Origin of the sequence: Allobosea sp. 67-29, assembly GCF_001898115.1 — a bacterium.
Lineage (GTDB): Bacteria > Pseudomonadota > Alphaproteobacteria > Rhizobiales > Beijerinckiaceae > Allobosea.
Genome location: NZ_MKSQ01000014.1, coordinates 244706 through 359203, shown reverse-complemented (window position 1 = coordinate 359203; position 114498 = coordinate 244706). Strand labels below are relative to the sequence as shown.

Annotated in this window: 107 protein-coding genes and 5 pseudogenes (2 of these 112 only partly in view); 52 read left to right on the top strand and 60 right to left on the bottom strand. The window is 65.8% G+C overall.

Translation table 11 applies throughout. The features are described from left to right. The 6 genes from BGO20_RS13020 to BGO20_RS12995 all read right to left on the bottom strand — a co-directional run. Positions 1–124 carry the start of an ABC transporter ATP-binding protein gene (locus tag BGO20_RS13020; RefSeq protein WP_291663531.1) on the bottom strand. It extends 911 nt beyond the left edge of the window, so only the first 124 of its 1035 coding nucleotides appear in the window; it begins with the start codon at positions 122–124; its stop codon lies off the left edge, out of view. Then, the gene (locus BGO20_RS13015) at positions 117–1199 is read right to left on the bottom strand and encodes an ABC transporter ATP-binding protein (protein WP_291663532.1); all 1083 of its coding nucleotides are present in this window, start codon (positions 1197–1199) and stop codon (positions 117–119) included. The genes BGO20_RS13020 and BGO20_RS13015 overlap by 8 nt, the downstream gene beginning before the upstream one ends. Further along, entirely contained in the window at positions 1199–2143 is a 945-nt protein-coding gene (locus tag BGO20_RS13010; protein ID WP_291663533.1) for an ABC transporter permease, read from the bottom strand. Before BGO20_RS13010 ends, BGO20_RS13015 begins: the two co-directional genes overlap by 1 nt. A gap of 5 nt (positions 2144–2148) precedes the next feature. Then, positions 2149–3117, bottom strand: a complete 969-nt coding sequence (locus BGO20_RS13005; protein WP_291663534.1) for an ABC transporter permease — start codon at positions 3115–3117, stop codon at positions 2149–2151. 216 nt (positions 3118–3333) lie between these two features. Beyond that, complete coding sequence (locus tag BGO20_RS13000; protein ID WP_291663951.1) at positions 3334–4239, bottom strand: LysR substrate-binding domain-containing protein; 906 nt, start codon at positions 4237–4239, stop codon at positions 3334–3336. A gap of 143 nt (positions 4240–4382) precedes the next feature. Next, positions 4383–5279, bottom strand: coding sequence for a LysR family transcriptional regulator (locus BGO20_RS12995; protein WP_291663535.1), 897 nt, complete (start codon positions 5277–5279; stop codon positions 4383–4385). Between the two features lie 228 nt (positions 5280–5507). Here BGO20_RS12995 and BGO20_RS12990 point away from each other — a divergent pair, with 228 nt between their 5' ends. The 7 genes from BGO20_RS12990 to BGO20_RS12960 all read left to right on the top strand — a co-directional run bounded on the left by BGO20_RS12990 (position 5508) and on the right by BGO20_RS12960 (position 14566). Continuing rightward, positions 5508–7040 (top strand): ABC transporter substrate-binding protein, encoded by a 1533-nt coding sequence (locus BGO20_RS12990; RefSeq protein ID WP_291663536.1) that lies wholly within the window; start codon positions 5508–5510, stop codon positions 7038–7040. Between the two features lie 25 nt (positions 7041–7065). Then, positions 7066–7992: an ABC transporter permease gene (locus BGO20_RS12985; protein ID WP_291663537.1), complete on the top strand. Its 927-nt coding sequence runs from the start codon at positions 7066–7068 to the stop codon at positions 7990–7992. Next, a complete protein-coding gene (locus BGO20_RS12980) occupies positions 7989–9959 on the top strand; it encodes a dipeptide/oligopeptide/nickel ABC transporter permease/ATP-binding protein (RefSeq protein ID WP_291663538.1) in 1971 nt (656 codons plus the stop codon). Before BGO20_RS12985 ends, BGO20_RS12980 begins: the two co-directional genes overlap by 4 nt. Further along, positions 9956–11053, top strand: a complete 1098-nt coding sequence (locus tag BGO20_RS12975) for an ABC transporter ATP-binding protein (RefSeq protein WP_291663539.1) — start codon at positions 9956–9958, stop codon at positions 11051–11053. The genes BGO20_RS12980 and BGO20_RS12975 overlap by 4 nt, the downstream gene beginning before the upstream one ends. Before the next feature lie 19 nt (positions 11054–11072). Then, a complete protein-coding gene (locus BGO20_RS12970) occupies positions 11073–12278 on the top strand; it encodes an NAD(P)/FAD-dependent oxidoreductase (protein WP_291663540.1) in 1206 nt (401 codons plus the stop codon). Positions 12279–12352: 74 nt separating this feature from the next. After that, on the top strand, positions 12353–13321 hold the full coding sequence (locus BGO20_RS12965) for a M14 family metallopeptidase (protein ID WP_291663541.1): 969 nt from the start codon (positions 12353–12355) through the stop codon (positions 13319–13321). A 300-nt stretch (positions 13322–13621) separates the two neighbouring features. Continuing rightward, positions 13622–14566: a cation diffusion facilitator family transporter gene (locus BGO20_RS12960; protein ID WP_291663542.1), complete on the top strand. Its 945-nt coding sequence runs from the start codon at positions 13622–13624 to the stop codon at positions 14564–14566. 536 nt (positions 14567–15102) lie between these two features. Here BGO20_RS12960 and BGO20_RS12955 read toward each other — a convergent pair. From BGO20_RS12955 to BGO20_RS12945, 3 genes are read right to left on the bottom strand one after another with little or no spacing between them, the layout of a single operon-like run. After that, entirely contained in the window at positions 15103–15348 is a 246-nt protein-coding gene (locus BGO20_RS12955) for a hypothetical protein (RefSeq protein ID WP_291663543.1), read from the bottom strand. Next, positions 15341–15634 (bottom strand): hypothetical protein, encoded by a 294-nt coding sequence (locus BGO20_RS12950; protein WP_291663544.1) that lies wholly within the window; start codon positions 15632–15634, stop codon positions 15341–15343. The genes BGO20_RS12955 and BGO20_RS12950 overlap by 8 nt, the downstream gene beginning before the upstream one ends. Continuing rightward, positions 15631–15816 carry a hypothetical protein gene (locus BGO20_RS12945; protein ID WP_291663545.1) on the bottom strand — a complete coding sequence of 62 codons (186 nt, stop codon included), beginning with the start codon at positions 15814–15816 and terminating at the stop codon, positions 15631–15633. Before BGO20_RS12945 ends, BGO20_RS12950 begins: the two co-directional genes overlap by 4 nt. Positions 15817–16255: 439 nt before the next feature. Between BGO20_RS12945 and BGO20_RS12940 the strand changes: the two genes are divergently transcribed. Both BGO20_RS12940 and xth read left to right on the top strand, forming a co-directional pair. Next, on the top strand, positions 16256–16777 hold the full coding sequence (locus BGO20_RS12940) for a cupin (RefSeq protein ID WP_291663546.1): 522 nt from the start codon (positions 16256–16258) through the stop codon (positions 16775–16777). Positions 16778–16878: 101 nt separating this feature from the next. Further along, positions 16879–17667 carry an exodeoxyribonuclease III gene (gene xth / locus BGO20_RS12935; protein WP_291663547.1) on the top strand — a complete coding sequence of 263 codons (789 nt, stop codon included), beginning with the start codon at positions 16879–16881 and terminating at the stop codon, positions 17665–17667. A 434-nt stretch (positions 17668–18101) separates the two neighbouring features. On the opposite strand, the gene mmsB is transcribed toward xth, so the two are convergent. The 12 genes and pseudogenes from mmsB to BGO20_RS12870 form a co-directional block, all read right to left on the bottom strand. After that, positions 18102–19217: a multiple monosaccharide ABC transporter permease gene (mmsB, locus tag BGO20_RS12930; RefSeq protein ID WP_465246034.1), complete on the bottom strand. Its 1116-nt coding sequence runs from the start codon at positions 19215–19217 to the stop codon at positions 18102–18104. A gap of 92 nt (positions 19218–19309) precedes the next feature. Then, positions 19310–20845: a multiple monosaccharide ABC transporter ATP-binding protein gene (mmsA, locus tag BGO20_RS12925; protein ID WP_291663548.1), complete on the bottom strand. Its 1536-nt coding sequence runs from the start codon at positions 20843–20845 to the stop codon at positions 19310–19312. Positions 20846–20907: 62 nt separating this feature from the next. After that, positions 20908–21978, bottom strand: coding sequence for a multiple monosaccharide ABC transporter substrate-binding protein (gene chvE, locus BGO20_RS12920; protein ID WP_291663549.1), 1071 nt, complete (start codon positions 21976–21978; stop codon positions 20908–20910). A gap of 104 nt (positions 21979–22082) precedes the next feature. Further along, positions 22083–23006, bottom strand: coding sequence for an SMP-30/gluconolactonase/LRE family protein (locus tag BGO20_RS12915; RefSeq protein WP_291663551.1), 924 nt, complete (start codon positions 23004–23006; stop codon positions 22083–22085). Further along, positions 23003–24100 carry an aldose epimerase family protein gene (locus BGO20_RS12910; RefSeq protein WP_291663553.1) on the bottom strand — a complete coding sequence of 366 codons (1098 nt, stop codon included), beginning with the start codon at positions 24098–24100 and terminating at the stop codon, positions 23003–23005. The genes BGO20_RS12915 and BGO20_RS12910 overlap by 4 nt, the downstream gene beginning before the upstream one ends. Continuing rightward, on the bottom strand, positions 24094–25020 hold the full coding sequence (locus BGO20_RS12905; RefSeq protein WP_291663554.1) for a Gfo/Idh/MocA family protein: 927 nt from the start codon (positions 25018–25020) through the stop codon (positions 24094–24096). The genes BGO20_RS12910 and BGO20_RS12905 overlap by 7 nt, the downstream gene beginning before the upstream one ends. Positions 25021–25022: 2 nt before the next feature. Beyond that, on the bottom strand, positions 25023–25955 hold the full coding sequence (locus BGO20_RS12900; RefSeq protein WP_291663556.1) for a dihydrodipicolinate synthase family protein: 933 nt from the start codon (positions 25953–25955) through the stop codon (positions 25023–25025). Between the two features lie 59 nt (positions 25956–26014). Then, positions 26015–26737: a FadR/GntR family transcriptional regulator gene (locus BGO20_RS12895; RefSeq protein WP_291663558.1), complete on the bottom strand. Its 723-nt coding sequence runs from the start codon at positions 26735–26737 to the stop codon at positions 26015–26017. An 866-nt stretch (positions 26738–27603) separates the two neighbouring features. After that, the gene (locus BGO20_RS12885; protein ID WP_291663560.1) at positions 27604–28185 is read right to left on the bottom strand and encodes a hypothetical protein; all 582 of its coding nucleotides are present in this window, start codon (positions 28183–28185) and stop codon (positions 27604–27606) included. Between the two features lie 323 nt (positions 28186–28508). Next, positions 28509–28655, bottom strand: coding sequence for a hypothetical protein (locus tag BGO20_RS12880; protein WP_291663561.1), 147 nt, complete (start codon positions 28653–28655; stop codon positions 28509–28511). An 84-nt stretch (positions 28656–28739) separates the two neighbouring features. Next, on the bottom strand, positions 28740–29285 hold the full coding sequence (locus tag BGO20_RS12875) for a mechanosensitive ion channel family protein (protein WP_291663562.1): 546 nt from the start codon (positions 29283–29285) through the stop codon (positions 28740–28742). Between the two features lie 68 nt (positions 29286–29353). Then, a pseudogene (locus BGO20_RS12870) lies at positions 29354–30365 on the bottom strand (IS3 family transposase); the annotation flags it as partial. Positions 30366–31014: 649 nt separating this feature from the next. On the opposite strand from BGO20_RS12870, the gene BGO20_RS12865 reads away from it, so the two are divergent. From BGO20_RS12865 to BGO20_RS12855, 3 genes are all read left to right on the top strand, one after another. Beyond that, entirely contained in the window at positions 31015–31878 is an 864-nt protein-coding gene (locus BGO20_RS12865; RefSeq protein WP_291663563.1) for a LytTR family transcriptional regulator DNA-binding domain-containing protein, read from the top strand. Between the two features lie 223 nt (positions 31879–32101). Further along, a complete protein-coding gene (gene ampH / locus BGO20_RS12860) occupies positions 32102–33262 on the top strand; it encodes a D-alanyl-D-alanine-carboxypeptidase/endopeptidase AmpH (RefSeq protein ID WP_465246033.1) in 1161 nt (386 codons plus the stop codon). A gap of 3 nt (positions 33263–33265) precedes the next feature. Continuing rightward, positions 33266–39784: an autotransporter domain-containing protein gene (locus BGO20_RS12855; RefSeq protein ID WP_291663565.1), complete on the top strand. Its 6519-nt coding sequence runs from the start codon at positions 33266–33268 to the stop codon at positions 39782–39784. A 133-nt stretch (positions 39785–39917) separates the two neighbouring features. Here BGO20_RS12855 and BGO20_RS12850 read toward each other — a convergent pair whose 3' ends face one another. Further along, positions 39918–40340, bottom strand: coding sequence for a nuclear transport factor 2 family protein (locus BGO20_RS12850; RefSeq protein ID WP_291663566.1), 423 nt, complete (start codon positions 40338–40340; stop codon positions 39918–39920). A gap of 373 nt (positions 40341–40713) precedes the next feature. Between BGO20_RS12850 and BGO20_RS12845 the strand changes: the two genes are divergently transcribed. Beyond that, on the top strand, positions 40714–41298 hold the full coding sequence (locus tag BGO20_RS12845) for a Crp/Fnr family transcriptional regulator (RefSeq protein WP_291663567.1): 585 nt from the start codon (positions 40714–40716) through the stop codon (positions 41296–41298). A 33-nt stretch (positions 41299–41331) separates the two neighbouring features. After that, a complete protein-coding gene (locus tag BGO20_RS12840; protein ID WP_362889817.1) occupies positions 41332–41856 on the top strand; it encodes a VOC family protein in 525 nt (174 codons plus the stop codon). 8 nt (positions 41857–41864) lie between these two features. Here the strand turns inward: BGO20_RS12840 and BGO20_RS12835 are convergent, their stop codons facing one another. After that, positions 41865–42515, bottom strand: coding sequence for a LysR substrate-binding domain-containing protein (locus BGO20_RS12835; protein ID WP_291663954.1), 651 nt, complete (start codon positions 42513–42515; stop codon positions 41865–41867). Positions 42516–42518: 3 nt separating this feature from the next. Between BGO20_RS12835 and BGO20_RS12830 the strand changes: the two are divergent. Further along, positions 42519–42983 (top strand): annotated as a pseudogene (locus tag BGO20_RS12830) (sensor histidine kinase); the annotation flags it as partial. A gap of 262 nt (positions 42984–43245) precedes the next feature. Here BGO20_RS12830 and BGO20_RS12825 read toward each other — a convergent pair. Continuing rightward, positions 43246–43830, bottom strand: coding sequence for a DUF6647 family protein (locus BGO20_RS12825; RefSeq protein WP_291663568.1), 585 nt, complete (start codon positions 43828–43830; stop codon positions 43246–43248). 388 nt (positions 43831–44218) lie between these two features. Beyond that, the gene (locus BGO20_RS12820; RefSeq protein ID WP_291663570.1) at positions 44219–45148 is read right to left on the bottom strand and encodes a LysR substrate-binding domain-containing protein; all 930 of its coding nucleotides are present in this window, start codon (positions 45146–45148) and stop codon (positions 44219–44221) included. Between the two features lie 81 nt (positions 45149–45229). Between BGO20_RS12820 and BGO20_RS12815 the strand changes: the two genes are divergently transcribed. The 8 genes from BGO20_RS12815 to BGO20_RS12780 all read left to right on the top strand — a co-directional run bounded on the left by BGO20_RS12815 (position 45230) and on the right by BGO20_RS12780 (position 53057). Continuing rightward, a complete protein-coding gene (locus tag BGO20_RS12815) occupies positions 45230–46438 on the top strand; it encodes a pyridoxal-phosphate dependent enzyme (RefSeq protein ID WP_291663572.1) in 1209 nt (402 codons plus the stop codon). Further along, positions 46435–47274, top strand: a complete 840-nt coding sequence (locus BGO20_RS12810) for a transporter substrate-binding domain-containing protein (RefSeq protein WP_291663573.1) — start codon at positions 46435–46437, stop codon at positions 47272–47274. The genes BGO20_RS12815 and BGO20_RS12810 overlap by 4 nt, the downstream gene beginning before the upstream one ends. 72 nt (positions 47275–47346) lie before the next feature. Continuing rightward, positions 47347–48009, top strand: a complete 663-nt coding sequence (locus BGO20_RS12805; protein ID WP_291663575.1) for an amino acid ABC transporter permease — start codon at positions 47347–47349, stop codon at positions 48007–48009. A gap of 10 nt (positions 48010–48019) precedes the next feature. Beyond that, complete coding sequence (locus tag BGO20_RS12800; RefSeq protein ID WP_291663577.1) at positions 48020–48736, top strand: amino acid ABC transporter permease; 717 nt, start codon at positions 48020–48022, stop codon at positions 48734–48736. Between the two features lie 38 nt (positions 48737–48774). Continuing rightward, complete coding sequence (argH, locus tag BGO20_RS12795) at positions 48775–50274, top strand: argininosuccinate lyase (RefSeq protein ID WP_291663578.1); 1500 nt, start codon at positions 48775–48777, stop codon at positions 50272–50274. Then, positions 50271–51035 (top strand): amino acid ABC transporter ATP-binding protein, encoded by a 765-nt coding sequence (locus BGO20_RS12790; RefSeq protein ID WP_291663579.1) that lies wholly within the window; start codon positions 50271–50273, stop codon positions 51033–51035. Before argH ends, BGO20_RS12790 begins: the two co-directional genes overlap by 4 nt. Continuing rightward, entirely contained in the window at positions 51028–52353 is a 1326-nt protein-coding gene (locus BGO20_RS12785) for an NAD(P)/FAD-dependent oxidoreductase (RefSeq protein ID WP_291663581.1), read from the top strand. The genes BGO20_RS12790 and BGO20_RS12785 overlap by 8 nt, the downstream gene beginning before the upstream one ends. An 11-nt stretch (positions 52354–52364) precedes the next feature. Beyond that, positions 52365–53057 (top strand): SDR family NAD(P)-dependent oxidoreductase, encoded by a 693-nt coding sequence (locus BGO20_RS12780; protein WP_291663582.1) that lies wholly within the window; start codon positions 52365–52367, stop codon positions 53055–53057. Positions 53058–53200: 143 nt separating this feature from the next. Here the strand turns inward: BGO20_RS12780 and BGO20_RS12775 are convergent, their stop codons facing one another. The 9 genes from BGO20_RS12775 to BGO20_RS12735 all read right to left on the bottom strand — a co-directional run bounded on the left by BGO20_RS12775 (position 53201) and on the right by BGO20_RS12735 (position 61839). Beyond that, on the bottom strand, positions 53201–54535 hold the full coding sequence (locus tag BGO20_RS12775; RefSeq protein ID WP_291663584.1) for an MFS transporter: 1335 nt from the start codon (positions 54533–54535) through the stop codon (positions 53201–53203). A gap of 44 nt (positions 54536–54579) precedes the next feature. Beyond that, a complete protein-coding gene (gene argE / locus BGO20_RS12770; RefSeq protein WP_291663585.1) occupies positions 54580–55695 on the bottom strand; it encodes an acetylornithine deacetylase in 1116 nt (371 codons plus the stop codon). A gap of 6 nt (positions 55696–55701) precedes the next feature. After that, entirely contained in the window at positions 55702–56769 is a 1068-nt protein-coding gene (locus BGO20_RS12765; RefSeq protein WP_291663586.1) for a Glu/Leu/Phe/Val family dehydrogenase, read from the bottom strand. Further along, positions 56766–57701, bottom strand: a complete 936-nt coding sequence (locus BGO20_RS12760; protein ID WP_291663587.1) for a DMT family transporter — start codon at positions 57699–57701, stop codon at positions 56766–56768. The genes BGO20_RS12765 and BGO20_RS12760 overlap by 4 nt, the downstream gene beginning before the upstream one ends. A gap of 9 nt (positions 57702–57710) precedes the next feature. Continuing rightward, the gene (locus BGO20_RS12755) at positions 57711–58436 is read right to left on the bottom strand and encodes an alanyl-tRNA editing protein (RefSeq protein ID WP_291663588.1); all 726 of its coding nucleotides are present in this window, start codon (positions 58434–58436) and stop codon (positions 57711–57713) included. A gap of 97 nt (positions 58437–58533) precedes the next feature. Next, complete coding sequence (locus BGO20_RS12750; RefSeq protein WP_291663590.1) at positions 58534–59364, bottom strand: AraC family transcriptional regulator; 831 nt, start codon at positions 59362–59364, stop codon at positions 58534–58536. Positions 59365–59379: 15 nt separating this feature from the next. After that, a complete protein-coding gene (locus tag BGO20_RS12745; protein WP_291663592.1) occupies positions 59380–59727 on the bottom strand; it encodes a hypothetical protein in 348 nt (115 codons plus the stop codon). Between the two features lie 452 nt (positions 59728–60179). Continuing rightward, on the bottom strand, positions 60180–60485 hold the full coding sequence (locus BGO20_RS12740) for a hypothetical protein (RefSeq protein ID WP_291663593.1): 306 nt from the start codon (positions 60483–60485) through the stop codon (positions 60180–60182). A 580-nt stretch (positions 60486–61065) separates the two neighbouring features. Beyond that, positions 61066–61839: an AraC family transcriptional regulator gene (locus BGO20_RS12735; RefSeq protein ID WP_291663595.1), complete on the bottom strand. Its 774-nt coding sequence runs from the start codon at positions 61837–61839 to the stop codon at positions 61066–61068. Positions 61840–61912: 73 nt separating this feature from the next. Between BGO20_RS12735 and BGO20_RS12730 the strand changes: the two genes are divergently transcribed. Continuing rightward, complete coding sequence (locus BGO20_RS12730) at positions 61913–62449, top strand: peroxiredoxin-like family protein (RefSeq protein WP_291663596.1); 537 nt, start codon at positions 61913–61915, stop codon at positions 62447–62449. A gap of 81 nt (positions 62450–62530) precedes the next feature. Here the strand turns inward: BGO20_RS12730 and BGO20_RS12725 are convergent, their stop codons facing one another. The 9 genes from BGO20_RS12725 to BGO20_RS12685 form a co-directional block, all read right to left on the bottom strand. Further along, a complete protein-coding gene (locus tag BGO20_RS12725; RefSeq protein ID WP_291663597.1) occupies positions 62531–62725 on the bottom strand; it encodes a hypothetical protein in 195 nt (64 codons plus the stop codon). A 553-nt stretch (positions 62726–63278) separates the two neighbouring features. Continuing rightward, entirely contained in the window at positions 63279–63650 is a 372-nt protein-coding gene (locus tag BGO20_RS12720; protein WP_291663955.1) for a LysR substrate-binding domain-containing protein, read from the bottom strand. A 24-nt stretch (positions 63651–63674) separates the two neighbouring features. Next, a complete protein-coding gene (locus BGO20_RS12715; RefSeq protein ID WP_291663599.1) occupies positions 63675–65660 on the bottom strand; it encodes a hydantoinase B/oxoprolinase family protein in 1986 nt (661 codons plus the stop codon). Continuing rightward, positions 65657–67705, bottom strand: a complete 2049-nt coding sequence (locus BGO20_RS12710) for a hydantoinase/oxoprolinase family protein (protein WP_291663601.1) — start codon at positions 67703–67705, stop codon at positions 65657–65659. Before BGO20_RS12710 ends, BGO20_RS12715 begins: the two co-directional genes overlap by 4 nt. A gap of 106 nt (positions 67706–67811) precedes the next feature. Beyond that, positions 67812–68849 carry an extracellular solute-binding protein gene (locus BGO20_RS12705; protein WP_291663603.1) on the bottom strand — a complete coding sequence of 346 codons (1038 nt, stop codon included), beginning with the start codon at positions 68847–68849 and terminating at the stop codon, positions 67812–67814. 45 nt (positions 68850–68894) lie between these two features. Further along, positions 68895–69719 carry an ABC transporter permease gene (locus BGO20_RS12700; RefSeq protein ID WP_291663605.1) on the bottom strand — a complete coding sequence of 275 codons (825 nt, stop codon included), beginning with the start codon at positions 69717–69719 and terminating at the stop codon, positions 68895–68897. Next, complete coding sequence (locus BGO20_RS12695; protein ID WP_291663607.1) at positions 69716–70594, bottom strand: ABC transporter permease; 879 nt, start codon at positions 70592–70594, stop codon at positions 69716–69718. The genes BGO20_RS12700 and BGO20_RS12695 overlap by 4 nt, the downstream gene beginning before the upstream one ends. Then, complete coding sequence (locus tag BGO20_RS12690) at positions 70591–71751, bottom strand: ABC transporter ATP-binding protein (RefSeq protein WP_299857975.1); 1161 nt, start codon at positions 71749–71751, stop codon at positions 70591–70593. Before BGO20_RS12690 ends, BGO20_RS12695 begins: the two co-directional genes overlap by 4 nt. A gap of 126 nt (positions 71752–71877) precedes the next feature. After that, a complete protein-coding gene (locus BGO20_RS12685; protein WP_291663611.1) occupies positions 71878–72513 on the bottom strand; it encodes a helix-turn-helix domain-containing protein in 636 nt (211 codons plus the stop codon). A 234-nt stretch (positions 72514–72747) separates the two neighbouring features. Between BGO20_RS12685 and dapA the strand changes: the two genes are divergently transcribed. The 20 genes and pseudogenes from dapA to BGO20_RS12585 all read left to right on the top strand — a co-directional run bounded on the left by dapA (position 72748) and on the right by BGO20_RS12585 (position 91756). Continuing rightward, the gene (gene dapA, locus BGO20_RS12680) at positions 72748–73647 is read left to right on the top strand and encodes a 4-hydroxy-tetrahydrodipicolinate synthase (protein ID WP_291663612.1); all 900 of its coding nucleotides are present in this window, start codon (positions 72748–72750) and stop codon (positions 73645–73647) included. A 10-nt stretch (positions 73648–73657) separates the two neighbouring features. Then, positions 73658–75082 (top strand): FAD-binding oxidoreductase, encoded by a 1425-nt coding sequence (locus tag BGO20_RS12675; protein ID WP_291663614.1) that lies wholly within the window; start codon positions 73658–73660, stop codon positions 75080–75082. 122 nt (positions 75083–75204) lie between these two features. Next, positions 75205–76053: a transporter substrate-binding domain-containing protein gene (locus BGO20_RS12670; protein WP_291663616.1), complete on the top strand. Its 849-nt coding sequence runs from the start codon at positions 75205–75207 to the stop codon at positions 76051–76053. A gap of 95 nt (positions 76054–76148) precedes the next feature. Then, positions 76149–76814: an amino acid ABC transporter permease gene (locus BGO20_RS12665; RefSeq protein WP_291663618.1), complete on the top strand. Its 666-nt coding sequence runs from the start codon at positions 76149–76151 to the stop codon at positions 76812–76814. 10 nt (positions 76815–76824) lie between these two features. Continuing rightward, positions 76825–77586: an amino acid ABC transporter ATP-binding protein gene (locus BGO20_RS12660; protein ID WP_291663620.1), complete on the top strand. Its 762-nt coding sequence runs from the start codon at positions 76825–76827 to the stop codon at positions 77584–77586. A gap of 33 nt (positions 77587–77619) precedes the next feature. Beyond that, positions 77620–78783 (top strand): alpha-hydroxy acid oxidase, encoded by a 1164-nt coding sequence (locus BGO20_RS12655; protein WP_291663621.1) that lies wholly within the window; start codon positions 77620–77622, stop codon positions 78781–78783. 209 nt (positions 78784–78992) lie between these two features. Further along, positions 78993–79194 (top strand): annotated as a pseudogene (locus BGO20_RS12650) (IS3 family transposase); the annotation flags it as partial. Between the two features lie 123 nt (positions 79195–79317). Next, positions 79318–79974, top strand: coding sequence for a TetR/AcrR family transcriptional regulator (locus tag BGO20_RS12645; protein WP_291663623.1), 657 nt, complete (start codon positions 79318–79320; stop codon positions 79972–79974). Beyond that, positions 79971–80735: an ABC transporter ATP-binding protein gene (locus BGO20_RS12640; RefSeq protein WP_291663625.1), complete on the top strand. Its 765-nt coding sequence runs from the start codon at positions 79971–79973 to the stop codon at positions 80733–80735. Before BGO20_RS12645 ends, BGO20_RS12640 begins: the two co-directional genes overlap by 4 nt. Next, positions 80732–81454: an ABC transporter ATP-binding protein gene (locus BGO20_RS12635; RefSeq protein ID WP_291663627.1), complete on the top strand. Its 723-nt coding sequence runs from the start codon at positions 80732–80734 to the stop codon at positions 81452–81454. The genes BGO20_RS12640 and BGO20_RS12635 overlap by 4 nt, the downstream gene beginning before the upstream one ends. A 39-nt stretch (positions 81455–81493) precedes the next feature. Beyond that, positions 81494–82699 (top strand): ABC transporter substrate-binding protein, encoded by a 1206-nt coding sequence (locus BGO20_RS12630; protein ID WP_291663628.1) that lies wholly within the window; start codon positions 81494–81496, stop codon positions 82697–82699. After that, positions 82696–83559, top strand: coding sequence for a branched-chain amino acid ABC transporter permease (locus BGO20_RS12625; RefSeq protein ID WP_291663629.1), 864 nt, complete (start codon positions 82696–82698; stop codon positions 83557–83559). Before BGO20_RS12630 ends, BGO20_RS12625 begins: the two co-directional genes overlap by 4 nt. Further along, on the top strand, positions 83559–84470 hold the full coding sequence (locus tag BGO20_RS12620) for a branched-chain amino acid ABC transporter permease (protein WP_291663630.1): 912 nt from the start codon (positions 83559–83561) through the stop codon (positions 84468–84470). Before BGO20_RS12625 ends, BGO20_RS12620 begins: the two co-directional genes overlap by 1 nt. 15 nt (positions 84471–84485) lie before the next feature. Next, entirely contained in the window at positions 84486–84974 is a 489-nt protein-coding gene (locus BGO20_RS12615; RefSeq protein WP_291663631.1) for a GAF domain-containing protein, read from the top strand. A 35-nt stretch (positions 84975–85009) separates the two neighbouring features. Next, positions 85010–86245 (top strand): metal-dependent hydrolase family protein, encoded by a 1236-nt coding sequence (locus BGO20_RS12610; RefSeq protein ID WP_291663632.1) that lies wholly within the window; start codon positions 85010–85012, stop codon positions 86243–86245. 102 nt (positions 86246–86347) lie between these two features. Beyond that, entirely contained in the window at positions 86348–87583 is a 1236-nt protein-coding gene (locus tag BGO20_RS12605; RefSeq protein ID WP_291663634.1) for a metal-dependent hydrolase family protein, read from the top strand. 160 nt (positions 87584–87743) lie between these two features. Further along, entirely contained in the window at positions 87744–88559 is an 816-nt protein-coding gene (locus BGO20_RS12600; protein ID WP_291663635.1) for an ABC transporter permease, read from the top strand. Positions 88560–88563: 4 nt separating this feature from the next. Continuing rightward, on the top strand, positions 88564–89622 hold the full coding sequence (locus BGO20_RS12595; RefSeq protein WP_291663636.1) for an ABC transporter ATP-binding protein: 1059 nt from the start codon (positions 88564–88566) through the stop codon (positions 89620–89622). Between the two features lie 34 nt (positions 89623–89656). Then, positions 89657–90703 carry an ABC transporter substrate-binding protein gene (locus tag BGO20_RS12590; protein ID WP_291663637.1) on the top strand — a complete coding sequence of 349 codons (1047 nt, stop codon included), beginning with the start codon at positions 89657–89659 and terminating at the stop codon, positions 90701–90703. 165 nt (positions 90704–90868) lie between these two features. Beyond that, entirely contained in the window at positions 90869–91756 is an 888-nt protein-coding gene (locus BGO20_RS12585; RefSeq protein ID WP_291663638.1) for an ABC transporter permease, read from the top strand. A 238-nt stretch (positions 91757–91994) separates the two neighbouring features. On the opposite strand, the gene BGO20_RS12580 is transcribed toward BGO20_RS12585, so the two are convergent. Then, the gene (locus tag BGO20_RS12580; protein ID WP_291663639.1) at positions 91995–92630 is read right to left on the bottom strand and encodes an isochorismatase family protein; all 636 of its coding nucleotides are present in this window, start codon (positions 92628–92630) and stop codon (positions 91995–91997) included. Between the two features lie 183 nt (positions 92631–92813). Between BGO20_RS12580 and BGO20_RS12575 the strand changes: the two genes are divergently transcribed. Together BGO20_RS12575 and BGO20_RS12570 are read left to right on the top strand one after the other, a co-directional pair. Next, on the top strand, positions 92814–93485 hold the full coding sequence (locus BGO20_RS12575) for a TetR/AcrR family transcriptional regulator (protein WP_291663641.1): 672 nt from the start codon (positions 92814–92816) through the stop codon (positions 93483–93485). Between the two features lie 182 nt (positions 93486–93667). Continuing rightward, positions 93668–94666: an OmpA family protein gene (locus tag BGO20_RS12570; protein ID WP_291663643.1), complete on the top strand. Its 999-nt coding sequence runs from the start codon at positions 93668–93670 to the stop codon at positions 94664–94666. A 132-nt stretch (positions 94667–94798) separates the two neighbouring features. Here the strand turns inward: BGO20_RS12570 and BGO20_RS12565 are convergent, their stop codons facing one another. Next, positions 94799–96754, bottom strand: coding sequence for an FAD-binding monooxygenase (locus BGO20_RS12565; RefSeq protein ID WP_291663644.1), 1956 nt, complete (start codon positions 96752–96754; stop codon positions 94799–94801). Positions 96755–96879: 125 nt separating this feature from the next. Then, positions 96880–97059, bottom strand: a complete 180-nt coding sequence (locus BGO20_RS12560; protein WP_291663646.1) for a hypothetical protein — start codon at positions 97057–97059, stop codon at positions 96880–96882. Positions 97060–97469: 410 nt separating this feature from the next. Between BGO20_RS12560 and BGO20_RS12555 the strand changes: the two genes are divergently transcribed. Both BGO20_RS12555 and BGO20_RS12550 read left to right on the top strand, forming a co-directional pair. After that, positions 97470–97952: a MarR family winged helix-turn-helix transcriptional regulator gene (locus BGO20_RS12555; RefSeq protein ID WP_291663647.1), complete on the top strand. Its 483-nt coding sequence runs from the start codon at positions 97470–97472 to the stop codon at positions 97950–97952. A gap of 71 nt (positions 97953–98023) precedes the next feature. After that, positions 98024–98251, top strand: a pseudogene (locus BGO20_RS12550) (ABC transporter permease subunit); the annotation flags it as partial. 55 nt (positions 98252–98306) lie between these two features. On the opposite strand, the gene arsB reads toward BGO20_RS12550, so the two are convergent. The 8 genes from arsB to BGO20_RS12510 all read right to left on the bottom strand — a co-directional run bounded on the left by arsB (position 98307) and on the right by BGO20_RS12510 (position 103379). Beyond that, positions 98307–99374: an ACR3 family arsenite efflux transporter gene (gene arsB, locus BGO20_RS12545; protein ID WP_291663648.1), complete on the bottom strand. Its 1068-nt coding sequence runs from the start codon at positions 99372–99374 to the stop codon at positions 98307–98309. Between the two features lie 7 nt (positions 99375–99381). Further along, positions 99382–99807 carry an arsenate reductase (glutaredoxin) gene (gene arsC, locus BGO20_RS12540; RefSeq protein WP_291663649.1) on the bottom strand — a complete coding sequence of 142 codons (426 nt, stop codon included), beginning with the start codon at positions 99805–99807 and terminating at the stop codon, positions 99382–99384. Beyond that, positions 99807–100334, bottom strand: a complete 528-nt coding sequence (locus tag BGO20_RS12535; protein ID WP_291663651.1) for an arsenate reductase ArsC — start codon at positions 100332–100334, stop codon at positions 99807–99809. The genes arsC and BGO20_RS12535 overlap by 1 nt, the downstream gene beginning before the upstream one ends. Continuing rightward, positions 100327–100683, bottom strand: coding sequence for an ArsR/SmtB family transcription factor (locus tag BGO20_RS12530; RefSeq protein WP_291663652.1), 357 nt, complete (start codon positions 100681–100683; stop codon positions 100327–100329). The genes BGO20_RS12535 and BGO20_RS12530 overlap by 8 nt, the downstream gene beginning before the upstream one ends. A gap of 212 nt (positions 100684–100895) precedes the next feature. Further along, positions 100896–102398, bottom strand: coding sequence for a 5-methyltetrahydropteroyltriglutamate--homocysteine methyltransferase (locus tag BGO20_RS12525; RefSeq protein WP_291663654.1), 1503 nt, complete (start codon positions 102396–102398; stop codon positions 100896–100898). A gap of 1 nt (position 102399) precedes the next feature. Further along, entirely contained in the window at positions 102400–102687 is a 288-nt protein-coding gene (locus BGO20_RS12520; RefSeq protein WP_291663655.1) for a hypothetical protein, read from the bottom strand. A gap of 7 nt (positions 102688–102694) precedes the next feature. After that, entirely contained in the window at positions 102695–103057 is a 363-nt protein-coding gene (locus tag BGO20_RS12515; protein ID WP_291663657.1) for a DsrE family protein, read from the bottom strand. Between the two features lie 31 nt (positions 103058–103088). Continuing rightward, on the bottom strand, positions 103089–103379 hold the full coding sequence (locus BGO20_RS12510) for a sulfurtransferase TusA family protein (protein ID WP_291663659.1): 291 nt from the start codon (positions 103377–103379) through the stop codon (positions 103089–103091). Positions 103380–103596: 217 nt separating this feature from the next. Here BGO20_RS12510 and BGO20_RS12505 point away from each other — a divergent pair, with 217 nt between their 5' ends. Next, positions 103597–104781, top strand: a complete 1185-nt coding sequence (locus BGO20_RS12505) for a MalY/PatB family protein (protein WP_291663661.1) — start codon at positions 103597–103599, stop codon at positions 104779–104781. A 175-nt stretch (positions 104782–104956) separates the two neighbouring features. Here BGO20_RS12505 and BGO20_RS12500 read toward each other — a convergent pair whose 3' ends face one another. The 6 genes from BGO20_RS12500 to pdxR form a co-directional block, all read right to left on the bottom strand. After that, positions 104957–106102 (bottom strand): iron-containing alcohol dehydrogenase, encoded by a 1146-nt coding sequence (locus BGO20_RS12500; RefSeq protein ID WP_291663663.1) that lies wholly within the window; start codon positions 106100–106102, stop codon positions 104957–104959. Beyond that, the gene (locus tag BGO20_RS12495) at positions 106102–107484 is read right to left on the bottom strand and encodes an aldehyde dehydrogenase family protein (protein ID WP_291663666.1); all 1383 of its coding nucleotides are present in this window, start codon (positions 107482–107484) and stop codon (positions 106102–106104) included. Before BGO20_RS12495 ends, BGO20_RS12500 begins: the two co-directional genes overlap by 1 nt. 47 nt (positions 107485–107531) lie before the next feature. Beyond that, on the bottom strand, positions 107532–108899 hold the full coding sequence (locus tag BGO20_RS12490) for a glutamine synthetase family protein (RefSeq protein ID WP_291663667.1): 1368 nt from the start codon (positions 108897–108899) through the stop codon (positions 107532–107534). Between the two features lie 92 nt (positions 108900–108991). Next, positions 108992–109336, bottom strand: coding sequence for a RidA family protein (locus tag BGO20_RS12485; protein ID WP_291663669.1), 345 nt, complete (start codon positions 109334–109336; stop codon positions 108992–108994). A 56-nt stretch (positions 109337–109392) separates the two neighbouring features. After that, positions 109393–111003: a GMC family oxidoreductase gene (locus tag BGO20_RS12480; protein WP_291663671.1), complete on the bottom strand. Its 1611-nt coding sequence runs from the start codon at positions 111001–111003 to the stop codon at positions 109393–109395. A 56-nt stretch (positions 111004–111059) separates the two neighbouring features. Continuing rightward, complete coding sequence (pdxR, locus tag BGO20_RS12475) at positions 111060–112613, bottom strand: MocR-like pyridoxine biosynthesis transcription factor PdxR (protein WP_291663673.1); 1554 nt, start codon at positions 112611–112613, stop codon at positions 111060–111062. Positions 112614–112742: 129 nt separating this feature from the next. Here pdxR and BGO20_RS12470 point away from each other — a divergent pair. From BGO20_RS12470 to BGO20_RS12460, 3 genes and pseudogenes are all read left to right on the top strand, one after another. Then, positions 112743–113057: pseudogene (locus BGO20_RS12470) on the top strand (mandelate racemase/muconate lactonizing enzyme family protein); the annotation flags it as partial. Between the two features lie 48 nt (positions 113058–113105). Then, the gene (locus tag BGO20_RS12465) at positions 113106–113858 is read left to right on the top strand and encodes a mandelate racemase/muconate lactonizing enzyme family protein (protein ID WP_291663956.1); all 753 of its coding nucleotides are present in this window, start codon (positions 113106–113108) and stop codon (positions 113856–113858) included. Continuing rightward, positions 113855–114498, top strand: partial view of an aldehyde dehydrogenase family protein gene (locus BGO20_RS12460; RefSeq protein ID WP_291663675.1) — the start only. The gene runs 850 nt beyond the window's last position; the window shows 644 of its 1494 coding nt (coding positions 1–644); the start codon lies at positions 113855–113857; its stop codon lies beyond the right edge, outside the window. Before BGO20_RS12465 ends, BGO20_RS12460 begins: the two co-directional genes overlap by 4 nt.

Genomic DNA, 114498 nt, shown 5'->3' with positions numbered 1-114498 from the left:
TCTGGCGGAACAGGCCGCGCCGGTGCAGCGGATAGCTCTTCACCAGCCCGTCGACGCTCAGCAGCGGTTTACGGATAGCGCGCGGGCGGGCTTCAGGCGCGGGAGCGATCAGGTTGTCAACCATGGCCGGGCACCCCGGCGCTGCCGCGCTTCAGGCAATGAACGGAGCGGCCGGGCTCGATCGCCGCGGCCTGTGGCACAAGCCGCGTGCACTCCGGCACCGCCTCCGGGCAGCGCCCGGCGAAGCGGCAGCCGCCGCCGAGCGACTGGCCCGGCGTCGCGGCGAGCCCGACCGTCGGCAGCCGCTCGCGCCGGCCCTGCGCATCCACGGCGTAGCTCTTGTCGATGCGCGGCGTCGAGGCGAGCAGCGCCTGCGTATAGGGATGGGAGGGGCGGGCGAAGATGGCCTGCTTGTCGCCGGTCTCGCAGACCTGGCCGGCATACATCACCGTGATCCGATCGGCGATGCGCGCCACCACGCCCATATCGTGGGTGACGAATATCATCGACATTCCGAGCCGCTGCTTCAGCTCCTCGAGCAGATCGAGGATCTGGGCCTGGATGGTGACGTCGAGCGCAGTGGTCGGCTCGTCGGCCAGCACCAGCGCCGGATGGCAAAGCAGAGCCCGAGCGATGCAGACCCGCTGCTTCATGCCGCCGCTCATCTCATGCGGATATTGCGATAGGCGCGAGCCGGGATCGGTGATGCCGACCAGCCGGAACAACTCCTCGACGCGCTGAAGCGCGGCGGAGCGCGGCAGCTTCTCATGGACCTTCAGGATCTCGGCGAGTTGGGCTCCGACCGTCAGCAGCGGGTTGAGCGAGTAGCCGGGGTTCTGGAAGATCATCGCAAGGCGACGCCCGCGCAGCTTCTGCATCTGCGCTTGCGATTTTGCCGCCAGGTCCTCGCCTTCGAACAGGATGCGCCCGCCGGCGATCCGCGCCGGCGGCGGCAGCAGGTTGAGGATCGCCAGGCTCGACAGCGTCTTGCCGCTGCCGGATTCGCCGACAATGCCCATCGTCTCGCCGGTGCGCACTTGATAGCTGACATCCTCGACGACCCGGACCGGCGCGTTCCAGGGCGGGAACTGAATGCGCAGATTCTCGACCGAGACCAGCACAGGCGCCGGCGATGCTGTGGCCTCGGGCGGTCGGGGCGCGGCGGCGGCGGCCTGCGTTTCGGCTGCTAGACCCGCCATCAGTTCTTCGCCCGCGGGTTGAAGGCGTCGGTCAAGCCGTCCGCCAGCAGGTTGAAGCCGAGCACCGTGACGAAGATCGCGAGGCCCGGGCTGAGCGAGGCCCAGGGCGCGACCTTGAGTGCCTGATAATTGAAGTAGAGGAGCTGACCCCAGCTCACCGCCGCCGGATCGCCGAAGCCGAGGAAGCCGATCATCGCCTCCGCCAGAACGGCCCCGCCGATGCCGAGCGCGATGATGACGATCAGCGAGGGCAGTGCGTTGGGCAGGATGTGTCGGAACAGGATGTCGCCGGAGGTCGCGCCGATGCAACGCGCCGCCTCGACGAATTCCTGGTTCTTGAGCCGCAGGAATTCGGCCCGCGTCATCCGTGCGATCGGCGCCCAGGAGAACACACCGATCAGCAGGATGATCACGCCGAGATTGAGATAGGGCACGCTCTCGAAGGGCGTGTCGACGACGGCGACACCCAGCAGCCGCACCACGGCGAGGATGACCACGAACATCGGGATCACCAGGAAGAAATCGGTAAAGCGCATCAGCACCTCGTCCGTGGTGCCGCCGCGATAGCCGGCGACGCCGCCGACCAGGATTCCGATCGCGGCGGCGATCGACATCGCGCCGAGCCCGACAGCAAGCGCCGTCGGCGCGCCGTAGATCACGCGGCTCAGCACGTCGTAGCCCATGCGGTCGGTGCCGAGGGGGTTCGTCCAGCTCGGCGGCGCCTTGGCGCCGGGGTCGAGCATGGGGCTCTGGTCCTGGGCGTCGAAAGGCGCGACGAAGGGGCCGATCACCGCGGTGGCAACGACGATAAGGACGAGGACGAGGCCGAGCATGCCGGTGCGGCTCCTCGCGAAGCGCTGCCAGCCTTGGCGCCAGATGCCCCTGGCGGGCTTGGCGGCCGGCTTCGGCGCGGAGACGTGGCTCGCGATCGTCTGGTCGGTCACGGTCCTCACTCCAGACTGATGCGGGGATCGATGAGGACGTAGATCACGTCCGTCAGCAGGGTTGTGCAGATCAGCATGAAGGCGATCACGGCACTCGCACCCATGATGACGGGGTAGTCGAGCTGGTGGATCGCCGCGACATAGAGCGAGCCGAGCCCCGGCCAGGTGAAGACGGATTCCGTCACCGGCGCGGTGCCGAGCATCAGGCCAATCAGCAGGCCGAGATAGGTCAGCATCGGAATGAAGGCCGCCCGCAGCGCATGGACGTAGATGACGCGCCGCTCGGGGATGCCACTGGCCCGCATCGCCGCGATGAAGTCGCTCTTCAGCACGTCGACCATGTTGGAGCGCATCAGCAGCGTCAGCGTCGCGGTGTTGAAGAAGGTCAGCATCGCCACCGGCAGGATCATGTGCCAGAGCGCGTCGAGCGTCGGGCTGCCCCAGAGCGGGTTGCGGGTCGAATAGGCGCCGTAGCTGGGCAGCCAGTCGAGCGTGTAGGAGAAGACGAAGATCAGCAGGATGCCGAGGAAGAACGCCGGCAGAGACTGGCCGAGCAGTGCCGTGCCCATCACCGTGAAATCCGAACGGGAATGCTGGCGGCGGGCTGCGGTGACGCCGAAGAGGATGGCAATCGCCAGTGCGATCAGGATGGCCGGGAGCTGGATCTTGAGGGTCTGCCAGCCCCAGGTGGCGATCAGCGAGCCGACCGGCTGGTTGTAGACGATGCTGGTGCCGAAATCGAGGTGGAGCAGCCGCCCGAGCCAGAGCAGGTAGCGGGTCAGGGGTGGCTGATCGAGCCCGTAATAGCCCTTCATCCGCTCGATGACCTCGCCGGTCATGCCGGGCGTCTCGGCCATCATCAATTCGATCGGATTACCGATCGCGTTGATCAGGAAGAAGATCGCCGCGCTGACGCCGAGCATCAGGATGATCGCGAAGATCAATCTTCTCGCCAGAAAGACGAAAACCCGCATCGCGGACAGACTCTCCCACTTTGATTGGCAATAGATCCCCTATGAACTGAATCTGCTGTTCGGCAGGCTCAGAACCGGTCCCGTTTGTTTGATCTATGTCAATGACAGCGAGGGTATGGGGCGAAAATCAGGGCGTCAAAGAATATGATTTTGCCAGTTCATTCCCTCTGGTTATGACACGCGCGACGTTATCGACCCGACGGGGCACTTGCCGCTCTACGAGTCCGCGCGGTAGCCGAGGCGATCCAGTTCGTCCTCGATGTCGCCGATCAGCGCGTCCGCCAAGGAGGAGCCGATCAGCGTGTTCGGTCGTACATGCCAGACCGGCGAGAAGATTTCCGGCGCGAAAGGCTTTGCGACGAGACCGCGCCCGATGAAGCTTCGCGCGTTGAGTTCGTCAACGAGCGCGATCCCGGCGCCATTGGCGACTAGGGCGCTGGCCACATTCGCCATCGGCGCATCGATGTATATACGCGGAAGCACGCCGGCCTGCTCGAAGATCGTCTCGACGAACACGCGGCGATCAGGAGATCCGATCGAGACGAAGTTTTCGCCATCTAGATCTTCAGGCCGGATCTTCTGCAAGTTCGCCAGACGATGCCCCTCCGGCACGGCGCAGACGTTGGGGATGCGCGCCAGCATACGGCTGACGACATTCGGATGCGGCGTGGAATGCTCGGTGATGCCGAGGTCGATCTGCCCGGCGATGACCCATTCGATGATGCGATCGGAGCTACGTGAGTGCAGCTTGATGGCGGCCTTGTGGTGCTGCCGACAGAAGCGCGTCAGCAGCGGCGGGATAAGCGTTCCGGCCAGCATCGGCATGACGCCGAGATTGAGCCGGCCGAACTGGAGCTCACGGATATCCCGGGTCATACGCTCCAGTCGATCAACGCTTTCCCAGGTCCGCTGAACTTCCGCGAAATACAATTCTCCGTCCCGCGTCGGGTTCAGCCGGCCTTTCAAGCGCTGGAAAAGGATGATGCCGATGCTGCGCTCGAGCTGATTCAGCATCTTGCTGGCAGCCGGCTGCGAGACGGACATCATCTCCGCCGCCTGGGTCAATGTGCCGAGCCTCATGATGTGACGGAACAGCTCGACATGCCTTAGATTCACCGCCATCGGTTCCCTCGCAGAGTACGCCCGCCGCATCCTCGGCTCATGACCGCACAGTCCGGGGGCTGATACTCACCGAACCGCGCTCTGCAGAGAAGCAACCGTTGGTTTGGTCGGCGCATATTTCCCACCGACTCCGCCAAGTCGGCTCACCCAGACGCGCTACTGAACGCCGGGGGAGGCCTGAGGCTGGCGATGAAGGCCTCGACGAGCCCGTTCGTCGGCCGTCCGCGCCTGCGAAAGAGGAAGATCGGAACACGGATCGCCGGCCGAAAGCTGCGAAAGACCAGGCCATGGCCGCGGCGCTCCCGTGCGGCCTCGCTGTCGACGATACCGACACCGCATCCCTCACCGACCAGGCCGCAAACTGTCAGAGCGAGGCTGGCATCGATGATTGTGCGCGGCGGCTGACCAGCCGCTTCGCAGGCCTGGCTGAGCTTGCGCCGGAATTCGTCCTCGGGGCCGAGCGCAATGATCGTCTCGCCGATGAGATCGGAAGCTTCGACGAACGACTTGCGCGAGAGCCGGTGGCCCGCCGGTAAGGCGATGACACCCTCCAGGTCGAAGAGTTTCTTTCGGGAGAGATTGTTTTCCTCGCTGCGGAGTTGCGCGATGCCGAGGTCGATCTCGCCGCTGCCGACCAGCCGAGCCGCATCGACGGAATTGCTCGAATGCAGCGATATCGTCACGTCGGGATGCGCCTCCGAAAATCGCGCGACCATGGCCGGAAGCCAAGCGATGCCGAGAGCGGGAATTGTGCTGGCGACGATGCGGCCTTGCCTGCGGTCACCGAGGCTGGCCGCGAAGCGTGCCAGATTTTGCATCCCGAAATAGGTGCGCTCGACCTCAGTATAGAGCAGACGCGCCTCTTCCGTTGCAGCGATGCCTTTCGTCGTCCGGTCGAACAGCCGAAGGCCGAGCTCTGCCTCCAGAAGTTTGAGCGCCTTGCTGACCGCCGGCTGAGAGATGTGAAGAATGTTGGCCGCCTCGGTGATCGAGCCGGAATCCATGATCGCCTTGAAGATCTCGACCTGCCGGTAATGCATCCGAGGAGCATAACCTCAGTTCATGTAGATCGTAAATTTATGAATTTGAGGCAGATCAAATGCTGTGATTTGCTCAGCGTCGCCGTCGCCACCCGCATTTCGACAGGGGGCAGAACAGGCGGCCAAAAAACCAGAGACTGACTTCGCACCGTGACGGCGGTGGAGCGTTCGCGCGCTCCAGCGAGCCTGCGCGGACCGACGAAATTGCCAGCTTGGGGAACAGCAGACATGCCCAGCCTTCGTCATTCTTGCACCGCGGCGGCGCTGGCCGCGGGCATCTCGCTCTTCAGCTTTCAGGCCTTCGCTGAGCCGGCTGGGGTGTTGCGCGTCGCCGTCGGCGCCGATCCGGCGACCTTCGATCCCGCCTTCAATGACCTGCCGGTCGGTAATGCCGTCGACCTCGCCGTGCTCGAGGGGCTCTTCCGCCTCGACCCGCAAAACAACGTCCAGAAGACCCTCGCGACGGATTCGTCCTTCTCCCCGGATGGCAAGATCTTCACCGTCAAGATCAAGACCGGCAAGACCTTCAGCAACGGCGACCCGCTGAACGCGGAGGCCGTCGCCGCGAGCTTTAACCGTATGCTCGATGAGAAGACCGGCTCGATCTATCGTGGTCTCTATGCCTCCCTCGGCACGGTCAAGGCCGTCGGCGAGGATACAGTCGAGTTCCATATGGCCGAACCGAACGGCCATGTCCTGATGCTATTGGCAAGCACCGCGGCGAGCATCGTCGACGTCAAGGCGGTCCAGCGGATGGGCGCCGAATATGGCCGCAAGCCGGTCGGCTCGGGACCCTACATGGTCGAGCGCTTCGTCGGCGGCGAGGGCTTCCGGCTGGTGCCCAACCCGAGATACGCCGGCGACTATCCGGCCACGCTAAAGGCCATCGAGTTCAGTGTCGTGCCCGAGGACGGCTCGCGCATGGCGCTGATGGAGACCGGCGCGGCGGACATCGTCGAGCGCGTTCCGCCCGAATCGATCGATGCGATCAATGCCCTCCAGGACGCCAAGGTCGTCACGCCGCCCAGCATGTTCTCGATCAACATGGAGATGGTGCTGCGCGGTCCGCTCGCCGATCCCAGGGTGCGTAAGGCGCTGAATATGGCCGTCGATCGCGACGGCATCACCAAGGGCGTCCTTGGCGGGCTCGGCACGCCTTCGGTCGGCATGGTCGGCCCCGGCACGCAGGACGAATTGCGCAAGACCTTCCCGCCGATCGCCTTCGATCCGGAAGGCGCCAAGAAGCTTCTTGCCGAGGCAGGCTACAAACCGGGCCAGCTTTCGCTCAGTTTCACTTGCCCGACGGGGCGCTACATCAAGGATGTCCAGGTCTGCCAGGCGCTCGCCGGGTCCTTCGAGAACATCGGTATCAAGGCGACACCGCTGGTCGTCGACCGTGGCACCTGGAGCAATGTCATCGGCATGGAGCCTGACCAGCGCAAGGACAATATGGGCATGGTCGGCCGCGCCACCGCCGGCATGGACTACACGCTCTATCGCCTGTTCTACACTGGTGTCGGCGCCAACCGCACCGGTTACTCGAATCCGCGCGTCGATGCGCTGCTGAAGGAAGGCCGCGCCACGACCGACCCGGCGAAGCAGAAGCAGATCTACGGCGAGGTCCAGGAAATCATCTGGAAGGATCAGCCCTTCCTCTTCCTCTGGTACCAGACCCAGGCGATCGGCGTCTCCAACCGCGTCCAGGGCTTCGCCGTCCAGCCCAACGAGACGCTGGTCTTCGACAAGGTGACCGTCAAGTAGCGCCACGCGAACGGAGGGCGGAACGATGTTCGTTCTGAGACGTCTGGGCGGAGCGTTGCCGACGCTGTTTGCGGTCTCGCTGCTCGTCTTTCTCTTCGTCGACCTCATCCCCGGCGATCCGGCCCAGATCCTCGCCGGGCCGTCCGCCTCGAACGAGGAGGTCGCGAGCATCCGCAAATTCCTCGGCCTCGACGAGCCTCTGCCCACGCGCTACGGCCATTTCATCCGCGGCATCTGGGACCCGAGTGCAGCGACCTCCTTCCGCACGCACCGTCCCGTCGTCGTCGAGCTGGCGGAGCGACTACCGAACACGCTTATCGTCTCGATCGGCGGACTCCTTATCGGCGTCGCGCTCGGCACGCTCGCCGGCATCGTCAGCGCGATGCGACCGGGCGGCCTCGCCGATGCGGCGATCACCGTGCTGACGCTGGCGGGCATCTCGATGCCGATCTACTGGCTCGGCCTGCTCTGCATCTGGCTCTTCGCGGTGAACCTCGGCTGGCTGCCGGCAGCCGGCGCCTCAACCCCGGCTCATTTCGTCCTGCCGATCCTCGTCATCGCGACGCGCCCTGCCGCCATGTTCAGTCGCCTCGTCGCGGCGAGCCTGACCGAGACGATGGGCAAGGACTATCTCGATACCGCCCGCGCCAAGGGTCTGAGCGAGACCCGTGTCGTGCTGGCGCATGCGCTGCGCAATTCGCTGGTCGCGGCGGTCAGCGTCGCCGGCGTGCAGTTCGGCGGCATGCTCGGCGGCTCGGTCGTCACCGAGACGGTCTTCGGCATCCCCGGCGTCGGGCGCCTCCTCGTCGATGCGGTCTCGCGCGCCGACTATCCGATCATCCAGTACACGATCCTGATGTTCGCGGTCTTTTTCGTGGTCATCAATCTCGTCACCGACCTGCTGACGCAATGGCTCGATCCGCGCACACGCGAGCAGGAGCGGCCGGCATGAGCCTGGCGCAGGACATGGCGACTGACGCCCCCCCGCTCGCGACCAGGGTGGTGGTTGCGCCCTCGCGCCGACGCTGGACCTTGCTGCGGCGCGTCCTCGCCCAGCCCAAGGGCGCGATCGGGCTGATCCTCGTCGTGCTCTATCTGCTGCTCGCGATCTTAGGGCCGATGCTGGCGCCCCAGGATGCCTTCCGCCAGAACTTCGCGCAGACCCTGCGCCCGCCTTCCGCCGCACATTGGTTCGGCACCGACCAGCTCGGCCGCGACGTCTTCAGCCGCGTCCTGGTCGGCGCGCGCGCGACGCTCGGCATCGGCGTCGGCGGTGTCGCCGTCGCCTTCCTGATCGGCGTGCCGCTCGGGATCCTCGCGGCCTGGCGGCGTGGCTGGGTCGAGGCCTTGCTGATGCGAGCCATCGACATCATGCTGAGCTTCCCCGACATCGTCTTCGCGCTGGCGGTGGTGGCGATCCTCGGCGCCAACACCCAAAACGTCATCATCGCCGTCGGCGTGGTCGCGGTGCCGGTCTTCGCCCGCACCGCGCGCGCCGTGACGCTCAGCATCCTGGCCGAGCCCTATATCGAGGGCTCGGCCGCGCTCGGCGCCAGCCCCGCCCGCATCATCCTGCGCCATGTGCAGCCGAACATCGCCGGTACCCTGCTCACGCTCTCGACGCTCCTCTTCGCTTCGACGCTGCTCTCGGCCTCCGGGCTTGGCTTCCTTGGGCTCGGGACACAGCCGCCTTATCCGGAATGGGGCACGATGCTCGGCGAGAGCCGCTCCTATATCCGCAGTCATCCCTATCTCGCGACCTTCCCGGGCCTGTTCCTCGCCGGCTCGGCGCTCGCCTTCAACCTGCTGGGCGAGGCGCTGCGGGTGATCTACGACCCGACGAGCCGGCGCACGAGCCGACGCGCGCCGCTCTTCGCCTTCCTGCGCCGCCGTTCGGCCAAGCCGCCGGCTGGGCCTCTCGACGCGGATTCCGCCGACCGCAACGCCGTTTCGGTCAAGGCTCTGCGCATGGCGTTCCGGACCCGCGACGGTCTGCTCGACGTGGTGCGCGGCGTCGATCTGGCGATCCGTCCCGGCCGGACCCTGGCGCTGGTCGGCGAGTCGGGCTCCGGCAAATCGACCCTATTGCGGGCGATCGGCACGCTGGCCAATCCGCAGGAGGTCGCGATCACCGACGGAGCGATCGGCATCGGCGGCGAATCCGCTCTCGGACTCTCCGCCGTGGCGCTGCGCGAATTGCGTCGGCGCAAGATCGGTGTCGTCTTCCAGGATGCGGCAAGTGCGCTGAACCCGGTTCTAACGATTGGCGCCCAGCTCGCCGAGGCGGTCCGCGCCGGCTGTGGCCTCGACGATGAGGCGGTGAGGCAGCGCTGCATCGACCTACTGAAAGATGTCCGGATCGCCGATCCCGAGCGGCGCCTCGCCATGTATCCGCATCAGTTTTCCGGCGGCATGAAACAGCGCATCGTCATCGCCATCGCGCTCGCCCAGGATCCGCAGGTGCTGCTTGCCGACGAGCCCACCAGCGCGCTTGACGTCACGATCCAGCAGCAGATCCTCGTGCTCCTGCGCGAGATCCAGGAGACGCGCGGCATGGCGATGCTGCTCGTCACCCACGACCTCAGCCTCGTTTCCCGCTTCGCCGACGATGTCGCGGTGATGTACGCCGGCCGCATCGTCGAGAGCGGCGAGGTCGCAACCGTGCTGGAGCGGCCGCTGCACCCCTATGCGCTGGCACTGCGCGCCTCCGCTCCCGGCGGAGCCGAGAGCCGCGGCCAGCCTTTGCGCAGCATTCCGGGCGAGCCGCCCCTTGTCGGCGAGTTTCCGGATGGCTGTGCCTTCCGCCCGCGCTGCCCGCGCAACCAAGGCCGCCCCGAATGCGCGGAATGCGAGCCCGAGCCGCGCGCCATCGCGGGCCGGCAGGTTGCCTGCCTCTTCGCAGAGGAGGGCCTGTCATGAACGCGCCTTTCCGCACGCCGCGGCGCCGCTCGGGCGCCGGAATCGACAATCTCGTCGTCGTCGACAAGGTCTGCCGGCATTTCGGCGGCCGGAAGGCGTTGCTGACCCGCGTCGCGGCGCCGGTGGTGCGTGCCGTCGACGGCGTCTCGTTTAGCGTCCGGCGCGGCACCTGCTTCGCCATCGTCGGCGAATCCGGCTCGGGCAAGAGCTCGCTTGCCCGGCTCGTCGTCGGCCTGCTCAGGCCGACCGCAGGCGATGTCACCATCGACGGCACCTCGCTTTCGGCACTCGACCCCAAGGGGCTGCGGGCGCTCCGCCGCAAGGTCCAGCTCGTGCTGCAGGACCCGCGCGCCTCGCTCGATCCGCGCATGACGACGTTCGACACGTTGGCGGAAGCCTTGACCGTCCATGGCCTGCACCGCGAGCCTGCAGCCCGCGCCGCGCGCATCGACGCCGTGATCGGCATGGTCGGGCTAAGCGCCGCGCATCTGGCCCGCTATCCTCACGAGCTCTCCGGCGGCCAGCGCCAGCGCGTTGCCATCGCCCGCGCCATCATCTGCGAGCCGGAAATCCTCGTGCTCGACGAGCCGGTCAGTGCGCTCGACGTTTCGGTCCAGGCCCAGATCATCAATCTGCTCGCCGAGTTGCAGGCGCGCCTCGCCCTCACCTATATCGTCATCACCCACGACCTGGCATTGGTCGCCCATATGGCCGATGCGGTCGGCGTCATGTATCTTGGCCGCTTCGTCGAGCAGGGCGATGTGGAGGAGGTCTGCGGCGCGCCGCGCCACCCCTATACGCGCAGCCTGATGGCGATCGCCAAGCCCGCCGCTACGACGGGCGACGCGCGATCCGCCTTGCTCGAAGGCTCGATCCCGAGCCCGCTCGCCATCCCGAGCGGCTGCAGCTTCCACACACGCTGTCCGCTCGCCCGCGAACTCGCGGCTGAGGGATTGCCGAGCAGCGACACTCCCGACGGGCGGCTGCCGCGCCTCTGTGTCGAGGAAACACCCGTTCTCCACCCTGCGCCCGGGGGCCGCAGTGCCGCGAGCTGCCATTTCGCGGATCAACGCCTCCCTATCCAAAACAGTTGAAAGACGAAGGATTCGATCGATGTCCGATCACAGCAGCGCCTCCGAGGTCGTCATTGTCGGCGGCGGCATCTACGGGACGAGCCTGGCCTACCAGCTGGCGAAAGCGGGCCGCAGCATCACCCTGCTCGAAGCAGGGGAAATCGCCGGCGGCGCCTCGGGTGGGCCGGGCGAGCGCGGCGTGCGCGCCAGCGGCCGCGACCTACGTGAGCTGCCGGTCTGCGCACTGGCCCAGCAGCTTTGGGCCGAGTACCAGGCGAAGATCGAGGGTGGCGTCGGCTATCGCCGCGTCGGCGGCCTGAAAATCTACGACGTTTCCTACGGGCATCGCGAACATGAGGTGCGCGGGCGCATGGAAGCGACCGCCGCGGTCCAGGCGAGTCTCGGTACGCCCTCGGAAGTGCTTTCACGCGACGAGGCGCTTGCGCGCGAGCCGGAGCTCGCACCGGGCATTCTCGGCGCCATCTGGTGCCCGCACGACGGCGTCGGCGATCACAGCTTCGCCACGCGCCAGTTCGCCAAGGAGGCCGCCAGGGCCGGCGCCGTCATCCGCACCGGTGCCAAGGTCGCCGAGATCGTCCAGGCGCGCGGGGCGGTGACCGAGGTCAAGCTCGCCAGCGGCGAGACGGTCCCGGTCGGTTCGCGCCTCGTCGTCGTCGCCAATGCCGGCGCGAATGCGCTGCTCAAACCCGTGCTGAAGCCGCATGAGCTCGGCCCGGTCTGGAACCTGATGCCGCAGATGCATTTCGTGACGAACCCGCTGAACAAGCGGGTCAATCACCTGCTCTCCCACGCGCATCGCCAGCTCGCGGTGAAGCAGCTGCCGGACGGCACGATCATGCTGTCGGGCGGCGCCCATGTCGGCCATACGCCGGAGGGGCTGTGGCAGGGCTCGCTCAGCTCGATGACCCAGAACGTCACCAACGGGGTCCTGACCCTGCCCTTCATCGACAGCTCCACCCTCCTCAGCGTCGACGCCTCGCGGGTCGAGGCGGTAGCGGCTGACCAGATCCCGCTAATCGGCCAGGCCGAGGCGCTGCCGAACCTGATCTATGGCTACGGCTGGTCGGGCCACGGCTTCGCCATCTCGCTCGGCTTCACCAAGCTGTTCAGCGACTGGATCGCGACCGGCGAGAAGCCCGAGGCGCTGGAGCCGTTCTCGCCGCTGCGCTTCCACAAGCCGGCGGAGATGCTCAAGGCCGTGAGCGTCGGCCGCGCCGCGGCCTGAGCCTCCTCCCATCACCCCACGCGAACCGGCGGATGCGGCAACCCCGCATCCGCCGCAGGACAGGATTTGGATAGATGCTGACCAATTTCGACCCGGCGCGCCCCGGCAAGACCATCTACGATCTCGGCCCAATCACCGGCCCGCTGGATGGCATCAAGGGCGACATCCTCTGCTGCATCAACCATAGCGAGGGTCCCTCGGTGCTGCTGCTCGGCGGCATCCATGGCGACGAATACGAAGCGCAGATCGTGCTGCGCCGCCTGGCCGGACGGCTGACGCCGGGGGACGTCACCGGGCGCGTTGTCATCGTCCCCTCGCTCAATTTCCCGGCCGCGCAGCAGGGCCGGCGCCTCTCCGCCTTCGACGGTCAAAACATGAACCGCTGCTTCCCCGGCAAGGAGGACGGCACGACGACCGAGCGGCTCTGCGCCTTCGTGACGAAGCGGCTCTTCCCGGCGGTCGACCTGCTGATCGACGTTCATGCCGGCGGCAGCGACGTTTCGGTGGTGCCGATGGTCTTCGGCTTCGCCACGGCGCATAGCGTGGTCGACAACGCCCGCCTCAACCGGCTGATGGAGGCCTGGGGATACCGCTTCGTCCAACATGTCGACGGCATCGACGAGACGGCCTGCGGCGCAGCCAAGCTCGCCGACCTCGCCTCGATCGAGGTCGAGGGCGGCGGTGGCCGGATGAAATCCGACGAACTCGCGATCATGGAGGAAGGCCTGCTACGGGCGCTGGCCGATTTCGGCGTTATCAAGCAACAGCTGACTCCCATCCCTTTCGCCGGCGTGCATTTCTCGGCCGGGCCAGAGGGACAGTACCTCGCGCCTCACCCCGCGCTAGTGGAACACACCGTGGCGCTGGGCGGTAAGGTCAACAAGGGACAACTTGTTGCGCTTCTGCATCCGACCGAGGGCCAATTAGCCGCTCCGCTGGAGATTACCGCACCGATGGCAGGATATGTCCTCCGCCAAACCGAACACGCCTTTGTCTCGAAAGGGCAACTCGTGGGCAACATCGGAACGCCACTCGAAGACTGAGTCCGAGCGAATACGCCCTGTGGCCAATCACAAATGACGGCACTCGACCGGCCCAGCGGGCTCGCGTTGATTTCGAAGGACGCGGCCCGCTCGAATTTCTGCGAACCACTGATTCCGACGAGGCGGTTTCCGCAGGTGGCCAAGTCAACCAATGTACCTCGAGCCGGGGCTCCTGTCGGGCGTTGTCGACGGATTGGACATCGAGGAGGCGAAGGAGCGCGTGTACCTAGCCGCCTTCGAAGCCTGTGGACAGGAACCGCCACGTCCCAGACTCGTTGCCAGCGAGAATGAGGGAAGACGATGGCAGCGCACGCAGGTTCGAAGACCGTTATCTACGCGGCGCTCGCCGGCAATCTCCTGATCGCCGTTACCAAGTTCATCGCTGCAGCCTGGACCGGAAGCTCTGCGATGCTGTCCGAGGGCGTCCACTCCCTTGTTGATACCGGCAACGGCCTTCTCCTCCTCTACGGTCTGAAGCGCGCCGCACGACCGGCCGATCTGACCCACCCCTTCGGCCATGGACGCGAGCTATATTTCTGGAGCTTCATCGTCGCGCTGCTGGTGTTTGCCGTGGGTGCCGGTGTCTCGTTCTACGAAGGCGTCGCTCACATCACAGAGCCACACCCTGCGACAAACTTGACTGTCAGTTATGTCGTCTTGGGGCTATCAGTCCTTTTCGAAGGCTATTCCTGGCGAGTGGCGCTGAGAGAGTTCCGCGCCGCGAAAGGTCAACTCGGCTACTTCGCAGCCGTCCGGCAGAGCAAGGACCCGAGCGTCTTCACCGTCCTATTTGAAGACACAGCGGCCTTGCTCGGCTTGCTTGTCGCTTTCCTCGGCATCACTGCCGCAGCCTATTTCGAGCGTCCTGAGTTCGATGGCGTCGCATCGATCCTGATTGGCGTCATTCTGGCGGCGACAGCGATCTTCCTTGCGCGAGAGAGCAAAGCTTTGCTGATGGGCGAGGCAGCTCTGCCGCACGTCCAGACGGAGATCATGGCAGCGGTAAGCGGCGACCCTGACGTCGAGCGCGTCAACGGCATGACCACGGTTCATCTCGGCCCCGATCAGATCGTCGTGGCCCTGAGCCTCGAGTTCAAGGACGATCGCTCAACTGCCGATATAGAGGATTGCGTCGAGCGGATCGAAGCGAAGCTGAGAGAGCGGCGCTCGGATATCGCATCGGTATTCGTCAAGCCTCAGACTTCGGCAACATGGCGCGAGCGGCGTGCCGAACTGGCTGACTAAAGCGCATGGCACCGTAACATGGTACGGCGCCCACGGGATTTGCAGTTGTCGAACGGGTGCCATCTTGCCCGCTTCACCACCGGAGAGGGAGGAGTTCCAAGGCCCCCCCTGAAAGGCCGGCGGCATGATCCTACGGCCGTTGGCTGTTTCACCCGGCCGCCGAGCAGGGCTCACTCCGGGCCGGTGTAGCAGGACACCACGAAAGGCGCGCCGACGCCGCTCGGCTTGCGGTCCCCCTCCCCTCACGAAGCAAGGTCGATCGTCGGCCACCACGTCCTATTTGTCTTGGACAACTGCCTCATCCGCAGGATAAACGCGGAGAGCGCGAGCAGATGCTGATGGTGACGATCAGCGGCCATTCCCCAAGGCCCATGCTTTAGGCAGTCCAAAGGAGACGGTCGCGGCGAGGCTATAGGTCAACGGTGAAGTCGCCGTACCGCGCGTTCGTATGATACGCGAAGCCTGCAGCACGAAGCTGGCGGTTGAGCACAAAGCGCAAAGGTTCCAGCGACAGCGATTGCGCTCACCTGACGAAACTAGCGAGACAAGCGTCTGACATTCGCCCGTACCTTGCGCCGATAGCCTCGAACGATGCCGACCGGACCATTTCCGCTCGCAGCCTTCACACCGGCGGTCCGAGCCGCCAAAATCTTCTCCTTCACCATCAAATCGGCCTCCCGCTTTGCGCCCGGCCCGCCCATCGCGATCTTCATGGTCCTGAGCCAGATGGCCTGCTGCGCTTCGAACGCAAGCATCGACATTTCCCAGAACAGCTTAAGCATCTGGCGCCTCGCGCCCTGCGGGTTTCCGTTGGGTCCGCGCTCGGCGGCCGCGCGATGCGGCGTGCGCGGCCGAGGATTCTGCGCGACGTTTCGGCGAAACGTCATTGGCCGCCTCGAGCTTCAGGCGGTAAAGACCGTAGCCGAACGCGCCGGCGAGGATGACTGGCGTCGGGAGCCGGGTCGCGAGTAAGGTCAAAGGAACGGCGAAGCGTTCGGTTATCGCGCCCTTTTCGACATTCCTTGCGATCCAGGCGCCCGCAAGGCTCGAAAATGCAGCCCTGATCATGTCTTCTCCTCGGCTGCGCCAGGCTTGATCGGCACTTGCTCTGCCAAAGGGTCGCTGGCGGGAAAGGTATCCTTGAGCGCCTTCTCGAGCTTTTGATCGGCCGTCAGATCTCGCTCGTCTTTCCTTTGAGATTTCTGCTCCTCACGCAGACTTTCGACCGCCGGGCTTTGTTCATTCGCCATTGGTGGCGGCTCCATAATCTGCCTCGTCTACGGAGGTTGAACGCTCGCAGACGCGCTCGCGTTCCTCACGAGCGAGACTGGACGCGAGTGCGAGCCTTGCGGGAACCAAACCTGCGCTTATCTGGTTGTCCGCGCGGCGTCGCCAGATGCCTGCTGCTCTCCGGCTGGATGCGTTGCCGCGGATGTACCGGCCGCAACCGCCAGGAGAGCGAAGCGAATTCCCCGGCGATGACCGGAACCGCCTAGTCCTGACAGCCGTCAGAGGCCCGTCGCTCCCTGAGCGACGGGCTTATCATTTCGCGCGCCTGGAACGCGTGAATGGCTCGCCGGTGGAGGCCGGCGATTGTGGGTTCATCGTGCCGAGACGCGGAAGGCGATTTTGAGGTCGGGAACGAGGTTCCTGCCGCCGCGTTCAGGTAGCTTCTCCGGAGAAGGCGCAATGACCAAAATGACCGTGACCGCCCTCCACCTTGAGCCGCGCCACTTCGTGCCAAACAATGCCAGGCTACCGGCGCTCATCTATGAAGGGGCGTTCGATGCTAACGCTGCTGATCTCGCGACCCTGATGGAGAAGCGATTCCGGGAGAATGGCTGGCCGCCGCAATGGCGTGATGGCATCTACGACTTCGATCATTATCACAGCCAAGGCCATGAAGTTCTTGGCATCGCAGCAGGGTCGGCGACGATCATTCTCGGCGGGACAGGCGGCCGCGAGATCGAGGTGAGGACCGGCGACGTGCTGGTCCTTCCCGCAGGAACCGGTCACCGCCGGATCTCGCAGTCCGAGGACTTTCTCGTCGTCGGCGCCTATCCGCCCGGCCAGGCCGGGGACATTGTTCGTGAGGACGCGACGCCGGCCATGCTGCAGAAGATCGCCCTGTTGAGCTTCCCCCCGCGCGATCCGGTGGTCGGCGACGATGGACCTCTCCTCAGGCTTTGGGTCGACGTCACCGTTGCGTGACGCCTGCTCCCTCATCGGTCTCGATCACACCCAGCTACGATGTTGGAGTGGGCAGGCAAGGGGCCGAAGCTCGATCGACAAGCGTCGCGACTGGAGGCCTCGTGAAGATCGCAACCTATAACGTCAATGGCATCAACGGCCGGCTCTCGGTCCTCATGCGGTGGCTCGAGCAGGATACCCCGGATGTCGTGTGTCTACAGGAGCTCAAAACCTCCGACCATCTGTTTCCGCAACGGGCACTCCGCGACGCCGGCTACGAGGCCGTCTGGCATGGCCAGAAGAGCTGGAACGGCGTGGCGATCCTGGCGAAGGCCACGCTTCCCATCCTGACGCGGCGCGGACTGCCCGGCGATCCCGATGACAGCCACAGCCGCTATATCGAGGCAGCGGTGGATGGCATACTCATCGGCTGCCTTTATCTTCCAAACGGCAATCCCGCGCCCGGCCCGAAGTTTGACTACAAGCTTCGCTGGTTCAAGCGGCTGCAGAACTACGCGGCGGAACTGCTGGCTTTCGACATTCCCGTGGCACTGATCGGCGATTTCAATGTCATGCCGACGGATCTCGACGTCTATGCCCCGGAACGCTGGCGCGACCACGCGTTATTTCGTCCCGAGGTCAGACGAGCCTATGCCGAATTGGCCGCACAAGGATGGACCGATGCCATCCGCGAGCTGCATCCGGACGAGCGAATCTACACGTTCTGGAAATACTGGCGAAACGCCTTCGAGCGGGACGCCGGCCTGCGCATCGACCATTTCCTTCTCAGTCCGACGCTCGCACCGCGGCTCAGAGCGGCCAATGTCCGGCGCACACCGCGAAGTTGGGACCATACCAGCGACCACGCGCCGGTCATGATCGACATCGATCCGCCATCTAGCGCGGCCTAGGCAGGCGTGTCGGTCGCCGTCTGCCGTTGGCGGGAGCGTGCCGCTCGCCGTGCCTCGCGCAATTCTTCCAAGGTCGCAAGCCACCAGCCGCGCGCATGTTCGCCGTCGTCGGGATCTCTTTTGGCCAGCCAAGTCCCGACCAGCTATCCAGCGAGGCTCGCGACAGTATCGCCATACATGGTCGCCGCAGAACCAGATCGTTCGTAGAGCTATGACGCCTAGAACAATCGAAACTGGCCCGCCGCCGGTTTGGCTGACGCTCAGATTTTTCATCCAAGCGTTTTGCAGGGCCGGTTGTTCATCGCGCGGGCGACGAAAAGCCCCCTCCCCGGTTGAGTGCGGGCTGAGATCGGTCTCTTTCGAGAAGGCTGACATAGAACGCCGCGGATCGGGCGACCCGAAGCTCGAGAGGGTCGAGCGTGATGCTGAATCTCCTACCCGCGCTTCTGATTGTAGACGTCGAGGCAGACGGCTCCGAGCAACACCAGGCCCTTGATGACCTGCTGATAGTCGATGCCGATGCCCAGGATCGACATGCCGTTGTTCATCACGCCCATAATCAGCGCGCCGATCACGGCGCCCGAGACGCGGCCCACGCCGCCATAGGCCGAGGCGCCACCGATGAAGCAGGCGGCGATGACGTCGAGCTCGAAGCCGACACCGGCCTTGGGCGTCGCCGTGTTGAGGCGCGCGGCGAAGATCAGTCCCGCCAGCGCCGCCAGGACGCCCATGTTGACGAACGCGAGGAAGGTCAGCCGCTCGGTCCTGACGCCTGAGAGCTTGGCAGCGCGCGCATTGCCGCCAACGGCATAGATCTGGCGGCCGATCGTCGTGCGTGTCGTGACAAAGGCATAGAGGGCGATCAGCACCCCCATCACCACGAGAACATTGGGCAGGCCACGATAGGAGGCGAGCAGATAGGTGGCGTAGAGGATGATTCCCGCGAAGATTGCGGTCTTGGCGATGAAGAAGCTCCAGGGCTCGACGGGAATGTCGTGGTCCTGCTGGCGTCTGCGGCTCTTCAGGTTGAGGGCGACGAGCAGCACAGCCAGCGCCGCCCCCAGCAGCATCGAGGTTGGCTGCAGGCCCTGAATCTTGCCGAACAGATCGGCGATGAAGCCCGAGGATAGCTTCTGAAATTGGGCGGGGAACGGCCCCACCGACTGGCCCTGCAGGATCGCAAGCGCCAGCCCCTTGAAGACCAGCATGCCGGCCAGCGTGACGATGAAGGACGGTATCTTGAAGTAGGCGACCCAATAGCCCTGCGCGGCCCCGATCAACCCGCCCAGCGCCAGGCAGATCAGCGTCGCCAGCACGAAATGTACGCCGTAATGCACCATCAGAACGGCGGCGACGGCGCCGACCGCACCGGCGACCGATCCGACCGAAAGATCGATATGGCCGGTGACGATGACCAGCAGCATGCCCAGCGCCATGACGACGATGAAGCTGTTCTGCAGGATCAGGTTGGTCAGGTTGAGCGGCAGCAGCAATTTGCCGCCCGTCACGACCTGGAAGAACAGCATGATCGCGACCAGCGACATCAGCATGCCGTATTCGCGCAGGTTTCCGCCCTTGGGCCTGGTGGCTTCGGGCCGGGCCGTAGCGGGTTTGACGATGCCGTCGCTCTGGACGTCGGTGCTCACGCTCTTGCCTCCCGGTTGCGCATGATGGCGCGCATGATCTTTTCCTGTGTCGCCTCGGCGGCTGGAAACTCTGCGACGAAGGCGCCCTCATTCATCACACAGATGCGGTCGCAGATGCCCAGAAGCTCCGGCATCTCCGACGAAATGACCACGACGCCGCGCCCGGCATCGGCGAGCTCGTTGATGATGCAGTAGATTTCATATTTGGCGCCGACGTCGATGCCGCGCGTCGGCTCGTCAAGGAAGAGCACCTTGGGGTCGGTGAAGAGCCATTTCGACAAGACAATCTTCTGCTGGTTGCCGCCCGAGAGCTGGCCGGCCTCCTGATAGACGCTGGCGCAGCGGATCCGCATGCGGCTGCGATAGGCATTGGCGACCTTCAGCTCGGCCATGTCATCGACCACGCCGGAATGCGCGACCTCTCGCAGGTTGGTCAGTGTGATGTTCTTGCGGATGTCTTCCGCGAGGATGAGGCCGAGCTCCTTGCGATCTTCCGTCACATAGGCGAGACCGGCCGCGATCGCTCCGGGCACGTCGGAGAGCTCGATTGGCCGGCCCTCGAGCCGCGCCGTGCCGGAGGCCTTGCGGCCATAGGAGCCGCCGAAGACGCTCATCGCAAATTCGGTACGGCCGGCCCCCATCAACCCGGCGATCCCGACGATCTCGCCGCGGCGGACATGGAAGTCCACGTTCCGCACGACTTTGCGATGGGTGTCGATCGGATGGAACACAGACCAGTCCTCGATCTCCAGCACCGTCTCCCCGATTTTTGGCTCGCGCTGCGGGAAGCGATGCGCCAGGTCGCGATCGACCATCGCGCGGATGATGCGGTCCTCTTCGACCTGGCCGGCATGGCAGTCGAGCGTATCCACGCAGCGGCCGTCGCGCAGCACCGTAATCCGGTCGGCGACGCGGGAAACCTCGTTGAGCTTGTGGGAGATCAGCACGGAGGCGATGCCTTGAGCTTTGAATTCGAGCAGCAGATCGAGCAGCGCCTCGCTGTCGCGCTCATTGAGGCTCGCCGTCGGCTCATCGAGGATCAGCACGCGCAGATTCTTCGCCAGTGCCTTGGCGATCTCGACGAGCTGCTGCTTGCCGACGCCGAGGTCGGCGATGCGGGTATCGGGCGCCTCGTCGAGCCCGACCCTGGCGAGCAGCGCCTGCGTTCCGCGATAGACGGCGCTGTGGTCGATCATGCCCATCCGGGTCGGGGGATCGGCGAGATAGATGTTCTCGGCGATCGTCATCAGCGGGATCAGCGCCAATTCCTGATGGATGATGATGATGCCGAGCGCTTCCGAGTCGTTGATGTCGCGGAAGTGCCGCTCCTCGCCCCCGAACAGGATCGAGCCATCATATGAGCCGTGCGGATAGACGCCGCTCAGCACCTTCATCAGGGTCGACTTGCCCGCGCCGTTCTCGCCGACGAGGGCATGGATCTCCCCGGGCTCGACGGTGAAGGACACATCGTTCAGCGCCTTCACGCCGGTAAAGGATTTGGAGATGCCGCGCATTTCCAGCACAGGGCTCATGGTGGTTCTCCCGCCTTCGGGCCGGTGGATGAGGCCCGGCACGAGGCCGGGCCCCCGGGGCGTCACTTGATCTGGGAGGCCTTGTAGTAGCCCGAGCCGATCAGGACCGCTTCCCAGTTCGACTTGTCGACCACCACGGGCTTCAGCAGGTAGGACGGCACGACCTTGACGCCGTTGTTGTAGGTCTTGGTGTCATTGACCTTGACCTCCTTGCCCGACAGCATCGCGTCGACCATGTCGGCGGTGACGCGGGCGAGGTCGCGGGTGTCCTTGAAGATCGTCGCATATTGCTCGCCGGCGATGATCGACTTCACCGAAGGCACCTCGGCATCCTGGCCCGAGACGATCGGCATCTTCTGCCCGCCTGACCCATAGCCGACACCCTTCACCGAGGACAGGATGCCGATCGAGATGCCGTCATAAGGCGACAGCACGGCGTCGAGCTTCTTGTCCGCGTAGTAGGCGCTCAAGAGATTATCCATGCGGGCCTGGGCGGTGGCACCGTCCCAACGCAGAGTCGAGACCTTGTCCATGCCCATCTGGCCGCTGGCGACGACGAGCTTCTTCTCATCGATGAGCGGCTTCAGCACCGACATGGCGCCATCATAAAAGAAAAAGGCGTTATTGTCGTCGGGCGAGCCGCCGAAGAGCTCGATGTTGAACGGGCCCTTGGCTTCCGGCAGACCGAGCCCCTTCAGCAGGGATTGGGCTTGCAACACGCCGACCTGGAAATTGTCGAAGGTCGCATAGTAGTCGACGTTCGGCGTGTTCCTGATCAGCCGGTCATAGGCCACGACCTTGATGCCCTGGGCCTTGGCCTGGGCCAGCACGTCGGACAACGTCGAGCCGTCGATCGCCGCGATCACCAGGACCTTGGCGCCCTTCGTGATCATGTTCTCGATCTGCGAGAGCTGGTTTGGGACATCGTCCTCGGCATATTGAAGATCGGTATCGTAACCGCGCTCCTTGAGCACCTTCACAATGTTGTCGCCGTCGGCGATCCAGCGCGCGGAGGATTTCGTCGGCATCGCGATACCGACCGTCGGCTTGCTCTGCGCGACCGCGGAGGGCGATTGGCCCATGGCGAAGGCCGCGAGCGTCAGGGCGGAGAGAAGTGTCGTCAGGCGTTTCATGCTGAACTCCCAGGTTGTGAAAGGGTCGGCCGCATTCGCGGACCGGTTTCTTGGCGGCGGGTCGGCCGCTGATCGGTCGGGGGGTCTGGCCGCGTCTGGAGCGGTCAGGAACCTCCCCAGCGCAAACACGGTTCAGCACGTCCGATGGCCCCCACTTCGGCTCGGAAGGTCCGCCCGTGGTCGGGGTCGGCAGCGCGGGCATCCGCAGTCATGGCCTCATAGGCCGAGGTGACCAGCAGGTGGTCGAAGCGCCGCCCGACGAAAACCGGGCAGCTCGGCTGGCGCGCCGGCATCGCGATGCTGCGCAACCGGTCCCCGCTGGGCGAATAGACGTCGACGCAGCCGCCGCCCCAGATCGCGCACCAGATGAGGCCCTGCTCATCGGTGACGGCACCGTCAAGGCCGCCGGCAGCCTCGCGCTTGTGCAGGATTGCAGGCGGCCCGACCGGGAGGCCGGTCGCCGGGTCGATCGAGACACGATAGAGCGCGTTTTCGCTTGTATCGGCGAAATAGCCGGTGGCGCCGTCCGGAGAGAAGCAGATGGCGTTGGGAATGGCCAGGCCGCTGAAGAGCAGCGAGACCTCCCCGTCACGGAAAGCGTGGATCGCACCGGCGCCGGCTTCCGCAGCGCGGCCCATCGTGCTGACCCAGAAGGTGCCGCTTTGATGGACGCGTGCATCATTGGATCGGATCGGACCGTCCTTGCCGGCGAGCTTTGCGACGCGGGTCAGCTTTCCGCTTGCGATCTCGCGCAGATAGAGCCCGTCCTCGGCCGCCAGCATCTGGCGGTTGGCATCGATCTGCGCCAGCGCGCTGGCCATGACCGGCAGATCGTGGATCGTGATGCGGCCTGTTTCCAGACGCGCCTCGAACAGTCGGCGCTCGAGGATGTCGAACCACCAAGCGGTGTCGCTGCTGGCATCGTAGCTCGGGCCTTCGCCGAGATGGCAGCGCTCCATGCAGAGCACCGATATCGGAACCGTCTCGGGCGCGGCAATTTGCGAAAACGGTGTGTGAAGCATGGTCATGTGCGCATGCCTCCGTCGCGGGCGGTGGAGAAACGATAGATCGAGACGTGGCGATAGGTCTCACCGGGATCGAGCCGCACGGAGGGAAAATCGCGGCGGTTGGGCGCATCCGGCCAGCCCTGCGGCTCCAGGCAGAACGCGTCGGACTGGCGATGCAGGCGCCCGTATTTCCCCGCGGCCGCGCCATCGAGGAAATTGCCCGAGTAGAACTGCAGCCCCGGCTGGTTCGTGAGCAGTTCCATGACCCGCCCCGAAGACGCTGCCTCGACACGGGCGGCGAGGCGCGGCTGCGCCGAGATGCCAAGGCAGAAATTGTGGTCGTAGCCGCGCCCGGCGCGCAACTGGGCATCGTCCTCGCGGATGCGCGCGCCGATCGCCACGCCCGACCTGAAGTCGAAGGGCGTTCCCGCGACCGGACGTGGTGGGCCCGGAAGCGGAATTGCCTCGGCATTCGTCGGAAGGAAGTCGTCGGCGGCCAGCGTCAGGACATGGTCGAGGATGGTCCCGCCCATAGCGACGCCGTCGAGATTGAAGAAGCTGTGATTGGTCAGGCTGACCACGGTCGGACGGTCGGTCACGGCTTCGTAGCTGATCGTCAGCTCACGAGGGCCCGACAAGCGAAAGCTGACGAGGGCGTCGAGCGAACCGGGAAAGCCGTTCTCGCCATCGGGGCTCGCGTGGCGAAGCGTGACGGCGGGGGCCTCACCGGCTTCGATGGTCTCGACCGACCACAGCGCCCGATCGAACCCGCCAGGGCCACCATGGAGCGTGTTCGCACCATCATTGGCCGGCAGCGCGATGCGTTCGCCGTTCAACGTGAAGGCGGCACCGGCGATGCGGTTGGCGAAGCGCCCGATCGTGGCACCGTAGAAATCCCGCTGCGTCTCGTAACCGGCGGCATCGTCATGGCCGAGCACGATATCGGCGAGCGCACCCTTCGCGTCGGGCACGAAGAGCGCTTGCAGTACCGCGCCATAGGTGATGATCCGGGCCTCAAAGCCGCCGGCCCCGCGCAGGGCGACGCGCTCGACTGCGCGCCCGTCGGCAAGCGTGCCGAAGCCTTCGCGGGTTATAGTGGGTCTCGCTTTCACCATGAGAACGGTGCCGCATTGGCGCGGCGCCCCAGCATGAAGGCGTCTGCGACATGGCCGAGCGGGGCAAGATCGACGTCGCAGGCGCCGCGCCCGATCAGATCGACGAAATGCCGGTAGATGCCGGCATATTCCGCTTCTCGCTCGTCGACCAGCACCGCGCCGTCGAGCGTCAGCCGCGCACCGCCCGCGGAGAGCAACAGTCGGCCGCCCTCGCTGTCGATTGCGATGTCCCAGCTCTGCAGGCCGGTCTGGAGGAAGTCGAAGACGGCATGGATGGGCAGGCCGTTCGCGTCCGTGAGATCCAGTTCGGCGGCGATGGGAGCGGCTCGGTTCTCGGGGAAGGCCAGCGTGGCTCCCGTTAGGAACAGCGGGCGCGGAAGGATGCGCGTCAGGATCGACAAGGCGTTGATGCCGGGGTCGAAGACGCCAAGCCCACCAGGCTCGAAGATCCAGTCCTGGCCCGGATGCCAGACCCGGACATCCTCCTTCCAGGTGATCTCCACGGCACGCGGCTCATGGACGGCCAGAAAATCGCGGGCAGGTTCTACGGCCGGCGCAAAGCGCGAATGCCAGGTGGCGAACAGGGTCAGCCCGGCCTCGCGCGCAGCGGCGACCAGCGGCGCGATCTCGCTCACCGTCGCGCCCGGGGGCTTTTCCAGCAGCACGTGCTTGCCGGCCGCGAGCGCCTGCGCCGCCTGGGCACGGCGGCCCTGCGGTGGCGTGCACAGCGCCACCGCCTCGATCTCGGGAGCCTCGGCCAGGAGCGCCTCCAACGTCTCGAAATGGGCAACGCCATCGAGCGCGGCATTCCGGCTGGCTATGGCGGCGAGCGCGATGCCCGGCGTCCGTGCGATCGCCGGCAGATGCTGATCGCGGGCGATCTTGCCCAGACCGACGATGGCGAGGCGGATTGGGTTCACGCTCAACGCCCCCAACGCAGCACGATCGGATCAAGCCGCCTGGCGATCTCGATCAGCCCGGCGCGGGTGGCGGGATGCATCGCCGGCAGCGGCGCGCGTAGCGTCTCATGGGCGATGACGCCGCCCTCCCTCATCAGCGCCTTGCAGGCGGCGAGCCCGCATTGGCGGTTCTCGTAGTTGATCAGTGGCAGCCAGCGCTGATAGGCGTCGATCGCCTCGTCCCGGCGGCCCGCAAAATAGGGGTCGGTGATCTGGCGGATGCCGTCGGGATAGGCTCCGCCCGTCATAGCGCCCGTCGCGCCGGCGTCGAGATCGGCCATCAGCGTGATTGCCTCCTCGCCATCCCAGGGCCCTTCGATCGTGGCGCCGCCGGCCTCGATCAGCGCGCGCAGCTTGGCGGCAGCCTGTGGCACCTCGATTTTGAAATAGGCGAGGTTTTCGATCTCCCGGGCCATGCGGGCGAGGAACGGAACCGATAGCGGCGTGCCGGCCACCGGTGCATCCTGCACCATGATCGGGATCGAGATCGCATCCGAGACATGGCGGTAGAAATCGTAGATGGAGGCTTCGGGGACCCTGAAGGTCGCGCCGTGATAGGGCGGCATGACCATAACCATCGCCGCGCCCAGATCCTGCGCCCGGCGCGAGCGCTCGGCACAGACGAAGCTGGAAAAATGGGTGGTGGTGACGATCACCGGAACGCGGCCCGCGACGTGCACCAGAACGGCGACCATCACCCGCTCGCGCTCCTCATCGGTGAGCACGAACTGCTCGGAGAAGTTGGCGAGGATGCACAGCCCGTGCGAACCTGCGTCGATCATGAAGTCGACGGCACGCTTCTGACCTTCAAGATCGAGCCGCCCCTGCGCGTCGAACACGGTCGGAACGACCGGGAAGACGCCCTTATAGGACTGAGTGGCGGGAAGCTTCGGCATTTGTCACCTTCATGGGTTGTCGCACAGGCCGACAAAGCTGGGACGAGTTGTCTGCGGGTTCATTCGGCTGCACCGTGACGGCGCAGCCCATCGAAGATCACGCCAGTCATCGCCGCGGCCGCCGCGTCTGCATCGCGGGCGGCGATCGCCTCGACGATGCGTGCATGTGCCGTCACTGAAATCTCGTAGCCGCCCTCGTCGACCGGCGCGCTCAAAAGGAAGGACGCTCGCAAGGCAGCTTCGACGACCGCGCCGATGGAGCGCATGAACGGGTTCCCAGACGCATTGGCAACAAGCAGATGCAGGCTCAGATCCGCCTCGGCGAAGCCGGGGGCCTCCCGCGCCGACTCGATCCGCATCTTGTCAATGGCGGCGGCCATCAGCCCGAGGTCGGCCTCGGTGCGGCGCTCGGCTGCGAGCGCGGCGGCGCGCGGCTCCACTGCCAGTCGAATGTCGGCGAGGTCACGCAGGAAGCGCTTGTCGATCCCACCGTCGAGATGCCAGGCCAGCACGTCGGCGTCGAACATGTTCCAGGCCGCGCGTTCGCGCACCACGGTGCCGATCCTGGCCTTGGTGCTGAGTAGTCCCTTGGCGACCAGCGTTTTGACGCTCTCGCGCAGGACCGGGCGCGAAACACCGAAGCGCAGGATCAGTTCGGCATCGCCGGGGATCTTCGTCCCTTGGCGATAGCGTCCGGAAATGATGTCGATGCCGATGGTGCGCGCCACCTGCGCGTAGTTGGAATGCGCGCGCCTGGCAGGAATAACGAGGAGCGGGTTCATGGTGAGTTCACCCCGGTCGGGCGCGGGCGTCGGCGTCGCGCCAAGGGCGGCGTCGCCTGCTGGAACGCGATGACGGCGAACAGGAGGGCGCCGGTCGCTATCTTCGCCCACCAGCTCGCAAGCGAGCCGTCAACGGCGATGTAGGTCTGGATCAGGCCCCGGCTCGACACCCCGATGAAGGGGCCGAAGACGAAACCATAGACGCGATCAGAATGTCCTTGAGCTTCATCCGATCCTCCTGCGGTGAGCCACGCCGCTTGATGCAGCTTGTTATCCCTTCTTATGACACATGCGCGGAGGTGGAGGAATAATCATATTGTTTGACTATTGGATGAGGGTCGGGCCGGCCGGAGATCCAGCGGATCGGTCTTGCCAAGTTCATCATGGCGGCGGCGCTGGCGAGTGTGCGCGTACAGAGGGGTATCGATTATCGGGATGCTGCCATCGCGCAGTGATGGCGGCTATAAGGCGACCCCAGACACCAGCTTTACGCCACATTGCAAAGCGGTCGTAGCAGATGCGAAGCGTGACCAGCGAGAGATCTCTTCCGATCGACCCATGCTTCGCCTTCATTTTCCTTCCAGGCGCAACGCGTCGCCGTACGAAACCCACCGCGACGAAATCACGCCCGGAAGCTGGGGTGCCGCGGCGTGCAGCGGCATTCGTGCTGCGCCCGATGTATAGCTGGTATGACCCTTTCCTGGCGAGCAAGTGCGCCACTCTCGTTCAATTCGGCAGTTGGCAGAATGAGCGAGGCGGCCGACGGATATCAACTTCAGATCGCCAACCACCCGTCGGGGTGAAATGGCTAACCACGCGTGACAAGGGCCGCCCCGCGAGAAGCGACCCGCTTTTAAGGTCTGGTGCTAGTTGAGGACGATATGGAAAGCTTCGGCAAAGGTTAGGTCGACCATGTCACCCCGCCGGAATTTCTGCAACTCGGCCTTGACGACTGGGTCCCGCACGGCGAGCGAGCGCGGACCAAGTGGTCCGACATAGCTCACAACGTTGGTGCTTGCATCGAACCTCTCGAATTTTGCCGTCAGCGTGACCGCCCTCACGACATACTTGTCCGGTAGATTCTGGAAAGTCGGCTCCGTGGTCGCTTCAGTGTAGGCGATCCCCGGTCGCGAGCCGCGCCTGCTGTGGCGAACGCCGACAGCGACGCCCTCGACCCGGCTAATCTCGACCGTGTCGCCTGCGCGAAGTCTCTGGAGATCGCCGAAGACCGGCGGCACCTCCACGAGCCATTGGTTGCCATGCTGCTCGACAATCACCGAACGATTGGATCGATCTACCGACACCACCCGCACCGTCAGGTGCTCGACTTCGACCGGCCCGATCCCAGAGACGATAACCGTTCGGCTTGTGATCTCAGGATAGGTAGCACAGCCCGCCGCGCCCGCGGCAATTGCGATGGCGAGCATCACGCCAATATGTTTCGACATGGGAAACCTCCACTGAAACAGAAGCCGGATTGCAGCCGGCACTTCATACCGGATCGCAAGCCGCGGAAGGAAAAACTCTTCCGCCGCGATTTTCCGCCAACCGATTGAGGCTGACCATCTCGGCAAACCCCGAGAGGCACATCAGGAAAATCCGCTTCCTTCAGTCCGATAGTCCTGAGTTTGACCGCCATGGCTTGCAAGCCCGATCGCACAAGCTGCCGCCATCCTCCGCAAGTTGCCCATTTCACGCACCGAAGCTGTCTCCAGCAGCGCAGGCGGTCTTTCGCCCACGGCTGTAAGCCTGCCGCCGTTCGGCATTGAGTTCACCCTTGAGCTCCCGGCACTTGCAGAGGCTTCGGCACCAGCTTGATGCCGTTCTCCTGGAGGGTCAGACGCACCTTGGCGAGAATCGCCTTGCGGATCTGAAACTGCCGGCCAGCCTTTGTCTTGAACTTGCCGCGGATTACCAACGTGCCGTCCTCAAGCGCTGCAATTCCCTGGCTTTTGAACGGCTCGAGCAGATCGGGATTAAGCTCGGGATCGGCAGCAATCTCCTAGCCAACCTTCTTGAATAATTTCCGCACGGTTTCGACGTCGGTGTCGAGAGCGACGCGGAAAAGCATCTTCTCGATCACCCACTCGCGGCTGAAATTCTGGATCTTTCCGATCTGACCGTAAGGGATAGTCGCGACTGCACCGCGCGGGTGTCTCAAGGAGACCGATCGCAGTGAAATCTTCTCTACAGTACCCTTGGCGCCCGAGCTCTCGATGTATTCGCCTTGACGAAACGCATCATCGACCAGGAAGAACAAACCGGCCACAACATCCTTGACCAAAGTCTGAGATCCGAGGCCGATCGCGAGACCGAAGATCGACAGGCCAGTGATCAGGGGCCAGACATTGATACCCAGCATCACCAAGACGGTCAGCGCGCCGAGCGTCAAAAGCATGGCCTTGGCAAAACCGATGAGCAAGGGGCCGATTGTGCTGAGCCGTGTCCCGACCAAGGCCGCTTCGGCCTCCGGATCTCCGACAGATGGGTGCCGAAAGCGCCCGGCCAGAATTGCTACCCAGTTCCAGCAGAAGGCGATCACCAGCACGAGGAGGAAGAGCTCGATAGCCTTAGCAGCGACTGCGCGACGCGGAATTTCGACAACATCCAGAAGAGGTAGTCCTCCTTCCATGAGGCGATGGCGCTGCGGGCCTCGACGAGCGTCGAGAACAGCGCGTCGTTGAGGCACTCGTCCCGGAGGCGCCCGTTGAAGCTCTCGACGAAGGCATTCTGCGTCGGCTTGCCGGGGGCGATGTAATGCCACGCGACCCCGGTCTCCTGGCACCAGCGCAGGATCGCCATCGAGGTGAACTCGCTGCCGTTGTCGGACACGATCGTCCCCGGCCGGCCGCGCAGGCGAATGACGCCATCCAGTTCGCGAGCCACGCACAGGCCCGAGAGCGAGGTGTCGGCGACGAGCGCCAGGCACTCGCGCGTGTAGTCGCGACGACGGCGAGCACCCTGAAGCGGCGACCGTCCGAGATCGTGTCGGAGAGAAAATCGAGGCTCCAGCGCGCATTGGCCCGATCAGGCACGAGCATGGGCCTGCGCGTGCCCAATGCCCGTTTGCGGCCGCCACGCCGGCGCACCTGCAACTTCTCTTCGCGGTAGAGCCGCCGCAGCTTCTTCTGGTTCATCACGATGCCCTGGCGGTCCAGCATGATGTGGATCCTGCGATAGCCGAACCGCCGGCGCTCCGTCGCCGCGGCCTTCATCGCCTCGCGCAACAGGGCATCGTCCGGCCGGGTGCTCGTGTAGCGCACCGTCGAGCGATCGATCTTCAAGGCCAGGCACGCCCGACGCTGGCTCACCGCATGCACCGTGCAGGCATGAGCCACCGCCTTCCGCTTCGCATCGGGCGTCACCTTTTTTGCGGCGACATCCCTGAGGATCGCGTTGTCGAGCCTCTGCTCGGCCAGCAGTTTCTTGAGGCGGGCGTTCTCATCCTCGAGGGTCTTCAGCCGGCGCGCATCCGACACGTCCATCCCGCCATACTTCGCCTTGAACTTGTAGAAGGTCGCCGAGGAGATGCCGTGCTTGGCTAGCAGACGTCAGCCGTCGCAGCTCCAGCCTCCTGCTCCTTCAGGATCCCGATAATCTGCTCTTCCGTGAACCGTGAGGGGCGCATCGTCCGTCTCCATGAGTGACGGACTCTACTCAAATCTGGAGGAAGTTCAGGGGCTCAGGTCAAGAGGCATAGTGTTGCCGCGATTGTCGGTCGAGTTCCGCAATCTACCTCTGGACGCCCGGCCTGAGCCGGGCGTCAATTATGCTTCCAAGGCATTCCGATCGTAGCTTGCGGCCGAGTCGTCGCGTCCGTCGTCAGCCTGCTTCGCCGGCGCTGGACCGTCGGCGGTCCAATTCGTCAGCCCCCTCCCCGATTTAGATTGGGCGTGACGTTGCTTGTGAGCAGGCCGCGGCACACGGGAAGGTCCGTATCGAGCAGTCCTAACTTACCGAATTGGCCCGTTGCGGACGCTCGGAGTGTCTGCTTTTGGGCCGTTTAGATTGCCGCGAGACGGTCGGGAAGGAAACCCCGCCCCCCCTGCGGAAATATTCATTTCCGGCCCCGCGTCTTCAAGGATCGCTGAGCTTCCTCTTCTGGGGAGAAGATTATGCCAGTTCGGTAGTCCGGTGAGAGTTGATTTTCTGTAGGATAGGTCGCGAGTAGACTTGGTGCTCGACGGCAGGAGGTCCTTTACAGCATGGAGTATCCGGCTCCCGCGGCCCATGCCGTCTATGAAATCAATCCATCAGAGGCATGTGGCGAAGGGACGATGCCGAGCTGGCCGTACTACGTGGCCCGGTGGCTGTTTCGCGAGCCGATCGACATTGCGATCACCGCCGCGCTCGCCGAAATCGGCGAACTCGCCGCTGCGGATCGGGCCTGGATGTTCGAATACGACGCCGAATTGCTCCGTTTCCGGAACACGCATGAGTGGAGCAGGCAAGGCATCCGCTCGTTCGTCGAGGATCTGCAGAACACGTCCGTGACAATGATCGCCTGGCTCCACCAGTTTCTGGTGAAGGGCCAGGCGGTGATGATCAACCGCGTCGCCGACCTGCCACGCCCGGCCCGCGCGCTCCAGGTCGAGATGCTCAGGCAAAACGACAAGAGCGTCCTCAGCGTACCGGTTTTTCACGAGGGACGATTGCGCGCCTGCATTGGATTCGATGCGACCACGGCGATCCGACGCTGGCCGCCCGCCGACATCAAAGCGCTCTTCCAATGCGCCGAGCTGATCGCGCTGGCGCGCTATGGTTCCTTCCAGGACGGACGGGCCGTTGCCGGCGCCTCGAGACCGTTCGTCCCGCTGATCTATCTGCGCCGACCGGGGCAGGTCATCGGGGTCGAGCCGCAAACCATCCTCGGCGTCCGGTCTGCGCGTGATTATGTGAAGGTCTGGCTGCACGATGGTTCGGCCGTGCTGGATCTACGCCCTCTCGCGCTCTGGACCGGAATGCTGCCGTCAGCCTCGTTCCTGCGCATTCACCGCACGGCGATCGTCAACCTGCAGCATGTCAACGGCCTCGACCGACGCGCCGGCGATCGCTGGACCGTTGGACTCAACCGCGTGGCCGAGGGCTGGCCGGTCTCACGACAATATCGGCAGGAGCTGCGAAAGCGCCTCGGCGTCTGAGAACCGCGGCCGATTCGCGGGGTCTCGATCTTCGGCCGTTTAACCGATTCCTCACGATGAGTTCGGCTCGGGGCGCCGTTCGTCGAACCCGCATGTCTGTTCGTCGAACAGTGCTTGCCGCCCGGCGGGCGGGCGATCTCAATGCGGACATCGTTCGATGGACCCGCCTCCGCCTATGCCTTTTCGCCGCCCCCCGCGCCTCGACGAACTGAAACCGAGATCCTTGCCGGCCCGCAAAATCGTACGGCTCTTGCTTTGCTCCCTGTTTGCGATCGCATCGACCGCGGGCGCGCAGCGGGCGGAAGCCGAAGATCTCGCGCTGCGCGATGCGGCGTCGATGGCCGGCGTCGGAATGTTCCTCAACGCGCGCGCCCCTGGCCTGATCCTCGCCGTCGTCCGCGGCGAGGATAGCTTCATTGCGGGATATGGCGAGATCGCCCCGGGCAGCGGCAAGGAGCCGGATGGCCGTTCGATCGTCCGCGTCGGCTCGGTCTCGAAGGTTTTCGCGACCGATGTGCTCGCCGCCATGGCGGCCACCGGACAGGTTGCGCTCGATGCGCCGCTTGCCGGCTATGCTCCGCCGGGGAAGACGCCGCTGGCTTTCGAAGACAGGCCGGTCACGCTGCTCGACCTTGCAACGCATTCGGCCGGCCTGCCGCGCGAGATGCCCGATCCGGCGACGCCGCCTGACGAGAAAAACCCGTTCGCGGCCTACAAGGCCTCGTATTACTGGGACTGGATGTCGAGCCATCGGCCCGCCTATCGCCCGGGCACGACCGCAATCTACTCGAATTTCGGCTTCGGCCTGCTCGGCGAGGCGCTTGGCCAGGCCGGCGGAAAGCCGTTCGCGGAACTGGTCGGCGAGCGCATCACCAAGCCGCTCGGGATGGCAGATACGACCTTGCGCCTCTCGGAGGCACAGAAGCCTCGGCTGATGACCGGGCTCGACCCGTTCGGAAAGCCCGACCCGAACTGGGAGGCGAGCGAGGTGATGCAGGCCAGCGCCGGCATCTACACCACGGCCGACGACATGGTGAGGTGGATGCGCTGGCACCTTGCCGACGATGCGGCCGGGCGGCCGGCACGGACGCTCGCACATGCGCTCTGGCGACCGCATGACGGGCTTTCCCGCCTGGTCGGCGTCGAGGCGACGGACTCCGAGGGGATGGGGCTTGGCTGGATCGTCAGCCGGCCGAAGGACAGGGTGCCTCTCCTCCTCGGCAAAAGCGGCGGAATCGGCGGCTTCATGAGCTATGTCGTGCTCTCGCCCAATCGCAGGCTCGGCATCTTCGTCGTCGCGAGCAAGGTCGACTTCGCCATGTTCGAAGGGCTGAGGACCGCTGTCCGTGATCTGGCGGCGGAACTGACCCCGGCGAACCCGTAGACGATGGCCGCGTTCCCTCCCCTCCGCAGATCGAGCCACCTCGCCTGCTCGACCGCGATGCTGCGCGTCTGGCTCGCTCTGGCCGGATCAGCCGCTTCCTGCGCGCCACTCGTGTTGGCACTGCCCGCCTGGGGGCAAGTCAGCGGAAAGGGAGGAGCCGGCGGTGCCCACGGCGTCAGTCGCCCCACCACGGGACAAGCAGGTAGCCTCGGTGGCGAATATTCCGGCGGCGGCGGTGGCGGAGGTGGCGGGGCCAATGCCCGGCCGAGCGGCGGGTCCACAGGCGGCAAGGGCGGCAGCGGCGTGGCCGGCCATGGCGGCGGCGCTGGCGGCGACATCAGCGGCAATTCATCCGTTCTGCCGTCGATTCCACCCGGATATCTCGGCCATGTCGGGCAGTCCGGTTCGGCAGGAGGCTCGCCCTCGCATGGCGCTGCCGGCGCCCCGGGACATGATGGCGGCAGTGGCGGCGGCGGTGGCGGGGGAGCCGTCGGTCTCGATTTCTACGGGACATTGCTGACGGCAAACCAGACGATCAACCTGGTCGGCGGGGATGGCGGCAATGGCGGAACCGGAGCGAACGGCGGCAACTCCTATAGAGACCCCTTCATCGGACATGGGGGCGCTGGTGGAGGCGGTGGCGGTGGTGGCGGCGGCGGTGCCGCGGGGTTGTCTTTGCCGGGTCAAGAGCTCGTCTTCGGCCCTTCGTCGGTCGGGTTTCACTGGGTCCCACCGCCTAACCTTGTCGTGACGACCACGAATGCGACTCTGCAGGGCGGCAATGGCGGCCGAGGCGGAGACGGCGGCGACGGAGGATCGGGCTCGGGGGCCTATGTGTCGCAAACCTGCCTTCCGGGAGGTCGGGGCTGTTTGCCGATCCGCATGTATCCGGGCGATGGCGGACCCGGCGGCTCCGCTGGAGACGGCGGTGCCGGCGGCGCCGGTCTGCTGTCGCTCTACGGCCGACAGATCAGCCTTTTTGCGACGACCGCTCAGGGCGGCAACGGCGGCGACGGCGGCGGCCTCGGAGGCGGAGGCAATGGCGGCTCGAGCTACGGCTATAGCGGCATGACGGATGGCGCTCGCGGCAATTTCGGAACGAACGGAAACGGCGGCCGTGGCGGTGCCGGCATCGAGGTCGTCGCGACGAGCGGCGGCAGTACGATCATCTCCCTGTCGTCGGATAGCCATGCCCTCGGGGGCAAGGGTGGCAGGGCCGGCTATCTTGCTTCGCCCGGCTGGGGAGGCGACGGCATTCGTGTAGCCGGGCCCGCGACCATCACAGTGGGCGGGACTGCGACCGGCGGCGGCGGTGGCGATGTCAACGGTGCATTGTTCGGCGGCGGCGGCGGTGCAGGCATTTTCGTCGACGGCCGAGCCAACGTTACGGTTCAGAACGGCGCGCAAGTATCTGGCGGACGCGGCGGGCTCGGCGAGCAATCATCCGCCGGCCGCGGCGGGCTCGGCGAGCAATCATCCGCCGGCCGCGGAGGCGATGGCGGCTCGGGCATCGAGGTGCTGCGTGGCGGGACATCCCTGTTCATCGCCGGAGAGGTGCGCGGCGGCGACAGCCAGGGCTTTGTTCCCGGCTCGCAAGGCGCGGCGATTGCCCTCAACGGCAGCGGCAACTCGGTCGAGTTGCAGGCGGGATACGATCTGGTCGGCAAGGTGGTCGGCGGCAGTAATGCGACCCTCATTCTCGGCGGCGCGACGAATGCGGGCTTCGATCTCAGCGGACTAGGTTCGCAATATCTGGGCTTCTCGGATTTCAACAAGGGCGGCGCGAGCACCTGGACCCTGTCGGGTGCTGCGACGGCCTTTCGCGGCGACATGGCGATCGACGCCGGAACGCTCGCCTTCTCGGCAGGAGCGCAGCTCACGGCGATGAATGCTCAGATCGCAAACGGCGCGGGTTCGACCGCAGCCGTCTCGGTCTCGGGGGCTGGAGCGAAATGGACCGTCGACGGTCCGCTTGTCGTTGGCAATCAAGGTCAGGGCGGCCTGACGGTCTCCGATGGAGGCACCGTTCTCGCCGGCTCGATCAACGCCGGAACGGCGATCGGCGGGGCCGGCACGATCAGCATCACCGGCAACGGCTCGCATCTGGGAGCCGGCAGTCTCGTGCTTGGCGATGCCGGCACGGCATCGGCCCTGGTGTCCGGGGCCACGTCGAGCCTGACGGCAGATACGCTCACGATCGCGAACCGCGGCAGTGCCGAACTTACGGTCGCCGACGGCGGCAGGGCCGGCGCTGGCGGGGGCCGGAACATCGAGGTCGCCAAGAACCTGGGCAGCGTCGGCACCATCAATATCGGCGCGGCTGCCGGGCAAGCCGCGACCGCACCTGGGACACTCGCCAGCGACATCCAGTTCGGTGCCGGCACCGGCAGGCTGGTCTTCAACCACACCTCCAGCGGCTACACATTCACCAGAGCAGTCTCGGGCGCAGGCGCGATCGACCTCCGCGCCGGTACGACGATCCTCACGGCCGATAGCGGGGGGTTCTCAGGGCCGACAACAATCGCCGGCAGCACGCTTCGGATGGCAGATACCGCACGTCTCGGCGGCACCGTCAGCATCGATGGCGGCGGCCGGGTCGAAGGCGGCGGCAGCATCGGCGCGACGACCGTCAACAACGGCGGCACGCTCGCGCCTTCCGGCTGGAACGCGCTCACGGTCAACGGCAACGTGACCGTCAATGGCGGGGGCACCCTCCGGCCTTCGGATGCCGCCGGCCTCATCGTCGATGGCACGCTGACGCTGAATTCCGGCAGCGCTTACGACTACCGGCTGCATGGCTACGGATCGTCAGCAGCCGGCTCGGCGACGACGCGCGTCAACGGCAACCTCGCCCTCAATGGCGGGACGTTGAATCTCGCCAGCAGCTCCCAACCCGCGCTCGGCTACCACCGCGCCTTCACCTATACGGGAACCCTGTCGGGTGGTGGCCTTCCCGTCGGGACGGTGCCCAACACCGGGCCGTTCGCTTACAATTACAGCGTCGACACCTCGCAAAGCGGCAGGGTCGATGTGCTCGTCGGCGCCAATGGCGTCAACATCCTGCAGCTATGGGGCACGACATCGGCCGGTGGCGCCAGTGGTAGCTGGACTGCCACCAATCAGAACTGGCTGGACCTCGGCGGCGCAACGCCGACGCAATGGGGCAGCGGCTATGGCGTGTTCCGGGGCCCGGGGGGCACCGTCACGCTCGACAGCGTCAACGGTGCGCTGGGCGCCGTCGGGCTGCAATTTGCCGGCGGCAGCTACACACTGACCGGCGACAGCCTCGACCTGCATGGCTATAGCGGCGGCGGCATCACCATCACCACGCCGGAAATCAGGGTGCTCGATGGCGAGACGGCCGGGATCGACGCAACGCTCACCGGCACGGCCGGTTTCGAGAAGACCGGCGACGGCACGCTCATCCTCGGCGGCGCGAACAGCTACAGCGGCGGCACGGTCATCTCGGGTGGCAAGTTGCAGGTTTCGGCCGACGCCAATCTCGGCGCGGCCAGCGGCGGGCTGACATTCGACAATGGCGCGTTGCGCACGACGTCGGACATCCTCTCCACCCGCAACGTCGCGCTGCTCGGCACCGGCGCGATCGAGACGGATGCCGGCACCACATTGACTCTGTCCGGCCCGGCCGGCGGCGCCGGCGGGCTGATCAAATGGGGGGACGGCACGCTTCTCCTCACCGGCACCAACAGCTGGGCGGGCGGCACCCTGCTCACTGCCGGCACGATAAGAGCTGGAAGCGCCGGCGCCCTGCCAACCATGACCGATTGGGTGCTGACCGGCGGCAAGCTCGACCTCGCCGGGCATGATCTCTCGATGGCCTTCCTGGCGAGCACGGGCGGCGAGATCGCGTTGGGCGGCGCCGACCTCACCGTCAATCAGGTGCAGGACAGCCTCTATGCCGGAACCATCACCGGCGTGGGGCGCCTGCTGAAGGATGGCCCCGGCGCATTGCTGCTGACCGGCACGAACGGCTATTCCGGCGGCACGGTGATCCGCGACGGCACGCTCGCCATCGTCGCCGACGCCAATCTCGGCAGTGCAGCTTCCGCCATCGCCTTCGACGGCGGTGGCCGCCTGATGACGCTGGCCGACATCACCAGCGGCCGCTCGGTCACGCTTGCCGGCACCGGCACGATCGAGACCGCTGCCGGCACGCGTTTCGTCCTCGGCGGCTCGACCAGCGGTAGCGGCAACCTGGTCAAGGAGGGTTGGGGAACGCTGGCCTTGACCGGCAGCGCTGGCCATGCCGGAGGCACGACGATCGCGGCCGGCACGCTCCAGATCGGCGATGGCAGCACGACGGGCGAACTCGCCGGCGACGTCTCAAACGACGCTGTGCTGCGCTTCAACCGCTCGAATCTATACAGTTTCGGTGGCGCCATCTCCGGCGCCGGCATCGTCCTTCAGTCCGGCACCGGGATGACGAGCCTGACTGGCACGAACTCCTATTCCGGCGGCACATTGATCGAGGCCGGAACCCTGCAGGTCTCGCGCGACGCCAATCTGGGCGCTGGCGGAACGGCCGTTACCTTCCTGGGGGGAGCGCTGCGGTTCGGTGCCTCGTTCAATACCGATCGCCCCCTGCTGCTGATCGGCAATGGCACGGTGGACACCAACGGCCACGATGCAACGCTGACAGGCGGCGTCTACGGTTATGGCGATCTGATCAAGGCCGGCGCGGGCACCCTAACGCTGAGCGGAGCGAACTCTTATCGCAACACGCTTGTTACCGCCGGCACCTTGATCGGCGACGCCGCATCGATCTCCGGCGATATCACCAATAACGGCGCGGTCGTCTTCAACCAGCGAAACGATGCCAGCCTGGCGGGCGTATTGTCCGGCACCGGCAGCTTCACCAAGGCCGGCGGCGGAGCCCTTGCCTTGACCGGCGACAGCTCCGGCTTCTCCGGCTCGACCACAGTGTCCGCGGGCACGCTCATCGTCAACGGCGCGCTCGGCGGCGGGCTCGATGTCCTGTCCGGCAGCCGCCTGCAAGGCAACGGCAGCGTCGGACCGACCACGATCCATGCCGGTGCGACCATCGCTCCGGGCAATTCGATCGGCACGCTCACCGTCTCCGGCGACATCGGCTTCGAGCATGGCGCAACCTATGCGGTCGAGGTCAGCCCGGGCGGCTCGTCGAGCGACCTGATCCGTGCCAGCGGCAAGGCGCGCCTCTCCGGCGGCTCAGTGGTCCATATCGGCGAGGAAGGCACTTATTGGGCGAACCAGCGTTACACCATCCTGACGGCTGGTCAGGGCGTCGAGGGTCGCTTCGACGATGTCAGTTCCAACTTCCTCTTCCTCGATCCGAGGCTGGAATACGACACCAACAATGTCAGGCTGACCCTGCTGCGTAACGACCTGCCGTTCGCAGCGATCGCGCAAACGCGAAACCAGACCCAGACAGCCCTCGGATTGGAAAGCCTCGGTTATGCCAACCCGTTATGGCTGAGTTTCACGCAGCTGCGCGACGAGGGCGAGGCCCGGCGCGCCTATGACAGCTTGTCGGGCGAGATCCATGCGTCGGCCAAGACGGTGCTGATCGAGGGCAGCCAGGAGGTTCGCAACGCGGTGTCGGACCGGATTCGCGCCGCATTCGACGGGATTGGCGCGCCGCGGATCGCAACACTGGCCTATGCTTCCAGCCACGGGGCGGTCGCGGCGGGGGCAAGCGAGGGCTTTGCCTTGTGGGCGCGTGGCTTCGGCTCCTGGGGCCAGACACGCGGCGACGGCAACGCCGCCTCCCTCACACGCTCAAGCGGTGGCCTGCTTGCCGGTTTCGATGTTCCGGTGGCGTCGGAGGCGCGGCTGGGCGTCATGGCGGGCTACTCGCGCTCGACCTTCGAGATCGCTCGGCGTCGCTCCCGCGGCGAGGCGGACAATTACCATATCGGCCTCTATGGCGGAGCTGAACTCGACCGCTTCCGGCTGAGTGGCGGGGTCACCTATGCCTGGCATGAGCTGGACACTCGGCGCAGCGCCGTATTCTCCGGCTTCGGCGAGGAGCTGCGCTCCGATTACGGCGCCCGCAGCCTGCAGGCTTTCGGTGAGATCGCCTATCGCTTCGACCTCGGGCGGGCCACCATCGAGCCTTTCGTCAATCTCGCCTATGTCAATCTCCGTAGTGCTGGTTTTACTGAGACAGGCGGCGTTGCCGCGCTTACTGCCAGGGCGCAGACCACGGCCGTCGCCTTCGCCACGCTCGGCCTGCGCGCTCAGATGAGCTTCGATCTCGGCAGCAGCGTGGCGCGGATAAACGGTACGCTCGGCTGGCGGCACGCGGCGGGCGACGTCACCCCGGTGTCGCTCCAGGCCTTCTCCGGCGGCGCGCCTTTCTCGATCGCGGGCGCTCCGATCGCCCGCGACGCGCTGGTCGTCAGCACCGGCCTCGCGCTGAATCTCTCGCCAGAAGCCGAAATCGGGCTGTCCTATGACGGGCAACTCGCGTCGCGCGCGACCGATCATGCCTTCAATGCCCGGCTCGCAGTCAAGTTCTGACGCCACCAGCGTGTGCTGCCATCCGCCGCAATGTCTGGTTCGCGGCATCAGATGAGCTTCCGCTCCTGGCGCTGCACGGCCTCCGGCTTTGAACGGCGCCTAGAGCCGATTTGGGGCGATACGGTCAGCAGGGTCAGTCCAGCGCGAAACGGATCGCTGCGGTATCGAAGTAGAAGGGCATGCCCTCAATGAGCAGCCCGTCCTCGAAGCGCAGGACCTCTGCGAAGGGCTGCGAAAGCGTGGTGCCGCTGCGGCGCGCGGTAAGCCGCAGGCGGCAGCTCATATGGACGGTGTCGCCGCTCTGGGCAGCCTGGAGACCCTCGACTGCCAGTTCGCTCCAGGTGTCGCGCATGGTCTTGAACAGGCGCCCGACGCCGTCCAGCCCGCGCCAATCGCCGGCATAGGGCAGCGATGCGGGCTCGTGCACCATGACACCGCGATGGAAGGCGGTCGCGAGCAGGTCGAGATCGGCGTCGTCCTGCTGGAGGAAGCGCATTTCCACCGCGAACATGTGATCGAGCAGATCCGTGGCGGAAAGTCCGGTGCTTGTGTTCATGGCTGGCCTCGCAATGGGGCGGCCCAGGCGGCCGCTGCTGCCTGCGAGGAAACCTTGGTTCAGCGGGGCTCTCCACCCGCTTTCCGGGCGGCCCCAGCGCGCCGCGCATCTCGAGACAAAGACGGATGGTCCCTCCGGCCCAGGCGGGAAGCCGATGGTTTTCCGCGTCGGATCGTTGCATATGTGTCCGGTCTGAGGCATCGGCCCGAAAAGTGGAGTGCGGGCTTCGGTCCGATGATCGAACGCGACGAGCCTGCGGGGGATGAACGTGAAGACGGGCTCGAAAGCTTGCGTTCTAGTGGGCGCCGCAACCCGCCTTTTGGCGTCGCGTGCCGCCGGAGATTGCCGCAGCCAGCCTGCAGGCTGAACGGCCATGAAGGATTCCTTTTTCGCGAAGATCCGGACCTACACCGACCTGTCGCAGGCGGCCGAGAGCGCCTGGGCGACCCTTCTGCGTCCCAGGCAATACCGAAAGGACGAGGTCTTCATCAGGGCTGGAGACATTCCGGCGACCTACGCCTTCGTGGTCGAGGGGCTGTTTTACCAGCATTATGTCGGGCCCGGCGGCGATATGATCGTGAAGTATTTCTTTCCCGAGAACCGCATCGCGGCATCTGTCAGCGCCACCTTGCTGGGCGCGCCGAGCGCTTTCACCATCACGGCGATCGAGGACAGCACCGTTCTCGAATACGAATTCGCCGCCTTCAGGGCTCTCGTCGCCACCTTCCCGGACATCGCCGATTTCTACATCCGCTACATGGAGCAGCACTGGATCATCGACAAGGAACCGGACGAGATCTCGTTCCGGCACGACAGCGCCATGAAGCGCTACCGCGACTTCATTCGCCGCGAGCCCGGGCTCCACAGGCGGCTGAAGCAGCATTACATCGCAGCCTGGCTGGGGATCACGCCGGAAAGCCTCAGTCGCCTGCGGCGCACCATCGCCTACACCCGCTGATCGAGGGCCGGAGCGACTTCTTACCAAACATCAATGTTCGAGCGCCGCCCCGCTCCTATCACTCCCTGGCAAGTACCGCTGATGGTGGTCATCGCGGTGCAGCTTGGACAGAGGGGGCGAGCCCGCCTGCCTCGAAGGAGTGATGAAATGACCAGGATGATTTTCGTGAGCCTGCCCGTCACCGAGCTCGCGCGCGCCCAAGCGTTCTATGAAGCGCTGGGGTTCGTCAACAATCCCCAGTTCAGCGACGACGGTTCGGCATGCATGGTCTGGAGCGAGACCATCCATGTGATGCTGCTCACCCATGCCAAATGGCAGGGCTTCACCACCCGCCCGATTCCGCCGGCCACTGCGAGCGAGGTGATGCTCGCGCTTTCCTGCGAGAGCCGCGAAGACGTCGATCGGATGAATGGCGCGGTGGCGAGCCGTGGCGGCATCGCCGACATCAATCCGAGGCAGGATCTCGGCTTCATGTACAACCGGAGCTTCGTCGATCCTGACGGCCATCTTTGGGAAGCGGTCTGGATGGATCCTGCGGCGACGCCGCCATCGGCCTGAGACAGCCGCTATTCCCGCAAGGTCGCGACAGCGTCCCGGCATGCCGCGATCATGGCCTCCCGCATCCAGCGATGGGCCGGGTCTGCCTCCATGCGGGGGTGCCACATGGCCGAGACCGCGATCTCGGGCGTCCGCACCGGCAGATCGAAGGCCACCAGTTTCCGCCTGGCAGCCTCGTCGCGACCGACGCAAGACGCAGGAACGAGAGCGACCAGATCCGAATGGCTGGCGGCCGTGAGTGCGTCCGGGAAGCCCGGCACCACTGCGACGACATTGCGCTCAAGACCGAACTCGACCAGTGCCTCGTCGACGGGGCCGGTGAAGACGCCGCGGCGGGAGGCCACGACGTGCCGGCACGCTGCATAGCGTTGCGGCGACAGAGGCCCGTCGAACAGCGGATGTCCGGCCCGTGCCACACCGACGAAGCGGTCGCGGAAGACGAGCTGCGCGCGGATTTCGGGGGCGAAGGCTCCGAGCACGCCGAATTCGAGGTCGACCTCGCCGTCCCGCAATGGTGCGGCATCCTTCCCGGGCTTCGGAGCGAAGCGCAGTCTGACTTGCGGCGCGGCCTCCGTGATCGCCGTGATCAGGGGCGCGCAGAACAACGCGATGAAGCCCTCGCTGGCACGAATGGTGAAGATTCGTGCCAGCAATGCCACATCGAGGCCCGCAGCGCCCACAGCAACGGCGAGAAGAAGACGCGGATCGACCTGGCCTCCTTCATCGACAGCATCGCCTATGATTATCAGGATACCGGCAAGGCGGTCTCGGCTGGAGGCCGGATCGATGGGGTCGCTTCCACCAAACCGGATGCGCTGCGGCGCATCCTGTCGAATTTCATCGACAACGCCCTGAAATTCGCGGGCGCAGCAGAAATCGACGTGGAACGAAGAGAGGACGGCGCCATCGCAATCACAGTGCTGGACCGCGGCCCCGGCATTCCGGAGGAGATGCTGGCCGCCGCCATGCAGCCCTTCTTCCGTTTGGAACGGTCGCGCAACCGCGAGACCGGCGGTACCGGGCTCGGCCTCGCCATCGCCCAGCAACTGGCCGCGACCATCGGCGGGTCGGTCAGGCTCTCCAACCGCACTGGCGGTGGTTTGGTGGCGGAGGTGGTCATCCCATGAAGGGGGTGGCTTGCAGAAGTGGAGTTTACGGTTGCGTTGCCATCGGGCGCTTTGGATGTTCTTGCCGCGATCGACGGCCAGAGTGGCTTTCCCGGGTTGATTATCAAGTCTCGGGCAAGACGCTGACGTCCCCTGTGGGCGCAACATGGGACCTCGCACCAGAACCGCTCGCGTCTGCTTCTGGGCAAGTCGTCAAGGTCCGCTTGTGGCGCTAAGCCGAAGGGCGAGCAAGCCGATTGACGGCGTTCGGCTCGGTTGAAACCTACATTCCGCAGGAAGTCCTGACTAGCAGTGTGAACGGATCGATCTGGAAGTCCTCTTCAAGAGATTCCCCGAATAATCTCAGCCACTTTTCTTGCAACTCGAAGGCCTTCGCCTCGCGCGCTGCATCACACTCAAATTTGGTCGGATGCGCCTCCTGGAAGTGATGAACCAGCTCGTGAACAAGAACGGACAAATCCGCTGCCGTTGCACCGGTCCATGATTCTTCTATGTAGATAACTCTCTCACGAGCGTCGTAGATTGAGATGATGCTTGGCCGCCCCTGCTGCTGTACAAGCTCAGACGCATATTGCTTGAGACGCAAAGCAGCGACTTGATTATTCGGTCTGAACACCAGCCTAGGCAACGCAGCGGGCACCGGCTGCCCCAGCTTCGCACCGACCCAGATCGCGAGGGCCTCGAGCAGCCGTCCTCCCGGATCAGGCTGCCTGTCACCGATGACGATCTCGAAGCCTGAGCCGAGGCGCAGGCGTTCGATCGTCTCGTCGCGTGCCTGAGCTTCAAAGGTCACGGGTATCATGAGCAACGCGGCAACCGCGACCAGACGCCGTCTGATGACCTTCATGGCATTCGTCCGCAGCAAACGCCGTCAATTGCGAACTGGGCGTCGTCACCAACGCATGCCCGATTTGGGCGAAGTTAACGATTCCGTAAGGTAACATAGCTCGCAGGCGAACCCTACCGATTTGTCCACCTTAACTTCGTTACCGGAGCAAAGCGCCTTCGCCTCCTCTGCGCGAGGCAGTTGGCTGGGAAGGCGGAGTTTGGCGCCGGAAGCGCTGCTCACGGAATGTCCGTTCTCCGGCAACAAGCCAATGTCCGGAGTTGGCGCTATCGCGTAGATGGCAGCTATTGGCTGTTGCCGAGTTGCGAGGCGTGGCCGACGTCCAATTTGCGATCTCACCGGATCGCCATGGCTGAGCCGCTCTGCCGCGCGGCTGAGCCCAAGACACTTATCTACCGTTGCTAGCGCTCTTTCGACCCTCGACCAGCGGGCGCTGATAGCCGGCGAGTTCCTCCCGGACCACCGACAAGAAGCCCTCAACCAGTGGATCCTCGCGATTGCGGCTCGGGAACATCGCGTGCCCGTGGAACATCACCTGCGGTCGGAAGGGCCTGAAGACGATCTCGGCGTGCCGGTAGTCGTCCGCCGCGATGGGGTTTACGAGCCCCAGGCCGAGGCCTTGCTCCACGAGAGCGCAGATCGCCGCACTGAAGGGCGTCTCCAACGTCATCTGGCGGCGCACCCCGGCATCATCAAACGCCCGGTCGACACGCGTTCGCGCACCATCCTCTAGGGAGAGCGAGATGAATGCCTCACCATCGAGATCTCTCGCATAGATGGTATCGTGCGACGCCAGTCGATGGGACGGAGGCAATGCGCAGACACCGGGCACGGCGTAGAGAGGTTGATGCTCGACCTGCGGAATGTCGATGACGTTGGCGACGAAGCCAATGTCGCAATAGGACGAGGACATCCAGCGCGTCACCGTGCCGTCATTGCCCATCTGCAGCGAGATGATGGCGCGCGGAAAGCGCTCCTTGAACTTGCGGATGCAGCGCGGGATGAACCCAAGCGCCATCACGGGCATGGCGGCGATGCGCAGCCGCCCCGTGCCGAAGGCGCGGATATCGCGCGCCGCAGAGGTCAAGTTTTCGAGGCCAGTGAAGCTGCGCTCGACCTCCCGGTAGAAGGCGAGACCCTCCGGTGTCGGACGCAACCGGCCGGCCCGACGCTCGAACAACCTGAGATCGATCTCCGTCTCCAGTTCTCCGATCAGACGGCTGATGCTGGGCTGCGACGTCCGCAACTCCTGCGCCGCCGCCGTCATCGAGCCCCGCAACATGATGGTTCGGAAGGCATCCACGTGCCGAAGATTCATGCTGACCCCATATCACAGGTGAATAGAAGGCTAAAAAACTGAGATTTGACCAGATATCTGGCGGTCGCAATACTTTTGTCCATGTCCAGCGCGCACCCCATCGTAGCGACGACTGTTCCGAGCGGGATGATCTGCCTGCGCTGCGACGCTGCTTGGCCTGTCGAGACGTATGCCGCCGGGTGCCCCCGCTGTGCCAGCGAGGGCCACGCCTCGAACCTGAAACTCGTCTACGCCGACCGAAGCAGGGGGATCCGCCTGCCCGAGACCCTGGAGCTCGGCGAAGGTGGGACCCGCTGCGTCGAACTGCCGACCTTGGCACAGACGATGAAGGTCGGCCGGCTGACGGCGAAGCTGGAATGGTGCAACCCGACCGGCTCACACAAGGACCGGATGAGCGCTCGGCTCATCGCCCGCGCCCTATCCTGCAACGTTCCACTTGTCGTGGCCGCGTCGAGCGGCAATGGCGGCCTGTCGATTGCGGCCTATGCGGCCCGTGCCGGACTCCCCACCGAGATCGCCGTTACGGCAGCACTGGCGCCGTCCTATCGCCGCGCTATCGCAGCTCATGGCGCGCGACTGGTCGAGGCCCCCGACAGCCTGGGACGCTGGGAGCATCTGGCGCACCGCGTCACCGAAGGCGCCTTCGCCGCCACCAATTACCGTCTTCCGGCCATCGGCACCGACCCATTCGGCATCGAGGGCTACAAGACGCTCTCCGCCGAACTCTCCGGCTCCGAGCGGCCGGACATCATCGTCGTGCCGAGTTCACGCGGCGATCTTCTCTCCGGCCTCCGGCTCGGTTTCGAAGAGATCGGCGGTATCCCGCCCCGGCTGATCGCCGTCGAGCCCTTTCCCCGGCTCGCCCGCGTGATGGCTGGCGAGGACTATCGCTTACGGTACGAGGGGCACACCGCCCAGGTTTCGACCGCGGGCGAGACAGTTACCTTTCAGGCGCTCGCCGCCCTGCGAGCGACCGGCGGGCTTGCCGTTCCCGTCGACGACACGGCGGCCCGCCAGGCTCAGGCGGCGCTGGCAGCCTGCGGTCTCCACGCCGAACTCTCCGCTGCCGCAGGACTGACAGCCTTGGAGGCGATGGCCCGCGACGGATGTCTCGCCGGGCGCCACGTCACCCTGGTTCTGACCGGCTCCGGCCTCCGCGATCCCGGCGCTCACGATTTGGACCCACGGCCTCACACCGACGAGCGGCCTCAGGCCGCCGCACCGCCGGCAATGCCCGGCTTTCTGCCACCGAGAACCGAAACATCGGTCCAACAGAGGGACAACGGATGACCAAGACCATTTCCGCCGGCCGCATGGCCCTGTCGGCGCTCGCCGGCCTCGGCTTTGCCTTTCATGCCGAGGCTCAGAGCCTGCCTCCGCTTCCCGAAGCGATCAAGTCCGCTGGCCTGCTCAAAGCCGGAGTCCGCTGCGACCAGCCGCCCTATGGCTACAAGGACGAAACCGGCAAGTTCGCCGGGGTCGAGACTGACATGGCGATCCAGATCGCAACCTGGGCCTTCGGCTCGGCCGACAAGATCGAGCTGACCTGCGTCACCGCCGAAAACCGGATTCCGCAGCTCAACGGTAAGAAGGTCGATCTGCTCATCGCCACGCTGGGCGTGACGCCGGAGCGCGCCCGCGTCGTGGACTTCTCCAAGCCCTATCGCTGGGGCGGGTCGGACATGCTCGTCGCCAAGGACAGCCCGATCAAGAAGCTCGACGACGTCGCCGGCAAGACCGTGATCATGCTGAAGGGCTCGACCCAGGCGAAATGGTTCGAGGACACCATGCCGAAGGTCGAGAGCCTGCGGCTCAATACGGCCTCCGACGCGCTCCAGTCGCTCAAGCAGGGCCGCGGCGACGCCTATACCCATGACGCGGCCACGCTGATCGTCATCGCGGCCAAGGACCCCTCCCTGCGCCTCGTCGGCGAGCCCTTCGCCATCTCCGACGCGGCGGTGGGCGTCCGCAAGAACGAGGCGGCCTGGTTGGCCTATGTCGATGCCGCGCTCGACCGGATGAAGGCCGAAGGCCTCTACGCGAAATGGGTCGAGAAGTGGATCCCGGCCGAGATCCGCCCCTTCTACACCGACGCCTTCACCAAGCCGAAGCCGACGGCGCGCTGAACCGAATCCTTAGATGGCCGGAGGCGGGAAACCGCCTCCGGCTCCTCCCTCGATCTAGAGGCCGGCGCGACCATGGAATTCGACTTCGGTTATCTTGCGGCCCAGTGGCCGGCGCTGATGCGTGGCCTGTGGCTGACTATTCAGGTCAGTGCTCTGTCGATCGTGCTTTCGATCGCGGTGGGGCTCTGCGGCGCGGCTGTTCGCGTTCTGCAGGTGCCAGTGCTCGACAAGGTCGTCGTGGGTTATGTGGAGGTCATCCGCAACACCCCCCTGCTCGCTCAGCTCTTCTTCATCTTCTATGGCCTGCCGGGGCTGGGATTGAGGCTCTCGCTGTTCTGGTCGGGCGTGCTGAGCCTAACGCTCTGGGCCGGCGCCTACCAGATCGAGAACATTCGCGGTGGCCTCGAGACGGTCGGCAAGGGGTTGCGGGAGGCGGCCTTCTCACTCGGTCTCTCGCCCTGGCGCTTCTTCCGGCTGGTCGCCGCACCGATGGCGGTTCGCGTCGGGCTGCCGTCCATGCTGAACACCTCAATCTCGCTGCTCAAGAACTCCTCCTATCTGCAGGCGATCGGGCTGGCCGAGCTGACCTTCGTCGCGATCGACCGCATCTCCATGGATTTCAGGACGATCGAGATGTTCGCCGCGATCTGCGTGATCTATCTCGCGCTCGTCCTCACGCTCTCCTTCTTCGCCAGCCGGCTCGAATACCGGCTGAACACGCCGTTCCGGACCTGAGAGCGGGGCAATGGAACTCCTGATCAAGAACCTGCCCTTCATCCTTCAGGGCATCGGCATGACGCTCTCGCTGGCGCTGGCGACGCTGTTTTTCTCGACCCTGATCGCCTTCATGCTGGGAACGCTGGCGACCCTGCGCTTCGCCTGGCTGCGGATCGCCGTGAAGATCTATGTCGAGCTGTTCCGCGACATCCCGCTGATCGTGAACATCTTCTTCGTGTTCTTCGTCGCGCCGCTCTTCGGCCTTGAGCTCTCGCCCTTCGCCGCGGTCACGGTCGGCCTCTCGCTCTGGGGCAGCGCCAACGGCACGGAGATCGTCCGGGCCGGCCTCAACGCCGTGCCCAAGCACCAGTGGCAAAGCGCGGCCGCGCTCGGCCTGAAAGGGTGGGAAGTCTACCTCTTCATCGCCGGCCCGCAGGCGCTGCGCTCGATCCTGCCGCCCTTCGTCGGACTGTTGACGCTGCTCGTGCAGGCCACGTCGCTCGGCGCGCTCGTCGGGGTGACGGAGTTCTTCAAGGTCGGCCAGATCATCGTCGAGCGGACGACGATGATGGAAGGCTGGAATCCGGCCTTCACCGTCTATGGCGCGGTGCTGCTGATCTACTTCATCATCTGCTCGACGCTGAGCGGGTTCGGACGCTGGCTCGAACGGCGCCTGAAGGCCGACCGGAGCCGCGTGGCGCCGGGCACGTCGGTCGTCGAGCAGCCCGTCACACAGCTTCCCTGATCCTGATTGCTTTCCTCGCTTCCCCGAAGGACCTCGCCATGGAATCCAAAGTCAGCCGTCGCCTGACCGAAAAGGTCGCTCAGGAGGTCTGCGATCACATCTACGCGCCGCGCCTCGCCCGCGATTTCAAGAACGTCTTCGAGCATATGAGCGACCTCAACCAGGCGCATGTGCTCATGCTCGCGCGGTGCGGACTGATCTCGCCGCAGGCGGCGAAGGCGCTGGCGGGCGGGCTGCTGCGGATGGAGGCCGAGGGGCCCGACGTCGTCGAACTCGACCCGCAGCGGGAGGATTCCTATTTCAACTACGAGGCCCATCTCATCAAGCTGATCGGCACCGATGCCGGCGGCCGCATGCACATCGCCCGCAGCCGCAACGATCTCAGCGCCGGGCTCGACCGCATGCGGGCACGCGACCTGCTGCTCGACGCCAGCCAGGCGCTGCTCTCCGTCGAGGAGCATGCGCTCGACGGCGCCTTCCGCTTCCGCGAGGCGGTGATGCCGGGCTACACCCATCTGCAGCCGGCGCAGCCGGTGACCTACGGCTTCTTCCTGGCCGGTGTCGCGCAATCGCTGGAGCGCGATTTCGGCCGGCTCTCCGATGCCTGGGCCAGAACCAATATCAGCCCGCTCGGCGCCGGGGCGCTCGCCGGCACGACCTTCGCCATCGACCGCCACGCGATCGCGACATCCCTCGGCTTCGAAGGCCTTGTCGAGAACACGCTCGATGCGGTCGCGACACGCGATTTCGGCCTGGAGATCCTGAACGGTCTCTCGCAGATCGCGATCGGCTGGAGCCGCGTCGCGCAGGACTATCATGTGCTGGTCTCACACGAGTTCCAGACGGTCGAATTCCCCGACCGCGTCACCGGCACCTCCAGCATCATGCCGCAGAAGAAGAACCCCGTGGTCATCGAACATCTCAAGGGCAAGGCCGGACATTTGCTCGGCCTCTATGTCGCGGCGGCGGCGGCGGTGAAGGGCACGCATTTCACCAACACGATCGACGCCAATCGCGAGGGCATGCGCGGCGTCTGGGAGGCGGGCGAGGAGGTGCTGCGCTGCCTCTCGCTGTTCGACCTGATCATCGCGACGGGCCGGCCCAACGCCGCGCTGATGAAGCGCCGCGTGACGGAGGATTTCGCCTCGGCCACCGATCTCGCCGACATCCTGGTGCGGGATGCCGATCTCTCCTTCCGCGAGGCCCATCACATTGTCGGCGCCGTGGTGCGCGCAGCGATGGATTCCGGGCTCGCGGCCGACGGTATCACCACGCAGATGGTCGATGACGCCGCCCGCGACCAGCTCGGCCGAGCAATCGGGCTCGATGCCGATCTCGTCCGGCGCAGCCTCGATCCCACAGCTAGCGTCGCCGGCCGCACCCTGCCGGGCGGCCCTGCTCCCGAGGCTGTGGCCCGATCCGTCGAATCCGCGCAGTCGCGGCTTGAAGCGCGGCGCGCCGAATTGGCCGACAAGCGCGGCCGTCTGCACAAGGCGCGCGAGAAGCTGAAGCGCGATCTGGCCGAGCTTGCCGCATGAGTGCAGAGCCCCTGATCAGCCTGCGCGGGATCGGCAAGCGCTTCGGCAGCCACCAGGCGCTGCGTAGCATCGATCTCGACGTCGCGCCCGGCAGCGTGCTCGTGCTGATCGGCCCCAGCGGTTCGGGCAAGAGCACGTTGATCCGCTGCATCAACGGGCTCGTCCGGCCTGACGAGGGCAGCCTCACAGTGGCGGGCAAGGCGGTCGACATCCACAAGGAGAGCGCCTGGCAGGTGCTCCGGACCGAGATCGGCATGGTCTTCCAGGATTATGCGCTGTTTCCGCATCTCTCGGTGCTCCGCAACATGACCCTGACGCCGCAGCGCCGGCGCAAGCTGCCACGGGCCGAGGCTGAAGAGCGGGCACGGGCGCTGCTGGCCAAGGTCGGCCTCGCCCACAAGGCTGACGACTATCCCTCCGCGCTGTCGGGCGGGCAGCAGCAACGCGTCGCCATCGTGCGCGCCCTGGCGATGCAGCCCAAGGCGATCCTGTTCGACGAGCCGACCTCGGCGCTCGACCCGGAGACCATCACCGGCGTCCTCGACGTGATGCGCGATCTCGCCCGGGACGGCACGACCATGGTCGTCGTCACCCACGAGATGGGCTTCGCGCGAGAGGTCGCCGATCGCGTCGTCTTCATGGCGGACGGACAGATCGTCGAGCAGGGCCCGCCGGGTCCTTTCTTCTCCAACCCACAGCACGAGCGCACGCGCGCCTTCCTGTCCAATATCAGATCCTTCGGAGCGGCCGATCATGCCTGACGAAACCGCCGTTCTGGCGCCGAATTTTACGACCGATCCCTATTGGTGGGATGCCGCGCCACCGGCGACGGACCGCTCGGCATTACCCGAGACGACCGACGTGCTGGTCGTGGGCTCCGGCTATTGCGGGCTGTCGGCGGCCGCGGAACTGGCGCGCAATGGGGTCGACGTCACCGTGGTCGACGCCGAGGAGCTCGGCGCCGGCGCCTCGACCCGCTCGGGCGGCATGGTCTCCAGCGGCCAGAAGCTCGTCATCGGCGGCGCGGTCAAAGGCGTCGATGGAGCGCGGATGGAGCGCCTGCTGGCGGATTCGATCTCGTCCTATGAGCATCTGAGGACGCTGATCGCCGAGAAGCAGCTCGATGCCGATCTCGGCGTCTTCGGGCGCTATTTCGGGGCTCACGTCCCGCGCCATTATGACCGCCTGCGGCGGCATGGCGAACTCCTCGCCAAGCATACCGGCGTGACGGTTCATGAGATTCCGAAATCGCGCCAGCACGAGGTCACCCAGACCGATTTCTACCATGGCGGCATCGTCATCGACGAATATGGCGGCCTGCATCCGGCAAAGTATCACCGCGCGCTGCGGCGCCTGGCCTCCGAGAGCGGGGCGAGGCTGCGCTCGCATGCGCCGGTGCTGAAGGTCGGGCCGCTCACGAACGGTTTCCACAGCGTCGAGACCGGCCGCGGCACGATCCGGGCCCGAAACGTCTTCTTCGGCACCAACGGCTACACGGGCCAGGGCAATCCTGATCTGCGCAAGCGCATCGTCGGCGTGCGCAGCTACCAGATCGCGACCGAGCCACTGCCGCCGGAGCTGATGGCGCAGATCAACCCCGGCCGCCGCATGATCACCGATTCCAAGCGCGAGCTGGTCTACTCGCGGCCGTCCCCGGACGGGACGCGCCTGCTGTTCGGCTGTCGGCCGGGCATGCTCGATCTACCGGAGCGGGATGCTGCGCCCCGCCTGCACGCGATGATGCTCAAGGTCTGGCCGCAACTCGCCGGCTACCGGGTGACCCATTGCTGGAGCGGCAAGGTCGGCATGACCGCCGACAAGATCGCCCATATGGGCCGCCGCGACGGCATCGACTTCGCCCTCGGCTGCAACGGCAACGGCGTGGCGCTCATGACCTATCTCGGGCACCAGTCGGCTCTGAAGCTGCTCGGTCACCAGAACCAGCCGAGCGCCTTCGACAGCCCCGCGTTCCCTGAAATTCCCGTGCCCTTCTATGACGGGCGGCCCTGGTTCCTGCCGATCGTCAGCGGCTGGTATCACCTCCAGGACGCGATCGACCGCCGCATGGCCCGCCTGTGAGGATCGAGACGATGACGAAAGTCGCGATGATCTCCGGAGCCAGCCGCGGAATCGGGCGGGCGATCGCGGAAGAGCTGGGGCGCCAGGGCGTCGCGCTGAGCCTCGCCATCCGCGATCCGGCCCTGGCGCCCGGAGAAGGGTTCGCACCCGCGGGAATGATGAGCTTCGCCTATCAGGCGACCGATCCCGCGTCCGAACGAGCTTGGGTCGAGGCGACGATGGCACGCTTCGGCCGCATCGACATCCTCGTCAACGCGGCCGGCATCCTGCGCAACGTCTCGCTGGCCGATGGCACCGAAGAGGATCTCGATGAGATGCTCGCGGTCAATCTCAAGGCGCCGTTCCGGTTGATCCAGGCCGCGCTGCCGCATCTGCGGGCGGACGGACGGGGCCGGGTGGTCAATGTCGCCTCTCTCTCCGGCAAGCGCGTGCGCAACGGCAATGCCGGTTACCAGATGAGTAAATTCGCCATGGTCGCCCTGTCGCATGCAGTGCGCCAGGCGGCCTTCGCAGACGGCGTGCGTTCGGTCGCGCTGTGTCCGGGCTATGTCGCGACCGACATGACGGCGCAGGCGCCGGTGCCGCGGGAGGAGATGACGCGCCCCGAGGATCTGGCCCGACTCGTCGCCCTCATCGTCCAACTGCCGAACACGGCGTCGATCTCCGAACTGGCCGTCAACTGCGCCTACGAGGCGATGTTTTAGGTGCCGCAGCTCCGCCGTGGTGCCGGCGACATCGCGCTAGGGCGCCGGCAGCGTCTGCTCTTAGGCAAGGTATCAAGGTCGGCTTTGGCCCCATCGCGGACATTGGAAACGTCTGCTTTCGGGCCTGCCATCTCAAACCGCCGTCAGCGTTCGCCGGCCCCTCTGATCAGACCGCTGCTCGCGGTCAATGTCGTCAGACTGATCGCCGCGGCAAGCATGACGTACCACGCCGGTGCGAGGGAGCTTCCCGTCTGGACGATGAGCCATGTCGTGATGAAAGGCGCGAACCCACCAAAGATCGTGACCGCCAGGTTGTAGGCGATCGACAAGCCCGTCGAGCGCATCGCTGGCGGATAAAGTTCTGCCATCGCAGCCGGAGCCGGCCCGCTGAAGCCGGCGATCAGCACGGCGAAGACGATCTGCGCGAGGACGAGATTCACGACACTGGGCTGATGGGTCAGCCAGAACAGCAGCGGCCAGCAGGAGAGAAGAATCCCGCATGCCGCGGCGAGCATGATCGGGCGCCGCCCAACCTTATCCGACCAGGCGCCGAACACGGGCGCCAGAATGACGATCAGGACAAGGCCGACGCTGTTGGCGAGGAAGCTTGCGCTTTGCGGTACGCCGAGCTGGCGCACGGCATAAGTCGGCATCGTCACGAGAAAGAAATAGGTGCAAACCGTCCAGGCGATGGTGATGCCGAAGCCAACGAACACTGCGGATCGGTGCTTGCCAAGCGTATCGCGCAGCGGAGAGAATGAAGCTTCGGGCCGGGCCGCGCGCTCCCGCAGGATCGCTTTGAAGGAGTCCGTCTCGCTGACGCGGAAACGGATGAAGAGGCCGACCGGCGCGATCAGCAGACCGAGCAGGAACGGGACCCGCCAGCCCCAGGCCTCGATATCGGCTGCAGGCAGGAGGCCGGTCAGCAATGCGCCGGTCAGCGAACCAAGCAGCAGCGCCCCGGCCTGGCTCGCCTGCTGCCAGCTCGCATAGAGCCCCCGGCGCGCCGGCGGAGCGTGCTCGACGAGGAAGGCGGTCGCGCCGCCGATCTCGCCGCCGGCGGAGAAGCCCTGGATCAACCGGGCGAGAACGATGATCGCGGGTGCCCAGGCCCCGGCCGTCGCATAGGTCGGCGCAAGGCCGATCATCGCCGTCCCCAGCGCCATCAGGAGGATCGTCAGGGAGAGCGCCAGTTTGCGCCCGCGACGATCGGCGAGCGTCCCCAGGACGAGCGCGCCGACCGGGCGCATGATGAAGCCGACGCCGAAGGTGGCGACGGTGAGGAGCAGCGAGACGGTGGGGTCGCCAGTCGGGAAGAAGAGCTTGGCGAGCGTCAGTGCAAAGAAGCCGTAGACGGCGAAATCGTACCACTCCAGCGTGTTGCCGACGATGGCTGCGATCACCGCTCGCCGGCCCGAGAGCGTGCTGGTGGCCGATGCGGCATCAGGGTCGGAATGAGTGCCGACGAGCTGCGTCATGGTGATCCCCTCTTTAAGGAGCCTTGGCGTCGAGGCCGCGGCTTTCAGAATTGTCGGCGGCTTGCCCACTCCCCGAGGCGAGCGAGAAAGGTGTCGGCGGCATCAAGCTGCGAGCGCTCGATCCATTCGTCGGGCTGATGCGCCTGGGCGATCGATCCTGGCCCGCACACCACCGTGGAGATGCCGGCCGCCTGGAAGAAGCCGGCCTCCGTGCCGAAGGGCATCGCGAAGGGTGGGCCGATGCCGCCGAGGCCGGCGGCCAGGATCAGCGCCGGCTCGTCGCGGACAGGCGACAGCGGCGGAACGTGGACATGCCGCAGTGTCGATTGGCGGACTTCCGGCGGCATGGCGCGAGCGAGATAGGCGGCGATCAGCAGCTCGGTCTCGGCGGCATCCTGCGGCGTCACCGGCCGAAATTCCCAGAGCACCTCGCAGGCGGACGGCACGATGTTGATCGCCGAACCGCCCTCGATCCGGCCGATATTGACGGTCATTTGGTCGATCCCTGCCCCGGCGCGGTGTCCGATCGACTTCAGGAAGCCGATCAAATCGACCGCGGGGTAGATCGCGCTCGCGCCGGCGCTCGGATCGCTCGAATGCGCTGCCTTGCCTTCGAAGCGGGTGCGGAAGCCGAGAAAGCCGCGATGGCGATTGCCGAGGCGCATCTCGGTCGGCTCGCCGACGATGGCGAGGTCCGGCTTCTCCTCATGCGCCATTAGATCGTCGATCAGGCGCGGCACGCCAAGGCAGCCGACCTCCTCGTCATAGGACAGGGCGATGTGGATAGGCCGGGCCAGATCTGCAGCCGCGAAGCCGCCCGCGGCGGTGATGCAGGCAGCGACGAAGCCTTTCATGTCGGCCACGCCGCGGCCGTAGAGCTTTCCGTCGCGCTCGGTCAGACGGAACGGGTCGGACGACCAGCTCTGATCGTCGACCGGAACGACGTCGGTATGGCCCGACAGCACGATGCCACCGGGCCCCCGCGGTCCGAAGCTGGCGAGAATGTTGGCCTTGCTCCGATCCTCGTCATGGCTCAGTCGGATGCGAGCTCCTGTGCCGTCAAGCCGATCGGCGACCCGCTCGACGAGCGCCAGGTTCGACCGGCTCGATGTCGTGTCGAAACCGATTAGTTCTTCGAGAAGGGCGACGGTCGCGCTCATGATCGCTCACGCCGCCAGCGCAGCCCGCCCGCCGCGGGCCTGCGCGAGACGAGCCTGTGCCAGCCGGAGCGCAGCTGCCTGTGTCGGGATGCCATCTGCCTCGGCGCTCCGCAGGATGGCGAGCAGCGTGCGCCCGATTCCCTGGACGCCACGGTCGACGAGGTCCGGATCGTAGCCGTCCCGTTCGGAGGCGACGCGGATCATGCCCCCGGCATTGATGACGAAGTCTGGCAGGTAGAGAATTCCGCGCGAGCGCAGGACTTCGCCATGATCTTCGCTGGCGAGCTGATTGTTGGCCGCGCCGCCGACGATTCCGCAGCGGAGCCGCAAGGCCGTCTCGTCGTCGAGCACCGCTCCCATGGCGCAGGGCGCGAAGATTTCGGCGTCGACAGCATAGATCGCCTCGGGAGCGACAGTCCGCGCCGCGAAGGTCGCGACGGCTTTTGCCGCAAGACTCCCGTCGACATCGCTGACCGTCAGCGAGGCGCCGGCCTCATGCAGCAACCGGCAAAGGTGCCAGCCGACATTGCCGAGTCCCTGTACCGCGACATGAAGGCCGGAGAGGCTCTCCGCTCCCCAGCGGTGACGCGTGGCGGCGGCCAGCCCGTAGAAGACGCCTAGCGCTGTGGTCGGAGACGGGTCCCCGGTGCCGCCGAGCTCGACGGGCAGGCCGACGACATGGCGCGTCGCCTTTCTGACTTCAGCGAAATCGGCCACCGTCGTGCCGACATCCTCGGCCGTGATATAGCGCCCGGCCAGTCGCTCGACCGCCCGGCCCATCGCCCGGAGGAGTGCCGGTGTCTTCTGGTTGCGGGGATCGCCGATGATCACCGCCTTGCCGCCGCCGAGGTCGAGCCCGGAGGCCGCAGCCTTGTATGTCATGCCGCGCGAGAGACGCAGCACGTCGCGTAGCGCGGCCTCCTCATCGGCGTAAGGGTACATGCGGCAGCCGCCAAGAGCCGGGCCGAGCGCAGTGTCGTGGATCGCGATGAGGGCCTTCAAACCGGTTGCCTCGTCCGAGACGAACACCACTTGTTCGTGATCGGCAAAAGCTTCGTGCGAAAACACGGTCATGACCTGGATTCTCCGGGTAGGCGCGATGGGGCTGGATGGCCGCCCGCGGCGGCGAGGCCGAAGCCGCCGAGGATCAGCGCCGCGCCGACGAGATGAAACGGCCGCACCGGCTCGCCGAGAAGCAGAAAGGCGAGCGCGGCAGTGAACAGGGCGACGAGATGGAAGGATGCGCCCGTCACGCTGGCTCCGAGCGTGGCGACGCAGCGGTTCCAGATGATGAAAGCCAGCAGCGAAGCGAAGACGCCGATATAGAGCACCGCCGCGATCGGGCCGGGACCGGTCGGGATCGTTGCGCCGCGCGCGAGCTCCCAGAACCAGAACGGCAGCAGCACCAGCAGCCCCGCCGCCATCGTCGCGGCCAGGAAGACGAGCGGATCGAGATCCGCCGGCCGACGGCGCAGCAGCACCGAATAGACCGCATAATTGGCAACCGCGATCAGCACCAGCGGCTCCCCGCCGGCGAGGCTCAGGTCCGACAGCGTCGACGGCTCGCCGCGCGCGACGATCCAGGTCACGCCGACGAAGGAGATCGCAATGCCCAGGAGGGTGCGGCCCGTGACGCGCTCCACGCCGAGCAGGAAGGCGGCGAGCGGCACCATCAGCGGCAGCGTCGAGTTGAGGAAGGCGACGCTGGCCGCCGGCGCGCTCTGCAGGGCCAGATAGCCGAGGGCGTTATAGCCGGCGATTCCGAAGGCGCCGCATGCGAAGACGAGGCCGCGAGCGCGAAAGAGTGCCGCTCGCTGCGCGCCGCCTACCCTGAAAACAAAGGGAAGCAGGCAGGCGAGCGCGACGACCCAGCGGCCGACCGCAAGCGAAACCGGGGGAAACGAGCCGGCGAGCGCGCGGCCGAGCACGAGATTGCCGGCCCAGAACAATGGCGGCAGGGGTAGCAGCAGCAAGGGCTGCGCCCAGAGGCGCTGAAGGATCGTCATCGCGCAGCCTCACAGGATTTCGGCGAGGCCGATGCGCAGCCGGCGATTGTGCCGGCCCTTGTTGTCGATCTTCAGAATGCGGATCGGTGGCGAGGCCCCCGTCGAAGCGAGATGCGTGCCGCCACAGGCCTGCCGGTCGAGCGCGACGATCTCGACGATGCGCACCTGGCCGTCCGCGCTCGGCGGCGGGGCCACGGAACGCGATCGGATCAGGCCTGGCTCCGCAAAGGCCGCCGCCTCCGGGATGTGGGTCGCCTGCACCGCCAGGTCTTGCCGGATCAGCGCGTTGACCGTCTCCTCGATCGCGCGCAGACGCTCATTGTCGGCATCGGGCAGGTCGAAATCGATGCGCGCGGTGCCGTCCTCGTTCATCTGCACGCCGGTGACGAGCGCGCCGTCGAAATCCTGGAAAACCACGGCGTTGACGATATGCAGGTCGGTATGCAGCGCGCGCATCAAATGCCGGAACGGGCCATCGACCCGTGTCTCGACAGAGGCCGGCGGCAGTTCGATGGGCTCGGCCAGCAGGTGCCAGAGACGGCCGCCCTCGCTTTCGAAGCCCGAGATCGCGACTTCGCCACCATCCCAGGCAAGCGTACCGCGATCGGACAATTGGCCGCCGCCCCCCGGATAGAACGGGCTTTCCGCGAGCCGGACCCGCCCCGGCCGCGCATCCGTAACCTCGGTCGTCAGCGTCAGGACGTCAGGATGGTCGAGGCAGAAATAACGGGACATCCAATCTCACCTTGCCGGCAGCCCCGACGGGGCTTTTGCGTGCAGGCGAGAATGGTGCGGTGCGGTGTGCGGGTATTGGCGGAAATTGAGAGCGTGCTCAATCGGCGGCGGCGCGCACCCATTGCAGCGGCGTGATCCCATAGGCGCGCTTGAAGTGCCGCGTCAGGGCGCTCTGGTCGTAGAAGCCGGCGTCGAGCGCGGCGGCGGCGATCGTCGCGCCGCGGCCCAGCGCACCGATCGCGGTCTTGAGGCGCAATTGTGTGAGATAGGCGTGCGGGGTCAGCCCCGTGCTGCGCTTGAACAGCGCGATCAGCTGGAACGGGGTAAGCCCGACCTCCGCCCCCAGTTGCTCCAGCGTGAGCTCCTCGGCATGGCGCTCCCGCATGATCTCGCGGATGCGGGCTACCTTGGCCTGGTCGCGCGTCGGCAGGGCCAGGCGTGGCTCGCCGGCGGCGTGGCGCCGGATCAGTGCTCCGAAGCTGCGCAGCAGAAGCTCGCGCTCCTCGAGAGGGTCGTTCCCCTCATCGAGAACGCGATGCAGGCCGAGAAAGGCATTGATCAGGTCCGGATCGTGGAAGCTGTTGCGTGTGAAATAAGCCGTGGCGTCGAGGCCGAGCGCGGTCTTCAGCGTCTCGATCGCCGGCGGCGTCAGATAGAACCCGCGATAGACCCAGCGCTGGCTCCAGCCCATCCGCCCCGAATGGGGCTCGTCGGGATTGAACACCAGCAGGGTCGAAGCCTTCGCCTCGTCGGCCCGTCCCCGGCTCTTGAACTCGGCCCCGCCAGCCTCGGTAACCGCGACGACGAAAGCCTCGTGGCTGTGGGGCGCATAGTCATGGCTGGTGAAATCGGCGACGAGACAGCTCAGGCCCGGAACCCGAGGGTCGCGCCAGTAGCGGGAGGAGTTGCGGGGATCGATGCGAGCCAAGTTCCGATCCGGATGTCAGGACAGCCGCGATCGTGCGACGATCGAAGCAAGATCGCAATGGTGCGGCAGCCTGCCGAAGGAGCGGTTCGGCAGTCCCTCGAGCCGCAAGGCGACGGACGCATCCGCCGGGGCGGTGATCGAGCCACGCACGAACAGCGCCGCCTCGGTCGCCGTGGCAATCTGGGCGGGAAACTGGCGAGCACAGGGCTCCTTGTCGCACATGTCGGACAGTTCGACTTCCAGAGCGGCGATGGCGAAATCGAGCCGCCGATCGACACCGCACGCCGGGTGCGGCTCCGGCCGTAGAGCTGCGACCGTATCCGGCGGACGCTGCGGGACGCGCAGAACATCGAGGCAGATCACGTTGCCGGAGCCCTCTCAGATATCGTTGAGCGGCGCCTCGCGACAGAGACGTGGCATCGACTGCTCCTCGATGAGGCCGTGCCGCGGTGGTATTCGACGCATTGCGCCCCGAAAACCGGACGCGCGTATCGGCGATAGCCGTGTGCGCCATTTGATCAAGGATATCCGCGCCGACCCAGCCATGTGGTTTCCGCTTATGGGCGACGCTCACAGCCCTCCAGGCCCATAGTCGATCCCAAACCATGGCCGCTGCGGAAATCCTCCGGGCATGGAACAGTCGAGACCCAAGGCCGGCAATCGTGATCAGACGATGCTCACCGATCTAAGGGGACACCCGATCCCCCCGTCGCCGGCCTTCTCCAAAAGAGCCACCACGCGGCCGAAATCAGGAACAGAGCGCGTCGATGAAAACGCGCGAAAAAAGGCGACGGCTACCCGTCGCCCTTCCATTTTCACCAGCGATCATAGCGGTGGCGGCGGTAGCCATGAGCGGGCGCCCACGGCGGCGGACCGCCATAGCGGCGACCATAGCCATAACCATGACGCGGCCCATAGCCATAGCCGCGACCATAGCGCTGCTGGCGCATGGTCTCGCGCATGATCATGTGGCGCCGCTCCGCGGCAGCCGACCAGGTGAACTCGGCGGGCGCATGGTCGAGATGTTGAGCCAGAGGCTGTGGCAACGCTTCAGTCGCCTGGGCAGGAGCCGCAAATGCGGCCCCCATGGCCACGGCGCCGATCATGAGAAGCTTGCGCATAGATGTCTCCTTTCGATGGGACATCAAACTGCGGTGCGCCTCAACGGAAGATGAACGATCGCGTCAGACCCGGTTCAAGATGCCGTCCACGGCAACCGAGCTGGACCTAGGCCATGCGCGTCCGCTTCCGGGCAAATGCCCAATGTCCACACATGGCGCACAGTTATAGGCTCCGCGCCGTCAGGCAGGTCTTCGGCGGCAAGCTGTGGATGGCTTCCGCGTCGGGCCCGCTCGGAGGCGGCACGGCTGCATCAGGTCGCAGATGTGGGCAGGCTGCGTTCTCGACGATTGCGGCGTAGTCCGATTCTTGACGATTTCGCCGGGGCACATGGCGATGCGATGGTCGAGGTGGCCTGCGGACTTGACCTGAGCATCCACTCGCCGGGCTTAGCCGGTACGTTGCTGTGCGGCAGAGCCGGTTCCAACGAGCTGGAGCGTGCCCGCTTCGAGCCGATCCTTCGCGATGCCGCGGAGCTTCGGTTGCGATCTTGCTGCGTCCGTGAACGCCGCGCCAGCGGTCGCCGATCGACACCGCGTGATTTTTGGCTCGGCGCATAAGGGAGACCCACTCGGCGCTTGTTCAGCCACGACCTTCCATGGCCTTTGCGAGCGCCTCTTTCGGCGCATGGCCGAACTGTCTCGCGTAGGCGCGCGAAAACGCCTCGGGGCTTGAAAACCCGGAACGCCGTGCCGCGGACTTGACGGCTTCGCCTCGCAGCAGGGCGCGCTGCCCCGACGCGATCCGCCATGACTGCAGATACGCGGCCGGCGTGACGCCGACGACTTTCGGAAACGTGGCCATGAAGGTGCTGCGCGACATGCCGCAGATATCCGCCAGATCCTCCATCCGCCAGGGCCGTTCCGGATGGTTGTGCATCGCGACGAGTGCGCGCTGTACGCCCGGGTGAGAGAGGCCCGCGAGTAGTCCTGGCCTGGAATCGCCGCGCTCGATCGCGAGGCGCAGCACCAGCAGGAGAACGACTTCGCAGAGCCGATCGACGGCGACCTGCCGCCCGCAACGCTGCCCCTTCGCCTCGGCGAGGAAGGCCGAGGCGATCGTCCGCAGCACGGGCTGATCGTCGAGATCGACGACGAAACGCGCCGGCAGTGCGCTGAGCAGCGGATTGGCGGCTCCTCCAAAATCGATGGCCACTTCCAGCAGGAGCTCGGCGGGTCCGGCTTCCCGCCGGGTCGTGTCCAGAACGATCCCGGCGACGTCGCCATCGTGCCCGACCAGTGACAGCGTCGTTTCGCTCCCCGTCGCGCCGGAATTCCCGGGGGAAGTCGAAACACTGAAGGCCTCGAAGAACGCCTCCAGACGATCTCTATCTTGACGCGTCGGACTTTGGATCATGCTTTTTGCACTTGTCATGTTTCAAATTCTGGCAAAAGCACAAGATCGGTTCAAGCCGTGATGGAGAATTCTCATGCTGCTGCCCCGTCAACTCGCGCCCGAGCTCCGGGTACAGACCCTCGGCCACGGCCTTTTCGACCTCGCCGATCCGTCGCCCGAGCGGTTCACGCTGGTCTGCTTCTACCGGGGGCTCCACTGCCCGATCTGCGCGAATTACCTCAAGGAGTTGGAGCGGCTGACGCCCGCGTTTCGGGACAAGGGGGTGGAGACCATCGCGATCAGTTCCGATACGGCCGAGCGCGCCGGCCTGATGGCGGAGAAGATCGGCGCGGCCGATCTTCGGTTCGGTTACGGCCTGCCGCTGGCGAAGGCCAGGGAATGGGGTCTCTACATCTCCACGTCGCGCGGCAAGACCTCAATCGGCGTGGAGGAGCCCGCGCTGTTCTCGGAGCCGGGCGTCTTCCTGATCAGGCCCGATAGGACGATCTACTATCTCTCGGTGCAATCGATGCCGTTCGTCCGGCCGAACTTCGCGGAGATGCTCCAGGCGCTCGATTTCATCATCAAGCAGGACTATCCGGCGCGGGGAGAATATGCCGGGGCGGTATAGCCCCGCCATGCCGCCTGGCGACCCGTCGCATAGAGGGATCGTGTCGTTCTCCACTTTCGTCTGGTGATGGAACGAGGCAGGTCAATCCATGATCAGTACGCGCTTGCCGGCCTGGGGGCGAACGGCGGTTTGCTCCAGCGCATCGCGGAAGTCTTCCAGTACGATGCAGGCCGGCGATCGGCACGACGGCCGAAGGATCGGCCAGTTCGTCGAGGACGCCGCATAGATAGTCGATGTCGGCGGCGCGCGGCGGTTCCAGGAAATAGCGATAGACACAGGAGCGGATCTCCTGGAGCCCCATCAGCACTGTCAAAGCCGAGGCCTGGAAGGGCCGCAGATCGTAGGCGCCTACGATCACCGCCCGGCCGCGGAAGGCCATCGCCGCCAGCAACTCGGTCAGAACCTCATCGCCGACCGCATCGTGCCTGCCCATTTGCTTATCGACCGCGGCCTCGCTCGGTCGACGCAACGTATCCGATCTTGCTGCACTCGGCTTACTGGCGATTTCGGCTCTATCCCGGGCCGCGCTGAAATGGGCTCCTGCAGCCAAGATACCACTTTGCCGGATCCACGCGCCTCAGCCTCGCCCCCACGCTGCGTCTGCCGGTCTTGCTCCGCACCGCAGGCAAGCAGCGAGATTGCATGATACCAATCTGCCCGTGCAACCGCTTCTTCCGGCCGCAACTGAAGTGCGTCTGGCCGGCGTCCGCTTTCCGGCAAAGCGTCAAGGTCGGTTCTCGGCGCTATTCGACGGAACGGCTCTGATCGCGCGTCTCGCTGTCAATGGCTCAGCAGCTGCTGACAAGTTGTTCAGAAGGCCGCACCATCGTCAATGATCTGCGTAATGCGCTAGATGGCGATCGCATAAATCCAATAGCATTGCCTCGGCGTGCGACCCTCTGGCATCGCGACGCCGGACGACCGCAAGCTCCAGCTCGATCAATGGTTCGAATGTCCTGGATGCGCCGCCGAGGCGCTCGTGGTGCGCGGCGGTGATCGCGTCGACGATGGCAATACCCGTTCCTTCCAGGACCAAGAGCGCTGCCAGTGGCAGAAGCGGCGTGTCGATCGACATGGACACCTTGACGCCATGGCGGTTCAGCAGGGAGTGGACCTGCGTGTCCATCAAGGTTCGCCGCGAGGCGCTGACGAGCGTATCGCCTTCAAGATCGCTCGGGTGGACGACGTCATGGTCGCTCAGCTTGCGACCAGGCCCCGGAGGTTCCTACGAGGCTTTCGGGAGATCGGCGAAGCGGTCCGTCACCTGCGTGTAGGCTCGATAGACTTCATTCGCGCCATCCGATCCATCAACGGGCGGCCCCTGAATCTGCCGAAAGATCTCATGCTTGACGAAATAGCGCCATGTCACAGGAAGCTTGGCGAGAATACCGGTCAACGCATCGTAGCGCGCTTCGGTCCACACCGCCTCGAAGGCCAACCTGCCCGGACCGTGGCCGAATTCGGCCCCATCGGCGTCGCTGCGCAGTTGTCCGCGCAGTTGCACGGTCGCGGCCTGGTCGACCCCGCCATCGGCCGCGATGACGACGCCGTAGTCGCTCTTCGCCCGATCCGCCGAAACCAATCCTTGCCGAACGTCGGCGAGCACCTTCTCGACGGGCCGATCCAGCGGCGAGCCGTAGCCCCCTGCCCCCGGTCCCTGGATCAGTATGACGTCGCCGGGATCGCATTTCACCAGATCTTGGGATCCGAGCTCAATGGAACCGGCCGTGTCCGGATTCTTGACAAAGCGCGAGACGGCACCCGAGCGACCACCACGTAGCCCCCAGGCCGAAATGACGGAGCGGTCCCGGTTGCGGGCGGTCACCATGGACTGGGGCTGGTCGAGCTGGAGCTCCATTTCGAGGCCGGTGCCGCCACGATATTCGCCTGGACCGCCCGAATCCGGCACGAGGCCATAGCGCTTGATGCGAACGGGGATCTCGGCCTCGCTGATCTCGACCGGAGTGTTCTTCAGGAAGGAGAGATTGGCGCCGCTGCCGTCTGCGCCGTCGCCGAAGGCGCTGCCGCCGGCGCCGCCGCCGACCGGACCGACAGAGGCCATGATGGGCCGGCCCGCGCGGGTGCTGGTCTTGATGTTCATCAGCGTGACGGAGCTCGCCGGAGATGCCGGCATCCGATCCGGCAAGGCACGGCAGAAGGCGCCGAGAGTGACGGTCTGGGCAAGGGTGCAGGCGAGCGTCCGCATGCCGACGGCCACGGGCTCGACCGCGTTCATGATGGTGCCTTCCGGCAGGATCGCGCGCGTGGGCCGCATCAGACCCGCGTTCAGCATCATCGTCGGGTCGAGACAGTAGAGTGCGTAGACGGTGCCCACCGTTACCAGGGCATGGCGCTCCTTGCCGCCGGTCGGCATGTTGTGGGAGGTGGCGAGCTGCGGGTCGGAGCCGGTGAAGTCCAGCGTCAGCGTGTCACCATGCACCTTCAGGTTCACCGCAACGCGTACGGGATAGCCGCCCGTTTCATCCTCGTCGGCATAATCCGCGAAGAAATACTCGCCGTCAGGGATCTGCCGGATGACGGCGCGGGCCTGATTGTCCGCGTAATCGAGCAACTGATCGAGACCGGCCACGAAATTGTCCTTACCGAACCGGTCAAGGATTTCATGAATCTTGCGCTCGCCGACGTTGGCGCAGGCGATCTGAGCGTTGAGGTCGCCCCAGTTCTGCTCCGGCAGGCGCACATTATGGGCGATGATGTCGAGAAGGTCCTGGTTGAGCACACCGCCGCGCATCAATCGCATCGGCGGGATGCGCAGGCCTTCCTGCTGGATCTCGGTCAGCGTGCGCGAGAGCGTCGCCGGCACGGCACCGCCGACATCGGTGTTGTGGATGTGATTACCGACGAAGCAGACGATCTCGCCGTCGCGGAAGACCGGCTTCCACATGTGGATGTCCGGCGTATGCGTCGCGACATGGCCGGCATAGGGATCGCTGGTAATGCAGATGTCGCCTTCCCGATAATCGAAGCGCTTGATCACATCGCCATAGTCGAGGCCGGTATACCAAGTCGCGCCGAAGGTCTTGGGCGAGGCCACGGTCAGCCCGTCGCGCGTCAGCACCTGGCAGGAGAAGTCCTCGGTCTCCTTGACGAAGGTGGAATAGGCAGTGCGCATCAGCGTCCAGCCCATGCTCTCGGCGGCAGCCGCGCAGTAATTGGCCAGAACCTGCAGCGTGGTGTTGTCGAGTTTCACGGCAGGATCTCCGGAACGATGCGAAGGTTGGCGTATTCGTCGACGCTGACGGCCATGTTCGGCAGCACGACGGTGGTGCAGTCGTCCTGGGTGACGACGGCCGGGCCGGCAAAGCTCTGGCCGGGCTTCAGATCGCTCCGGGCAAAGACCGCGACGCTGCGCAGCGCCCCGTCGAGCCAGACCTCGGCATGGCGGTGCGGGCTTGCGGCTTCCGAAACCAGCGCGTGGCGCTTGAACTCGGGGCGAGCGGTGCGCCCGCTGATGACGAGCCTCAGCGAGATGATCTGTACGGCCGCGGTGGGATCGCTGTGGCCATAGACACGCTCGTGTTCGGCATGGAAGGCCTGCGCCATGGCGGAGATGTCGCCCGCCGCGACAGCGGCCGGATCGAGCGGGGTGTCGAGCTCGAAGGACTGGCCTCGGTAGCGCATCTCGGCCGAGTAGATCATGTGGCTTTCGCCGGAATAGCTCTGGTCCTCATGGAGCCAGGCTTGCGCCCTGGTCTCCAACCCGGCGAACTCGTCGCGAATCGTCGGCCCCATGTCGGAAGCGAGATCGGTGTAGAGCGTCTTGATGAAGTCGTTCTTGATGTCGGCGATCAGCCCGCCCAGAGCGGACAGCACGCCCGGCGTCGGCGGCACGACGGTCTCGCGCATGTTGAGCTCGCGCGCCAGGAAGCAGGCCATCATCGGGCCGGCACCGCCGAAAGCGAGACAGGAGAAGTCGCGCGGATCGATGCCGAAACGCGAGACCAGAGCGCTGACGTCGGTATACATGCCGGAGACGGCGATGCGGATGATCGCCTCGGCGGTTTCCTCGATCGTGCGGCCGAGCTTGGTCGCGAGTTCGCCGACGACCGAGCGTGCCTTGTCCCTGTCGATGGTAACGGCCGAATAGCCGATCTCGGACAGGCCGACGAGGCCCAGCGCCGCAAAGGCATCGGTGATGGTAGCGCGCTCGCCGCCACGACCGTAACAGGCCGGGCCGGGACGGGAACCGGCGCTCTCGGGGCCGACCTTGAGAACGCCCTGGGCATCGACCCAGGCGATCGATCCGCCGCCTTCGCCGATCGAGGAGACCGAAACCGAGGGGATGTAGATCTGGAACTCGCCGATCAGTTCGCCGACGCCATATTGCGGCTGGCCGTCGACGATGACCGCGACGTCGGCCGAGGTGCCGCCGATGTCCAGGCTCATGCAGTTTTTGACGCCCGAAACCTCGGCGACGTAGGCAGCGCCGATGACGCCCGAAGCCGTGCCGGACAGGATCATCTGCACGCATTCGCTCTTGCCCTGCTCGGCGGTCATGACGCCGCCATTGGACTTGGTGAGCCGCGGCTCCGGCGCGACGCCGGCCTTCTTCAGCGCCGACTGCAGAGAGCCCAGATAGTGCGAGACGCGCGGCTGCACATAGGCGCCGATGGTGGCGGTGATGGTGCGCTCATATTCACGGATGATCGGCCAGGTCTCGCTCGAAGCGAAGACCGGGATGTCAGGCGCGATGCGCTGGACCAACGCCTTGATCGCCTCCTCATGGGCGGGGTTGCGATAGGCGTGCAGAAGCGAGACAACGATGCCCTCGCAGCCCGCGGCCTTCGCCGCCTCGACTGCGCGGATCACGCTCGCCTCGTCCAGCGGGCGATCCTCCGTGCCGTCGGCCAGCAGGCGCCCGCCGATACCAAAGACGAGATCGCGCGGGATTAGCGGATCGGGCCGCCTGGAGAGCAGGTTGTACATGTCAGGGATCTTGAGACGCGCGACCTCGAGCACGTCACGGAAGCCCTCGGTCGTGAACAGCGCGAGCTTCAGCCCCTTGCGCTGGATCACGGTGTTGATGCCGACCGTGGTGCCATGGGTGAAATAAGAGACCTCGGCAGGGGTGATGCCGTAGCGCTCGCCGATCAGCCTGAGCCCTTCCATGACCTCGGCACCCGGCTGGTCGGGACGAGAGAAGGTCTTGAGCGTCTTCAGGCTCTGCGTCTCTTCGTCGAACAGCGCGAAGTCGGTGAACGAGCCGCCGATATCGACGCCCACACGGTAACCCATGGAAACCTCCGGATGATCTCGGGTGCGGGCGCGGTCTGTCAGCCGCGCTCGCGGATCACGGCGGGCAGCCTCGACCGGCCACCTGCGAGTTCTCGGACGCGGACGCTCAGCGGCCGATCTCTTTGTTCCAGGTCTCGACCCATTTCGGCATCGCCGCGAGGATCTCGGCGAAGGGCGGCCAGCGCACGTCGTCGAGCTTGGGCATGCGCGCCTTCTGCTCCGGCTTGTACTGCGCCTTGGTGCTGGCGACCGGGTATTGGATCGCGGCGGCCCAGCAGGACTGCGGCTCGGGCGAGAACAGGAAGTCGATGAACTCCCAGGCGGCCGGCGAGCCGTTCTTGACCTTCTGCACGACCGTCGGGCTGACGACGCCACCCGGCGCCGGATAGTAGAAGTTCAGCGCCTTGAAGCCGCCGTCGCGAGCGGCCCAGGCCCGCCCGTCCCAGTAGATGCCGATATCGGCTTCGCCCGACTGCATCTGCGTCAGGAACTGGTTGACGTCGTTCCAGAAGATCACGTTGCCGCTGTCGCGCAGCGCCTTCATCTTGGCGATGACGGGCGAGATGTCGCCGACCTTGCCGCCGAGCGCGTCGTTGAAGTTCCAGATCACGGCGGTCGGCGTCGTGCTGGCGACGTTGATGCCCGGCAGCGCAGCCTGCCACTCGCCCTTGAGCGTGCGGTCGATGAACTCGGCCCAGCTCTTGGGTGGATTCTTGATCTTGGCCTCGTTGTAGGCCAGCCCAGCGGCACCGAAATGCAGCACCACGGCATCGCCGCCGACGACCTGCTTGAGCGGCTCCGGAACGTCGGCAAGGTTGGGAACTTTGGCCGGGTCGATCTTTTCGACGAGGCCGCGAGCCTTGGCATCCTCGGCGCCGTCGATGAGGGTCAGGAACACGTCGATCGGCGGCTTTGCCGGGTTGGCAGCAACCTGGTTGACCCATTGCGCCGGCGTGCCGAGCACGACGTCGACGGTCTTGCCGGTCTTCTTCTGGAACGGTTCGACATAGCAGGTCCGCAGCGACTTCTCCCAGATGCCGCCGAAAGCGGTGACGGTCAGGTCGGCGGCGCGGGCAGGCATGGCAACCGTGAGAGCCAGCCCTGCAAGGGCGAGCAAAGGCCGAAAAGGCGTCAGCGTCTGCATGGTGATTTCTCCCCTTTTATGGATGTTGTGCGGCGAACCGCCTGGTCACGACGGCGAGCTCATGAATTTCAGGCCGACGGTGCGTTCGATCAGCAGCAGCACGACCAGTGCGATGACCATCTGGACGGTGCCGATGGCGGCGATGGCAGGGTCGAACTGGTTCTGCAGGTAGCTCAGCATCACCACCGGCAAGGTGTTGGTCTGGGCGCTGCCGAAGAAGAGCGAGAGCGACAGGTTGTCGAGCGAGATCAGCACCGCGAAGAGCATGCCGCTGAAGATGCCGGAGCCGATCAGCGGTAGCGTCACAAAGGTGAAGATCTGCCAGCGGGAAGCGCCGAGGATCGCGGCCGCCTCCTCGTAATTGCGGCCGATGCCGCGATAGACTGCGACCACCGTGCGCACGACATAGGGGATAGAGACCACCGTATGCGCGATCAGCAGCGAGGCGAAGGAGATGCCGAGCCCGATCGCCGAGAGCTTGTAGAGCAGCGCGATGCCCAGCAGGATCATCGGGATCGACAGCGGCGCCAGCAGGAAGGTCGAGACCAGATCGGCGAGACCAGAGCGACTGCGCGCCAGCGCGAGCGCCGCCGGAACCCCGAAGAGTGCGGCCAGCACGGCCGATGCACCCGCCAGCTTCAAGCTGAACCAGAGCGAGTCGAGCAGAGGGCGGTACTCGAGCAGCCGATGGTACCAGCGCAGGGAATAGCTCGTCACCGGGAAGGCGATGATCTCGGAATCTCCGAAGGAGACAAGGACCACGAAGACGATCGGCGCCAGCAGGAAGGCGAAGAAGATCAGCACGAATGTGAGCAGCAACAGGGTCGGCAAGCGCCGCTCCAGCCTGCGCCAGGACGCGGTCGCGCTCATGAGGCCCCCCCATCCCGCCGGATCAGTCGCAACTGGAGGAACAGCGAGATCACGGCCAGAACCAGCAGGACATTGCCCATGGCGGCGGCGAAGCCGAGATTCTGGACGAGCAGGAACTGCTGGTAGATCAGCAGCGGCAAGGTAACGACGCTTCCTCCCCCGAGCAGGAGCATCGTCAGGAAGCTGCCATTGGCCAGCATGAAGACGACGATGGCGCCGGTCGCGATGCCGTCGAGGCTCAGCGGCAAGGTGATCTCCCGGAAGGTGCGCCACCGGCTGGCACCGAGCAGTTCGGCAGCCTCCTCCAAACGCCTGTCGATGCCCTTCAGCACGGCCGCGATCGAGATCACCATGAACGGCACGAGCACATGGACGAGACCGATGATGACGGCGGAGGGGTCCTGGAGAAGCCGCAGGGGACGCCCGATCAGGCCTAGCGACATCAGGGTACTGTTGAGCACGCCATTGCGGGCGAGGATCACGTTCCAGCCGAATGTGCGCATGATGATCGAGGTCAGCAGTGGCGCGACCAGGAGGAAGATCATCACCCCGTTCCAGCGGCCGGCATGGCGGACCATGAAATAGGCCACCGGATAACCGATCAGGATGCATATGATCGTCGCGAGCAGGCTGACCCAGATCGTGCGGAAGAGCACGCCGAGATAGTAGCCGTCCGTGAACAGCCGCACGTAATAATCGAGGGAGAAGACCGGCTTTCCGGCGGCATCGGGAAGGTAGAGGCTCTGAAGCCCGTTCTCCGCCAGCGGCAGCAGGAAGAACAGCAACAGGAAGATCCCGGCCGGGAGAACCGGCCACAGGCCGGCGCCGAGGGTGCGGCGGCTGCGACGGCCGGGCATTGCCGCCACGGCGCTCACGCCGCCGCCTCCAAAATAGGCTCATCTTCAAGCAGGCGGGCCGCTCCCGGCAGCCACGACAGCGCGACCTCGGTCCCGACCGGGATCGCGGTGTCTCCGACCGGGCCGGTAATCTGACGGTAGGCCACCAGCGGGTGGTCGAGGCCGGGGCGGGCAATTTGGAAGACATGCGTAGCCCCGCGGAAGACATGGCCTGAGACCATCGCGCGGGGCGCCTCTGCCGGCGCCTGCGCGGCAGACACGATGCGCAAATGCTCCGGACGGATGGCGACGAGCGCGCTGCCGCCGGCGGAGCGGGGACGCGCATCGGCGACGACGAAGCCGGGTCCGGTCGCGTCGCCCGGCAGGCGCAGTCGCAGGCCGCCGGCCTCAGCGCCAATCACAGTGCAGGCGATGATGTTCGAGGTGCCGAGGAATTCGGAGACGAAGCGGGTGCGGGGGTTCTCGTAGACCTCGGTCGGCGAGCCGGCCTGGAGGATCCTGCCGCGATCCATCACCACGATCATATCGCTCATGGTGAGCGCCTCTTCCTGATCATGGGTCACCAGAAGCGTGGTGATGCCGATTTCCCGCTGGAGCTGGCGGATCTCGAACTGCATCTGCTCGCGCAGGTTCTTGTCGAGCGCACCGAGCGGCTCGTCGAGCAACAGCATCGAGGGTTCGGTAACCAACGAGCGCGCCAGAGCGACGCGTTGCTGCTGCCCCCCCGACAGCTGATGTGGATAGCGATCGGCATGCTGGGGCAGATGCACGATGTCGAGCATGCGCCGCGTCCGCGCTTCAGTCTCGGCCCGGGCGACCCGCGCCATCCGCAGCCCGAAAGCGACATTCTGCGCCACCGTCATATGCGGGAACAGGCTGTAGTTCTGGAACACCATGCCGAGCTTGCGCCGCTGCGGCGGGTCGTAGGTCCGGTCCTCGCCGCGGATCAAGACCTGCCCGGCATCGGGCAGCTCGAAGCCCGCTACGATGCGCAAAGTCGTCGTCTTGCCGCAGCCGGAGGGACCGAGAAGCGAGCAGAGCGTCCCGGCCGGAACATCGAAGGACGTCGGCTGCAGCGCGGCGACGCTGCCGAACGACTTGCGCACTTCGTGCAGACGCAAGCCCGCGACCTCAGATGCGACGGATGACTGCGCCTTTGGCGTCGTTTGCGTCATGGTCCCTCTCTGAGCGAGAGGCTAACCCATGTTTCTTCACTGGCAACAAAAAAATTCCGAAAAGACATTTTTTTCGGAAACGACATCGAACGCCAAGCGCAAGTTGGCGGCGACCTCAAGTTCAGGTTAAAGATCTACCAGCACCCACAGGACGACGGCGTTGGTTTCACCCTTGGAAGTCCAGGTGTGCTCGGTGGTGGCATCGTAATAGACCGAGTCGCCCTTGTTGAGTTCGAGCGGTTCATACAGGCGGCTGTGAACGACCAACGTGCCTTCCAGCACCATCACGAAGATTTCGGCCTCGGATTTCGCCCAGGCTGCATATTCATCCGGAGACCTCGCAGTAACCGTCGTCAGGATCGGGGTCGCGCGCTTGTTCTTGAGGTCGGCGCAAAGCAGCACATTGTTGCAGGTGCCCGTCGCATGCTTGCTGCCACTTCCTGCGCGGCTGATGCTTCGCCGCCCCGGAAAGCCGGCGGCACTGCCGGTCTCCTCGCTCGAGAGGAGCGTTACCAACTCAACGTCTAGGCCCTGCGCGATCCGCTGCATCGTCGAAATCGTCGGAGAAAGTTCGTTTCTCTCGATTTTCGAGAAAGCGGAGGCGGAAACGCCGGTGAGCGCGCTCATATCCTGAAGCGTAAGGCGTCGCCCCTTGCGCAGCTTCAAAAGCCGGGCGCCGACGTCGACGCCGTGATCGTCTGCGCGCTGCGCCTCCGGCGGTTCGCTGACCTCCGCCTGCTCCGCCCATGAAAGTTCCGGCATGCCGTTTCTCCGCCGCGTCTATCAGGTACCTGTCATAAGCATCCGGCGAGGACATGAAAAGGGATCGATTGTCACCGATTTCGACAAATTATCCGATACGACATTTATGTAGTTTGCTGTTGACAGCATCTCCGATGTGAAAGAGGTTTCAATCCCAACGATGTGCCGGCAATGAACCGCGCACGCTCGGCGAGGGGCCGGGCGCGGCGGCCGAACGCGGCAGGGATGGCTCACATGACGCTTACTCACGACCAGCTGAACGGCCTCTACACGGCGATCGTCACGCCGTTGACCGGCGACGGCGCCGTTGACGTGAAGGCGCTGCACCAGCTCGTCCGCTTCCAGCTCGATGCCGGAGCGGCGGGCATCGTGCCCATCGGCGGCACCGGGGAGTATCCCGCCTTTTCGCGTGACGAGCGTCGCAGGATCGTCGCGGCCTGCGTCGAGGCGGCCGATGGCAAGCCGGTCATCCCGGGCGTGCTCTCGACCGGTTTCGAGGATGCCCTTGAGGCCGGACGCGACTTTGCCGCTGCCGGTGCGGCGGCGGTCATGACGGTCACGCCGTATTATGCCCCGGGAACCCAGGATGGCATGCGCGCCTATTTCCGGCGCTATCGCGATGCGCTCGACCTGCCGGTCATGCTCTATCAGATCCCGCGCCGGACCACGGTCGCGGCCTTCGCCGATACCGTCCAGGCCATGGCCGAGGACGGCTCGATCATCGGCATGAAATATTCCTCCTACGACATGCCGGACTTCATTCGCACGGTGAAATATGCCGGCGACAAGATCGCGATCCTGTCCGGCGAGGAGCCGCTCTTCGCGACCCATGTCGCGCTCGGCGCCCGCGGCGGCGTGCTGGCTTCCGCCACGATCTATCCGAAGATCTGGATCGAGATCTTCGAGCTGGCCCGCCAGGGCAAGCTCAAGGAGGCCCTGAAGCTGCAGGACAAGGTCGATCCGGTCATCGACTCCATCTACGTGGAGACCAATCCCGGGCCGTTGAAGGAATACATGGCCCTGGCGGGCATGCCGGTCGGCGGGGTGCGCCTGCCCTTGACCGGTCCCAGCGACCAGACGATGGCCAAGCTCAGGGTCGCTGCGGCGCAGGCCAAAGCCATCAGCCTCGCCTGAGGAGGTGGCCGTGCTCGAAGCGCTTCGCGCCATCGTCGGCGACAAGGGCCTTGTCACCGATCCGGCTGAAATGGAGCCGTATCTGGTCGATTGGCGCCAGCGCAGGCGAGGCTCTGCGCTCGCCATGGTGCAGCCGTTTTCGACGACCGAGGTTTCCGCGGTGGTCGCGCTATGCGCAGCGCAAGGGCAGCCGATCTTTCCGGTCGGCGGCAATACCGGGCTTTGCTTCGGCGCGGTGCCGGAGAGCAACCGCCCCGGCAAGCCCGGCATCATGCTTTCGTTGAGACGCATGAACCGCATCCGCGGCCTCGACCGCGCCTCCGGCATCGCGACGGTGGATGCCGGCGTTGTGCTCGGTGATCTCCATAATGCCGCGGCTGAGGCAGGCCGTCAGTTCCCGCTGCATCTCGGTAGCGAGGGCAGTGCCCAGATCGGTGGGCTGATCTCGACCAATGCCGGCGGCACCGGCGTCGTCCGCTACGGCCCCATGCGGGATCTCGTCGCCGGCCTCGAAGTGGTTCTGGCCGATGGTCGCGTGCTCAGCGATCTCGCCGCGCTGCGCAAGGACAATACCGGCTACATGCTGCGCCATCTCTTCATCGGCGCGGAAGGCTCGCTCGGCATCGTCACGGGTGCGGCGTTGCGGCTGCACCCGCAGACACCGAATACGGCCCATGCCTGGGTCGCTGCCGCCGATCCGGCCGATGCGGTCGCGCTGCTGGCCACGCTGCAGAATCGAGCAGGTTCCTATATCCAGGCTTTCGAGCTGGTCTCGGCCTCGCAGTTCGAGCTGGTCCGCAAGCATGCCGAGCGTGCGCGCTTTCCCTTCGCCGAGATTCCCGCTTGGTCGATCCTGATCGAGCTCGGCAGCGAGGATGCGACGACGGCCCTGCACGACATCCTCGAAGAGGTTCTGGGCGCCGCGCTGGAGCGGGGCGAGCTGGTCGACGCCGTGATCGCCACCTCGGAGCAGCAGGCTGCGGATTTCTGGCATATCCGCCACTCGGTCTCCGAAGCGAACAAGAAGGAAGGCGCCAGCATCACGCATGACATCGCGGTGCGCTCCTCCGATGTCGCGCCTTTCATCGAGGCTGCCGACGAGGTCGCGGCGAAGCTGTTTCCGGAGGCGTATAGCGAGGTCGTCTGCCATCTCGGCGACGGCAACGTCCACTACATCCTGATGTTCACCCACGCCTTCTGGGCGGCACTGCCCGATCCGGAAGGCTTTGCGCTCGAGGTCGAGCGAGCGATCCACGATGTCGCGGCTCGCTTCGGCGGCACCTTCAGCGCCGAGCACGGCGTTGGCCGCAAGCTCACCGAAGAGCTGGAACGCCTTGCCGATCCGCTTCGCTACGAGCTGATGACCAAGGTCAAGGCGCTGTTCGATCCGCTGAACCTGATGAACCCGGGCGTTCTCCTCGCCAAGAGGGACTAGCGCTCCAAGAAATCAGCCGACGTCTTCGGTGAGGAGGGGTCGGTGACGGACATCCGCCGGGGAAGCGGGTGCCAACCTCACCAACCAAGACGGGGCATGCCTCGCACAGCCGGGAGAAGACCATGACGACACGCAGGGATCTGGCAGGCCTCATCGGCGCAGGCGCGGTGGCCGCAGGCGCGCTGACGCTCGCCTCGAGCGGAGCCAAGGCGCAGGCTGCCGGGCAGAACACCTTCGACCGCATCATCGCCAACAAGAAGATGCGCCTCGGCGCCGTGACGTCCAGCGCTCCCTGGTTCGTCAAGGATGCCGCCACCGGCAAATGGGGCGGCCATTTCTATACGATCGGCGCAGCGCTGGCGAAGGACATGGACGTCGAACTCGAGCTCGTCGAAACGACCTGGGGCAACGCCGTCCTCGATCTGCAATCCGACAAGATCGACATCATGTTCGGGCTCAACCCCACGCCGAAGCGCGCCATGGCGGTCGATTTCTCGAACCCCGCCTATGACAGCGCGCTTGTCGTCGTCGCCAAGCCGGGCTTCGAGCCCAAGAACTGGGCCGACATGAACAAGCCCGAGATCAAAATCTCGGTCGATCTCGGTTCCGCCCACGACCAGATTGCGACGCTGCTCTGCCCCAAGGCGCAGATCACGCGTTTCAAGACGATCAACGAGGCGATGCTGGCGCTGAAGACCGGCCGCGTCGATGCGCAGTGCATCTTCTGGATGGGCGGTGTGCGCGCCGTGAAGGCCGATCCCAGCCTCGGCAAGGTCATCGTGCCGCAACCCTTCTTCGGCTCGACCTCGAACGCTGCCGTGCGTCGCGAAGCCGACAAGACCTGGCTGTTCTTCGTCAACACCTGGATCGGCTACGCCCGCGGCCTCGGCCTTGTGCGGAGCGCCGTGGTCGAGAGCCTCGATCAGGTCGGCGTCAAGTCAGAAGACATTCCGCCCGGCATCACGCTCTAAAACCGAAAAGACCTGGATCCCGCGCCCTGCGCGGGGTCCTCATCGGCTTTCGCGCTTCCTCCGCAGCGCCGCATCGTCAGGCGGCAGGGTTCGGCATGTCCTACACCTGGAACTTCGACATCGTCTGGGGCTATCGCTGGATCCTCCTGAACGGGACGGCGGTGACCATCGGCCTCACCATCGCCGTCATCGTGCTGGGCCTCGTCGTCGGGCTCGTCGCCGGCATCGCCCAGCTCTCGCGCTCGCCCGTGCTGCGGTGGCTGTCCTGGGCCTATATCGAGATGTTCCGGCTGACGCCGCTGCTCGTGCTGCTGCTGTGGTTCTACTATGCGCTGCCGATCGTCACCGGCATCAAGCTCGATGCGTTGACCGCTTCGATCGTGACACTAACGCTCTATGGCGGCTCGTTTTATGCCGAGATCATCCGCGGCGGCATCGTCTCGATCGATCCCGGCCAGTCGGAAGCCGGCATGGCGCTGGGCATGACGCCAGCGCGCGTGATGCGCCGCATCGTGCTGCCGCAGGCAATCAAGCGAATGATCCCGCCGCTGATGAACCAATCGATCATCCAGTTCAAGAACACGTCGCTCGTCTCGGTCCTCGCCGTGCCGGACCTGCTCTATCAAGGTCAGGTTGCGGCGATGGACACCTATCGGGCGCTCGAGGTCTACACGGTCGTCGCAGCGATCTACGTGATCGTGCTGCTGCCGCTCACGGCCATCGTCAAGCGCGCGGAAAACCGCTTGGCGCAGAGCAACTGAGGAGGCGGCGATGAGCTACAAGATCGAGGTCTCCGGACTGCGCAAGAGCTTCGGCACGCTGACCGTGCTGCGCGACATTAACGTTGCCGTGGAGCCGGGCCAGGTGGTGGCGCTCATCGGCCCGTCGGGTTCCGGAAAATCGACGTTGCTGCGCTGCCTCAACCTGTTGGTGATGCCCGATGGCGGCAAGGTCCGCATCGGCAACGACAGCTTTTCGTTCGGTACCGGATCGAAGATGCCCGGCACGAAGGAGCAGGCCCGCTTCCGCTCCAACACCGGCATGGTCTTCCAGCATTTCAACCTGTTCCCGCATATGACGGTCGTCGAGAACGTCATGGAAGGGCCGGTCTCCGTGAAAGGCATGTCGAAGCGGCAGGCCGAGCAGCTCGCCCGCAGGCTGCTCGCCAAGGTCGGCCTGAGCGACAAGGTCGACGTCTTCCCGAACAAGCTTTCCGGGGGCCAGAAGCAGCGCGTCGCCATCGCGCGCGCGCTGGCGATGGAGCCCGAGGTGATGCTCTTCGACGAGGCGACCTCGGCGCTCGACCCCGAACTCGTGGGCGAAGTGCTCGGCGTCATGCGCGATCTCGCCGCCGAAGGCATGACGATGATCATCGTCACTCACGAGATCGGCTTTGCCCGCGAGGTCGCCGACCGCGTCGTCTTCATGCGCGATGGTGTCATCGTCGAGGAGGGGCCGGCCCGCGAGGTGATCGGCCACCCCCGACAGGAAGCGACGAAAGCCTTCCTCAGCCACTTCCACAATCGCGGCTGAGCCGCATCATTCCGTGCCTTGACCTGTGGAGCGATGACTGAGCCTTCCGCTTTCGCCCGCATCCTGAATGTCGAGGACGCCCGCCAAGCCGCGCGGCGCCGCCTGCCACGCGGCCTGTTCGAATATGTCGACCGCGGCTGCGAGGACGAGGTCTCGATTCTCGCCAATCGGCGCAGGCTCGACGCGATCGCACTTTCCCCGGCAGTGCTCGTCGATGTCACCGGGACATCGACGGAAGCGGAACTCCTCGGCAAGCGACAACCCTCGCCGATCATCATCGCGCCGACGGCGGTGGCTGGGCTGGTCTGGCATGATGGCGAGATCGCGCTCGCGAGGGCGGCCGCGCGCGCGGGCATTCCATTTTGCGTATCAACGCAGTCGATTACCTCGATCGAGCGGATCGCGACGGAATCCGGCGCTGATCTCTGGTTTCAGCTCTATGTCTGGAACGACCGCCGGCGCATGCTGAATCTGCTCGATCGCGCCTGGGCCGCCGGCGCGGAGACGCTGGTGCTGACCGCGGACACCGCGGTCGTCCCGAACCGCGAATACAACCTGCGCAACGGCTTCGGAATTCCGCTGACGGCATCGTGGCGGGCGGCATTGGATGTGGCTTTGCATCCTCGCTGGGCGGTTGCAGTCATGCTCCGCGCGCTGGCGACCTCCGGCGTTCCGACTTATGCGCATTACCCGGCGGAGTTCCGCACGCGGCTCGGACGCGAAGCGCTCTCCGACGAAGTCGGCCTGGCAAAGGACGTCACCTGGGACGATGTTCGCCTGCTGCGGGAACGCTGGCGAGGCAAGCTCGTCGTGAAAGGGGTGCTGCGCGTCGAGGACGCGCTGACGGCCTGCGCCCATGGCGTCGATGCCATCGTGGTCTCGAACCATGGCGCCCGCAATCTCGATTGCGCGCCGGGCCCGACAGAGGTTCTGCCCCGCATTGCCGAAGCGGTCGGGGAGCGAATGGAGATCTTCGCCGATAGTGGAGTACGGCGTGGCGCGGATATAGCCCGTTTTCTGGCGCTGGGAGCTCGCGGCGTCATGATTGGCCGCGCTACGCTTTACGGTGTTGCTATGGGAGGAGATGGCGGAGCCGCCCGGGTGCTCGATCTGCTGTCAGCGGAATTGCGGATGACGATGGGAATGTTGGGCGCGCAAAAACTGGCTGACATTCAGCAGATCGCGTCGTCGCGATGAAGTGGCTGATGGCGGAGCTTTCACGTCACTTTCCGTAGCCCCGGCAACCAATGCCATGCTGTCCTAGGTCTGCGCGCCACGCTCGATCCGATGGCGGCCGGCCGAACCCCGGCGTTCCCGGACCGGGTGCCGCCACCTTCCCGGGCCTGGCGCGGCGGAGTGGCGATGAACTGGCCGTGCCGGCGCGGCTCGACGCCCGGCATATTCGGTCTCTTGAGCAGGTTCTTCACGAGCGCCGACCTGTGCACCGCGGGAGGCTGGCGCATCATTCGGGTCGCGATCCGCAACATGTCAGCATCCACTATACCGAATGCCTCGGAGATGCGGGCATCGAGCCCTCCGTCGGCAGTGGGTGATAGCTATGACGACGCTCTCGCCGAGGCGATCACCGGACTCGACAAAGCCGAGGTGACGCGACCGCTCCAGACCCGACAGACCATCACATCCTGACCCGACAGGTCACCACAAAACAAACTTGACTGTTTGTAAGTGGCCAAGCATCGTTCCCCTATCGTCAGGGGAAGAAGGGTCGGCATGAGCAGCACCGGCAAGCGGCGATCGCAGAAGGAGCGCAGCGCGGAGACATCCGCGCGGCTGATGAACGCGACGATCGATCTGCTGCACGACCAGGGACTGGCCCGAACCACGACGCCGAAAATCGCCCGGCTTGCCGGTGTCTCCCGCGGTGCGCTGACCCATCATTTTGCCGGCCGCGAGGCGATCCTCAGCGCCTCCGTCGCCGACATGCTCGGCAAGGCTGCGCGCGACCTGCACCGCTTCGCCGAAGACTTCATGGCGCGCGGCGGCTCCAGCGACGAGATCGTCGACTACGCCTGGCGGATGATGGACGACCGGCTGTTCTACGTGACGATGGAATATCTGCCGGAAGCGCGTCACAACCCGGACTTCCGTGCCGACCTGATCCCGACGGTCAAGGAATTCCACGCCGGTCTCGATGCGGTCTGGACCGCGCTCGCGGCCCGCGCCGGCACCGACCCGGACCATACCCGCGTCGTCATGAATGCGACGATGTGCCTGGTCCGCGGCATGATCAGCCAGACCGTGCTGCGCCCCAACGACCCGACCTATTACGGCGATCTGCTGGATTTCTGGAAGCAGCAGGTCAGGCAGCATTTCCCGATGAAACCAGCGGCTGCTCTCGCCGGCCGGCGCAAGACGGCGACGGCATGACGGCTGCGTTGACCATCCAGGGCCTGAAGCTCGGCTTCTATGGCGTGCAGGTGCTGCGCGGCGTCGATTTCGCGGTACCGCAAGGCTCCTTCACCGGATTGATCGGGCCGAACGGCGCCGGCAAGTCGACCTTGTTCAACGCAGTCTCGGGGCTCTATCGGCCGCAAGCCGGATCGGTCAGGCTCGGCGCGACCGAGACGGCGGGGATGCCGCCGGAAAAGCTCGTCGCGGCGGGGCTGGTGCGCTCCTTCCAGCTCGCGCGCGGCTTTCCCAAGCTCAGCGTCTTCCAGCATCTCATGCTCTACGGCGCGGACCAGCCCGGCGAGGGCCTGCTGGCCGGGCTGATCGGTACCGGTGGAGCGAAGCGGCGCGAGGCCGAGTTGTCGGAGCGTGCCTTCGGAATCGCCCGCCGATTGAAGCTCGATCATGTGCTGGACAACCCCGTCACCGCGCTCTCCGGCGGCCAGAAGAAGCTGGTCGAAATCGGCCGTGCCCTGATGGCCGAGCCCAGGATCCTGCTGCTCGACGAGCCCATGGCCGGCGTCAATCCGAGCCTGACGGAGCAGATCGCCGAGCATCTCGTCGCGCTCAACCGCGACGGGCTGACGATCTGCCTGATCGAGCACGACATGGGGCTGATCCGGAAGCTCTGCACGCCGGTCATCGTCATGGCCGAGGGCCAGACGCTGACGCAAGGGACGTTCGACGAGGTCGCTGCCGATACCCGCGTGCAGGAAGCCTATCTCGGGAGGCGTCATTGAGCGCGGCACAGGGCGAACTGCTCGCCGTCGACGGCGTCGTGGCCGGCTACGGCGCGGCCGAGCAGATCCTGAAGGGCACCTCTCTCACGGTCGCGCCGGGCGAAATCGTCTCGATCATCGGGCCGAACGGCGCCGGCAAGTCGACATTGCTGAAGACCATCGCCGGCCTCGTCCAGGCGCGCGACGGCACGATCAGGCTCAAGGGCGGCGACGTCACCCGCGAGAACGCGCTCGGCCGGGCCAGGGCCGGCATCGGCTTCGTGCCGCAGGAGCGCAATATCTTCGGCGCGATGACGGTCGCGGAAAACCTCGAGATCAGCGGCTTCCAGGAGCCGGGCAAGGTCCGGGAACGCAGCGAGGCGATGTATGCGCGCTATCCGATGCTGGCCGAGAAGCGCAAGGCGCTGGCACGCACCCTCTCCGGTGGCCAGCGCCAGATCCTCGCCATGGCGATGGGCTTGATGAACGCCCCTGCCCTGCTCCTGCTCGACGAGCCGACGGCCGGGCTCTCGCCCAAGGCGGCCGACGAGTTGTTCGATGCGATCGTCGCGCTCAACAAAGGCGGGCTGCCGATCCTGATGGTCGAGCAGCACGCGCTCGAAGCGCTGCAGATCTCGACGCGCGGCTATGTGCTGGTCTCAGGCCGCAACAGCCGCGAAGGGGCCGGGCCCGCGCTCGCCAGCGACCCCGAAATCCGCCGCCTCTTCCTCGGCGGCTAGGACGACGCCGACACGACAACAAGCCAACAGGGGAACATCATGACGCAGTTCACGACCGATCGCCGCACGCTCCTGGCCGGCGCCGCCGCGCTCGCCGGCCTCTCCGCCCTGCCCGGCCGCGCGCTCGCCCAGGGCGCGCCGATCCGGATCGGCACGCTCACGCCGCTCACCGGCGCCGGCGGCCCCTATGGCCCGGTCATGGTCAAGGCGGTCAAGGCCGTAATCGACGAGGTCAATGCCGCCGGCGGCGTGCTCGGCCGCAAGGTCGAGCTGATCTCGGAAGACGACCAGACCAACCCGGAAGCCGGCGTGCGCGCCGCCCGCAAGCTGATCGATGTCGACAAGGTATCGGCGATCGTCGGTACCTGGGCCTCGTCGGTCACCACCGCCGTCGCCCCGCTCTGCTGGGAATCAAAGACCTTCCTCGCCACCGTCTCGGGCGCCGACTCGATCACGCAGCTGCCGCATCAGGGCTATCTGATCCGCACCCAGCCGAACACGACGCTGCAGGGCCGCAAGTTCGGTGAGTTCTGTATCGCCGAGAAGGCCAAGCGCGTCTTCTTCCTCTCGCCGCAGACGCCCTTCGCCAAGAGCCAGTTCGACAACATCACCGAGGCCGTGAAGAAGGCCGGCGGCGAGACCGGCACGCTGATCTACGACGACAAGAAGCCGGCCTATCGCAGCGAGATCGACGAGGTGCTGCGCTTCAAGCCCGACGCGATCGTCTTCGGTGGCTACACGCCCGACACCGCCGTGATGCTGAAGGACGCCTATCGCGCCGGCTATTCCGGCCTGAAGGTCGCCTTCGGCTACGCGGTCAACCAGAAGCTGGTCGAGAGTGTGCCGGCCGAGGTCGTCGACAAGACCTTCACCATCGCGCCCTCGCCGGCCGAGGGCTCGAAGGCCTATGCGCGGCTGGTCAAGATGATCGGCGTCGCCTCGCCCGATCCCTACACCACGCAGGTCTACGACCAGATCAACCTGATCCTGATGGCGATCGCGCTGGCCGGCGATTCCTCGGGCACCGCCATCAAGGATGCGGTCCGCAAGGTCAGCCAGGCGCCGGGTGGCGCCAAGATCGACAACGCCATCGACGGCCTCAAGGCGATCGCGGCCAAGCAGCCGGTCGACTACGACGGCGCCAGCGGCCCCTGCGACTTCACCGAGACCGGCGACATCGCCGATTGCCAGTTCCGCTACGAGCAGGTGCAGGGCGGCAAGCTGACGCTGGTGAAGATCGCGTGAGCCAGCTGCTGCAGGCGCTCGTCAACGGGGTGATGACCGGGACGCTGATCGCCGTCCCGGCCATCGGCTTCTCCGCCATCTTCGCCGTGCTGCGCTATCCGAACTTCGCCATCGCGTCCTATGCGACCATCGGCGCCTTCGCGGCCTGGTGGGCGAATGTCGCGATGGGGCTGCCGGTGCCGGCCGCGCTCGTCCTCGCCTTCGCGGTGACGGGCCTCGTCGGCGTCGTCGCGGAAGAGACCTCGCTGAAGCGCCTGCGCAACAATGGCGCGCTGATCGTCGCCATCGCCTCGATCGCGCTCAATCTTGTGCTGGAGAACATCGTCCGCTTCATCTTCGGCAACGAGATGCGCGGCTACGACCTGCCGATCGCGCGCGACATGCGCTTCGGCGACCTGCGCATCGGCCCGCAGCAGCTCCAGAGCCTGCTGCTCGCCGTCGCGATCATGGCGGCGATGTTCGTTTTCCTGCGCTACACCCGCTTCGGCAAGGCGATGCGCGCCGTGGCCGACAATCCCGACCTCGCCCGGCTCAAGGGCATCGACCCCGCAAAGATCGCGATCGTCACGATCTTCATCGGCGCCGGATTGACCGGCGTCGGTGGCGTGCTGATCGGGCTCGACACCTCGATCGATCCACTGACCGGCTACCGCGTGCTGCTCTCGGTCTTCGCCGCCGCCGTGCTCGGCGGGCTCGGCTCGATTCCCGGCGCGGTCGTCGGCGCGCTCACGCTCGGCGTCGCCGAGGAGCTGGCGCTGCTCGTCGTGCCTGCGACCTATCGCACCGGCATCGGCTTCGTCGCGATCCTGTTGATGCTGACCTTCCGCCCGCGCGGCATCCTCGGGGAAAGGGCCGCCTGATGCTGTCCTATCTGATCTTCACCCTGACGCTCTGCGCGATCTACGGCCTGCTCGCGCTCAGCCTCAACCTGATCTGGGGCAGTGCCGGCCTCGTCAATCTCGGCCTCGCCGGCTTCTTTGCGGTCGGGGCTTACGCCTCGGCTCTGGCGACCGGTGCCGGTGTGCCCGTTCTGATCGGCTGGGGGGCTGCGCTCCTCGTCGGCGCCGCGGTCGGCCTCGTCGTCACCTTCGCAACCTTGCGCCTGCGCGACGACTATCTCGCCATCGTCACGCTCGGCTTCGCCGAGGTCATCCGCCTCGTCGCACTGAACGAGCGCTGGCTGACCAACGGCTCGGACGGCATCTCCGGCATCAAGGCGCCGCTCAAGGCCGAGCTCGGCACGCAGAACTTCGCCTATTTCTATCTCGGCCTCGCCACGCTGGTGCTGGTGATCGTCTGGGCGCTGCTGCGCCGGCTGGACGCCTCGCCCTATGGCCGGGCGTTGAAGGCGATCCGCGAGGACCAGCAGCTCGCGAGTTTCGCCGGCAAGCCGGTGCTGCGCTTCAAGCTCCAGGCCTTCGCGCTCTCGGCGGCCATCGCGGCGCTGGCCGGCGCGCTCTATGCGCATTTCCAGTCCTATATCTCGCCGGACCATTTCCAGCCGCTGATCACGATCTACATCTTCCTCGCCGTCACGGCCGGCGGCGTCGGGCGCCCGAGCGGCGCCGTGCTCGGCGCCTATCTCGTCGTGATCTTCCTGGAGGCGACCCGCTTCGTCACCGAATGGGTGCCGGGCCTCCAGCCGGTCCAGCTCGCCGCCATGCGCGAGATGCTGATCGGCATCGCCCTCATCCTCGTCCTGCATCTCAAGCCGCAGGGCATCCTGCCCGAGCGCATTCCGAAGGCGCCGGTTCCCCCGACCGCCGCCTAAACCGAAGGCCTGCCCATGTCCGACGATCTCGCCACCCTCTCCGCTCTGCTCAAAGAGCCCGGCCAGCCCGACACGGTGTTCAAGGCCTTCGAGGACATCACCCGCCACCTCGTCGGCCACGAGCTGTTCACGCTGCTCTATGTCGACGGGCAGGAGGTTGCGCGCATCTATTCCAACCGGCCGGCCGAGTACCCGGTCTCCGGCCGCAAGACGATGGGCCCGACGCCCTGGGGCAAGCATGTGCTGGACGGGCGCCAGCCCTATCTCGGCAAGGACAAGGCCGGCATCCGCTGGGCCTTCTTCGACCATGAACTGATCGAGAGCATGGGGCTCGGCTCCGTGATCAACATCCCCGCCATCTATGACGGCAAGGTCGTCGGCACGATCAACCTGCTCGCGCCCGAGCATCATTACCGCGAAGAGCATGTCGCGCCGGTCGAGCGGCTGGCGCCGCTGCTGGTGCCGGCCTTCCTCGCTGCGCGCGCCGCCAACAAGGCCGCCTGATCCCGATCTTCCGTTCTGTCCGAAGGAACATGCCCGTGGCTTCCACCCTCTTCACCAATGCCCGCATCGTCGACGGCTCGGCGCCGGAGGCTGGCGCGCCCGTCAGTGTCCTCGTCGAGGGCGGCACCATCCGCGAGGTCGGCAAATCCGTGACTTCGGCCAAGGCCAAGGTCGTCGACCTCAAGGGCAAGACCTTGATGCCCGGCCTGATCGATGCCCATGTCCATGTCGTGGCCGGTGTCGCCGATCTCGGCGCGAATTCCCGGCTGCCGGATTCGCTGGTCACCGCGCGCTCCTTCGGGATCATGCGGGCGATGCTGATGCGCGGCTTCACCACGGTGCGCGATGTCGGCGGCGCCGATTTCGGCCTGAAGCAGGCGACCGAGGAAGGCGATTTCCCGACGCCACGCCTCGTCATCTCCGGAAAGGCGCTGAGCCAGACCGGCGGCCATGCCGATTTCCGCGGCCGCTACGACGACCGCCCGAGCGTGATCGAGCGTCATCGCCTCGGCGCGCTCGGCCGCATCTGCGACGGCGTCGACCAGGTTCGCCGCGCCGCGCGCGAGGAGCTAAAGGGCGGAGCCGACTTCATCAAGATCATGGCCAATGGCGGCTGCGCCTCGCCGACCGACCCGATCCATTTCCTCGGCTTCTCGGTGAGCGAGTTGGAGGCCGTGGTCGAGGAAGCCAGGATGGCCGGCACCTATGTCTCGGCCCATGTCTATACCGACGACGCGATCCGCCGCTGCGTCGAGGCCGGCGTGCATTCGCTGGAGCATTGCAACCTGATCAAGGCCGAGACGGCGAAGCTCGCCGCCTCGAAGGGCGCCGTCGCGGTGCCGACGCTCGTGACCTATGACAAGCTGGTCTCGGACGGGCCGAAGCTCGGCTTCCCGCCGGATTCGGTCGCCAAGGTCGATGTCGTGCGCTCGGCCGGCATGGAATCGCTGGCGATCATGAAGAAGGCCGGCCTGACCATGGCCTATGGCAGCGACCTGCTCGGCGAGATGCACAAATACCAGTCCGAGGAGTTCGTGATCCGCGGCCGCGCCCTGCCGGCGCACGAGGTCATCGCCTCGGCGACCCATGTGGCGGCGAAGCTCCTGAAGATGGAAGGCCTGATCGGCACGGTCGCGGCCGGCGCCCACGCCGACCTGATCGTCGTCGACGGCGACCCGCTGAAGGACCTCTCGCTGCTGACCCGCCAGGGCCGGCACATGCCGGTCATCATGAAGGGCGGCGCCTTCATGAAGCGCGCCAGCCTGAACTGAGCGTCGGCCTCGCCATCGGCGCGAGAGCTGGAGCCTTGAGCCGTCATTCACCAGGGGTCGAACCGATGCCGCCCGGCGGCTCGGCAGGAGAGGAGATCGATCATGACGATGTTGCACTTCAAGAACTTCGCCCTGCTGGAGCCCGCGTTCGGCGAACTGCGGCAAGGCTATGAGCTGCTGATCGAGGGCGACACGATCCGGGAGCTCTCGGACAAGCCGCTGAAGCCCGCCAAGGCCGACGTCATCGACTGCGGCGGCCGCACGCTTATGCCCGGGCTGATCGACAGCCATGTCCATGTCTTCCTGTCCGAGGTCTACATCCGGACGATGGAGAGCATGCCCCTGACGCTGATGACCGCCCGTGCGGTCCGGCTGATGAAGGGCATGCTCGACCGCGGCTTCACCAGTGTGCGCGACACCGGCGGCGCCGACTGGGGCATCAAGGAGGCGGTCGAGAAGGGCGATGTCGCGGGGCCCCGCCTGTTCATCGCCGGCGCCGCCATCGGCCCGACCGGCGGCCATAGCGATCCGCGCCGGCGCACCGATTTCGGCGCGCGCTGCCATTGCTGCAACGCCATGGCCTATACGATGAACGTCTCGGATGGCGTCTCCTCGGTGCGCAAGTCGGCGCGCGAGCAGATGCGGCTCGGCGCCGACCATATCAAGATCATGATGTCGGGTGGCGTCGCCAGCCCCTATGACCCCTTGGATTCGATGCAGTTCAGCGTCGAGGAGGTGAAGGCTGCCGTCGAGGAGGCCAAGGCCTTCGGTCGCTATGTCTGCGCCCACGCCTATACGCCGGAGGCGATCACGCGGGCGGCGCAATGCGGCGTGCGCGCGATCGAGCACGGCAACCTGATCGACGAGGCATCGGCCAAGCTGATGGCCGAGAACAACATGTTCCTCACCGCCAACCTCGTCGCCTATTACGCGATGAAGGAGCGGGCGGCCGAATTCGGCATGACCGGCGACATGCTGGCCAAGAACGACCTCGTCATCGATGGCGGCCTGCGCTCGCTCGAGATCTGCAAGCGTGCCGGCGTTCCCGTCGCCTATGGCTCGGATCTGCTCGGACAGCTCCAGAGCGAGCAGTCGCGCGAGTTCCTGCTGCGCCGCGAGGTGCTTTCGCCGCTGGAGATCATCCGCTCGGCGACGACAGTGGGTGCCCAGATCCTGCGCATGGAAGGCAAGCTCGGCACGGTTCAGACCGGTGCCTTCGCCGACCTGATCCTCGTCGACGGCAATCCGCTGAAGGACCTGGACCTGTTCCAGGAGCAAGGACGCCACCTGCCGATGGTGATGAAGGGCGGCGCCTTCCACAAGAACACGCTGCATTGAAACGCTGCCCGCCGACCGGGCATCGGCTGACGGAAATGCAGGCTTCACTGTTTGTAAGTGGCATCGCAAACTGCCGCGCAATAAAGGGGAACGTATTGACTTCGAGAACGGACAGCATGCGGCAGGGAGCCGAACTGGCCTGCCCGTGGGGAGCAGCCAGGTGAGCACCGGTTCGCCGCGATTGGGGCGCTACGCCCTGAACGGTGCGGCCGCGCTTTCGCTCGGCTTCATCCTGCTCCCGCTGATCTTCGTGACCTGGCTCGCCTTCTTCCGGCAGGAGATTCCCTCCTTCCCGCCGGAAGGCTATTCGCTGAAATGGTTCGCCGGGGCCGCGAGCAACAAGTCCTTCATCGACGGCTTCGAGCTGAGCCTGCAGATTGCCGTCGCAGCGACGCTGCTCGGGCTCGTGCTCGGAGTGCCGGCGAGCCTGGCCCTGGTGCGTCACCGCATTCCACTCGGGCCGGGCATCAGCACCTTCCTGCTGCTGCCCCTGGTGATGCCGGGCATCGTGCTGGGCACGGCGACCTATGTCTTCCAGATCGAGATCGAGCTTGCCACGCAGCTGCCGGTCATGGGCTCTCTCGGCGGGCTGATCGCGGCGCATACGCTCGTCGTGATTCCCTGGGTGGTGCGTCTGGTGACGGCCAGCCTCGCCGGCTTCGACCGCTCGATCGAGGAAGCGGCGCAGAACCTGGGCGCCGGGCCGGTCACGACGTTCTGGCGGGTGACGCTGCCGAGCATTCGGCCGGGCATCGTCGCGGCGGCCTTGTTCGGCTTCGTGACCTCGTTCGGCAATCTCGAAATGAGCCTCTTCCTGGTCGGGCCGGGCCGCACGACGTTGCCGATCGCGATCCTCCAGTATCTCGAGTGGAAGATCGACCCGACGGTGGCGGCAGCCTCCCTCATCCAGATCGTCCTGATCGGCGCCGCGATGATCGTGACCGATCGCTATGTCAAACTGAGCCGGGTGGTGTGAACGAATGGCGCGGCTCTCTCTTTCGCACCTGAAGAAGACCTACGGCGCCCTGACGGTCGTCGACAATGTCGACATCACCGTTGCCGATGGTGAGTTCCTCGTCCTGCTCGGCCCCTCCGGCTGCGGCAAGACCACCACCCTGCGCATGATCGCCGGCTTCATCGCGCCGACATCGGGGGCGATCACCATCGGCGAGCAGGACGTCACCAACCTGCCGCCGTGGAAGCGCCATTGCGGGCTGGTCTTCCAGAGCTATGCCCTGTTCCCGCATATGACAGTGGCGCAGAACGTCGCCTTCGGCCTGGAGATGCACAAGGTGCCGCAGGCCGAACGTGGCCCGCGCGTCGCCGAAGCGCTCCGGCTCGTGCGGCTCGGCGGGTTCGACGGGCGCTATCCGCGCCAGCTCTCCGGCGGCCAGCAGCAGCGGGTCGCGCTCGCCCGCGCGCTGGCCATGGAGCCGCAGGTTCTCCTGCTCGACGAGCCGCTGTCGAACCTCGACGCGAAGCTGCGGCTGGAAGTGCGGATCGAGATCCGCGAGCTGCAGCAGAAGCTCGGCCTCACCACGATCATGGTGACCCATGACCAGGAAGAGGCGCTGACGATGGCGGATCGTCTCGTCGTCATGGAAAAGGGCCAGGTGCGGCAGGTCGGCACGCAGCGCGAACTCTACGAAAGGCCCGCCGACCGCTTCGTCGCCGGCTTCATCGGGCGCAGCGCCTTCATCGAGGGCGCCGTCACGGCTCAGGGCCGGTTCCGCACCGGTGGCGGGCTCGACATCGCCTGCGCCGCCGCCGCCGCGCCGGGTTCGGCGACGCTGGCGCTGCGGCCGGAGCGGATCGCGATCGGCAGCGAGGCGGATGGCTTGCCCAATCGCTTCCCGGCGCGGATCGAGCATGCCTCCTATCTCGGCGCGCTTCTCGACGTCCAGGTCGCGCTCAACGAGCAGGATCGCATGCTGCTCCAGATTCCGAACCGGGTCGGCCTCGCCGAGCCGCATGTCGGGGAAACCGTCACGATAGGCTGGGCCGAAAGCGCCGGGCTCGTCTATCCGCAAGGGGCCTGAAGGCCCATCCGGCGTTCATAACGAGGGGAATATCATGGCTTCATTCGACAGGCGGGATCTTCTGAAAGGCACAGGCGCCGCGGCGCTCGCCGCGGCCACCGGCATGCCGGCCCTCGCGCAGTCCGGCGGGCGCGTCGTCGTCGGCACCTGGGGCGGCGACTATGCCAGGCTGCTGACCAAGAACATCGAGGATCCGATCCTCAAGCCCAAGGGCATCGAGGTGGTGCAGGACCAGGCGGGCGACGCACCGCGCCGCGCCAAGATGGTCGCCGAGAAGCGCCTGCCGCGCGGCACCGTCGACATCCAGGGCCTCTCGGCCGCCAACATGTACGAGATGAACGAGGCCGGCGTCCTGGAGCAGCTCGACTACTCCAAGATCCCCAATGCCAAGAACCTGCTGCCGACGATGAAGTATCCGTACGGCATCGGTCACATCTACTCGGGCAACGTCGTCATCTACAATCCCAAGATCATCTCGCCGGCACCGAAGGGCTTCAAGGATTGGCTGGACCCGAAATGGGGTTCGAAGATCGGGTTCATCGACATCCAGTACCAGTCGATCTTCATCGCGGCCTCCATGGCCGCCACCGGCGGCAAGGACATGAACGACATGGAGAAGGCCAAGGAGATCCTGCTCGCGGTCAAGAAGGCCGGGGCGCGCGTCTACCCGACCAACGAGGCCTTCGCCCAGGCGATGAAGAACGAGGAGGTCGGCATCAGCGCGATCTGGAAGGCGCGCGTCGTGCAGTGGCAGAATGCCGGCATCCCCTGCGAGGCGGTCTCGCCGGTCGAGGGCATCCCGACCTATGTCTCGGGCTTCGTGATCCAGAAGAATGCGCCGAACAAGGACAATGCCTACGCCTACATGGATGCAATGCTGGCCAAGGCGCCGCAGGAGGCCTTCGCCGTCGACATGGGCTATAACGGCACCGTCTCCGGCCTCACGATCGATCCGGCGCTGCACAAGCGCATCGGCTTCACGCCGGAAGAAGAAAAGACCCTTAAGGACCTCGACTACGCCTTCCTCGCCAAGAACGACGCCGCGATGAAGGAGTGGTGGGACAAGGTCTTCAAGGCCTGACATGGCTCGTTCGTCCGACCATCGCGGCCGCCTGACGCGGCTTTCCGCTCTTCCGGCGTCAGCGGACCGGCGTCCGCCGGGCGCCGGTTCTCGAAAGCCGTGCCATCCGGCTCGCGCTGGCGAACGGACGAACCATGCCGGATGCGTCGCCATCAGGAGCGGTTCATGAGCACCGCTCCGGAAGCCGTGGCGGGCGCCCGCACGAAGCTCGCCGGCCTGCTCGTCGTGCCGGCGACTCTCTTCGTCGCCTTCATGATGATCGGGCCGTTAGCGATCCTGTTCCGCTATTCGCTCAACAAATTCGTGCCCGGCCAGTTCATGGTCGATGCGCTGGTGATCGAGAACTACGTCAAGTTCTTCACCGACGCCTACTACCTCAACGTGCTCGCGCGAACGGTCCGCGTCGCGGTCATCTGTACGCTGGTCTGCCTGATCATGGGCTTCCCGCTCGCCTATGTGCTGGCGCGGACGCAGAGCCGCTTCAAGAACCTCATGGTCATCGCCGTCGTGCTGCCGCTCTTCGTCGGCAACGCCGTGCGCGCGGCCGGCTGGATGACGATCTTCGGCAGCAAGGGGGCATTCAACGCTTCATTGATGGCGCTGGGGCTGATCGATCAGCCGTTGGAGATCATGTATACCGAGAACGCCGTGCTGATCGGCATCATCGCGGTCAACCTGCCCTTCATGGTGCTGACGCTGCAAAGCGTGATTGAGGGCATTCCGCGCAATGTCGAGGAGGCCGCCTTCAGCCTCGGCGCAGGGCCCGCGGCCATGTTCCGCCGCGTGCTCTGGCCGCTCGCACTGCCCGGCACCCTCGCCGGCACGATCCTGACCTTCATCCTGGCGATGAACGCCTATGCCACGCCGGTGCTGCTGGGCGGGCCGAAATTCCAGATGATGGGACCGCTGGTCTACGGCCAGTTCGCGCAGCAGAACAACTGGCCCTTCGGCGGCGCGATCTCGTTCATCCTGATGACGTCCACCATCCTGCTCACGATGGGCGCACATCTCATCGTCCAGGGGCGCTACCGATCGAACGGGCCGGCCGCCTGACCGCTCGTTTCGGCCTCCGCCCCGGCTTGAGCCTTCTGTATGCGTGCCTGGCCTGCCCGACGGCCGCCCGGTTCGGCTTCAGAACTCGTGCGCCCGCAGGCGACCCGGTCCGGCCCCGCCGAGGCTTCCGCTACCGACGGCATCGTCGCCGGCGCGGAGCCGAGGCCACGTCCCGGCGAAGGCCGGCTTTCACCGTATCGTTTGGCTTAGCGCCGCCAACCGGCGGCCCGCCCCTCGCTCAGGCGGTATTCTGCCGATGCCGGTCTTCCAGATAGGCAAGCACCGTCTTCAGATCCGAGACGTCGACATAGCGCCGCCCGAGATCGCGGAGGTTGTCCCGGTGGGGTTGTTCCTCGATATCGCCCACGCAATCCTCCGGCACGATGGTCCGATACCGATAGCTGAAGCTATCGATCGAGGTCGCCCGAATGCAGCCTGAAGTGTTGCACCCGGTCACGATGACCGTGTCGACGCGCTCCTTGTTGAAATAGTCGCTGACGCCCGTATTGAAGAAGATCGACGGCGCCTTCTTGCAGATCGTCAGATCGTACTCGGGGTCATGGATGCGGGCATCGAAGGCGGCGCTCGGGTGATCGTGCCGGAAGGTTTCGCGCACCGCGGTGATCTTCCAGTACGGCATCTCGCGCTCGCTCATGTAGGCCGTATTGCAGTTGGCGACCGGCACGTTGTACCGGCGCGCGACCTCGAGCAGCTTCGCCGTGTTCTCGACGGCGCGCATGACGAGCGGCGCCCCGCCGAGCGGATACCGCGCATCGGTAAAGCCCGTCTGGAAATCGACGACGACGATGCCGGGTTTCTGACCGAAGCCGACCGGGATCTCGCCATAACTCCTGTTCTTGTAATCGTCGGTCACCGACCCCTCCTCTGCATCGCGGCGAGAGCGCCACGGGCCGGAACGGTATCTCCTTGAAAAAATCAAGCAAGATTGTTTTTATAAGTGACTGTCAAAGCGGTGTGAGCAGACGATGCGGCCACTGCGATGTTCGCAGCGTCCACGGCCCGGCCGGCACCGAACCAAGCAATCGGCGGAGGAACAATGAAGGTTTCGCGCTCCGAACGACAACAGCAGGCGCGCAGCGTGGCGACCTATGAGCGGCTGATCGCGGCGACGCTCGATGTGATCTACGACGTCGGCTACCACGCGGCGACCACACAGGAGATTGCGGCGCGTGCGAAGGTGTCTCGCGGGGCGCTGCTCTATCATTTCCCCGCCCGCGCAGACATCATCCTCGCGGCGATGGAGCGGCTTCTGGAGAACGGTACCGCCGAAATCCGGACGGTCACCCGGCATGTCCAGGACGGCTCGCTCTCTCTCGAAGGCTTCGTCGACTTCCTCTGGGCGTTGTTTTCCGGACGCTTCTTCTATCTGTCGCTGGAGATGATCACCGAGGCGCGCAACGATCCCGAACTGCGGAACCGCATGATCCCCGTCGTCAAGCGCTTCCACGAGGCACTCGATGCAAACTGGGTCGAATTCTGCGATCCGGAGAAACGCCCGGCCCGGCAGGCACGCATCATTCTCAACCTGACGGTCTGCCTTATGCGAGGCATGGGCGTCCAGACCGTGCTGCGCCAGGACCCGGCGTACTTCAAGGATATGATCGGGGCGTGGAAGGCCGTCCTCCCGCAGATCGTCAACGGGCCGATCGGCGACACGATGTTCGGGGCGCGCGCCGCGGCAGGCTGTGCGAACGACGCGACGGCCTGAGTGCATATGGCGGCCGGCGATCGGTCGCCGCGCCCGGCCACTCGTCGCGGCCGCTTCTTGCCGCCGCTCATCCGAATGGATGACGGCAGGCGTCGCCGACCCGGGACATCTTCGGCTGTCTCAAGGCAAGGGCCCGTTCCCTGTTGAGTTGGACAGGCGGCTCTGTTGGGGGAGAAATGCCGATGCTGTGGCCTGTCCCCGTTGGCGTGCGCGTACGCCCGTTCTTCAAGTTCAGCTTCCTGGCGCAACTGGCGGATTGTTCCGGCGAAGAAGCGACGATCATGGATTTTCCGGAGTTCAAGCACGAACTGAGCGCGGCGCAGAAGCTGCAGCTTCGTGCGATCGCCGAGAAGATCGTCTTCAGCCAGAAGCTCAACCCCATCGCCGCCGTCGCGGTGGTCGGCCATGCGGACAAGACGCTGCGGCTTCAAGGGGCCGCAGCCACGAACAAGGAGATGGACGTCAGCCGGAAGCGTGCCGAGACGGGCAAGCGCGAGCTGGTGGCGATGCTGCAGACCTTTCCGGACGGGAAGGACATCGCGGCGAAGATCGCCGCCAACATGGAGGTCATCGCCAAAGGCGCTTCCGAGCTCGTGGTCAAGAATGCGGCCACCGAGGCCCAGATGCGGCAGAACCGCAGGGTGGTGTTCCGCTGGGCGCGTTGCCGGCCCACACCGGTCATCCATCCGGCGATCGAGTTTCCGCCACGCTCCCTCCCCTCCGAAGAAGACGACCCCAACATCGTCTTCGCCGGCCAGCGGTTCAAGGCGAAGATCATCGAAGGCGCGAGCTTCACCGCCGGCGGCGGCTACATCACGCTGACGATGGCGATCTGGGATATCGATAACAACAGACTGGCCGGCTACGACTATGACGGCGGAACGGCCGGCGCGGGCGTCAATCCGATCCCCTTCATCAACGAGACCGACTGGCAGGATTTCGGGACGCCCGTGCCCATTCAGGTCGACCAGTTCAGCGGCCAGGGCCGGCACAATTTCACGGCCGTCATCCTCAGCGCTTTCGAGCTGCGCTCGATAAGTCCCGAAACCAATCCCCCGCAATGGCCGTCGGATGGCATTCGCCTCGGCCAGTGGACGGGCTTCTCGCCCGCGGTAGCCATGGAAGGCTCCGTCGGCCGCTTCAAACTCATTCCCAACACGGTTCGGGTCTTCAAGGGGTGAAGGCCGATCCCGCGCAAGACGCCCCGGCGGCGCCTGAGGCCGACGCGCGGTCCAGATTTCCCTTGGCGGCGACGATCGGGCCATGACCGCTGCAACGGCTCGGATGCCACGGCGCGCTGCTCGGCGGCCGGACTAGGACATACCGCCCTCGCCCCGCATGAAGCCGGCAAAAAACGACGAGAGCTCCGCGTAGCCGTCCAGCGGAAGCACGCAGGAGACGTACTGATCCGGTCGAACGACCACGATGCAGCCCTCGTCGCGATCGATGCCGCGCATGTCGAAGATGTCGCGGTCCGAACCGACATCGGCACAGAAGATCTTCTCGTAGTCGCGCAGGCCCAGGCGGCCCTTGCAGGGCAACAGAAGCTCCGGCATCGCCTCCAGCGCGAGTTCGCGATGCCCCTGCTGGGTGATCGCTCGCAGATCGATGACGGAATCGATCTCGTCGTTGGGCTGCCTAAACCGCAGAATCGGGGAAGAAGACGCATTCGCGAGATGTTCGCAGAGCGCGCGCAGGCGGGATGACGTGCCCGTCGGATCGGTTCGGTCCGCGAAGGCGTAGAGACGCCAACGGCCATCGGCCTCTGCGAGATGGCCGAGCTGCATCGGCCGCGCATCCGCCAGCCTGACCACCGGCGCGGAATGGAAGCGAGCGCCAACCGGAAACCCTCGGGCCAGACGCTCATGCGCCGTATCGCCCGTCAGCAGCGAGCGGCCATAGCGGGTGGCCGTTCCGGCAGTGTAGCGCCCGTGTTTGACGAAATAGTCCTGCACTTCCCTGGGATCGACGCCTTCGGCGTCGGATGCCGACGACTTCAAGGGCGCGCTGAGCATCTTGGCCCATTCGCGATCGAACTCGATCAGTTCATGCGCGATCGCCTGCCTTTCAGCGGAATAGCTATGCAGGAGATCGGGCCTGGCCCTCCCACGCAGGACCGCCGCCAGTTTCCATCCCAGGTTGAAGCTATCCTGCATCGAGACGTTCATGCCCTGCCCGGCCTTGGGACTGTGGGTATGGCAAGCGTCGCCCGCGATGAAGACGCAGGGCAGGCGGCGATCCAGCCGGTCGGCCGGCACGTCGTCGAACTTGTCGCAGAGGCGCTGCCCGATCTCGTAGACCGACCACCAAGCAACCTCGCGCACCTGGAAGCTGTAGGGATGCAGGATACGCCGGGTCGCGGCGATGAGATGCTCGACGCCGAAATTGCGGCTCGCTACCCGCTCGTTCTCGTTGAGCTTGTTGAGCTCGACATAGATCCGGATCAAATAGCCGCCCTCGCGGGGGATGATCAGGATCGAGCCCTCGCCAGCGGACTGGATCAGCGCCTTCAGCCGCACATCCGGAAAATCGGTGACGGCGAGCACATCCATGACGCCCCAGGCCTGATTGGCGGAATCGCCATGCAGGGCGCGGCCGATCGACTTGCGCACGGCGCTGCGGGCTCCATCGCAACCGACGACATAGCGAGCCCTCACAGTCTCGACCTCGCCCTCATGCCCGGGGTCGAGACGCTCCAGGCGCACGGCCACCGGATGCGACGGCACGCCATCGTCCGCCCCGCCCGTCGTATCGATCTGCAGATCGAGGAGGCGCCGCGAATAGCTCGGCTCCAGCCTGGTCGGCGCGTTGCGCATGACGTCCAGGAAGAAGTCGTGCACCCGTGCCTGGTTCAGGATGACATGGGGAAACTCGGACAGGCCATCCTCGACATCCTGGATCCGGCCGTGACGGGCGATATTCTCAGGCCGGGCCTGATCGGGCTTCCAGAAGGCGACCTCGTTGACCCAATAGCTCTCCTTCAGGACCCGCTCGGCAAAGCCGAAGGCCTGGAACATCTCGATCGTGCGGCAGGCGATGCCGTCGGCCTGGCCCAGCTCGAGCGGACCGGCCTTCTGGTCGACGATACGCGTGCTGATCTCCGGAAAGGCCGCAAGCTGAGCCGCCAGGGTCAGGCCGGCCGGACCGCAGCCGACGATCAGGACATCGACTTCGGCGGGCAGGACCGTGAAATCAGGAGGGACGTCGCCCGCCGGACCGGCTGCGACAGCTGGGTCCCCAGTATGAAACCCGTTGAGGTGGAATTGCATGCGGTGCTCTCGGTAAGGTCTGGCGACGGATGTCCGCAATCGAGCGTGGGCAACGGCCTGGCGTGCCCGCGCCCGGGCGGATCACTTGGGGAACGAGGAGGCGAGCGCCCAGCGATTCACGCCCGTCATCGGCGCCGGGCGCGGGCCTGCTCCAGCCACATCTCCCACGGCCGGTGAACCTGCGCCTCGATATGCGCCACGAGTTCCTCGATCATCTCGCGCGAGGGTGGCGCCGAGGGACAGGCGGTATCGTCGACGGCAACCGCTATCGGATGGTGCTGCCCGCCGTGATCTGCTGCGCACATGGTTCTGTTCCTCCCGGAATGCCCGGCCGTGCCTGTCCTCGGCGAGGATGCATACGTGCCGGCAAGCGCCGTCGCGGCGGGGCGCATCGGTCGAGAAGTCCCCGCCGAAAACGATGGCGGTTGCCATGGCGTTCGCGGAAGACTGCTCCCGTCGCGCTCCAGTCACGCGGCCCGCTATTTATTCCGTATACTGAATAACAGTATGCGATCAGATAACGACGTGTCAACGAGCAGCCGGGCGGAGGGGCGGATCGACCGAACGCCGCCCTAGGCGGCCTGACAGCCTCCATTTGCCCGTATACGGAATGACAGTATACTGACTCACGAAAGCCGATGGACGCGCCGCCACCGTCCCGAAGCGACGTTTCGGCGGCGGAACCTGGCCATCGCGACGAAGAGGCAAATCGGCGATGTCGATGGATGACGTCTATCAGATGCCCGGCCACCTCATTCGGCGGGCCCAGCAGATCGCCGTGTCGATCTTCCTCGAGGAGTGCGGGCCTGCGGATCTGACGCCGGTACAATACGCCGCGCTGGTGGCGATCCAAGGCAACCCCGGCATCGACGCGACCCGCCTGTCGGCCCTGGTCGCATTCGACAGGTCGACGCTCGGCAACGTGCTCGAGCGGATGGAAGCGAAGAACCTGATCGAGCGGATCAGCAGCCCGGCCGACAAGCGCGTCAAGGTCCTGCGCCTTTCGCCGGAAGGCGAGCGTGTCCTGGCGCAGGCCGAGCCGCTGGTTCTGCGGACTCAGGAGCGCATTCTTGCCCCGCTGGCGCCGGAGGACAGGGCGGCCTTCATGCGCATGCTGGCTCAGCTGGTGGAGCTCAACAACGATGCTTCGCGAGTGCCCTTGAGAACGGGAGCACCGCGCCCGCCCGAAGCCGCCTGAGCACCGACGATGCTGCGTCGCGCGAGCTAAAATGCCTCGCTGGAAAAGCCCTTTTGTCTTGGACCGGGTGGATGCGATGCGGCCTGAGCTTCCGGCTCAATGTCGGCCAGATGATCGCGAAGATCTATCTGCCGGCGATGCGCGCCCCGGTCGTCAACGGGCTGCGCATCGGGCTCGGCGACGCCATCATCGGCACGCTGCTCGCCGAGACCAAGCTCGCCAACCAGGGACTCGGCTATGCCGTGATCCAGACCTACGCCACCTTCGACATGCCGCGAATGTATGCTCTGCTGATCGTGATCCCGTTCGCCCTGACGGGCTGGCGGACGTCCGCCGATCGGGCTCGGAAGCGCCTCAGCTTCGGGGAAAGGCGGCAGACTCGCCGGCCGCCGCGCCGCGCGCTCCGCGCTCGTACCAACCCTTCGACCGGTTCACGATGGCGACGACGCTCAGCATCACCGGGACCTCGATCAGCACGCCGACCACCGTGGCAAGTGCCGCGCCGGAGTCGAAGCCGAACAGGCTGATCGCAGCCGCGACGGCCAGCTCGAAGAAGTTCGAGGCGCCGATCAGCGCCGAAGGCCCTGCGACGCAGTGCTGCTCGCCGGCGGCCCGGTTGAGCAGATAGGCCAAGCCGGCATTGAGGTAGACCTGGATCAGGATCGGCACCGCCAGCATCGCGATCACCATCGGCTGGGCCAGAATCTGCCTACCCTGGAAGCCGAACAGGAGCACCAGCGTGACCAGCAGGGCGATCAGCGACAGCGGACTCAACTTGCGCAGGACACGCTCGAGCGCCGGCTGCCCTCCGGCCGCCAGCAGCCGGTTGCGCGCGAGCTGCGCGACGATCACGGGAATGACGATATAGAGGGCGACGGAAAGCGCCAGCGTTCCCCACGGCACGGTGATCGCCGAAAGGCCGAGCAGCAGCCCGACGATCGGCGCGAACGCCACGATCATGATCGCGTCGTTGAGCGCGACCTGGCTCAGGGTGAAGTGCGGTTCGCCCCTCGTCAGGTTCGACCAGACGAAGACCATCGCGGTGCAGGGCGCCGCCGCCAGGATGATGAGGCCGGCGATGTAGCTGTGGATCTGTTCGGCCGGCAACCACGGCCGGAACAGCCAGGCGATGAAGAGCCAGCCAAGAGCCGCCATCGAGAAGGGCTTCACCGCCCAGTTGACGAAAAGCGTAACGCCGATCCCGCGCCAGTGCCGACCGACCTGTCCAAGCGCCGCGAAATCGATTTTTAGCAGCATGGGGATGACCATCAGCCAGATCAGGATCGCGACAGGCAGATTGACCTTGGCGATCTCGACCGAGCCGATCGCCTGGAAGGCGCCCGGCATGACATGGCCAAGTGCGATCCCGACGAGGATGCACAGTGCGACCCACACCGTCAGGTAGCGTTCGAAGGTGGACATGGTGACCTCAGGCGAGTGCGATGGGACGGCCGGAGGCATCGACGACGAGCTCGCCGTCCTCCTTGCGGAATTCGCCGCGCTGCGGCGGTAGCAAGGGCAGGACGGCCTCGGAGGGACGACACAGGCGCACGCCTTTGGGCGATACCACCAGCGGCCGGTTGATCAGGATGGGATGGGCTTCGATCGCGCCGAGCAGGGCCTCGTCGGACAGGCTGGGATCGTCGAGGCGGAGTTCGGCGAAGGGCGTGCCCTTCTCGCGCAGGATGTCCCTGACCGACAGCCCGGCCCGGTCGAGGAGCTGCTTCAAAAGCGTCCGCGAAGGCGGCGTCTTGAGATATTCGATGACATGCGGCTCGACGCCCGCGTTCCGGATCAGGCCCAGCGTGTTCCGGGACGTTCCGCAGGCAGGATTGTGGTAGATGACTACGTCCATCAGGTGCGCTCCGGGCGGCCGGCGCTCGCTCCTTCGAGTTCCCCGATCTTCCGCAACTGCCGTGCCAGCGCCATCTCATCGAGGCTGGCCACCGGCAGCGACAGGAGGACGTTGATCCGATTGCGGAGATAGCGGAGCGCCGTCACAAAGGCGCGTTCGCGCTCGATGTCGCTGCCCTGAACGTCGGACGGGTCCTCGATGCCCCAATGCGCCGTGATCGGCTGACCCGGCCAAAGCGGGCAAGCCTCGCCGGCGGCCTGGTCACAGACCGTGATCACGAGGTCCATGACCGGTGCGCCGGGCTGCGCGAACACGTCCCAGGTCTTCGATGACAACCCATCGGTCGGGATGCCTTCGGCTTGCAGCACCTTGAGCGCCATCGGTCTCGGCCCGGGCCCGCCTTCGCTGCCGGCGGAGAAGGCTTGGAAGCGCCCTGCCCCGAGATGATTGAGCAAGGCCTCGGCCATGATCGAGCGCGCGGAATTATGCGTGCAGAGGAACAGCACGTTGTAGATGCGATCAGACATCGGTCATGGCCTTCGGTGGGCAGCAGGGGCTGAGCTCGGCCAGCAGCGGCGCGCAGATTTCCGGGCGGCCGCCGCAGCAATCCTTGAGAAGGAAAGCCAGCACCGAGCGCAACGCGTCGAGATCGGCCCGATAGACGATCGAGCGGCTGAAGCGCTCCGAGCGAACGAGCCCCGCGCGGCTGAGGATACTCAGATGCGACGACATCGTGTTGTGCGGAACGGCAAGGCGACGAGCGACCTCCCCGGCCGGCAGCCCTTCCGGCTCCGCCGCAACCAGCAGGCGGAAGACCTCGAGACGGGTGCCCTGAGCCAGGGCCGCAAGGGCGAGGATGATCGATTCGATTTCCATATGTCTAGATTTATCGACATATCGAAATCGACACAAGTCCTGAATCAACGAACGCGCGGTATCGGCAAGGCACTGGATTTTACGTCGGTGCCGCCTTCCCGGCGCGCAAGTCGCAGCGCATGCCGATGGATCGTTGACAGCTCGACGATCGGCACGCGCCGATACCTTTCCCGCCTGGGCACCGCGAGCGACACGCGGCTGCCGAGCACGCCTTAGAGACGCAGGCGCTCTACCGCCCGCGCGATTGCGCCGAGCTTGTCCTCCGCGGCGCCGGTGCAGCAGATCGGGTTGTCGGCGAAGGTGGCAAAGCCGCAATCGGGGTGAAGCAGCAGGCGCTCGCGGCCAAACAGATCGATCGCCTGTTCGATCCGCGCCAGAACCGTCTCGGAGGCTTCCGTGGCAGGGTCCTTCTGGTTGACGACGCCGATCCCAATGCGGGCATCCTGCGGCAAGGCGCTCAGAATCTCGATCTCGCCGGCGCGCGGCGTGCACATTTCCAATAGATAGGCTCCGACCCTGACCCGCGACAGCGTCTCGAGCAGCGGCGCGTAACTGCCGGCGAGTGCCACGCTCTCGTCCGGCGTCCAGTTCCCGCGGCAGACGTGCAGGGCCGTGCGTTCGCGCGGGAAGCCATCGAGCACCGCGTTGAGCAATTCGCGCGCGAAGCCGAGCTCATGCGTGGGACCGAGCGACTCGGACAGCGCGCCACACATGAAGGAGCGCCGGCTCTTGGCTCCGGAGAAGACGACTTCCGACAAGACCGGCTCGTCGAGCTGCACGAGTGCCGCTCCGCCGTCCATCAGCTCGGTGATTTCCTCGCGCAGGATGCGCACGATGTCCTGCGCGATCTCCTCCCGGCTGGCATAGGCCTGATCGGAGATGCATTCCATCCACATCGTGCGCGCCAACAGATAGGGCCCCGGCAGCGCGACCTTCACCGGCTTCGCGGTCACCCTCCGCGCGAAATCGACCTCGTGGGCGACCAGAGGGCGCGAGCGGGCAAGCCGGCCGAAAACGGCCGGGTGGCGGACTTCGCCGGCCGGGATGTCTAGCGCGCGCAGTTCAGCCTCGAATTCCTCGGGATGATCAACGAGAGGCAGCAGGTCGACCAGCGGAATGAGCTGGCAATTGTCCAGGCGGCTGGCAACGAAGCTCGCATAGCTGTCTCGCCGCTGCTCTCCGTCGGTGACGACGTCGACGCCGGCCCGCTCCTGCGCGGCGATGGACAGGCGCACGGCGTCGTCAGCCGTTTCCTGGAAGGCAGCTTCGGAGAGCCTGCCCTCGACATGGGCATGCATCGCTTCGAGCATCCAGCGCGGCCTTGGCCAGGAGCCGATGCCCATCACCGCGAGCGCGGGGATCGGCGGTGCGCCGAGCGGCACGCGATGCCGCGACGGCTGGGCGCCCGGTGACGCGGGAACCGAGGGCGGCACGCCCGGCTCCCGGACACGCTCCGCCAGGCTTCCCTTGCAGATCAGGAAGGAGCGTTGCCGCTGCACCTTCGTCCAGGAGACGAGTTCGTTGCCGGTCAACCGGCACCAGGCGGGCAGATCCTCGTCGACCGAAATCTCGGTCGAGAGGATTTCGAGCAGGCCGCCGCGCGGCAGCGGATCGATATGCTTGCGGATCAGCAGCAGCAGGCCGTTGCCGCAGTCGAGATCGCCGCCATCGAAGCCGGTATCGGGGACGTGGGCATGGGTCGCGACCGGCTCCATCTCAAGTCCTCCGGCGATGCCGCGCGGCCGCGACCGCAAGGCCGACAAAACCCAGAGTCGTCACCACCGGGGGCAGCGAGAAGACCTCCTTGTCATGCCGGAAACGGATCCACCAGGCCTGACGGCACCCATAAGTGAGCTTGCCCGCTCCGACGAACTCGTCGGGCAGGAAACCGCAATCCTCGGCAGCGACCACGGTCTCGGGCATTTCGAAGGACAGGTAGCTCAGCCCGAGATAGCCGAGGCCCGCCAGAAGGGCGACGGCAAGGGCGATGCGACGCGGGCCCATGGCGGTCTCAGTAGCTGATGGAAGGGATGCCCTCGCCCATGAATTCGACGAGCTTGGCGCCTCCGACGATCTTGGCGCCGCTGACGAGGTTCTCCTCGTCGAGACCGCGCTTCTTGAAGCAGGGCGAGCAGACATAGATCGTACCGCCGGCTGCCGCGAAGTTCGTCATGAGTTCCTGCAGCGGTGCAAAACCCTCCTCGTGAACGTCGTCGGCATAGCCCCTCTGCGAGAGCCTCGTTCCCTCTATCGAAAGGAAGACCACTGTCTCCCTGTCCGATGCCACCGCCGCGTTGGCGATGACGAATCCGACGGTGGCCTTGTCGGTGTCGTTCTTGGCGACGCTGATCGAGACGACGAACTTTCCGGGCATGGCAGGCTCCTTCGCGACGTTTCCAGGTTGATCAGCTCCGGTTCGCCCGCGCGCGGATCCAGAAGCTGTAGGTTTCCGGCTCATGGCGGGCAAGCTCGTGGCCGGTCATGCGGCACCAGGCCGGGATGTCCTCGGACGCGCCGGGATCGCGCGCGACCACGCGCAGAACCTGCCCCGGCATGGCCCGAAGCTTCGTGCGCAGCACCATGACGAGCTCACCGCAGCCCATCTCGCCCGCGTCGTAGCTCTCCGATGCCGCGACAACATCCATGGCAGCCCCGCATCGCTCGCGCGGCAGCAGCCGGCGGGCACGGACACGCATCCTGTTCCGAAAAGCAGCCCGCTCCCGCCTACGCCCTGCCGAGCACGGCAGTTGGCCAGCCCCGACCGGGCATGGCGCGCAAGGAGCAGCTACCGGCCTGACCTTATCGGCAGCGCGTTTCACGTCAAGCACTGCAGGAGCGCGTTCCGGCGGCTGCCCGAACGCTGGCGAAGCTGCTATGGCGAGCCATCCGACAGCCGGCAACCGCAGGATTCCCATGCCTACTCCTCCGAACTTCTCCGAGCGCATCGACCGGCGCGGCACGCATTCCGCCAAATGGGACATGATGGAATCGATCTATGGCGTACCGTCGGAAGGCGGCATCGCCATGTGGGTGGCCGACATGGATTTCAGGCCGCCGGCCTGCGTGCAGGCCGCGCTTGAAGGCATGACCAGCCACGGCATCTACGGCTATTTCGGAGACGACCGCGCCTATGTCGACGCCATCCGCTGGTGGATGGAGAACCGCCACGGCTGGGATGTCGCGCCGGGGTCGATCTTCACGACGCATGGCCTCGTCAACGGCACCGCGCTCTGCGTCGACGCCTTCACCGCTCCGGGAGACGGCGTGGTGCTGATGACACCGGTCTATCATGCATTCGCGCGCGTCGTGGCGGCTGCGGGGCGGAAAGTCGTCGAATGCCCCCTCGCCCTCGCCGATGGCCGCTACGTCCTCGACATTCCGGGCTGGGATGCCCTGATGCGCGGCGACGAGCGCATGCTGATCCTGTGCTCGCCCCACAATCCGGGCGGGCGGGTCTGGTCGCGGGAAGAGCTGCGCGAGATCGCGGCCTTCTGCAAGCGCCACGACCTGATCCTCGTATCGGACGAGATCCACCATGATCTCGTGATGCCGGGCAACCGGCATCTGGTCATGCCGGTTGCAGCCCCCGATATCCTGGACCGGCTGGTGATGATGACGTCGACGACCAAGACCTTCAACATCGCCGGAGCGCATGTCGGCAACGTCATCATTCCCGACGAGACATTGCGGACGCGCTTTCGCCGCCGCATGGACGCGCTCGGCATCTCGCCGAATTCCTTCGGGATCGTCACCGCGACGGCGGCCTACAGCCCCGAAGGCGCAGCCTGGGTCGATGCGCTAAACGGCTATCTCGACGGCAATCGCCGGCTCTTCGACGAAGCCGTGAACGCGATCCCCGGCCTGCGCTCGATGCCGCTCGAAGCGACCTATCTCGCCTGGGTCGATTTCTCGGGAACCGGCATGGACGCGGCCGAATTCACGAGCCGGGTGGAGAAGCAGGCCAGGATCGCGGCCAATCACGGCCCGACCTTCGGCAAGGGCGGCCAAAGCTTCCTGCGGTTCAACATCGCGACGCCGCGCGACGTCGTCGCCGAGGCCGTCGACCGGTTGCGCGACGCCTTCGCAGACCTGCAATAGCCTTCATGGCGGCGCGGCGGCCCTGAGCCGGATGCCGCTGCGCGTCAGGCTCGCCGCCCTTGGCCTTGCAGCAGGATCGCCGCTGAAGCCGGCTTGGCGCCGGCAGGATCATGGCCTCAAGCCTCCGTGCGCGGCGCCGGCCTCTCGGCGCGTGGCTAGCCGCGCGCGACGCCATTCAGATCGACTCGATCAGCAACCTCCGTGCCGCATCGACCGTAAGCTCGACCGGGTTTCCGCCGGTCGAGGGGTCGGCCACGGCGGCCTCGGCCAGTTCGTCGATCCGGTCGGTGCCGACGCCGAGCGCGGCGAGCTTGTCGGGGATGCCGAGATCGGCGCGCAGCTTCAACACGAAATCGTAGAAGCCGTCGAAGCCCCCGGCGATGCCGAGATAGGCTGCCGCCGCCGCGATCTTCTCCTCGATCGCCGGGCGATTGAAGCGCAGCACCGGCGGCATCACCACCGCGTTCGTGGTGCCGTGATGCGTGTGATAGACCGCGCCGACCGGGTGGGAGAGCGAATGGATCGCGCCCAGCCCCTTCTGGAAGGCGACGGCGCCCATCGCGGCGGCAGCCATCATCTGCGTGCGCGCCTCGATATCGCAGCCGTCCGCATAGGCGCGCGGCAGATAGGTCTTCACCAGCCGCATGCCTTCGAGCGCGATGCCCTGGCTCATCGGATGGAAGAACGGCGAGGAATAGGCCTCCAGGCAATGCGCGAAGGCGTCCATGCCGGTGCCGGCGGTGATCGCCTTGGGCATGCCGACGGTGAGTTCGGGGTCGCAGATCGTCACGCCCGGCAGGAATTTCGGGTGGAAGATGATCTTCTTGGTATGGGTCTGCGAATTGGTGATGACCGAGGCGCGCCCGACCTCGGAGCCGGTTCCCGCCGTGGTCGGCACGGCGACGATCGGCGCGATGCCCTCGACGGAGGCGCGCATCCACCAGTCGCCGACATCCTCGAAATCCCAGACCGGGCGGGTCTGCCCGGCCATGAAGGCCACGCATTTGCCGAGGTCGAGGCCGGAGCCGCCGCCGAAGGCGACGACGCCGTCATGCCCGCCGGCCTTGAAGGCGCGGACGCCGTCGTCGAGATTGCGGTCGTCCGGGTTGGGGTCGACATCGGCGAAGATCGCCCGGCCGAGCCCGCCGGCCTCGAGGATGTCGAGCGCGTTGGCGGTGATCGCCATGCTTGCCAGCCCGCGATCGGTGACCAGCAGCGGCCGCTTCATGCCGAGCGCCTTGCAGTGATCGGCCAGTTCCCTGATCCGCCCGGCGCCCAGCTTGACGGCGGTCGGATAGCTCCAGTTCGCGGTGATCGGCATCAGCCAGCTCTCTTCAGATGGTAGGATTTCGGGCGGGTGAGGTTGTGGAAGCCGATGACCGAGAGCGAGCCGCCGCGGCCGGTCTCCTTAACGCCGGTCCAGCACAGGGCCGGGTCGAGATAATCGGCGCGGTTCATGAAGACGGTGCCGGTTTCGATCTGCTCGCCCAGCCGCGCGGCGCGCTCGGCATCGCCGGTCCAGAGCGAGGCGGTGAGACCGTATTTGGAATCGTTCATCAGCGCGAGAGCCTCGGCGTCATCGCGCACCTTCATGATGCCGACCGCCGGGCCGAAGGTCTCCTCGCGCATGATCGTCATGGAATGGTCGACATCGACCAGGATCTGCGGCGCGAGATATGCGCCGCCATCGTCCTGCGGGAAAAGCTTCGGATCGACCAGCGCGCGTGCGCCCTTCGCGGTGGCCTCCGCGATCTGCTCGCGCACCACCTGGGCGAAGCGCTTATGCGCCATCGGACCGAGCGAGGTTTCGGGGTCGAGCGGGTTGCCGAGCCGGTAGTTCGAGACCCAGGCGACCGATTTCTCGACGAAGGCGTCGTAGAGGCTCTCGTGGACATAGATGCGCTCGATGCCGCAGCAGCATTGGCCGGAATTGAAGGTCGCGCCGTCCATCAACGTGTCGACCGCCTTGTCGATATCGGCATCCTCCATGACATAGCCGGGGTCCTTGCCGCCGAGTTCCAGCCCGATCCCGGTGAAGGTGCCGGCCGCGGCGCGCTCGATCGCCTGCCCGCCCGCGACCGAGCCGGTGAAGTTGATGAAGTCGAACTGCTTCTCGGCGACCAGGCGCGAGGACGTCTCATGGTCGAGGAAGACATTGGCGAAGACCTCTTCCGGCACGCCGGCCTCGTGGAAGGCGCGCGCCAGCCGCTCGCCGGTCAGTAATGTCTGGCTGGCATGCTTGAGGACGACTGCATTGCCAGCGATGAGCGCTGGCGCGACCGAGTTGATCGCGGTCATATAGGGGTAGTTCCACGGCGCGATCACGAAGACGATGCCATGCGGCTCCCGCGCGATGAAGCGCTTGAACGCCGCGCTGTCCTCGATGACGACAGGCGCCAGCGCCTCGCCGGCGATCGAGGCCATGTAGTTCGAGCGCTCGTTGAAGCCCTTGAACTCGCCGCCATATTTCACCGGCCGGCCCATCTGCCAAGCGAGCTCGGTGACGACCTCGTCGCCCATCTCGTTGAGCCGCGCGACGCCCTTGAGCACCAGCGCGATGCGCTCGTCGAGCGGACGCTTCGCCCAGGCCTTTTGGGCCTTGCGGGCGCGCGCGACCACGGCCTTGGCCTCGTCGAGGCTGAGAGCCGGCCGCTCGGCATAAACCGAGCCGTCCACCGGCGACACGCATCGGATCATCGTCATCGTCACTATCCGTTTGGCTGAAATGGGCTGGGAGAGGGAGGGCCGGGTCAGGCGCGTTCAAAACCGCGCTTCACTTCCCAATCGGTGATCCGGCGATCGTACTCCTCCTGCTCCCATTCGGCGGCGCGGACATAATGGTCGATCACGTCGTCGCCGAAAGCCTTGCGCAGCATCGCCGAGCCCTTCAGCGCCACGGTCGCGTCGCGCAGGGTTTTTGGGATTTCGCGGACGTTCCGGTCGCCATAGGCATCGCCGACGAAGGCCTCTTCCAGCTCCATCCTCTTCTCGATGCCGTCGATCCCGGCCGCAAGCAGCGCCGCCATCGCGAGATAGGGGTTGAGGTCGGAGCCGCCGACCCGGCATTCGATGCGGATGCCCTTGGTGCCGGCGCCGCAGAGCCGGTAGCCGGCCGTCCGGTTGTCGGCGCTCCAGACCGCCTTGGTCGGCGCGAAGGTGCCGGCGACGAAGCGCTTGTAGGAATTGATATAGGGCGCGAGGAAACCGGTGATGTCGGAAGCGTGCGCGAGCAGCCCCGCCACATAGTTCCGCATCAACGGCGACATGCCGTGCGGCGCCTGCGCATCGAGGAAATGCGGGGTCTTGCCGTCGGCGCTCCAGAGCGACTGGTGGATATGCGAGGAGGAGCCGGCATGCGCGTTGCTCCATTTGGCGAGGAAGGTGATCGACTTGCCCTGCGCCCAGGCGATCTCCTTGCAGGCGTTTTTGATGATCGCATGCCGGTCCGCCATCGTCAGCGCGTCGGCATAGCGGACATTGATCTCCTCCTGCCCGGCCGAGGCCTCGCCCTTGGAGTTCTCGACGGGAATGCCGGCGCCCTGCAGGCCGTTGCGGATCGCGCGCATCACCGCCTCTTCCTTGGTCGTCTGGAAGATGTGGTAGTCCTCGTTGTAGCTGCTCGCGGTCTTGAGATCCCGATAGCCGCTGGCGCAGGCGTTCTCGTAGCTCTGGTCGAACAGGAAGAATTCGAGCTCGGTCGCCATATAGGCCTTGAGCCCCATGGCCTCGAGCCGCTTCACCTGCTTCTTCAGCACCGCGCGGGGCGAATGCGGGATGTCGTGGCCGTGATGGTCGAGCACGTCGCAGAGCACGAGCGCCGTGCCTTCGAGCCAGGGCACGCGGCACAGGGTCGAAAGGTCCGGCTTCATCGTGTAGTCGCCATAGCCGGCGGCCCAGCTCGTCGCCGCATAGCCGGCTACGGTTTCCATCTCCATGTCGGTGGCGAGCAGGTAGTTGCAGCTATGGGTCTCGTGATACCCGCTTTCGAGGAAGAAGGCGGCATGGAAGCGCTTGCCCATCAGGCGCCCCTGCATGTCGACCAGACAGGCGAGCACCGTATCGATGCGGCCGGCGGTGACATCGTCTCTCAGAGCGTCGAGCGTGTAGGCTTGCGTCATGCCGGTCATCCATCTCCAAGGCCTGATCTTCACACGGGAATGCTTCGGGCGAAACGGCTGGCTCGCGCTTCGCCCGGCGCGGCATGCAGAGATCAGACCAGCGCCTGCACCTGGATCTCGACCAGGATATTCTCGGCCGCGAGCCGCGATTCCACCGTCGCGCGTGCCGGCGGCCGGTCGCGATCGACCCAGGCATCCCAGGCGGCGTTCATCTCGCCGAAACTCGCGATATCCTTGAGCCATATGTTGGCGACGACAATGCGGGTCTTGTCGCTGCCGACGGCAGCGAGGTAGCCGTCGATCTGGCGCAGGATGTCCGTGGTCTGCTCGCGCACCCCGCCGCTGCGATCGGCTGCGGTCAGGCCGGACAGGAAGGCGAAGCCGTTTGCAACCAGCACCTTGCTCAGCCGTCCCGTCACTTCGTGGCGTTCGATCATGGTTTCGTCTCCGGGGAATGGACCGGCGGGCGCCGGCCGGTGGGATCTGCGGCCGCTCATGGGCCCATCATCAATGCCGCCGCGCGCTCGCCGACCATCATCGCCGGAGCGTTGATGTTGCCGGAGGGAATCGTCGGGAAGATCGACGCGTCCGCGACACGCAGCCCTTCGACCCCATGCACGCGCAGGCGCGCATCGACGACGGCTGTCCGCGGATCCGGACCCATCCTGCAGGTGCCGCAGGGATGGAAGACGGAATAGGCGTTGCGGCGGATCGCGGCGAGATGGGCATCCTCGTCGGCCGCCTCCGGGCCAGGCCGGATTTCCGCGTCGATCAGCGCGGCCAAGGTCGGCGTCGCGGCGAGGCGGCGCAGGAAGCGTGCGCCGGCCAGCAGCGTGTGGATATCCTCGGGCTCGGCGAGATAGTTCGGAGCGATTTCCGGCGCGAGCCGCGGGTCGGGGGACCGGATCGCGACATGGCCGCGGCTTGCTGGCCGGCAGGGCGAAACGCTGAGGCTGAAGCCGGGAAAGGGATCAGGCTTCATCAGGGCGCGAACGCCCGGCACGGCGCGCTCATAGCTCAGCGGTGAGAAATAGAGCTGCATGTCCGGGCGCGAAAGCTCCGGCCTGGTTCGGAAGAAACCGCCGCCCTGGTTGACGCTGAGAGAGAGCGGCCCCCGTCGCCTCAGGAGATAGTTCGCGACCATGCCGACGCGGGCAGGCCAGGAAAGAAGCGCCTCGTTCAGGCTCGGCTGCCTGGAACGATAGACGTGATCGTAGCAGAGATGGTCCTGCAGGTTGCGACCGACCGCCGGCAGATCGCGAAGCGGCGCGATGCCATGGCTTGCGAGCAGTTCCGGCGGGCCGATCCCCGAGAGTTGAAGCAGTTGCGGCGAATTGAACGCGCCGCCGGCCAGCACGACCTCCCTGCGGGCACGATAGCGCTGGATCTCACCGCCCCGGTGGACCTCCACGCCGACGGCACGCCGCTGTTCGACCAGGATGCGCGTAACCAGCGCATCTGTCTCGAGCCGGAGACGCCCCCGCCGGCGTGCCGGGTGCAGAAAGGCGCGTGCAGCGGATTCGCGCCGCCCGCCCCGGGTGGTGATCTGGTAGAAGCCGGCGCCTTCGCAGCTGGCGCCGTTGAGATCTGCGTTGAACGGCAGCCCCGCCTCCCCGGCCGCCTCGATGAAAAGCGGCGTCAGCGGATGGGCCTGGCCGGCGATCTCCTCGACATGGAGCGGACCACCGGCGCCGTGCCAGGAGGACGAGCCAAGCGCATGATCCTCCATGCGCCGGTAGGCGGCTAGCACCTCGGCCCAGCCCCAGCCTGGATTGCCGAGCCGCTCCCACTCCTCGAAATCCTCGGCCTGGCCACGCGCATAAACCATCGCATTGATCGAACTCGACCCGCCGACCACCTTGCCGCGCGGCTGGTAGATCTCGCGCCCGTCCAGCGCCGGTTGGGAAACGGTCCGGTACATCCAGTTCAGTCGGGGGTGATAGAAGGTCTTGCCGTAGCCGATCGGCAGGTGGATCCACGGGCTGCGGTCCTGGGGACCCGCTTCAACGACGAGAACCGTTCCCCAGCCGGCATCGGCAAGCCTCCCGGCGAGGACGCAGCCAGCCGAGCCCGCCCCGACGATGATCACGTCCCATTCCGTCACGATGACTGCCCCGCCAGTGCGAAACGGGAAGCCGTCAGCCTCCCGCCCTTATGCCTCTAGGGAAAATTGGGCTCCCTGCTAAGGACCATTCCCGCTGAGTCACCAGTCCAATATCCTGCCCCGGCCCCTACCTCAGCAAGTTCCCGGATGCAGTGGCGCAAGTCGAGGACGCCGGCGCGGATCTCGGCCGGGGTGAAGCCGCTGAAGCCGAGCACGAGTCCGTCGCGGGCGATCGGCTCGAGGCAGAACCGGCTGATCGGAGCGACCGTGACACCGCGCCGTGACGCCATCCGCGTCATCGCGACGGCATCGAGCCCGGGGCGCAGAAAGGCGACGGTATGCATGCCGGTCTGCGTCGGCACCACCTCCAGATCCGGAGCCAGTTGCTCGCGCACCGCTTCCTCCAGCGCCTGATAGCGCTCCTGATACAGCTTGCGCATGCGGCGCACATGCGTCGCAAAATGCCCCTCGACGATGAAATCGGCGACAATGCCCTGCAACGCGGTCGGAACGCCGGGAGAAAACGCATCGAGACAGATGCCGATCTGCTCGACCAGATGCGGCGGAGCGACGAGAAAGCCCAGGCGCAGCGAGGGAAACAGCGTCTTGGAAAACGTCCCGACATAGATCACACGGCCGCTGCGATCGATGCTCGTCAGGGTCGCCATCGGCGCGCCCTGAAAACAGAACTCGCCGTCCCAATCGTCCTCGATGATCCAGCCGCCGCTGCTCTCGGCCGCTTCCAGCAGAGCGAGCCGCCGCTCCAGGCTCATCTTTGCTCCGAGCGGCTGCTGATGCGCCGGCGTCACGAAGGCCAGCCGGAACGCAGGCGCCCGCCGCACACCCTCCTCGACCACGATCCCGGCTTCGTCGACCGGGACGGGCACGAGTTCGGCGCCCGACTGGATCAGGCTGTTGCGTGCCCCGATCGCGCCCGGATTCTCGAACCAGACCTTGTCGCCCGGGTCGAGCAGCGTGGCCGCAATGAGCTGGAAGGCCTGCTGTGCGCCCGCCACCACGAAGACCTGCTGCCATTCGCAGGCAATGCCGCGATTGAGCCGGAGATGCGCGGCAATGGCCTGACGCAGGCTGCGTTCGCCATGCGGATCTGGATAGCCGAGGACCTGATGGCGCGGCTTGCGCCAGTGCTTGCCCGAGAGCCTGGCCCATTGCGCCATCGGGAAGGCGTCGAACGCCGGCATGGCGGTGGTAAAAGCCCGAGGCTGATGCGACAGGCGGGTTCCGAACAGCTTCGACGCCGCATCCATGGCCTGCGCCAGCCGGACGCGTGCCGTCGGGGGGGCGACTGGAGCGGCCGTCGGCTCGGGACGCTCATTGGCGAGCGCCCGGCTGACATAGGTGCCCGAACCGACGCGCGTCTCGATCAACCCTTCCGCTGCAAGGCGCTCGAAGCTCTCGACGATCGTCGTGCGCGCGACCCCGAATTCCTGCGCCAGCGTACGGGTTGCCGGCAAACGTTCCCCGACCTTCAATGCGCCGCCCAAGATCAACTCGCGCAGTCCGGCGCAAATCTGGACGCTGAGTCCGTGCTGCCCCTCCCGATCGAGGACGATCGACTGGAGCAGCGCACCTTCCTCGCGCTTGACCATGTGCCCTCGCCTTTCCGAGTGGACTGAAACTTTGGCGAGAATGGACCTTGGGATCAGACCAATTCAAGCCCTTCCTGCCGGCCGAGAGCTACCTGCGCTTCCGCCGGGCGGCGACCGCAGAACGGACAGCGCCATCCCATGAAAATCACCCGGCTCGAAAGCTTCTCGACGCAGGACGTCGGCTTCGTCCGCGCCACCTGCGAGGATGGCAGCCAGGGCTGGGGCCAGTTCTCGCCCTACAATGCCGACATCACCGCGACCGTCTTCCACCGGCAGGTCGCGCGCTGGGCGATCGGCGAGAACGCCGTCGAGATCGACGAACTGATCGCGACCATCGGCGAGCGCGAGCACAAGTTCCCTGGCTCCTATCTCTGCCGCGCCATGACAGGGCTCGACACCGCCCTGTGGGATCTGCGCGGCCGGATCGAGCGGAAGAGCGTCTGCGAACTGCTCGGCGGCACGCCGCGGCCCTTCCCAGTCTATGCGTCCAGCATGAAGCGTGGCGAGATCACGCCGGAGGCCGAGGCCGAGCGTTTCCTGCGCCTGCGCGATGCCCATGGCTACGGCGCCTTCAAGTTCCGGGTCGGGCGCGAATGCGGCCGCGACATCGACGAATGGCCGGGCCGGACGGAGGCGATCGTGCCGCAGATCAGGCGGGCGCTCGGCCCTGACGCGACGCTGCTCGTCGATGGCAACAGCGCCTATTCGCCGGCCAAGGCGATCGCGGTCGGCAGGATGCTGCAGGATCACGGCATCGTTCATTTCGAGGAGCCCTGTCCCTATTGGGAGCACGCCTGGACGCGCGAGGTCCGCGAGGCGCTAGATCTCGACGTCACCGGCGGCGAGCAGGACTGCGACCTCGCGGTCTGGCGCGCCATGATCGACGGGCGCGTCGTCGACGTCGTGCAGCCGGACGTCTGCTATATCGGCGGCGTCGGGCGGATGCTGAAGGTCGCGCGCTGGGCGCAGGAGGCGGGCCTGCCGGTGACGCCGCATTCGGCCAACCAGACGCTGGTGACGGTGTTCACGCTGCACATCATGGGCGCGCTCGCCAATGCCGGCCCCTATGTCGAATTCTCGATCGAGGGGCCGGATTATTATCCGTGGGAGCAGGGCCTGCTGCGCAACCCGCCGCAGGCACGCGACGGCATGGTGGCGATTCCGGACGGACCGGGCTGGGGTGTCGAGATCGAGCCGTCCTGGCTCGACAAGGCCGCCTATCAGCTCACGGAGATCGGCGCGTGATCCTGGATCGTGCCGAGCTCGTCGCCGAGGCCGTCAGGACGGGCACGCTCGCCGGCCTGCCGGGCGGGCATTTCATCGATGGGCACTTCGTCGATTCCGCGTCCGCGCGGCGGATGGAGAGCTTCGATCCCGGCCGGGGCAAGGCCTTCGCCACGGTCGCGGCCGGCGACGACGCCGATATCGACCGGGCGGTCGCCGCCGCCCGCGCGGCGCTGTCAGGCCCATGGTCGCGTCTGAGCCCGGCTCAGCGTGGCGACATCCTGATGCGGGCAAGCCGCCTGATCGCGGAGCGCGCCGCCCGTTTCGCCGTGGTCGAGACCCTCGATTCCGGCAAGCGCCTCGCGGAAGCCGAAGGCGATGTCGGCGGTGTCGTGAAGGCCTTCGCCTATTACGCCGGGGCAGCCGACAAGCTGCATGGCGACAGCATGCCGCTGGGCCACGACCATATCGGGCTGACGATCGAGGAGCCGGTCGGTGTCGCCGCGCAGATCGTGCCCTGGAACTATCCGCTCTCGACGGCGGCGCGCGGCATCGCCCCCGCGCTCGCGGCCGGCTGCACGCTGGTCGTCAAGCCGGCCGAGCAGACGCCCTTCACCACGTTGATGCTGGCGGAATTGCTGCATGAGGCCGGGTTGCCCGC

Excerpts from the sequence above, each read along its gene's own strand:
- BGO20_RS13015 (WP_291663532.1), bottom strand. The coding sequence starts at position 1,199 with ATGGCGGGTCTAGCAGCCGAAACGCAGGCCGCCGCCGCCGCGCCCCGA.
- BGO20_RS13005 (WP_291663534.1), bottom strand. The coding sequence starts at position 3,117 with ATGCGGGTTTTCGTCTTTCTGGCGAGAAGATTGATCTTCGCGATCATC.
- BGO20_RS13000 (WP_291663951.1), bottom strand. The coding sequence starts at position 4,239 with ATGGCGGTGAATCTAAGGCATGTCGAGCTGTTCCGTCACATCATGAGG.
- BGO20_RS12995 (WP_291663535.1), bottom strand. The coding sequence starts at position 5,279 with ATGCATTACCGGCAGGTCGAGATCTTCAAGGCGATCATGGATTCCGGC.
- BGO20_RS12990 (WP_291663536.1), top strand. The coding sequence starts at position 5,508 with ATGCCCAGCCTTCGTCATTCTTGCACCGCGGCGGCGCTGGCCGCGGGC.
- BGO20_RS12985 (WP_291663537.1), top strand. The coding sequence starts at position 7,066 with ATGTTCGTTCTGAGACGTCTGGGCGGAGCGTTGCCGACGCTGTTTGCG.
- BGO20_RS12980 (WP_291663538.1), top strand. The coding sequence starts at position 7,989 with ATGAGCCTGGCGCAGGACATGGCGACTGACGCCCCCCCGCTCGCGACC.
- BGO20_RS12975 (WP_291663539.1), top strand. The coding sequence starts at position 9,956 with ATGAACGCGCCTTTCCGCACGCCGCGGCGCCGCTCGGGCGCCGGAATC.
- BGO20_RS12970 (WP_291663540.1), top strand. The coding sequence starts at position 11,073 with ATGTCCGATCACAGCAGCGCCTCCGAGGTCGTCATTGTCGGCGGCGGC.
- BGO20_RS12965 (WP_291663541.1), top strand. The coding sequence starts at position 12,353 with ATGCTGACCAATTTCGACCCGGCGCGCCCCGGCAAGACCATCTACGAT.
- BGO20_RS12960 (WP_291663542.1), top strand. The coding sequence starts at position 13,622 with ATGGCAGCGCACGCAGGTTCGAAGACCGTTATCTACGCGGCGCTCGCC.
- BGO20_RS12955 (WP_291663543.1), bottom strand. The coding sequence starts at position 15,348 with ATGCTTAAGCTGTTCTGGGAAATGTCGATGCTTGCGTTCGAAGCGCAG.
- BGO20_RS12950 (WP_291663544.1), bottom strand. The coding sequence starts at position 15,634 with ATGATCAGGGCTGCATTTTCGAGCCTTGCGGGCGCCTGGATCGCAAGG.
- BGO20_RS12945 (WP_291663545.1), bottom strand. The coding sequence starts at position 15,816 with ATGGCGAATGAACAAAGCCCGGCGGTCGAAAGTCTGCGTGAGGAGCAG.
- BGO20_RS12940 (WP_291663546.1), top strand. The coding sequence starts at position 16,256 with ATGACCAAAATGACCGTGACCGCCCTCCACCTTGAGCCGCGCCACTTC.
- mmsB (WP_465246034.1), bottom strand. The coding sequence starts at position 19,217 with ATGCTGATGTCGCTGGTCGCGATCATGCTGTTCTTCCAGGTCGTGACG.
- mmsA (WP_291663548.1), bottom strand. The coding sequence starts at position 20,845 with ATGAGCCCTGTGCTGGAAATGCGCGGCATCTCCAAATCCTTTACCGGC.
- chvE (WP_291663549.1), bottom strand. The coding sequence starts at position 21,978 with ATGAAACGCCTGACGACACTTCTCTCCGCCCTGACGCTCGCGGCCTTC.
- BGO20_RS12915 (WP_291663551.1), bottom strand. The coding sequence starts at position 23,006 with ATGACCATGCTTCACACACCGTTTTCGCAAATTGCCGCGCCCGAGACG.
- BGO20_RS12910 (WP_291663553.1), bottom strand. The coding sequence starts at position 24,100 with ATGGTGAAAGCGAGACCCACTATAACCCGCGAAGGCTTCGGCACGCTT.
- BGO20_RS12900 (WP_291663556.1), bottom strand. The coding sequence starts at position 25,955 with ATGCCGAAGCTTCCCGCCACTCAGTCCTATAAGGGCGTCTTCCCGGTC.
- BGO20_RS12895 (WP_291663558.1), bottom strand. The coding sequence starts at position 26,737 with ATGAACCCGCTCCTCGTTATTCCTGCCAGGCGCGCGCATTCCAACTAC.
- BGO20_RS12885 (WP_291663560.1), bottom strand. The coding sequence starts at position 28,185 with ATGTCGAAACATATTGGCGTGATGCTCGCCATCGCAATTGCCGCGGGC.
- BGO20_RS12865 (WP_291663563.1), top strand. The coding sequence starts at position 31,015 with ATGCCGAGCTGGCCGTACTACGTGGCCCGGTGGCTGTTTCGCGAGCCG.
- BGO20_RS12855 (WP_291663565.1), top strand. The coding sequence starts at position 33,266 with ATGGCCGCGTTCCCTCCCCTCCGCAGATCGAGCCACCTCGCCTGCTCG.
- BGO20_RS12850 (WP_291663566.1), bottom strand. The coding sequence starts at position 40,340 with ATGAACACAAGCACCGGACTTTCCGCCACGGATCTGCTCGATCACATG.
- BGO20_RS12845 (WP_291663567.1), top strand. The coding sequence starts at position 40,714 with ATGAAGGATTCCTTTTTCGCGAAGATCCGGACCTACACCGACCTGTCG.
- BGO20_RS12840 (WP_362889817.1), top strand. The coding sequence starts at position 41,332 with ATGTTCGAGCGCCGCCCCGCTCCTATCACTCCCTGGCAAGTACCGCTG.
- BGO20_RS12825 (WP_291663568.1), bottom strand. The coding sequence starts at position 43,830 with ATGAAGGTCATCAGACGGCGTCTGGTCGCGGTTGCCGCGTTGCTCATG.
- BGO20_RS12820 (WP_291663570.1), bottom strand. The coding sequence starts at position 45,148 with ATGAATCTTCGGCACGTGGATGCCTTCCGAACCATCATGTTGCGGGGC.
- BGO20_RS12815 (WP_291663572.1), top strand. The coding sequence starts at position 45,230 with ATGTCCAGCGCGCACCCCATCGTAGCGACGACTGTTCCGAGCGGGATG.
- BGO20_RS12810 (WP_291663573.1), top strand. The coding sequence starts at position 46,435 with ATGACCAAGACCATTTCCGCCGGCCGCATGGCCCTGTCGGCGCTCGCC.
- BGO20_RS12805 (WP_291663575.1), top strand. The coding sequence starts at position 47,347 with ATGGAATTCGACTTCGGTTATCTTGCGGCCCAGTGGCCGGCGCTGATG.
- BGO20_RS12800 (WP_291663577.1), top strand. The coding sequence starts at position 48,020 with ATGGAACTCCTGATCAAGAACCTGCCCTTCATCCTTCAGGGCATCGGC.
- argH (WP_291663578.1), top strand. The coding sequence starts at position 48,775 with ATGGAATCCAAAGTCAGCCGTCGCCTGACCGAAAAGGTCGCTCAGGAG.
- BGO20_RS12790 (WP_291663579.1), top strand. The coding sequence starts at position 50,271 with ATGAGTGCAGAGCCCCTGATCAGCCTGCGCGGGATCGGCAAGCGCTTC.
- BGO20_RS12785 (WP_291663581.1), top strand. The coding sequence starts at position 51,028 with ATGCCTGACGAAACCGCCGTTCTGGCGCCGAATTTTACGACCGATCCC.
- BGO20_RS12780 (WP_291663582.1), top strand. The coding sequence starts at position 52,365 with ATGACGAAAGTCGCGATGATCTCCGGAGCCAGCCGCGGAATCGGGCGG.
- BGO20_RS12775 (WP_291663584.1), bottom strand. The coding sequence starts at position 54,535 with ATGACGCAGCTCGTCGGCACTCATTCCGACCCTGATGCCGCATCGGCC.
- argE (WP_291663585.1), bottom strand. The coding sequence starts at position 55,695 with ATGAGCGCGACCGTCGCCCTTCTCGAAGAACTAATCGGTTTCGACACG.
- BGO20_RS12765 (WP_291663586.1), bottom strand. The coding sequence starts at position 56,769 with ATGACCGTGTTTTCGCACGAAGCTTTTGCCGATCACGAACAAGTGGTG.
- BGO20_RS12760 (WP_291663587.1), bottom strand. The coding sequence starts at position 57,701 with ATGACGATCCTTCAGCGCCTCTGGGCGCAGCCCTTGCTGCTGCTACCC.
- BGO20_RS12755 (WP_291663588.1), bottom strand. The coding sequence starts at position 58,436 with ATGTCCCGTTATTTCTGCCTCGACCATCCTGACGTCCTGACGCTGACG.
- BGO20_RS12740 (WP_291663593.1), bottom strand. The coding sequence starts at position 60,485 with ATGCGCAAGCTTCTCATGATCGGCGCCGTGGCCATGGGGGCCGCATTT.
- BGO20_RS12735 (WP_291663595.1), bottom strand. The coding sequence starts at position 61,839 with ATGATCCAAAGTCCGACGCGTCAAGATAGAGATCGTCTGGAGGCGTTC.
- BGO20_RS12730 (WP_291663596.1), top strand. The coding sequence starts at position 61,913 with ATGCTGCTGCCCCGTCAACTCGCGCCCGAGCTCCGGGTACAGACCCTC.
- BGO20_RS12710 (WP_291663601.1), bottom strand. The coding sequence starts at position 67,705 with ATGGGTTACCGTGTGGGCGTCGATATCGGCGGCTCGTTCACCGACTTC.
- BGO20_RS12705 (WP_291663603.1), bottom strand. The coding sequence starts at position 68,849 with ATGCAGACGCTGACGCCTTTTCGGCCTTTGCTCGCCCTTGCAGGGCTG.
- BGO20_RS12700 (WP_291663605.1), bottom strand. The coding sequence starts at position 69,719 with ATGAGCGCGACCGCGTCCTGGCGCAGGCTGGAGCGGCGCTTGCCGACC.
- BGO20_RS12690 (WP_299857975.1), bottom strand. The coding sequence starts at position 71,751 with ATGACGCAAACGACGCCAAAGGCGCAGTCATCCGTCGCATCTGAGGTC.
- BGO20_RS12685 (WP_291663611.1), bottom strand. The coding sequence starts at position 72,513 with ATGCCGGAACTTTCATGGGCGGAGCAGGCGGAGGTCAGCGAACCGCCG.
- dapA (WP_291663612.1), top strand. The coding sequence starts at position 72,748 with ATGACGCTTACTCACGACCAGCTGAACGGCCTCTACACGGCGATCGTC.
- BGO20_RS12670 (WP_291663616.1), top strand. The coding sequence starts at position 75,205 with ATGACGACACGCAGGGATCTGGCAGGCCTCATCGGCGCAGGCGCGGTG.
- BGO20_RS12665 (WP_291663618.1), top strand. The coding sequence starts at position 76,149 with ATGTCCTACACCTGGAACTTCGACATCGTCTGGGGCTATCGCTGGATC.
- BGO20_RS12660 (WP_291663620.1), top strand. The coding sequence starts at position 76,825 with ATGAGCTACAAGATCGAGGTCTCCGGACTGCGCAAGAGCTTCGGCACG.
- BGO20_RS12655 (WP_291663621.1), top strand. The coding sequence starts at position 77,620 with ATGACTGAGCCTTCCGCTTTCGCCCGCATCCTGAATGTCGAGGACGCC.
- BGO20_RS12645 (WP_291663623.1), top strand. The coding sequence starts at position 79,318 with ATGAGCAGCACCGGCAAGCGGCGATCGCAGAAGGAGCGCAGCGCGGAG.
- BGO20_RS12640 (WP_291663625.1), top strand. The coding sequence starts at position 79,971 with ATGACGGCTGCGTTGACCATCCAGGGCCTGAAGCTCGGCTTCTATGGC.
- BGO20_RS12630 (WP_291663628.1), top strand. The coding sequence starts at position 81,494 with ATGACGCAGTTCACGACCGATCGCCGCACGCTCCTGGCCGGCGCCGCC.
- BGO20_RS12620 (WP_291663630.1), top strand. The coding sequence starts at position 83,559 with ATGCTGTCCTATCTGATCTTCACCCTGACGCTCTGCGCGATCTACGGC.
- BGO20_RS12615 (WP_291663631.1), top strand. The coding sequence starts at position 84,486 with ATGTCCGACGATCTCGCCACCCTCTCCGCTCTGCTCAAAGAGCCCGGC.
- BGO20_RS12605 (WP_291663634.1), top strand. The coding sequence starts at position 86,348 with ATGACGATGTTGCACTTCAAGAACTTCGCCCTGCTGGAGCCCGCGTTC.
- BGO20_RS12595 (WP_291663636.1), top strand. The coding sequence starts at position 88,564 with ATGGCGCGGCTCTCTCTTTCGCACCTGAAGAAGACCTACGGCGCCCTG.
- BGO20_RS12590 (WP_291663637.1), top strand. The coding sequence starts at position 89,657 with ATGGCTTCATTCGACAGGCGGGATCTTCTGAAAGGCACAGGCGCCGCG.
- BGO20_RS12585 (WP_291663638.1), top strand. The coding sequence starts at position 90,869 with ATGAGCACCGCTCCGGAAGCCGTGGCGGGCGCCCGCACGAAGCTCGCC.
- BGO20_RS12575 (WP_291663641.1), top strand. The coding sequence starts at position 92,814 with ATGAAGGTTTCGCGCTCCGAACGACAACAGCAGGCGCGCAGCGTGGCG.
- BGO20_RS12570 (WP_291663643.1), top strand. The coding sequence starts at position 93,668 with ATGCTGTGGCCTGTCCCCGTTGGCGTGCGCGTACGCCCGTTCTTCAAG.
- BGO20_RS12565 (WP_291663644.1), bottom strand. The coding sequence starts at position 96,754 with ATGCAATTCCACCTCAACGGGTTTCATACTGGGGACCCAGCTGTCGCA.
- BGO20_RS12560 (WP_291663646.1), bottom strand. The coding sequence starts at position 97,059 with ATGTGCGCAGCAGATCACGGCGGGCAGCACCATCCGATAGCGGTTGCC.
- BGO20_RS12555 (WP_291663647.1), top strand. The coding sequence starts at position 97,470 with ATGTCGATGGATGACGTCTATCAGATGCCCGGCCACCTCATTCGGCGG.
- arsB (WP_291663648.1), bottom strand. The coding sequence starts at position 99,374 with ATGTCCACCTTCGAACGCTACCTGACGGTGTGGGTCGCACTGTGCATC.
- arsC (WP_291663649.1), bottom strand. The coding sequence starts at position 99,807 with ATGGACGTAGTCATCTACCACAATCCTGCCTGCGGAACGTCCCGGAAC.
- BGO20_RS12535 (WP_291663651.1), bottom strand. The coding sequence starts at position 100,334 with ATGTCTGATCGCATCTACAACGTGCTGTTCCTCTGCACGCATAATTCC.
- BGO20_RS12530 (WP_291663652.1), bottom strand. The coding sequence starts at position 100,683 with ATGGAAATCGAATCGATCATCCTCGCCCTTGCGGCCCTGGCTCAGGGC.
- BGO20_RS12525 (WP_291663654.1), bottom strand. The coding sequence starts at position 102,398 with ATGGAGCCGGTCGCGACCCATGCCCACGTCCCCGATACCGGCTTCGAT.
- BGO20_RS12520 (WP_291663655.1), bottom strand. The coding sequence starts at position 102,687 with ATGGGCCCGCGTCGCATCGCCCTTGCCGTCGCCCTTCTGGCGGGCCTC.
- BGO20_RS12515 (WP_291663657.1), bottom strand. The coding sequence starts at position 103,057 with ATGCCCGGAAAGTTCGTCGTCTCGATCAGCGTCGCCAAGAACGACACC.
- BGO20_RS12510 (WP_291663659.1), bottom strand. The coding sequence starts at position 103,379 with ATGCGTGTCCGTGCCCGCCGGCTGCTGCCGCGCGAGCGATGCGGGGCT.
- BGO20_RS12505 (WP_291663661.1), top strand. The coding sequence starts at position 103,597 with ATGCCTACTCCTCCGAACTTCTCCGAGCGCATCGACCGGCGCGGCACG.
- BGO20_RS12500 (WP_291663663.1), bottom strand. The coding sequence starts at position 106,102 with ATGCCGATCACCGCGAACTGGAGCTATCCGACCGCCGTCAAGCTGGGC.
- BGO20_RS12495 (WP_291663666.1), bottom strand. The coding sequence starts at position 107,484 with ATGACGATGATCCGATGCGTGTCGCCGGTGGACGGCTCGGTTTATGCC.
- BGO20_RS12490 (WP_291663667.1), bottom strand. The coding sequence starts at position 108,899 with ATGACGCAAGCCTACACGCTCGACGCTCTGAGAGACGATGTCACCGCC.
- BGO20_RS12485 (WP_291663669.1), bottom strand. The coding sequence starts at position 109,336 with ATGATCGAACGCCACGAAGTGACGGGACGGCTGAGCAAGGTGCTGGTT.
- pdxR (WP_291663673.1), bottom strand. The coding sequence starts at position 112,613 with ATGGTCAAGCGCGAGGAAGGTGCGCTGCTCCAGTCGATCGTCCTCGAT.
- BGO20_RS12465 (WP_291663956.1), top strand. The coding sequence starts at position 113,106 with ATGAAGCGTGGCGAGATCACGCCGGAGGCCGAGGCCGAGCGTTTCCTG.